The 115343-nt window shown below is 59.5% G+C and carries 105 protein-coding genes and 1 riboswitch (2 of these 106 cut by a window edge); of the genes, 59 read left to right on the forward strand and 46 right to left on the reverse strand.

Annotated elements, in window-relative coordinates; all coding sequences use genetic code 11:
- Positions 1-355, reverse strand: the 5' portion of a protein-coding gene (locus tag HCK03_RS18300; RefSeq protein WP_041144744.1) for a TetR/AcrR family transcriptional regulator. The gene continues 191 nt to the left of window position 1, outside the view; 355 of the gene's 546 nt are visible here — the first part of the coding sequence; it begins with the start codon at positions 353-355; its stop codon lies beyond the left edge, outside the window.
- A gap of 151 nt (positions 356-506) precedes the next feature.
- Between HCK03_RS18300 and HCK03_RS18305 the strand changes: the two genes are divergently transcribed.
- Complete coding sequence (locus HCK03_RS18305; protein ID WP_041144743.1) at positions 507-1709, forward strand: MFS transporter; 1203 nt, start codon at positions 507-509, stop codon at positions 1707-1709.
- The gene (locus HCK03_RS18310; protein ID WP_041144742.1) at positions 1709-2521 is read left to right on the forward strand and encodes a Cof-type HAD-IIB family hydrolase; all 813 of its coding nucleotides are present in this window, start codon (positions 1709-1711) and stop codon (positions 2519-2521) included. The genes HCK03_RS18305 and HCK03_RS18310 overlap by 1 nt, the downstream gene beginning before the upstream one ends.
- Before the next feature lie 49 nt (positions 2522-2570).
- On the opposite strand, the gene HCK03_RS18315 is transcribed toward HCK03_RS18310, so the two are convergent.
- Positions 2571-3806 (reverse strand): MFS transporter, encoded by a 1236-nt coding sequence (locus HCK03_RS18315; RefSeq protein ID WP_167692006.1) that lies wholly within the window; start codon positions 3804-3806, stop codon positions 2571-2573.
- Between the two features lie 325 nt (positions 3807-4131).
- Between HCK03_RS18315 and ybjG the strand changes: the two genes are divergently transcribed.
- Positions 4132-4725 carry an undecaprenyl-diphosphate phosphatase gene (ybjG, locus tag HCK03_RS18320; RefSeq protein ID WP_167692007.1) on the forward strand — a complete coding sequence of 198 codons (594 nt, stop codon included), beginning with the start codon at positions 4132-4134 and terminating at the stop codon, positions 4723-4725.
- Positions 4726-4845: 120 nt separating this feature from the next.
- On the forward strand, positions 4846-5604 hold the full coding sequence (deoR, locus tag HCK03_RS18325; RefSeq protein ID WP_041144739.1) for a DNA-binding transcriptional repressor DeoR: 759 nt from the start codon (positions 4846-4848) through the stop codon (positions 5602-5604).
- Positions 5605-5632: 28 nt separating this feature from the next.
- On the opposite strand, the gene dacC is transcribed toward deoR, so the two are convergent.
- A complete protein-coding gene (dacC, locus tag HCK03_RS18330) occupies positions 5633-6835 on the reverse strand; it encodes a serine-type D-Ala-D-Ala carboxypeptidase (protein ID WP_041144738.1) in 1203 nt (400 codons plus the stop codon).
- A 256-nt stretch (positions 6836-7091) separates the two neighbouring features.
- Between dacC and HCK03_RS18335 the strand changes: the two genes are divergently transcribed.
- Positions 7092-7712 carry a glutathione S-transferase family protein gene (locus tag HCK03_RS18335; RefSeq protein WP_167692008.1) on the forward strand — a complete coding sequence of 207 codons (621 nt, stop codon included), beginning with the start codon at positions 7092-7094 and terminating at the stop codon, positions 7710-7712.
- Positions 7713-7714: 2 nt separating this feature from the next.
- Here HCK03_RS18335 and HCK03_RS18340 read toward each other — a convergent pair whose 3' ends face one another.
- Positions 7715-8830, reverse strand: coding sequence for a PQQ-dependent sugar dehydrogenase (locus HCK03_RS18340; RefSeq protein ID WP_167692009.1), 1116 nt, complete (start codon positions 8828-8830; stop codon positions 7715-7717).
- Positions 8831-8942: 112 nt separating this feature from the next.
- Entirely contained in the window at positions 8943-9326 is a 384-nt protein-coding gene (gene bssR, locus HCK03_RS18345) for a biofilm formation regulator BssR (RefSeq protein WP_041147557.1), read from the reverse strand.
- 407 nt (positions 9327-9733) lie between these two features.
- On the opposite strand from bssR, the gene HCK03_RS18350 reads away from it, so the two are divergent.
- Together HCK03_RS18350 and rimO are read left to right on the forward strand one after the other, a co-directional pair.
- On the forward strand, positions 9734-10972 hold the full coding sequence (locus HCK03_RS18350; protein WP_167692459.1) for an oligosaccharide MFS transporter: 1239 nt from the start codon (positions 9734-9736) through the stop codon (positions 10970-10972).
- A 127-nt stretch (positions 10973-11099) separates the two neighbouring features.
- Positions 11100-12425: a 30S ribosomal protein S12 methylthiotransferase RimO gene (rimO, locus tag HCK03_RS18355; RefSeq protein WP_076945022.1), complete on the forward strand. Its 1326-nt coding sequence runs from the start codon at positions 11100-11102 to the stop codon at positions 12423-12425.
- Between the two features lie 86 nt (positions 12426-12511).
- On the opposite strand, the gene gsiD is transcribed toward rimO, so the two are convergent.
- The 5 genes from gsiD to iaaA form a co-directional block, all read right to left on the reverse strand.
- Positions 12512-13423: a glutathione ABC transporter permease GsiD gene (gene gsiD, locus HCK03_RS18360; protein WP_041144733.1), complete on the reverse strand. Its 912-nt coding sequence runs from the start codon at positions 13421-13423 to the stop codon at positions 12512-12514.
- Between the two features lies 1 nt (position 13424).
- A complete protein-coding gene (gsiC, locus tag HCK03_RS18365; RefSeq protein ID WP_041144732.1) occupies positions 13425-14345 on the reverse strand; it encodes a glutathione ABC transporter permease GsiC in 921 nt (306 codons plus the stop codon).
- Between the two features lie 97 nt (positions 14346-14442).
- Entirely contained in the window at positions 14443-15984 is a 1542-nt protein-coding gene (gene gsiB / locus HCK03_RS18370) for a glutathione ABC transporter substrate-binding protein GsiB (RefSeq protein WP_167692010.1), read from the reverse strand.
- Between the two features lie 37 nt (positions 15985-16021).
- A complete protein-coding gene (gene gsiA / locus HCK03_RS18375) occupies positions 16022-17878 on the reverse strand; it encodes a glutathione ABC transporter ATP-binding protein GsiA (RefSeq protein ID WP_041144730.1) in 1857 nt (618 codons plus the stop codon).
- 13 nt (positions 17879-17891) lie between these two features.
- Positions 17892-18833, reverse strand: a complete 942-nt coding sequence (iaaA, locus tag HCK03_RS18380) for a beta-aspartyl-peptidase (RefSeq protein WP_041144729.1) — start codon at positions 18831-18833, stop codon at positions 17892-17894.
- A gap of 254 nt (positions 18834-19087) precedes the next feature.
- Between iaaA and moeA the strand changes: the two genes are divergently transcribed.
- The 6 genes from moeA to HCK03_RS18410 all read left to right on the forward strand — a co-directional run bounded on the left by moeA (position 19088) and on the right by HCK03_RS18410 (position 26992).
- Complete coding sequence (gene moeA / locus HCK03_RS18385; RefSeq protein ID WP_041144728.1) at positions 19088-20323, forward strand: molybdopterin molybdotransferase MoeA; 1236 nt, start codon at positions 19088-19090, stop codon at positions 20321-20323.
- The gene (gene moeB / locus HCK03_RS18390) at positions 20323-21078 is read left to right on the forward strand and encodes a molybdopterin-synthase adenylyltransferase MoeB (protein ID WP_041144727.1); all 756 of its coding nucleotides are present in this window, start codon (positions 20323-20325) and stop codon (positions 21076-21078) included. Before moeA ends, moeB begins: the two co-directional genes overlap by 1 nt.
- A 153-nt stretch (positions 21079-21231) precedes the next feature.
- Entirely contained in the window at positions 21232-22131 is a 900-nt protein-coding gene (locus HCK03_RS18395) for a glycyl-radical enzyme activating protein (RefSeq protein WP_167692011.1), read from the forward strand.
- A 4-nt stretch (positions 22132-22135) separates the two neighbouring features.
- Entirely contained in the window at positions 22136-24568 is a 2433-nt protein-coding gene (locus HCK03_RS18400; RefSeq protein WP_167692012.1) for a formate C-acetyltransferase/glycerol dehydratase family glycyl radical enzyme, read from the forward strand.
- Positions 24569-24770: 202 nt separating this feature from the next.
- On the forward strand, positions 24771-25586 hold the full coding sequence (locus tag HCK03_RS18405; RefSeq protein WP_076945017.1) for a Cof-type HAD-IIB family hydrolase: 816 nt from the start codon (positions 24771-24773) through the stop codon (positions 25584-25586).
- Between the two features lie 140 nt (positions 25587-25726).
- Positions 25727-26992 (forward strand): DUF1479 domain-containing protein, encoded by a 1266-nt coding sequence (locus HCK03_RS18410; RefSeq protein WP_135185000.1) that lies wholly within the window; start codon positions 25727-25729, stop codon positions 26990-26992.
- Here HCK03_RS18410 and HCK03_RS18415 read toward each other — a convergent pair.
- A complete protein-coding gene (locus HCK03_RS18415) occupies positions 26989-28062 on the reverse strand; it encodes a LacI family DNA-binding transcriptional regulator (protein ID WP_143992563.1) in 1074 nt (357 codons plus the stop codon). The two genes, HCK03_RS18410 and HCK03_RS18415, sit on opposite strands and share 4 nt — an antisense overlap.
- A 302-nt stretch (positions 28063-28364) precedes the next feature.
- Between HCK03_RS18415 and HCK03_RS18420 the strand changes: the two genes are divergently transcribed.
- Together HCK03_RS18420 and HCK03_RS18425 are read left to right on the forward strand one after the other, a co-directional pair.
- Complete coding sequence (locus HCK03_RS18420) at positions 28365-29666, forward strand: MFS transporter (protein WP_115193263.1); 1302 nt, start codon at positions 28365-28367, stop codon at positions 29664-29666.
- A gap of 14 nt (positions 29667-29680) precedes the next feature.
- Positions 29681-32047 carry a glycoside hydrolase family 31 protein gene (locus HCK03_RS18425; RefSeq protein WP_115193264.1) on the forward strand — a complete coding sequence of 789 codons (2367 nt, stop codon included), beginning with the start codon at positions 29681-29683 and terminating at the stop codon, positions 32045-32047.
- A 92-nt stretch (positions 32048-32139) separates the two neighbouring features.
- On the opposite strand, the gene HCK03_RS18430 is transcribed toward HCK03_RS18425, so the two are convergent.
- A complete protein-coding gene (locus tag HCK03_RS18430; RefSeq protein WP_041144720.1) occupies positions 32140-33735 on the reverse strand; it encodes an ABC-F family ATPase in 1596 nt (531 codons plus the stop codon).
- Positions 33736-34104: 369 nt separating this feature from the next.
- Between HCK03_RS18430 and ldtB the strand changes: the two genes are divergently transcribed.
- Entirely contained in the window at positions 34105-35025 is a 921-nt protein-coding gene (gene ldtB / locus HCK03_RS18435; RefSeq protein WP_115193996.1) for a L,D-transpeptidase, read from the forward strand.
- A 54-nt stretch (positions 35026-35079) separates the two neighbouring features.
- On the opposite strand, the gene HCK03_RS18440 is transcribed toward ldtB, so the two are convergent.
- The 5 genes from HCK03_RS18440 to mntR all read right to left on the reverse strand — a co-directional run bounded on the left by HCK03_RS18440 (position 35080) and on the right by mntR (position 40193).
- Positions 35080-35796 carry a GntR family transcriptional regulator gene (locus HCK03_RS18440; RefSeq protein ID WP_041144719.1) on the reverse strand — a complete coding sequence of 239 codons (717 nt, stop codon included), beginning with the start codon at positions 35794-35796 and terminating at the stop codon, positions 35080-35082.
- 99 nt (positions 35797-35895) lie between these two features.
- On the reverse strand, positions 35896-37272 hold the full coding sequence (locus HCK03_RS18445) for a glycoside hydrolase family 1 protein (RefSeq protein ID WP_167692013.1): 1377 nt from the start codon (positions 37270-37272) through the stop codon (positions 35896-35898).
- A 193-nt stretch (positions 37273-37465) separates the two neighbouring features.
- Entirely contained in the window at positions 37466-38503 is a 1038-nt protein-coding gene (locus HCK03_RS18450) for an aldo/keto reductase (protein WP_115193268.1), read from the reverse strand.
- 107 nt (positions 38504-38610) lie between these two features.
- On the reverse strand, positions 38611-39723 hold the full coding sequence (locus HCK03_RS18455; protein WP_167692014.1) for an anion transporter: 1113 nt from the start codon (positions 39721-39723) through the stop codon (positions 38611-38613).
- The gene (gene mntR / locus HCK03_RS18460) at positions 39720-40193 is read right to left on the reverse strand and encodes a manganese-binding transcriptional regulator MntR (RefSeq protein WP_041144715.1); all 474 of its coding nucleotides are present in this window, start codon (positions 40191-40193) and stop codon (positions 39720-39722) included. Before mntR ends, HCK03_RS18455 begins: the two co-directional genes overlap by 4 nt.
- A gap of 183 nt (positions 40194-40376) precedes the next feature.
- Between mntR and mntS the strand changes: the two genes are divergently transcribed.
- Both mntS and HCK03_RS18470 read left to right on the forward strand, forming a co-directional pair.
- Complete coding sequence (gene mntS, locus HCK03_RS18465; RefSeq protein ID WP_041144714.1) at positions 40377-40502, forward strand: manganase accumulation protein MntS; 126 nt, start codon at positions 40377-40379, stop codon at positions 40500-40502.
- 268 nt (positions 40503-40770) lie between these two features.
- On the forward strand, positions 40771-42348 hold the full coding sequence (locus HCK03_RS18470; RefSeq protein WP_123551132.1) for a phosphoethanolamine transferase: 1578 nt from the start codon (positions 40771-40773) through the stop codon (positions 42346-42348).
- A gap of 103 nt (positions 42349-42451) precedes the next feature.
- On the opposite strand, the gene ompX is transcribed toward HCK03_RS18470, so the two are convergent.
- On the reverse strand, positions 42452-42961 hold the full coding sequence (ompX, locus tag HCK03_RS18475; protein WP_041144712.1) for an outer membrane protein OmpX: 510 nt from the start codon (positions 42959-42961) through the stop codon (positions 42452-42454).
- A 353-nt stretch (positions 42962-43314) separates the two neighbouring features.
- Here ompX and rhtA point away from each other — a divergent pair, with 353 nt between their 5' ends.
- The 6 genes from rhtA to ybiO all read left to right on the forward strand — a co-directional run bounded on the left by rhtA (position 43315) and on the right by ybiO (position 49973).
- A complete protein-coding gene (gene rhtA, locus HCK03_RS18480) occupies positions 43315-44202 on the forward strand; it encodes a threonine/homoserine exporter RhtA (RefSeq protein WP_041144711.1) in 888 nt (295 codons plus the stop codon).
- Positions 44203-44445: 243 nt separating this feature from the next.
- On the forward strand, positions 44446-44949 hold the full coding sequence (dps, locus tag HCK03_RS18485) for a DNA starvation/stationary phase protection protein Dps (protein ID WP_041144710.1): 504 nt from the start codon (positions 44446-44448) through the stop codon (positions 44947-44949).
- A gap of 407 nt (positions 44950-45356) precedes the next feature.
- Entirely contained in the window at positions 45357-46103 is a 747-nt protein-coding gene (glnH, locus tag HCK03_RS18490) for a glutamine ABC transporter substrate-binding protein GlnH (RefSeq protein WP_041144709.1), read from the forward strand.
- A gap of 165 nt (positions 46104-46268) precedes the next feature.
- Positions 46269-46928 (forward strand): glutamine ABC transporter permease GlnP, encoded by a 660-nt coding sequence (gene glnP, locus HCK03_RS18495; RefSeq protein ID WP_041144708.1) that lies wholly within the window; start codon positions 46269-46271, stop codon positions 46926-46928.
- Positions 46925-47647, forward strand: a complete 723-nt coding sequence (gene glnQ / locus HCK03_RS18500) for a glutamine ABC transporter ATP-binding protein GlnQ (RefSeq protein ID WP_041144707.1) — start codon at positions 46925-46927, stop codon at positions 47645-47647. Before glnP ends, glnQ begins: the two co-directional genes overlap by 4 nt.
- A 109-nt stretch (positions 47648-47756) precedes the next feature.
- A complete protein-coding gene (ybiO, locus tag HCK03_RS18505) occupies positions 47757-49973 on the forward strand; it encodes a mechanosensitive channel protein (RefSeq protein ID WP_167692015.1) in 2217 nt (738 codons plus the stop codon).
- Positions 49974-50034: 61 nt separating this feature from the next.
- Here the strand turns inward: ybiO and rlmF are convergent, their stop codons facing one another.
- Positions 50035-50949, reverse strand: a complete 915-nt coding sequence (gene rlmF, locus HCK03_RS18510) for a 23S rRNA (adenine(1618)-N(6))-methyltransferase RlmF (RefSeq protein WP_041144706.1) — start codon at positions 50947-50949, stop codon at positions 50035-50037.
- A gap of 95 nt (positions 50950-51044) precedes the next feature.
- On the opposite strand from rlmF, the gene HCK03_RS18515 reads away from it, so the two are divergent.
- The 6 genes from HCK03_RS18515 (at position 51045) to ybiJ (ending at position 56404) form a co-directional block, all read left to right on the forward strand.
- Positions 51045-51659, forward strand: coding sequence for a flavin reductase family protein (locus tag HCK03_RS18515; RefSeq protein ID WP_041144705.1), 615 nt, complete (start codon positions 51045-51047; stop codon positions 51657-51659).
- 179 nt (positions 51660-51838) lie between these two features.
- Positions 51839-52102 carry a YdgH/BhsA/McbA family protein gene (locus HCK03_RS18520; RefSeq protein WP_080773199.1) on the forward strand — a complete coding sequence of 88 codons (264 nt, stop codon included), beginning with the start codon at positions 51839-51841 and terminating at the stop codon, positions 52100-52102.
- A 286-nt stretch (positions 52103-52388) separates the two neighbouring features.
- Positions 52389-54677 (forward strand): catecholate siderophore receptor Fiu, encoded by a 2289-nt coding sequence (locus HCK03_RS18525; RefSeq protein ID WP_115193998.1) that lies wholly within the window; start codon positions 52389-52391, stop codon positions 54675-54677.
- Between the two features lie 45 nt (positions 54678-54722).
- Positions 54723-55400: a PKHD-type hydroxylase YbiX gene (gene ybiX / locus HCK03_RS18530; RefSeq protein ID WP_167692016.1), complete on the forward strand. Its 678-nt coding sequence runs from the start codon at positions 54723-54725 to the stop codon at positions 55398-55400.
- Between the two features lie 192 nt (positions 55401-55592).
- Positions 55593-55859: a DksA/TraR family C4-type zinc finger protein gene (locus HCK03_RS18535; RefSeq protein ID WP_041147552.1), complete on the forward strand. Its 267-nt coding sequence runs from the start codon at positions 55593-55595 to the stop codon at positions 55857-55859.
- A 284-nt stretch (positions 55860-56143) separates the two neighbouring features.
- Complete coding sequence (ybiJ, locus tag HCK03_RS18540; protein ID WP_041144702.1) at positions 56144-56404, forward strand: DUF1471 family protein YbiJ; 261 nt, start codon at positions 56144-56146, stop codon at positions 56402-56404.
- A gap of 248 nt (positions 56405-56652) precedes the next feature.
- On the opposite strand, the gene ybiB is transcribed toward ybiJ, so the two are convergent.
- The 3 genes from ybiB to rhlE form a co-directional block, all read right to left on the reverse strand.
- The gene (gene ybiB / locus HCK03_RS18545) at positions 56653-57621 is read right to left on the reverse strand and encodes a DNA-binding protein YbiB (protein ID WP_167692017.1); all 969 of its coding nucleotides are present in this window, start codon (positions 57619-57621) and stop codon (positions 56653-56655) included.
- A 125-nt stretch (positions 57622-57746) separates the two neighbouring features.
- Positions 57747-59891: an ATP-dependent DNA helicase DinG gene (gene dinG / locus HCK03_RS18550; protein ID WP_115193274.1), complete on the reverse strand. Its 2145-nt coding sequence runs from the start codon at positions 59889-59891 to the stop codon at positions 57747-57749.
- A 207-nt stretch (positions 59892-60098) separates the two neighbouring features.
- Positions 60099-61481 (reverse strand): ATP-dependent RNA helicase RhlE, encoded by a 1383-nt coding sequence (rhlE, locus tag HCK03_RS18555; RefSeq protein ID WP_167692018.1) that lies wholly within the window; start codon positions 61479-61481, stop codon positions 60099-60101.
- A 257-nt stretch (positions 61482-61738) separates the two neighbouring features.
- Between rhlE and cecR the strand changes: the two genes are divergently transcribed.
- Genes cecR through HCK03_RS18580 form a run of 5 tightly spaced genes read left to right on the forward strand, consistent with a single transcriptional unit; the run spans position 61739 to position 67428 of the window.
- Positions 61739-62416, forward strand: coding sequence for a transcriptional regulator CecR (gene cecR / locus HCK03_RS18560; protein WP_167692019.1), 678 nt, complete (start codon positions 61739-61741; stop codon positions 62414-62416).
- Positions 62413-63408, forward strand: a complete 996-nt coding sequence (hlyD, locus tag HCK03_RS18565) for a secretion protein HlyD (protein WP_115193277.1) — start codon at positions 62413-62415, stop codon at positions 63406-63408. Before cecR ends, hlyD begins: the two co-directional genes overlap by 4 nt.
- The gene (locus HCK03_RS18570) at positions 63401-65140 is read left to right on the forward strand and encodes an ATP-binding cassette domain-containing protein (RefSeq protein WP_167692020.1); all 1740 of its coding nucleotides are present in this window, start codon (positions 63401-63403) and stop codon (positions 65138-65140) included. Before hlyD ends, HCK03_RS18570 begins: the two co-directional genes overlap by 8 nt.
- Before the next feature lies 1 nt (position 65141).
- Positions 65142-66263, forward strand: a complete 1122-nt coding sequence (locus tag HCK03_RS18575; protein WP_115194000.1) for an ABC transporter permease — start codon at positions 65142-65144, stop codon at positions 66261-66263.
- Between the two features lie 58 nt (positions 66264-66321).
- Positions 66322-67428, forward strand: a complete 1107-nt coding sequence (locus tag HCK03_RS18580) for an ABC transporter permease (protein ID WP_041144694.1) — start codon at positions 66322-66324, stop codon at positions 67426-67428.
- Between the two features lie 308 nt (positions 67429-67736).
- On the opposite strand, the gene HCK03_RS18585 is transcribed toward HCK03_RS18580, so the two are convergent.
- Positions 67737-68171 carry a YbhQ family protein gene (locus tag HCK03_RS18585; protein ID WP_041144693.1) on the reverse strand — a complete coding sequence of 145 codons (435 nt, stop codon included), beginning with the start codon at positions 68169-68171 and terminating at the stop codon, positions 67737-67739.
- A 131-nt stretch (positions 68172-68302) separates the two neighbouring features.
- On the opposite strand from HCK03_RS18585, the gene HCK03_RS18590 reads away from it, so the two are divergent.
- The 3 genes from HCK03_RS18590 to HCK03_RS18600 are packed head-to-tail and all read left to right on the forward strand — an operon-like array spanning position 68303 to position 71270.
- Positions 68303-69064: an endonuclease/exonuclease/phosphatase family protein gene (locus tag HCK03_RS18590; RefSeq protein ID WP_041144692.1), complete on the forward strand. Its 762-nt coding sequence runs from the start codon at positions 68303-68305 to the stop codon at positions 69062-69064.
- Complete coding sequence (gene clsB / locus HCK03_RS18595) at positions 69061-70305, forward strand: cardiolipin synthase ClsB (RefSeq protein ID WP_167692021.1); 1245 nt, start codon at positions 69061-69063, stop codon at positions 70303-70305. Before HCK03_RS18590 ends, clsB begins: the two co-directional genes overlap by 4 nt.
- A complete protein-coding gene (locus HCK03_RS18600; RefSeq protein ID WP_167692022.1) occupies positions 70305-71270 on the forward strand; it encodes a lysylphosphatidylglycerol synthase domain-containing protein in 966 nt (321 codons plus the stop codon). Before clsB ends, HCK03_RS18600 begins: the two co-directional genes overlap by 1 nt.
- Before the next feature lie 59 nt (positions 71271-71329).
- On the opposite strand, the gene HCK03_RS18605 is transcribed toward HCK03_RS18600, so the two are convergent.
- The 6 genes from HCK03_RS18605 to moaA all read right to left on the reverse strand — a co-directional run bounded on the left by HCK03_RS18605 (position 71330) and on the right by moaA (position 74790).
- A complete protein-coding gene (locus HCK03_RS18605) occupies positions 71330-72034 on the reverse strand; it encodes a Bax inhibitor-1/YccA family protein (RefSeq protein WP_041144689.1) in 705 nt (234 codons plus the stop codon).
- A gap of 44 nt (positions 72035-72078) precedes the next feature.
- Positions 72079-72531 (reverse strand): molybdopterin synthase catalytic subunit MoaE, encoded by a 453-nt coding sequence (gene moaE / locus HCK03_RS18610; protein ID WP_041144688.1) that lies wholly within the window; start codon positions 72529-72531, stop codon positions 72079-72081.
- 1 nt (position 72532) lies between these two features.
- Positions 72533-72781 carry a molybdopterin synthase sulfur carrier subunit gene (gene moaD / locus HCK03_RS18615; RefSeq protein WP_123551468.1) on the reverse strand — a complete coding sequence of 83 codons (249 nt, stop codon included), beginning with the start codon at positions 72779-72781 and terminating at the stop codon, positions 72533-72535.
- The gene (gene moaC / locus HCK03_RS18620) at positions 72774-73262 is read right to left on the reverse strand and encodes a cyclic pyranopterin monophosphate synthase MoaC (RefSeq protein WP_041144687.1); all 489 of its coding nucleotides are present in this window, start codon (positions 73260-73262) and stop codon (positions 72774-72776) included. The genes moaD and moaC overlap by 8 nt, the downstream gene beginning before the upstream one ends.
- Before the next feature lie 3 nt (positions 73263-73265).
- Positions 73266-73778: a molybdenum cofactor biosynthesis protein B gene (moaB, locus tag HCK03_RS18625; RefSeq protein ID WP_167692023.1), complete on the reverse strand. Its 513-nt coding sequence runs from the start codon at positions 73776-73778 to the stop codon at positions 73266-73268.
- A gap of 22 nt (positions 73779-73800) precedes the next feature.
- On the reverse strand, positions 73801-74790 hold the full coding sequence (gene moaA / locus HCK03_RS18630) for a GTP 3',8-cyclase MoaA (RefSeq protein WP_076944993.1): 990 nt from the start codon (positions 74788-74790) through the stop codon (positions 73801-73803).
- A riboswitch (molybdenum cofactor riboswitch) is annotated at positions 74778-74916 on the reverse strand. (Overlaps the previous gene by 13 nt.)
- A gap of 209 nt (positions 74917-75125) precedes the next feature.
- Between moaA and yvcK the strand changes: the two genes are divergently transcribed.
- The 4 genes from yvcK (at position 75126) to pmrB (ending at position 79563) form a co-directional block, all read left to right on the forward strand.
- Entirely contained in the window at positions 75126-76031 is a 906-nt protein-coding gene (gene yvcK / locus HCK03_RS18635) for a uridine diphosphate-N-acetylglucosamine-binding protein YvcK (protein ID WP_041144684.1), read from the forward strand.
- A 112-nt stretch (positions 76032-76143) separates the two neighbouring features.
- Complete coding sequence (gene eptA, locus HCK03_RS18640) at positions 76144-77790, forward strand: phosphoethanolamine transferase EptA (protein ID WP_167692024.1); 1647 nt, start codon at positions 76144-76146, stop codon at positions 77788-77790.
- A complete protein-coding gene (gene pmrA, locus HCK03_RS18645) occupies positions 77787-78461 on the forward strand; it encodes a two-component system response regulator PmrA (protein WP_115193282.1) in 675 nt (224 codons plus the stop codon). Before eptA ends, pmrA begins: the two co-directional genes overlap by 4 nt.
- Before the next feature lie 4 nt (positions 78462-78465).
- Complete coding sequence (pmrB, locus tag HCK03_RS18650; protein ID WP_167692025.1) at positions 78466-79563, forward strand: two-component system sensor histidine kinase PmrB; 1098 nt, start codon at positions 78466-78468, stop codon at positions 79561-79563.
- A gap of 267 nt (positions 79564-79830) precedes the next feature.
- Here pmrB and uvrB read toward each other — a convergent pair whose 3' ends face one another.
- On the reverse strand, positions 79831-81846 hold the full coding sequence (gene uvrB / locus HCK03_RS18655) for an excinuclease ABC subunit UvrB (RefSeq protein ID WP_041144680.1): 2016 nt from the start codon (positions 81844-81846) through the stop codon (positions 79831-79833).
- 737 nt (positions 81847-82583) lie between these two features.
- Between uvrB and HCK03_RS18660 the strand changes: the two genes are divergently transcribed.
- Complete coding sequence (locus tag HCK03_RS18660; protein ID WP_041144679.1) at positions 82584-83306, forward strand: ABC transporter ATP-binding protein; 723 nt, start codon at positions 82584-82586, stop codon at positions 83304-83306.
- On the opposite strand, the gene bioD is transcribed toward HCK03_RS18660, so the two are convergent.
- The 4 genes from bioD to bioB are packed head-to-tail and all read right to left on the reverse strand — an operon-like array spanning position 83248 to position 86896.
- Positions 83248-83970 (reverse strand): dethiobiotin synthase, encoded by a 723-nt coding sequence (gene bioD, locus HCK03_RS18665; RefSeq protein WP_041144678.1) that lies wholly within the window; start codon positions 83968-83970, stop codon positions 83248-83250. The genes HCK03_RS18660 and bioD overlap by 59 nt on opposite strands.
- Complete coding sequence (gene bioC, locus HCK03_RS18670; protein ID WP_167692026.1) at positions 83963-84718, reverse strand: malonyl-ACP O-methyltransferase BioC; 756 nt, start codon at positions 84716-84718, stop codon at positions 83963-83965. Before bioC ends, bioD begins: the two co-directional genes overlap by 8 nt.
- Positions 84702-85859 (reverse strand): 8-amino-7-oxononanoate synthase, encoded by a 1158-nt coding sequence (bioF, locus tag HCK03_RS18675; protein ID WP_167692027.1) that lies wholly within the window; start codon positions 85857-85859, stop codon positions 84702-84704. Before bioF ends, bioC begins: the two co-directional genes overlap by 17 nt.
- Positions 85856-86896, reverse strand: a complete 1041-nt coding sequence (gene bioB, locus HCK03_RS18680) for a biotin synthase BioB (RefSeq protein WP_071844899.1) — start codon at positions 86894-86896, stop codon at positions 85856-85858. The genes bioF and bioB overlap by 4 nt, the downstream gene beginning before the upstream one ends.
- An 85-nt stretch (positions 86897-86981) precedes the next feature.
- On the opposite strand from bioB, the gene bioA reads away from it, so the two are divergent.
- The gene (gene bioA / locus HCK03_RS18685; RefSeq protein ID WP_167692028.1) at positions 86982-88271 is read left to right on the forward strand and encodes an adenosylmethionine--8-amino-7-oxononanoate transaminase; all 1290 of its coding nucleotides are present in this window, start codon (positions 86982-86984) and stop codon (positions 88269-88271) included.
- A gap of 69 nt (positions 88272-88340) precedes the next feature.
- The gene (locus HCK03_RS18690) at positions 88341-88817 is read left to right on the forward strand and encodes a kinase inhibitor (protein WP_041144674.1); all 477 of its coding nucleotides are present in this window, start codon (positions 88341-88343) and stop codon (positions 88815-88817) included.
- Between the two features lie 50 nt (positions 88818-88867).
- Here the strand turns inward: HCK03_RS18690 and HCK03_RS18695 are convergent, their stop codons facing one another.
- The 6 genes from HCK03_RS18695 to hutI form a co-directional block, all read right to left on the reverse strand.
- Entirely contained in the window at positions 88868-90256 is a 1389-nt protein-coding gene (locus tag HCK03_RS18695) for an amino acid permease (protein ID WP_143967528.1), read from the reverse strand.
- A 100-nt stretch (positions 90257-90356) separates the two neighbouring features.
- Positions 90357-91889, reverse strand: a complete 1533-nt coding sequence (hutH, locus tag HCK03_RS18700; protein ID WP_041144672.1) for a histidine ammonia-lyase — start codon at positions 91887-91889, stop codon at positions 90357-90359.
- 1 nt (position 91890) lies between these two features.
- Positions 91891-93576 carry a urocanate hydratase gene (gene hutU / locus HCK03_RS18705; RefSeq protein ID WP_141334989.1) on the reverse strand — a complete coding sequence of 562 codons (1686 nt, stop codon included), beginning with the start codon at positions 93574-93576 and terminating at the stop codon, positions 91891-91893.
- Between the two features lie 142 nt (positions 93577-93718).
- The gene (locus HCK03_RS18710) at positions 93719-94444 is read right to left on the reverse strand and encodes a histidine utilization repressor (RefSeq protein ID WP_041147549.1); all 726 of its coding nucleotides are present in this window, start codon (positions 94442-94444) and stop codon (positions 93719-93721) included.
- A gap of 56 nt (positions 94445-94500) precedes the next feature.
- Positions 94501-95457, reverse strand: coding sequence for a formimidoylglutamase (hutG, locus tag HCK03_RS18715; RefSeq protein WP_167692029.1), 957 nt, complete (start codon positions 95455-95457; stop codon positions 94501-94503).
- Complete coding sequence (gene hutI, locus HCK03_RS18720; protein WP_167692030.1) at positions 95454-96713, reverse strand: imidazolonepropionase; 1260 nt, start codon at positions 96711-96713, stop codon at positions 95454-95456. Before hutI ends, hutG begins: the two co-directional genes overlap by 4 nt.
- Before the next feature lie 275 nt (positions 96714-96988).
- On the opposite strand from hutI, the gene HCK03_RS18725 reads away from it, so the two are divergent.
- The 4 genes from HCK03_RS18725 (at position 96989) to HCK03_RS18740 (ending at position 100375) form a co-directional block, all read left to right on the forward strand.
- Positions 96989-98272: a putative acyl-CoA thioester hydrolase gene (locus HCK03_RS18725; RefSeq protein ID WP_167692031.1), complete on the forward strand. Its 1284-nt coding sequence runs from the start codon at positions 96989-96991 to the stop codon at positions 98270-98272.
- Between the two features lie 213 nt (positions 98273-98485).
- Positions 98486-99037 carry a tetratricopeptide repeat protein gene (locus HCK03_RS18730; RefSeq protein ID WP_041144667.1) on the forward strand — a complete coding sequence of 184 codons (552 nt, stop codon included), beginning with the start codon at positions 98486-98488 and terminating at the stop codon, positions 99035-99037.
- Positions 99024-99575: an RNA polymerase sigma factor gene (locus tag HCK03_RS18735; protein WP_115194002.1), complete on the forward strand. Its 552-nt coding sequence runs from the start codon at positions 99024-99026 to the stop codon at positions 99573-99575. Before HCK03_RS18730 ends, HCK03_RS18735 begins: the two co-directional genes overlap by 14 nt.
- Positions 99572-100375, forward strand: coding sequence for an anti-sigma factor family protein (locus tag HCK03_RS18740; RefSeq protein ID WP_167692032.1), 804 nt, complete (start codon positions 99572-99574; stop codon positions 100373-100375). Before HCK03_RS18735 ends, HCK03_RS18740 begins: the two co-directional genes overlap by 4 nt.
- An 89-nt stretch (positions 100376-100464) precedes the next feature.
- On the opposite strand, the gene pgl is transcribed toward HCK03_RS18740, so the two are convergent.
- Positions 100465-101460, reverse strand: a complete 996-nt coding sequence (pgl, locus tag HCK03_RS18745; RefSeq protein WP_041144664.1) for a 6-phosphogluconolactonase — start codon at positions 101458-101460, stop codon at positions 100465-100467.
- 173 nt (positions 101461-101633) lie between these two features.
- Here pgl and HCK03_RS18750 point away from each other — a divergent pair, with 173 nt between their 5' ends.
- The gene (locus tag HCK03_RS18750; RefSeq protein WP_041144663.1) at positions 101634-102452 is read left to right on the forward strand and encodes a pyridoxal phosphatase; all 819 of its coding nucleotides are present in this window, start codon (positions 101634-101636) and stop codon (positions 102450-102452) included.
- Here HCK03_RS18750 and modC read toward each other — a convergent pair whose 3' ends face one another.
- From modC to HCK03_RS18770, 4 genes are all read right to left on the reverse strand, one after another.
- Positions 102453-103511 (reverse strand): molybdenum ABC transporter ATP-binding protein ModC, encoded by a 1059-nt coding sequence (gene modC, locus HCK03_RS18755; protein ID WP_076944975.1) that lies wholly within the window; start codon positions 103509-103511, stop codon positions 102453-102455.
- Between the two features lie 2 nt (positions 103512-103513).
- The gene (gene modB, locus HCK03_RS18760; RefSeq protein ID WP_167692033.1) at positions 103514-104203 is read right to left on the reverse strand and encodes a molybdate ABC transporter permease subunit; all 690 of its coding nucleotides are present in this window, start codon (positions 104201-104203) and stop codon (positions 103514-103516) included.
- Complete coding sequence (gene modA / locus HCK03_RS18765; protein ID WP_115193291.1) at positions 104200-104976, reverse strand: molybdate ABC transporter substrate-binding protein; 777 nt, start codon at positions 104974-104976, stop codon at positions 104200-104202. The genes modB and modA overlap by 4 nt, the downstream gene beginning before the upstream one ends.
- Positions 104977-105129: 153 nt before the next feature.
- The gene (locus tag HCK03_RS18770; protein ID WP_041144659.1) at positions 105130-105279 is read right to left on the reverse strand and encodes an AcrZ family multidrug efflux pump-associated protein; all 150 of its coding nucleotides are present in this window, start codon (positions 105277-105279) and stop codon (positions 105130-105132) included.
- Between the two features lie 152 nt (positions 105280-105431).
- Between HCK03_RS18770 and modE the strand changes: the two genes are divergently transcribed.
- From modE to gpmA, 7 genes are all read left to right on the forward strand, one after another.
- Positions 105432-106220, forward strand: coding sequence for a molybdenum-dependent transcriptional regulator (gene modE, locus HCK03_RS18775; RefSeq protein ID WP_167692034.1), 789 nt, complete (start codon positions 105432-105434; stop codon positions 106218-106220).
- A 67-nt stretch (positions 106221-106287) separates the two neighbouring features.
- The gene (gene modF, locus HCK03_RS18780; RefSeq protein ID WP_167692035.1) at positions 106288-107763 is read left to right on the forward strand and encodes a molybdate ABC transporter ATP-binding protein ModF; all 1476 of its coding nucleotides are present in this window, start codon (positions 106288-106290) and stop codon (positions 107761-107763) included.
- A gap of 206 nt (positions 107764-107969) precedes the next feature.
- Positions 107970-108986: a UDP-glucose 4-epimerase GalE gene (gene galE, locus HCK03_RS18785; RefSeq protein ID WP_041144656.1), complete on the forward strand. Its 1017-nt coding sequence runs from the start codon at positions 107970-107972 to the stop codon at positions 108984-108986.
- 9 nt (positions 108987-108995) lie between these two features.
- On the forward strand, positions 108996-110042 hold the full coding sequence (gene galT, locus HCK03_RS18790) for a galactose-1-phosphate uridylyltransferase (RefSeq protein WP_115193293.1): 1047 nt from the start codon (positions 108996-108998) through the stop codon (positions 110040-110042).
- Between the two features lie 2 nt (positions 110043-110044).
- Complete coding sequence (gene galK / locus HCK03_RS18795) at positions 110045-111193, forward strand: galactokinase (protein ID WP_041144654.1); 1149 nt, start codon at positions 110045-110047, stop codon at positions 111191-111193.
- Positions 111187-112230 (forward strand): galactose-1-epimerase, encoded by a 1044-nt coding sequence (galM, locus tag HCK03_RS18800; RefSeq protein WP_132511658.1) that lies wholly within the window; start codon positions 111187-111189, stop codon positions 112228-112230. Before galK ends, galM begins: the two co-directional genes overlap by 7 nt.
- A 332-nt stretch (positions 112231-112562) precedes the next feature.
- Positions 112563-113315, forward strand: a complete 753-nt coding sequence (gene gpmA, locus HCK03_RS18805) for a 2,3-diphosphoglycerate-dependent phosphoglycerate mutase (RefSeq protein WP_041144652.1) — start codon at positions 112563-112565, stop codon at positions 113313-113315.
- Between the two features lie 90 nt (positions 113316-113405).
- Here gpmA and aroG read toward each other — a convergent pair whose 3' ends face one another.
- Positions 113406-114458 carry a 3-deoxy-7-phosphoheptulonate synthase AroG gene (gene aroG, locus HCK03_RS18810; protein ID WP_167692036.1) on the reverse strand — a complete coding sequence of 351 codons (1053 nt, stop codon included), beginning with the start codon at positions 114456-114458 and terminating at the stop codon, positions 113406-113408.
- Positions 114459-114776: 318 nt separating this feature from the next.
- Between aroG and HCK03_RS18815 the strand changes: the two genes are divergently transcribed.
- Positions 114777-115124: a YbgS-like family protein gene (locus tag HCK03_RS18815; protein WP_041144650.1), complete on the forward strand. Its 348-nt coding sequence runs from the start codon at positions 114777-114779 to the stop codon at positions 115122-115124.
- 121 nt (positions 115125-115245) lie between these two features.
- Positions 115246-115343 carry the 5' end (the start) of a CDF family zinc transporter ZitB gene (gene zitB / locus HCK03_RS18820; RefSeq protein WP_041144649.1) on the forward strand. Its footprint extends 841 nt past the window's final position, so the window shows 98 of its 939 coding nt (coding positions 1-98); the start codon lies at positions 115246-115248; the stop codon falls past the right edge of the window.

Genomic DNA, 115343 nt, shown 5'->3' on the forward strand with positions numbered 1-115343 from the left:
CCGGACGGCTGCTGCAGAAGGCATACAGCTGATACATCAGCTCCATGTTGCGCGCGGTGGTTACCTGGGCGCTAAAAATAAGTTCGGCGATGGCGTCGCAGGCCTCATCGCGACTGCTCACCTCGGCAAAAAACTGCTGATACTGAGCGGACATCTCGACGGTAAAAATGCAAAACGCCTCCTCAATCAGCGCGTCTATGCCGCTGAAATAGTAGGTCAGCGAACCCAGCGGGACTTCGGCGCAGCAGGCAATCTTGCGGTGCGTGACCGCATGAATACCGTGGGCGGCAATCGTGTCCAGGGTCGCGTTCAAAATGCGCTCCCGACGCTGGGGGTCGTTCGGTCGACGGGCCATATTTATCTCTTTTCAATTGCGCCCCCATCACGGGTGATGATGGGGATAACGACGGCCAAACATTCGCTAACCTGAAGGCCATCCGGTGTATGTACAAATGTACACAAACTTGCTAGTGTTGTCTGCATCTTCTCTTCACTGGCGTTTACGGATGACAGCGCAAAACTCCCGCAGAGCCCTCCAGCTTCGGCTATGGGCGCTATTTATGTTCTTCTTTATCCCCGGATTACTGATGGCCTCATGGGCCACGCGCACGCCGGCCATTCGCGATCTGCTGGCGCTATCGACGGCGGAAATGGGCATCGTCCTGTTTGGCCTGTCGATTGGCTCCATGAGCGGCATTCTCTGCTCGGCGTGGCTGGTTAAGCGCTTCGGCACCCGCAAGGTGATTCGCACCACCATGTCCTGTGCGGTGGTGGGCATGGCGGTGCTGAGCGTCGCGCTGTGGTTCGCTTCGGCGACCCTGTTTGCCATCGGCCTGGCGATTTTTGGCGCCAGCTTCGGTTCGGCAGAGGTGGCCATCAACGTTGAAGGCGCCGCCGTCGAACGCGAAATGAATAAAACCGTGCTGCCGATGATGCACGGCTTCTACAGCTTCGGCACCCTGATCGGCGCCGGTATCGGCATGGCGGTGACCGGCTTTGGCCTGCCCGCCGCGCCGCACATTCTGCTGGCCGCGCTGGTCGCCATCGCGCCCATTGCGATCGCCATCCGCGCGATCCCCGATGGTACCGGGAAAAATGCCGCCGAGGCCGCTCAGCAGGGTGAAAAAGGCCTGCCGGTCTGGCGCGATGCTCAGCTGCTGCTGATTGGCGTCGTGGTGCTGGCAATGGCGTTTGCCGAAGGCTCCGCCAACGACTGGCTGCCGCTGCTGATGGTGGACGGCCACGGCTTTAGCCCAACCTCCGGCTCCTTAATTTACGCCGGATTCACTCTCGGCATGACCGTTGGCCGCTTTACCGGCGGCTGGTTCATTGACCGCTATAGCCGGGTGACGGTGGTGCGCGCCAGCGCAGTAATGGGCGCGCTGGGCATTGGTCTGATTATTTTTGTTGATAACCCATGGGTCGCCGGGATCTCCGTGCTGCTCTGGGGGCTTGGCGCTTCGCTCGGTTTCCCGCTGACCATTTCGGCGGCCAGCGACACCGGGCCGGATGCGCCGAAGCGCGTCAGCGTGGTGGCCATCACCGGCTACCTCGCCTTCCTCGTCGGGCCGCCGCTGCTGGGCTTCCTCGGCGAACATTTCGGCCTGCGCAGCGCCATGATGGTGGTGCTGGGGCTGGTCATGGTGGCGGCTCTGGTCGCTCGTGCGGTGGCTAAGCCGCAGCCTGAACCTGTCATGGAGAACAGCTAATGAGCATCAAACTGATTGCGGTAGATATGGACGGTACCTTTTTAAGCGATGCCAAAACCTATAATCGCCAGCGCTTCCTCAGCCAGTATCGGCGGATGCGCGAGCAGGATATCCGCTTCGTGGTCGCCAGCGGTAACCAGTACTACCAGCTGATTTCGTTTTTCCCCGAAGTGGCGGATGAGATTGCCTTCGTCGCCGAAAACGGCGGCTGGGTGGTCAACGCCGGAGATGACGTATTTAACTGCCAGATGCCGAAAGATCACTTTCACGCGGTTATCGACTTTCTGCAGACGCTGCCGGAAATTGAAATTATCGCCTGCGGCAAGCGCAGCGCCTATACGCTCAATCGCTACAATGATGAGCTAAAAGCGGTCGCGGCAAAGTATTATCACCGCCTTGAGCTGGTGGATGACTTTAATAACCTCGACGATGCGATCCTCAAGTTTGGCCTTAACGTGCCCGATAATCTGATCCCCGAGATGCAGCCAAAGCTGCATGCGGCGCTCGGCGAGATGGTCAACGCCGTCGCCACCGGCTACGGCAGCATCGATCTGATTATGCCCGGCGTGCACAAGGCCAACGGCCTGCGCATCCTGCAGGAGCGCTGGGGGATTGAAAATCATCAGGTCGTCGCCTTTGGCGACAGCGGGAATGATATTGAAATGCTGCAACACGCCGGATTCGGCTACGCCATGGCCAACGCCGCCGCGCCGGTAAAAGCCGTTGCCGGTTACGATGCGCCGCATAACAATGAGGAAGGGGTGCTGCATATTATCGATAAGGTGCTGAATCGCGAAGCGCCGTTCGCCTGATACGCTCCCGGGTGAGGCGTCGCGCCGCACCCGGGGTTATTAGCATGGGCTACTGCGGATCGTGGCCGCTGCCGACGCTTTTATCGTGCAGAAAATAGATAATCATCGCCAGCCACAGCACGCCGCTTAGCAGGTTAAACAGGCTGAATATCCCGCTTCCCCCCAGTTCATAGGCATGTTTGCTGACTTCAATCCCGACGGTGAAGATCAGCATTTGCAGCATCCCCATCGCCGCCGACACCGTCCCTTTGCTCATATCGCTGGCAAACAGCGTCAGGCGAACCAGGCCGGCGTTAGCCAGACCAATTCCGAAGGCGTAGACGCTCAGCCCGGCGGTCATCCACAGATAGGCGTGGGTCGACACCACCGTCGCCACCGCGGAGAGCAGCAGGCCAAACATAATCGGCCAGCCGCCGAGAATAATCAGCGAGCGCACCGTGCGGCGGAAGGTCAGCCGCGCCAGCACCAGATTACCGGCAATCAGCGCGCCAAAGATAGGCACCTGCAGCAGGCCGTACTCATAGCTGGTCGCCTGCTCACCGCTGATAATAATGACCGGCGACTGGGCAATCCATGCCAGCAGCGGCAGGCTGACAAAACCGGTGGCCAGCGCCCCGGCGACAAAGCGCAGATTCTTCAGCACCAGGCCGTAGTCACGGCCCAGCTCTTTCATCGACAGCTTCTCGCCCATGCGGGTGGCAGTTTCCGGCATCGCCCGCTGCAGCCCGAAGAAGGCGATGGCCGCCAGCACGGCAAACAGCACGAACATCATTTCCCACGGCAGGATGTGGACCCATGCCGCGCCGACCAGCGGCCCGAGCAGCGGCGCAATCAGCGCGACGTTAGCCATCAGGGCGGTGATTTTGATACACATCGCCTCATCAAACGACTCCTGAATCGCCGCGTAGCCAACCGCACCGATAAAGCACAGGCTGATGCCCTGTAAAAAACGCAGCAGCGTGAACTGCTCGATGGACTGGGCCAGCAGCGTCGCCAGGCAGGTGACGATAAACCACACGACGCCGGTCAGCATCACCGGGCGGCGACCAATACGGTCCGACAGCGGGCCGAGCAGCCACTGTAAAAACATTCCGCCCGCAAGGTAGGCGGTCATGGAAGTTGGAACCCACTCATTACCGACCTGAAACTCGGCGACCACCGAGAGCATGCCCGGCTGGATCATGTCGTTGGCGATATAGGTGGAAAATTCGTATAAAACCAGGCACAGCGGGAAAAGTAGCGCCTGCCGTCCGAGGCGTTTGCCTGAAAGCGAATAATTCTGCATGAAATCTCTTATTTATAAAAAATCGCGCAAAGTTTAATGAAAGTCTTGCCGGGGAGATAGTGAATTGTGAGTGACAATTAAAAAAATAGCACAACCTTTCACCTCTCCCCCGCCCTGCGCAATTTTTATTATCCCTGTCTATATTTCGTTTATATTTCAATTAGGTTACAGGCCTTATACTCATTGCAGCCGGCGTGTTAGCAAAGATGCCAGCCGAAAAACAAATCATAACAAGCTGATAATTAAGACAATACTGCTTTAATTCATCGCCTCCGTCTCTTAAGGTGGGCGGCTTATTGTTATCGGACCCCAAGAGCCTGAAAGTATGCTGGAAAATATCAACTACGCGCTGTTCGCCGCGATTAACGCTACGCCCGCCTCATCCTCATGGGCTATTACGCTGGCCACCCTGATCGCCAAAGATTTGATTTTGATTGTTCCTCTACTGACGGCCGCGCTGTGGCTGTGGAGACCGAATCAGCGCCAGCTGGTATTTAAGGTGATGCTGGCCCTGGCAATAAGCCTGACGCTGTCGTGGATATTCGGCCTTCTCTTCCCGCACGAGCGCCCCTTTGCCGCCGACGTCGGCTATCAGTTCCTGCACCACTCGCCGAATAACTCGTTCCCCAGCAATCACGGCACCATCAGCTTTACCTTCGCGCTGGCCTTCTTATTCTGGCATCGGCTGGGCTCCGGGCTCGCGCTGCTGGCCGCGGCGGCGGCTATCGCCTGGTCTCGGGTCTATCTCGGCGTGCACTGGCCGATGGATATGCTCGGCGGCCTGCTGACCGCCATGTGCGGCTGCCTGGGCGCGCAGCTGCTGTGGCACAGCGGCGGCCGTCCGCTCTATCAATACCTGCAGCGCCTGTACCGCCTCTGTTTCTCCCTGCCGATCCGCAAAGGCTGGGTCCGCGAATAGCCCGCGCCGGGCGGCTCCTCGTTCGGCGCGCATTGCAGACGCGTGACTAACCCCCTTCCGGCAGGTAAAATTGCCCACTGACGCCCTGCCAATGCAGGGCGATTTCAGCTTAGAGGGATTATGGAAACACGTCGTGATGAACGCATCAGCCAGCTTATTCAGGCACTCAAGCGCAGCGATAAGCTTCACCTAAAAGAAGCCGCAGCGCTGCTTGGCGTTTCTGAAATGACCATCCGTCGCGACCTGAACGGCCATAATGGGCCCGTTGTCCTGCTGGGCGGTTACATCGTCCTCGAGCCGCGCAGCGCCACGCACTACCTGCTTAGCGACCAGAAGACGCGCCTGGTGGATGAAAAACGCCGCGCCGCCCGCCACGCAGCCGGCCTGCTTGAAGCCCACCAGATGGCCTTTTTTGACTGCGGGACCACCACGCCGTGGATCATTGACGCGATTGATAACGCCCTGCCGTTTACCGGCGTCTGCTATTCGCTGAATACCTTTCTTGCGCTGCAGGAAAAGCCCCACTGTCGGGCCATCCTCTGCGGCGGCGAGTTTCACGCCAGCAACGCGATTTTTAAGCCGCTGAGCCTGCAGGATACCCTGAGCCATCTGTGCCCGGACATCGCCTTCTACTCGGCGGCGGGCATTGACTGCGAGCAGGGGGCGACCTGCTACAACCTCGAGGAGCTGCCGGTTAAGCACTGGGCGATGAGCAGCGCGCGCTACCACGTGCTGGTGGTGGATCACAGTAAATTCGGTAAGGTCAGGCCGGCGAGGATGGGCGATTTATCGCGTTTTGACGTGATTGCCAGCGACGTCTGTCCCGACGACGACCTGCTGGCGCTGGCGAAGAAAAAACAGATTTCACTGCTCTACTGATCGCGCCCCGCAGGGCGCGACCGGCGGATTACGAGAACCAGCCGCCGAACCAGCCGTGCAGTTTCATCAGCACGAAGTCCATCATTCGGCTAAAGAAGCCGCCTTCGTTGACCGCTTCCATCACGATAAGCGGGCGCTGCTCGATGGTTTTGTCATTGAGCTTAAAGTCGATAGTCCCTACCACCTGCCCTTTGGTCAGCGGCGCCGTCAGCTGCGTATCCTTCAGGGCATAGCTGGCTTTCAGGTTCTTCATCTGGCCGCGCGGAATGGTAATCGAGCCGGCTTCACCCGCGCCGAGCTTCGCTTCGCTGCTGTCGCCAAACCACACGCGCTGGGTGATAAAGGTGGCGTCCGGCTTAATTGGCGTCACGGTTTCATAGAAGCGGAAGCCCCAGGTCAGCAGCTTTTCTGACTCGTTAAAGCGAATACGGTCGGTTTTGGTGCCCAGCACCACGGCGATCAGGCGCATATCGCCCTGCGTGGCCGAGGAGACCAGATTATAGCCCGCACCGGTGGTGGTGCCCGTTTTCACGCCGTCGGCGTTGAGGTTGGTGCTCCACAGCAGGCGGTTACGGTTCGGCTGGCGAATCTTATTGAAGGTAAACTCTTTTTCTTTATGAATGGCGTACTCTTCAGGGACGTCGTGGATCATCGCTTTGGTCAGCAGCGCCATATCGCGGGCGGTACTGAACTGGCCCGGCGCATCAAGGCCGTGGACGGTCATAAAGGTGGTATTGGTCAGGCCCATTTTTTGCGCATAGCCGTTCATCAGGCTAACAAACGCATCCTGGCTACCCGCGACGTAGTCAGCAATCGCGATGCTGGCATCGTTGCCGGACTGGATGATGACACCTTTATTGAGGTCCTCAACCGACACCTGCATACCCGGCTTGAGGAACATCACCGACGAGCCGCGCAGCGCCGGGTTGCCGGTGGCCCAGGCATCGCGGCCGACGGTAACCATATCGGTAGATTTAATTTTGCCCGCTTTCAGCGCCTGCCCGACGACGTAACTGGTCATAATCTTGGTCAGACTTGCCGGGTCGAGTTTTTCATCGGCATTGCCTTCGCTGAGCACCTTGCCGCTGGCGTAGTCCATCAGGACCCAGGCTCGCGCATCAATCGAAGGGGCGTCGGGGAGTTGGTCTGCAGCCTGTACCGCAGGTGCAACGAGAACGAGAAGAGCGCAGCCTGCCGCGAGGCCGCGAAGGGAAAAAGCATCATGCGTCATAAGAGCCACCCAAGTATCCTTTCCAAACAAAATATGCCGCAGCACTCTATCGGCGCAGCAGCAGCCGGTGAGTAAAGCGTACAAATGACCTTAAAGAAACAGCGAGTTGGTAAAGTTTTTAAAGTTTACGCAATAACCTCGCGTCTTGCTGAAAACAGAGCAATTTTTTTGATCGCGATTGCCTATATATTAACTTTATTCCAACATGATGACTCACCTTGCTGCAACGACGGCTCAATAACTAACGGGAACCGATATGATTACGCTATGGGGCAGAAACAATTCAACTAACGTGAAAAAAGTACGCTGGGTGCTGGAAGAGCTGGATCTTCCCTATCAGCAGATTTTGGCGGGGCTCGAGTTTGGTGTGAATCACGACGCGGAGTATTTGGCGATGAACCCGAACGGCCTGGTGCCGCTGCTGAAGGACGGCGACCTCGTACTGTGGGAGTCGAACGCCATTATTCGCTATCTGGCGGCGCAGTATGGGCAAAACCGCCTGTGGGTCGACGATCCGGTACGGCGGGCGCAGGGCGACAAATGGATGGACTGGGCCAACGGCTCGCTCTCTCCCACCCACCGTCCGGTGTTGATGGGGCTGGTGAGAACGCCGGAGGAGAAACGCGATCCCGCAGCGATTGCCGCCGGTATTGCCGCCTGTGAAGCGCTCTTTGCCATCCTCGACGACGAGCTGGCGGCGTTCCCGTGGCTCTCCGGCGAATCATTCGGCCTCGGTGATATCGCCGTTGCGCCGTTCGTCTATAACCTGATGAGCATCGTGCCGAGCTGGCAACCGCGCCCGAACCTGCAGCGCTGGTATCAGCAGATTAGCGAACGTCAGGCCTGGCGCAGTGTGGTGGCGATCCCGGTCACCTGAGGCTAGCCCTGCGGGCTAACCTTCAGCAGTTCGCCGTTGGATTCGTCGGTCAGGACGTACAGATAGCCATCGGGTCCGACGCGAACGTCGCGAATACGCTGGCCGCGATCGCGCAGAATTCGCGCCTCTTCGCTGACGCTATTGCCCTTGACGTCGAGGACAATCAGCGACTGGTCCTTCAGCGCGCCGATAAACAGCTTGTGCCGCCACTGGGGGAAGGTTGCCGAATCGTAGAAGGCCATGCCGCTGACGGCGGGCGACGTTTTCCAGACAAACAGCGGCGCTTCGGTTCCGTCCACCGCCGTCCCCTTAGCTTCCGGAATGGGCAGACCGCTGTAATTTATGCCGTGCGTCGCCAGCGGCCAGCCGTAGTTCTTGCCTTTCTGCGGGATGTTAATCTCATCCCCGCCGCGCGGACCGTGCTCGTTGAGCCACAGGGTATCGCTCCACGGATTGATCGCCATCCCCTGCGGGTTACGAATACCGTAGGCCCAAATTTCCGGCCTGGCATCGGCGCGGCCGACAAACGGATTGTCCGCCGGTACCTCCCCCGTCTCGGTCAAGCGCACCACCTTTCCCTGCAGCTTATCGAGATCCTGGGCCGTTGCGCGCTGGTTATTCTCGCCTAAGCCAATAAACAGATGTCCCTTACCGTCAAATACCAGACGTCCGCCAAAGTGGTTGCCGGTGGAGAGCTTCGGCTGCTGGCGAAACACCACCCGGAAATTCTCCAGCCGCCGACTATCCTCACTCAGGCGACCGTATCCTGCCGCGGTTCCCGCTTTACCATCCTCCCCGGCCTCCGCGTAGCTCAGCCACACCCTGCGCGAGTGGGCAAAGTCCGGCGCCAGCGCCACATCCAACAATCCGCCCTGCCCGCTGGCCCAGACCTGCGGTACGCCGGAAATAGCCGGCGACAGCCCCACTCCCTGGCGCCAAAGCCTCAGCTCACCGCCGCGCAGGGTGATCAGTATCCCCTGCTGGTCGGGGAGAAACGCCAGCGCCCACGGATGGTCGAGCTTATTTTGCAGGACCTCGACGCGCACCTTCTGGGCGGCGACAGCGGCGGCAGGTAACAGCAGAGCGGCAAGGGTTATCAGGGCGACGGTCTGGCGCATGGCGAACTCCTTTTATCAGCTTTTATCAGCAATGGGATAAGGGTAGCCAGCGCAGGGGATCGGCAGGGGGAGTTTTACATAACATTAAGCAGGGGGGCATGCCCCCCTGAGTTCAGACGCGGGTAATTGGCGCTGATGCATTCAGTTTATGAATGTTTAGCGACAAGCCCGCCAGGCAGCGTTCTAGCGTCTCTACGTTAACCGCAATGTAAGACGGACAATCGTGATGCCCGCTCATCAGGCAAACCGCCGCGGAAGCAACGGCTTCACCCGCAAGACGAAGAGCTTCCCTTTCCTCCGGCGTAACGGCGTGCTGCAATCGCGGCGCACCTTCACGCAATTCACGACAAAGCTCAAACAGGTTATCACGCAGATGCTCATTCTCGCTGACTGACATATAGCCTTTAGCTTTGCGAAGCTGCAGATAAGCATCGAGATCAATGTTGGCATTAATCAGCTTATTCAAAAGGTTACGATACAGTCTGTCAACGGTCATCATGGTTCCTCCTCTGTCATCCATTACCACAATCATAATATGGTCGTTTTTTGCGCAAAATCATGCGCGAGGTCAATAATTCCCGGTTAATTAACATCATTTACAATGTTACAGCAATGTTTACACTGCCTGCGCCAGACGCGCTGCTTCCGCGGTTACATAACCCACAAAAAAACACCAATTTGTTATACGCTCTCATTTTTAGCGTATTTATCACCAGTTGACAAAGTTGAGAATAAAGCCATTTTTTGCAGCAAAGATCACAAATAACGCCTATTACTGTTGCTCGTTAGCGCCGGCGGGTGTCATATCACTCCGTTAAATGTAATACGTATAACAAACAAATAAAAACGCGAACCTCTCCGCTTCGCGGCGCTAACCTCTACCCGTTTGAAGGAACTGAAATGATTACGCCCGGCAAAAGAAACTATATCTTGTTGAGTCTTTTCGATTTCCTCTACCTGTTCGCCTGGTCATCTACCATGGCGTTCTTCGTTATCTGGACAACCCAGCATCTGGGCATCAGCGCCACCAAAACCGGCCTGCTGTACTCGGTAAACGCCTTTATCGCCCTGTTGATGCAGCCTTTCTTCGGCTTTATTTCTGATAAGTTCGGCCTGAAAAAGCGGCTGATCTGGATTCTGGTAGCCATGCTGCTGCCGGTTGGCCCGTTCTTTATCTATCTGTACGCCCCGCTGCTGGTCCACAGCTTCTGGCTGGGGGCGCTGCTGGGCGGCATCTACCTGGGGATTATCTTTAACTCCGGCTGCGGGGTTATCGATTCCTATATCGACAAAATCTCCCGCCGCTATCACTTTGAGTATGGCCGGGTGCGGATGTGGGGTTCTTTAGGCTGGGCCGCGGCGGCATGGATCGTCGGAAAATATATCGATAGCAACCCCAACCTCGCCTTCTGGCTGGCCAGCATTGCCATCGTTATTGCCGCCCTGTGCTTCATGCTGACCAAAGTCGAGCTGACCGAGGCCGAGATTGAAAAAACCAGCGCCCTGAAGGTGAGCCACGCGCTGGAGCTCGCGAAGAACAGTCAGTTCTGGATGCTGCTAATCTTTACCCTGTTCGTGACGCAAATCTACGACACCTACGATCAGCAGTTCGCCCAGTACTTTTCTTTGCAATTTGCCACGCCGGAAGAAGGTAACCGCTGGTACGGCATCCTCGCCTCCATTCAGGTCTGCGGCGAAACGCTCTTTTTATGCCTGATGCCGTGGTTCGTGAACCGTACCGGCGCGAAATGGGCGCTGATTATCGCCGGATTGATTATGTCGGTCAGGATCGTCGGCTCCGCGATCCCGCTCGGCCCGGTGTGGATTGGCGCGGTGAAAATGATGCACGCCCTTGAAAAGCCGCTGATCCTGGTATCCGTGTTCAAGTTTATTGCCGCCAACTTTGATAATAAGCTGTCCTCCACGGTCTATTTGCTGGTGCTGTTTGTCGCCTCTATTGCTACCGCCATTTACTCTCCGCTGGCCGGCTATCTGTACGACACCATCGGCTTCGCCCGCACCTATTATATCCTCGGCGGCATCGCCGGCCTGTTCACGCTGATCTCCGTTTTCACGCTGCGTGATAAGCGAGAGCCTCGCGCGCCGGGCGCTGCGCCTGCGGGAGACGCCGCCCAATCCTAGAGTCTCATCGCGCCCGGGAGCCTTTCCCGGGCTTTTTCATCATCTGACGCACCATTGCTATACTTTTTTTGATAAACACCTGTAAAATCCCGCCCTGACACCTTCCTTTATGATGAATTTTTAAGCTATGAGCAATGTAACGCACCAGCCGAAGATCGGCTTCGTCTCCCTTGGCTGTCCAAAAAACCTTGTGGACTCAGAACGCATCCTGACCGAACTGCGCACCGAAGGTTATGACGTGGTTCCTACCTACGAGAACGCCGATATGGTTATCGTCAACACCTGCGGCTTTATCGACAGCGCCGTTCAGGAGTCGCTGGAAGCGATTGGCGAAGCTTTAAAAGAAAACGGCAAAGTGATCGTTACCGGCTGCCTGGGCGCGAAAGTCGACCAGATCCGCGAAGTTCACCCCAAGGTGCTGGAGATAACCGGCCCGCACAGCTATGAAAAGGTTCTTGAGCACGTCCACCACTACACGCCGAAGCCGAAGCACAACCCGTTCCTGAGCCTGGTGCCGGAACAGGGCGTTAAGCTGACCCCGCGCCACTACGCTTACCTGAAAATTTCCGAAGGCTGTAACCACCGCTGCACGTTCTGCATCATTCCGTCCATGCGCGGCGATCTGGTGAGCCGTCCGATCGGCGAAGTGCTGTCAGAAGCTAAGCGCCTGGCCGACGCCGGGGTAAAAGAGCTGCTGGTTATCTCTCAGGATACCTCCGCCTACGGCGTTGACGTGAAGCACCGCACCGGTTTCCACAACGGCATGCCGGTGAAAACCAGCATGGTCAGCCTGTGCGAAGAGCTGGCAAAGCTGGGTATCTGGGTGCGCCTGCACTACGTCTATCCCTACCCGCACGTTGACGACGTGATCCCGCTGATGGCGGAAGGTAAAATCCTGCCGTATCTCGATATCCCGCTGCAGCACGCCAGCCCGCGGATCCTCAAGATGATGAAACGCCCGGGTTCCGCCGATCGCCAGCTGGCGCGCATCAAGCAGTGGCGTGAAGTCTGCCCTGAGCTGACCCTGCGCTCGACCTTTATCGTCGGCTTCCCTGGCGAAACGGAAGAAGATTTCCAGATGCTGCTCGACTTCCTGAAAGAAGCCCGCCTTGACCGCGTTGGCTGCTTTAAATACAGCCCGGTCGATGGCGCAACCGCCAACGAGCTGGCGGATCAGGTAGAAGAAGAGGTGAAAGAGGAGCGCTGGAACCGCTTTATGCAGCTGCAGCAGCAGATCTCCGCCGAACGTCTGCAGGAGAAGGTTGGCCGCGAAATCATGGTACTGATCGACGAAGTTGACGAAGAAGGCGCCATTGGCCGCAGCATGGCCGACGCCCCGGAAATCGACGGCGCGGTGTACCTGAACGGTGAAACTAAGGTCAAACCGGGCGACGTGCTGCGGGTTAAAGTCGAGCACGCCGACGAGTACGATCTGTGGGGAAGCCGGGTTTAAACCGCTTCTTACTCCGGCTACGCGTTAGCGCCAGCCGGAGCCTTCCGGAGGCGGCGCGGCGCGCCCTCTCCGGACTCCTTCTCAGCCTATCCCTTTATTTTCGGATCCAGCGCATCGCGCAGGCCATCCCCCAGCAGGTTAAACGCCAGCACCGTCAGAAAAATAGCGATCGCCGGGAACAGCGCCACGTGCGGCGCCATCACCATGTCCGCCCGCGCTTCGTTGAGCATCGCTCCCCACTCCGGGGTCGGCGGCTGCGCGCCGAGGCCGAGGAATGAGAGGCTGGCGGCGGAGATTATCGACACCCCGATCCGCATGGTGAAATAGACCACAATCGACGACACCGTGCCGGGCAGAATATGGCTGAAGAGGATCGTCGCGTCGCTGGCGCCGATGCTGCGCGCCGACTCGATAAAGGTCTGCTGCTTGAGCACCAGCGTATTGCCGCGCACCAGGCGAGCAAACGCCGGAATGGAGAAGATTGCCACCGCGATGATCACGTTCGACATCCCGCTCCCCATGACCGCCACCACGGCGATCGCCAGCAGGATCCCCGGGAACGCAAACAGCACGTCGCAGATGCGCATTATTATCCGGTCCCACCAGCCTTCATAGTAGCCAGCCAGCAGCCCAAGCACGGTGCCGATTGCCGCGCCGATCAGCACCGCCAGCACCCCCGCCGCCAGCGAAATCTGCGCCCCGACCAGCACCCGGCTGAAGATATCCCGGCCCAGCGAATCGACGCCGAACCAGTGCAGCGCCGACGGGCCGTCGTTGAGGCGATCGTAGTCAAAGTAGTTTTCCGCATCGAACGGCGCTATCCACGGCGCCACGACGGCTACCGCGATCAGCAGCAGAACAAACACGCCGGCGCCCATCGCCACCGGCTGACGGCGAAAGCGCCGCCAGAACTCGTGCCACGGCGTACGTATCTGACCGGGTTTGATCCCCGGCATGGCGTTGATAACCGCCTGCCTTCTCCAGTTGAGCAATCGCACCTTACTTGTACCTGATAGCCGGGTTAATGGCGGCGTACAGCACGTCCACCACTAAATTGATAAGAATAAACTCCAGCGAAAACAGCAGGACTTCCGCCTGAATCACCGGATAGTCGCGCATCTCGACCGAATCCACCAGCAGCCTGCCAAGCCCCGGCCAGTTGAAGACTTTCTCCACCACGATCGAGCCGCCGAGCAGGAAGCCAAACTGCAGCCCCATCATCGTCACTACCGGGATCATCGCATTGCGCAGGCCGTGCTTAAGCACCACCAGCGTCTCGCTGACCCCTTTCGCCCGCGCGGTGCGCATATAATCTTCGTGCAGCACATCGACGAAAGAGGCGCGGGTGAAGCGCGCCATCACCGCCGCAACCGCCGCTCCGAGGGTCACGGAGGGCAGAATATAGTGCCGCCAGCTATCGGCCCCCACCGTCGGCAGCCAGCCAAGTTCGACGGAGAAGACCTGCATCAGCAGCATCCCGAGGGCAAATGCCGGAAAGGAGATACCGGTCACCGCCAGCGCCATCCCCAGCCTGTCCGGCCAGCGATTGCGCCACACCGCGGCGGCAATTCCCGCCGCCATACCAAACACCACCGCCCAGCTCATGCTGGCAAGCGTCAGCCACAGCGTCGGCATAAAGCGGCTGGCGATCTCGCTGCTCACCGGGCGTCGCGAGGCCATCGAGATACCGAAATCGCCCTGCAGCACGCTGGTGATATAGTGCCAGAACTGGACGTGCAGCGGCCGATCGAGCCCCAGCTGCTCGCGCACCATCGCGACAACCTGCGCATCGGCTTCCGGTCCGGCAATCAGCCGCGCCGGGTCGCCGGGCAGCATATGCACAAACAGAAAAACCAGCACCGCCACGATCAGCAGGGTGGGAATCAGCCCCAGCAGGCGTTTAAGCACATAATTCAGCATCGCCCCTCCTCACCCGAACCCTCTGCGCAGTCGGCAGAGAGAGCAAGGCCCGGCACCCTCTCTCCAAAAGAGAGGGTTGGGATAAAGGTAACCACCGTCACTGGGCTAAATCCGCCTGCTCAAAGCTGAATCCGGTATCCGGCTGGATATAAAAACCGCTCAGGTTCTTACTGTGCGCGGAGACCAGTTTTTCCACCACCAGCGGCACCCACGGCGACTCTTTCCAGATAATCTCCTGGGCCTGCTTGTAGAGCCGCGTTTTTTCCTGCGCGTCGGTCGTCTTCAGGGCATCGGTGAGGTCTTTATCCACCTGCGGATTGCCGTAGAAGGCGGTATTAAACAGGGTTGGCGGCCAGTTTTGCGAGGCGAACAGCGGCGACAGCGCCCAGTCGGCTTCACCGGTCGAGGCCGACCAGCCGGTGTAGAACATGCGCACCCCGCTCTCTTTCTGTCCTTTACCTTCCACTTCCGCCGCGCGCTGGCCGGCATCCATCGCCGTCAGCTGTGCCTTAATGCCCACCTGCGCCAGCTGCTGCTGGGTAAACTGCAGCACCTTCTGGGCGGTGCTGTGGTTATGCGATGACCATAGCGTGGTGCTAAAGCCGTTCGGGTAGCCCGCCTCTTTGAGCAGCTCGCGGGCCTTCGCCGGATCGTACGGCCAGGGTTTAAAGGTCTCGGCATAGGCGATGGACGGCGGCACGACGCCGGTCGCCGGCGTGGCGTACCCGGCGAAGGCAACCTTCACCAGCGCCTGGCGGTTGATGGCGTAGTTAATCGCCTCGCGCACCTTCGGATTATCAAACGGCTTCTGCGTGACGTTCATGCTGATATAACGCTGCATGATTGACGGGCTGGCGACCAGCTCCAGCTTGTCGTTTTTCGCCAGCAGCGGCGCCTGCTCGTAGGGGATCGGGAAGGCAAACTGCGCTTCGCCGGTTTGCAGCATCGCGGCGCGGGTGTTGTTATCCACCACCGGACGCCAGGTAATAGAGTCCAGCTTCGGCAGGCCCGGCTGCCAGTAGCCGGCAAATTTCGTCACCTTCACAAAATCGGTCTGGTTCCAGGTATCGAGCTGATACGGGCCGGTACCGACGGGATGGAAGCCAATCTCTTTGCCATATTTTTTCAGCGCCGCCGGAGAGATCATCACCGTAGCCGGGTGGGCCAGGACGTTGATAAACGCCGAGAAAGGCTGCTTAAGGGTGATTTTTACCGTCGCCGGGTCAACCGCTTCGGTGCTGGCGATATTTTTGTACAGGTTATAGCGCTTGAGATGGTTTTCCGGATTGCTGGCGCGGTCGAGGTTGGCCTTCACCGCCTCGGCGTTAAAATCGGTGCCGTCCTGGAACTTGACCCCCGGGTGCAGTTTAATGGTGTAGACCAGGCCGTCGGGCGAAACGGTATAGCTCTGCGCAAGAACGTTTTCCAGCTTCATCTCTTTATCGAGGCCAAACAGCCCCTGATAGAACGACTTGGCAACGGCCTGGGATAAGGTGTCGTTGGCATCATAAGGGTCGAGGGTCGTGAAGTTAGAGCCGACCGCCACCACCACATCTTTTGCGGCCAGCGCCGGCGCCGTCGCCAGCGCCGAAGCGACGCCCAGCGCCAGCAACCATTTGCGTGATACGCGTTGTGTCATGTTGTTCTCCTGAAATGCTGCGTTATTGGTGTCGTTGTTATCTGCCCAGCACGTCGGCGGCAGGTTCCCTGGCAACGAAATGCCCGGGCCCTACCTGTTGTAGCGGCGCGCTGGCTACCTCTTCCCCTCGCTTATAGATGTTGCCCGGCAGCTCGTCTGAAAGCAGTACGCGCTGTGGATGACGATGCGCCGGGTCGGCCACCGGTACGGCGGCCATCAGCTTGCGGGTATAGGGATGCTGCGGGTTTTCAAATACGGCGCGGCGCGGGCCAATCTCAACGATGCGCCCGCGATACATCACCGCAACGCGATGGCTGATGCGTTCAACCACCGCCATATCGTGGGAAATAAACAGAAAGGCGATGCCCATTTCACGCTGGAGATCGAGCATCAGGTTAATAATCTGCGCGCGAATCGAGACGTCGAGCGCCGAAACCGACTCATCGGCAATCACCACTTTAGGATTCAGCGCCAGCGCCCGCGCAATGCATACGCGCTGGCGCTGGCCGCCGGAAAACTCGTGCGGATAGCGCCAGGCGTGCTCCGGCTGCAGGCCGACGCGCTCAAGCAGCCAGGCCACGCGCTGACGGGCCGCCTCGCCTGCCAGCAGCCCGTGCACGCGCAGCGGCTCCATAATGGAGTAGCCCACCGTTTGCCGCGGATCGAGCGAGGCGTACGGGTCCTGGAAAATAAACTGTATATCGCGGCGCAGCGCCTGCAGCTTACCGCTTGCCAGGGTATCGATACGCTCGCCGTTAAACACGATAGTCCCGCTCTCGGTCGCCACCAGCCGCAGCAGCGCCCGACCGGTGGTGGATTTACCGCAGCCGGACTCGCCGACCAGCGCCAGGGTTTCCCCCGGCCAGAGGTCAAAGCTGACTTTTTCAACCGCATGCACCTCGCGGGTCACCCGGTTCAAAATGCCGCTGCGCAGCGGGAAGCGCGCCACCAGGTCGCGCACCTGCAGAATCGGCTCGCCGGCGACGACGGTATCCTGTTCGCCGTCATCGGGCGCGCTCTGGTTGAGCAGCGGGAAGCGGCGCGGCAAATCGCTGCCGCGCATCGAGCCTAAGCGCGGGACCGCCGCCAGCAGCGCCTGGGTATAAGGGTGAGCAGGCGCGCGGAAAATCTCCTCGACCGTTCCGCTCTCCACCGCTTCGCCGCGGTACATCACCAGCACGCGGTCGGCAATATCGGCCACCACGCCCATATCGTGAGTAATAAAAATAACCCCCATCTCCATCTCTTTTTGCAGCACGGCAATCAGCTGGAGGATCTGCGCCTGAACGGTGACATCCAGCGCGGTGGTGGGTTCGTCGGCAATCAGCACCGCCGGACGGCAGGAGAGCGCCATGGCGATCATCACCCTCTGGCGCATGCCGCCGGAGAGCTGATGCGGATAGCGCGACAGCATCGCTTCAGCCTCCGGAATCCGCACCTGATCGAGCATTTTTTTCGCTTCGCGCAGGGCCTCGTCATGGCCCAGATTCTGGTGCAGGCGAATGGACTCGGCGATCTGTTCCCCGATGGTAAATACCGGATTCAGCGAGGTCATCGGCTCCTGGAAAATCATCGCGATATCCGCCCCGCGCACGTGGCGCATTGCCGAAGCCGACTGGTCGCTCAGCGCAATGACCTGACGATTGCGCCGACGCAGCCACAGCGCGTCGCTGCTGACCTGGCTGGCGGCGTCATCGAGCAGGCGCATTAGCGCCAGCGCGGTGACCGACTTCCCCGAGCCCGACTCGCCGACGATGGCTAACGTTTCGCCGCGCCGCAGGTTGAACGAAAGATGCCGCACCGCAGAAAAGGTCTGCTGCTCCTGGCTGAACGCCACGTTCAGATCGCGCACCACCAGAACATCACTGGCGTCGATTTCTTGACTATGCGGCAACGTCCCTACCCCCTTATTCCCGATAAATTCCAATGGTGGGCGTATCGCCCGCGTAGCACCAGGCCCGATACATGCCTTCGCTGTTAAACGGCAGCACCACGTTGCCTTCTCTGTCGATGGCAATCAGGCCGCCGCTGCCGCCGAGGGCCGGCAGCTTCTCCATCACCACCCGCTCGCAGGCCTCATGCAGGCTCAGGTTCGCGTACTCCATCAGCGCGGCAATATCGTAGGCCGCCAGGGTGCGGATAAACACCTCGCCGGTGCCGGTACAGGAGACCGCCACGCTGGCGTTATTGGCGTAGCAGCCGGCGCCGGGCAGCGGGCTATCGCCAACGCGTCCGGGAAGCTTGTTGGTCATCCCGCCGGTGGAGGTCGCGGCGGCAAGGTTGCCGGCGATATCCAGCGCCACCGCGCCGACGGTGCCCATTTTATGCCGCTCGTCCAGCGGCGCGACGCCGTGGTCGAGGAGTATCTCATCGTCCGCCTGCGCCTGCTGCAGCTGCAGGCGGCGCTCGGTCGTCGAGAAGAGATCGTTTTCCACCCGCGCCATCCCGTGAGAGGCGGCAAACGCCTCCGCCCCTTCGCCGATCAGCAGCACGTGCGGGCTCTGCTCCAGCACCAGCCGCGCCGCCAGGATCGGGTTGCGCAGATGCTTAACGCCGGCAACCGCCCCGGCGTGCAGGCTGTTGCCGTCCATTACGCAGGCGTCGAGCTCATGGGTGGCGTCCCGGGTAAACACCGACCCGATGCCGGCGTTAAACAGCGGACACTCCTCAAGCTGGCGCACCGCCTCGGTCACCGTATCCAGCGCGCTGGCGCCCGCCGCCAGCATTTTCTGCCCGCTATCGACAATCGCCGACAGCGCCGCCACGAACTGCCGCTCGCGTTCCGGCGTCAGCTGCGCGCGGCTAATTGCCCCCGCGCCGCCGTGAATTGCTATCACCGCCTTGCTCATTCCGCCATTCCTTCCTGCTGCGCCGATCCGCCGTGGGTTGCGCTATTGATTCACGCCGCACCAGGTCTCTGCCCTCGCAAAGCGAGCTTAAATAATAAAGTGTATAGATATCATTATCGTGCTGACTGTCCTATACAATTTTTGAATATAGAAAGAGCGGACGGTGATGTAAAGCCTGTACCCAGGTGGCATATAGCCGCCCGCACTTTTCTGCCATAATAGGCGTTTTCGATGTTTGCCCGCAGGAGAAACCCATGGATTTTACCGCCGGACTGATGCCTCTCGACACAGCCCTGACCCAGATGCTCAACCGTATTACGCCGCTGAATGCGGTGGAAACCGTGCCGCTGTTGCAGGCCTTTTCGCGCGTCACCGCCCATGATCTCGTTTCGCCGCTGGACGTCCCCGGGTTTGATAACTCGGCAATGGACGGCTACGCCGTACGCCTCGCCGATCTTGCCGACGGCGCGGCGCTGCCGATCGCCGGGAAAGCGTTCGCCGGCCAGCCGTTCCATGATGCCTGGCCCGCAGGCACCTGCATTCGCATTATGACCGGCGCGCCGGTGCCGCAGGGCTGCGATGCGGTGGTGATGCAGGAAGAGACCGAGCAAAGCGCCGACGGCGTTCGCTTCATCGCCGCGGTAAAGGCCGGACAGAATATTCGTCGGCGCGGGGAAGATATCGCTCACGGCGCGGTGGTGTTCCCGGCCGGTACGCCGCTGACCGTCGCGGAGCTACCGGTGCTGGCATCGCTGGGCATCGCCGACGTCGAGGTGGTGCGTAAAGTTCGCGTGGCGGTCTTCTCTACCGGCGACGAGCTGCAGCTGCCGGGCCAGCCGCTTGGCGACGGGCAAATCTACGATACCAACCGCCTGGCGGTGCACCTGATGCTTCAGCAGCTGGGCTGCGAGGTGATCAACCTCGGCATTATCGCCGACGACCCGGCAAAACTGCGGGCGGCGTTTATCGCTGCCGACCAGCAGGCCGACGTGGTTATCAGCTCGGGTGGCGTCTCGGTCGGCGAAGCGGATTACACCAAAGAGATCCTCGAAGAGTTAGGCGAAATCGGCTTCTGGAAGCTGGCGATCAAGCCGGGCAAACCCTTTGCTTTCGGCAAGCTCAGCAGCAGCTGGTTCTGCGGCCTGCCGGGCAACCCGGTTTCCGCCACCCTCACCTTCTACCAGCTGGTGCTGCCGCTGCTGGCAAAACTGAGCGGCAGCGCGAGCGGCGCGCAGCCGATGCGCCTACGCGCGCGGGCGGCGACGCGGTTGAAAAAATCCCCGGGGCGTCTCGACTTCCAGCGCGGCGTGCTGCAGCGCAATCCGGACGGCGAGCTGGTAGTGACGTCCACCGGCCATCAGGGTTCACACATCTTCAGCTCCTTCAGCCAGGGTAACTGCTTTATCGTGCTGGAGCGCGAGCGCGGTCACGTCGAAGCGGGCGAGTGGGTCGAAGTCGAACCCTTTAACCACCTCTTCGGAGGGCTGTAATGGACGTCGAGCTGAGCGATGAGGAGATGCTGCGCTACAACCGGCAGATAATCCTGCGCAACTTCGATTTTGACGGTCAGGAGCGGCTGAAGGGCGCCCGGGTGCTGGTGGTCGGCCTCGGCGGGCTGGGCTGCGCTGCCGCCCAGTATCTGGCGGCGGCCGGCGTCGGCGCGCTTACCCTGCTCGATTTCGATAGCGTCTCGCTCTCCAATCTACAGCGCCAGACGCTGCACAGCGATGCCACGATTGGTTTGCCGAAGGTGGACTCCGCCCGCGACTCGCTGGCGCGAATCAACCCTCACGTGCGGCTCACCCCGCTTAATGCGCTGCTCGACCAGCCGGCGCTGGCGGCGCAGATCGCCGCCCACGACCTGGTGCTCGACTGTACCGATAACGTGGCGATACGCAATCAGCTTAACGCCGGCTGTTTTCAGCATAAAACGCCGCTGGTCTCCGGCGCCGCGATCCGCATGGAGGGGCAAATCAGCGTCTTTATGTATCAGGATAACGAGCCCTGCTATCGCTGCCTGAGCCGGCTGTTCGGCGAGAACGCCCTCACCTGCGTTGAGGCCGGGGTGATGGCGCCGCTGGTCGGCGTCATCGGCTCCCTGCAGGCGATGGAGGCCATTAAGGTCCTGGCCCAGTACGGCACGCCTGCCGCAGGTAGGCTGGTTATGTACGACGCCATGACCTGCCAGTTCCGCGAAATGAAGCTGATGCGCGACCCGCAGTGCGAGGTTTGCGCCAGCCGCTAATCCTTCTCCGGCGGCGGCCGTCGCCGGAAAATCTGCGACCGACGGCGACTTTCCCCTCTTCACCAGAGCCACCCGCCCTACTTGTTGATTTGCATCAATGCAACTTTCATTCGAAAGTAATTTAATCTTCATATGCAAAACAAAGGGGGTCTCATGATTTTCAACATTCAGCGCTACTCAACCCATGACGGCCCAGGGATCCGCACCGTCGTATTCCTCAAAGGCTGCTCGCTGGGCTGCCGCTGGTGTCAAAACCCGGAAAGCCGCTCCCGCACCGCGGATCTGCTGTACGACCCTCGCCTGTGCCTTGCCGGCTGCAACCTGTGCCAGCAGGCGGCGCCGGATGCCATAACCCGCAGCCTCGACGGCCTGATTATCCACCGCCAGAAGCTCACCGCCGAAGGCTATGAGTCGTTGCGCGACTGCTGCCCGACCACCGCCCTCAGCGTGTGCGGAGAAGAAAAAGAGGTGGCGCAGATTATGGCCACGGTGCTGCGCGATAAGCCTTTTTACGATCGCAGCGGCGGCGGGGTCACTCTTTCCGGCGGCGAGCCGTTTATGAATCCCGAGCTGGCGCAGCAGCTGCTGCAGGCCAGCCGCACGGCGGGAATTCACACCGCGGTTGAAACCTGCCTGCACGTGCCGTGGAAATACGTTGAGCCCTCGCTGCCCTGGGTTGACCTGTTCCTCGCCGACCTGAAGCACGTCAACGAAGCCATTTTCAAAGAGTGGACCGACGGCAGCGTCGGTCGGGTGCTCGATAACCTGCAGCGCGTGGCGCAGGCGGGGAAAAAAATCATCATCCGCGTCCCGCTGATTCAGGGCTTTAACGCCGATGAGGCAACGATTGCCGCGATTACCGACTTTGCCGCCGACCGCCTGCAGGTTGGCGAGATCCACTTCCTGCCGTACCACACGCTGGGAATGAACAAATATCAGTTACTCAGTCAGCCCTATACCGCTCCGGACAAACCCCTTGCTGACCCCGAGCTGCTCGCCTTCGCGCAGAACTACGCTCAGAGCAAAGGTTTAACGGCTACTCTACGAGGATAAAATGATGACCACACTGAAACTGGACACGCTAAGCCCCCGCATTCAGGCACATAAAACGGCGCTGGTACACATTGTTAAGCCGCCGGTGTGCACCGAGCGCGCCCGTCACTACACCGCCGCTTATCAGCAGCACCTGGATAAGCCAATCCCGGTACGCCGCGCGCTGGCGCTGGCTCATCATCTGGCAGAGCGCACCATCTGGATCAAACACGACGAGCTGATCGTCGGCAACCAGGCCTGCGAAGTGCGCGCGGCGCCCATCTTCCCGGAGTACACCGTCAGCTGGATTGAAAAGGAGATTGACGATCTCGCCGATCGCCCAGGCGCCGGCTTTGCGGTCAGCGAAGAGAATAAGCGCATCCTGCATGAAATCTGCCCGTGGTGGCGCGGTCAGACCGTGCAGGACCGCTGCTACGGTATGTTCACCGACGAGCAAAAAGCGCTGCTCGCCACCGGGATTATTAAGGCGGAAGGCAACATGACTTCCGGCGATGCTCACCTCGCGGTGAACTACCCGCTGCTGCTGGAAAAAGGCCTCGACGGCATGCGCGCTAAGGTCGCCGAACGCCGCTCGCGTATTAACCTGACCGTGCTGGAAGATCTGCACGGCGAGCAGTTCCTGAAGGCCATTGATATCGTGCTGGAGGCGGTCAGCGATCACAGCCGACGCTTTGCCGAACTGGCGCGCACCATGGCGGCAGAAGAAACCCGCCCCTCCCGCCGCGACGAGCTGCTGACTATCGCCGAAGGCTGCGAAATCATCGCCCACGAGCCGCCGAAAACCTTCTGGCAGGCGCTGCAGCTGTGCTACTTCATTCAGCTGATCCTGCAGATTGAATCCAACGGCCACTCGGTCTCCTTCGGCCGTATGGACCAGTATCTGTACCCGTACTACCGTCGCGACGTTGAGCTCCAGCAGTCGCTGGACCGCGAGCACGCCATCGAGCTGCTGCACAGCTGCTGGCTGAAGCTGCTGGAAGTGAACAAGATCCGCTCCGGCTCGCACTCCAAAGCCTCCGCGGGCAGCCCGCTGTATCAGAACGTCACCATCGGCGGCCAGACCCTGCACAACGGCCAGCCGCAGGATGCGGTAAACCCGCTCTCGTACGCGATCCTCGAATCCTGCGGGCGCCTGCGCTCGACCCAGCCTAACCTGAGCGTGCGCTACCACGCCGGGATGAGCAACGACTTCCTCAACGCCTGCGTGCAGGTCATTCGCTGCGGCTTCGGCATGCCGGCGTTCAATAACGATGAGATAGTGATCCCGGAGTTTATCAAGCTCGGGATTGAGCCGCAGGACGCCTACGACTACGCGGCGATCGGCTGTATCGAAACCGCCGTGGGCGGCAAATGGGGCTATCGCTGCACCGGGATGAGCTTTATCAACTTCGCCCGCGTCATGCTGGCCACGCTGGAAGGCGGCCGCGATGCCACCAGCGGTCAAATCTTCCTCCCGCAGGAGCATGCGCTATCAAAAGGCAACTTCAGCAGCTTCGAGCAGGTGCTGGCCGACTGGGATACGCAGATCCGCTACTACACGCGCAAGTCCATCGAGATTGAGTACGTTGTCGATACCATGCTGGAGGAGAACGTGCACGATATTCTCTGCTCCGCGCTGGTGGATGACTGCATCGAGCGGGCGAAAAGCATCAAGCAGGGCGGCGCGAAGTATGACTGGGTATCCGGTCTGCAGGTCGGGATCGCCAACCTCGGCAACAGCCTGGCGGCGGTGAAAAAGCTGGTCTTTGACCAGGGCGCCATTGGTCAGCAGCAGCTGGCGAAAGCCCTCGCGGAGGACTTCGATGGGCTGACCCACGAGCAGCTGCGCCAGCGCTTAATCAACGGCGCGCCGAAGTACGGCAACGATGACGATAGCGTCGATACCCTGCTGGCCCGCGCCTACCAGACCTATATCGACGAGCTGAAGAATTACCATAATCCGCGCTACGGCCGCGGCCCGATAGGCGGCAACTACTACGCCGGAACCTCGTCGATTTCCGCCAACGTGCCGTTTGGCGCCCAGACGATGGCCACGCCGGACGGACGTAAAGCCCACTCTCCGCTGGCTGAAGGCGCGAGCCCGGCTTCTGGCACCGACCACCTCGGGCCAACCGCAGTCATCAACTCGGTCGGTAAGCTGCCCACCGGGGCGATTCTCGGCGGCGTGCTGCTGAATCAGAAGCTCAACCCGGCAACGCTTGAAAACGAGTCCGATAAGCAGAAGCTGATGGTGCTGCTGCGCACCTTCTTCGAAGTGCACAAAGGCTGGCATATTCAGTACAACATCGTCTCCCGCGAGACGCTGCTGGAAGCGAAAAAGCATCCCGACCAGTACCGCGATTTAGTGGTTCGCGTCGCCGGCTACTCGGCGTTCTTTACCGCCCTGTCGCCGGATGCCCAGGACGATATTATCGCCCGTACCGAGCATACGCTGTAGGTCGGCTCCCCGCAGTCAATAACACCCGGCTGGCGCAATGCCCGGCCGGGCTACCCGCTTCCCCAGCGGCTTTGGCCGTTAGGTTTTGAGCGGCAGTACGCCGCCAAAGCCGACGGGTAAACTTTCATTCGAAATAAATTTGTGCTTTGGGTCACATTGTAATTAGAATGTTACTGGTCGCAGTTAAGCCAGGAGCACAGGTATGACCGTTAAAGTTATCGTCACTGATATGGACGGAACTTTTCTCAATGACGCCAAGCAGTATGACCGCTCGCGTTTTCTCGCGCAGTTCGCGCAGCTCAACAAGCAGGGTATTGAATTCGTTGTCGCCAGCGGCAACCAGTACTACCAGCTGATCTCCTTTTTCCCGGAAATTCGCGAGCAGATCTCGTTCGTCGCCGAGAACGGCGCGCTGGTCTACGAGCACGGCCAGCAGCTGTTTCACGGCGAGCTGACCCGCCATGAGTCGCAGATTGTGATCGGCGAGCTGCTCAAAGACCCGCAGCTCAACTTCGTCGCCTGCGGCCTTGAAAGCGCCTACGTCAGCGACCGCGCGCCCGACAGCTTCGTCGCGCTGATGTCAAAGCACTACCACCGTCTGCAGCGCATCGCGAACTACCATGATATCGACGACACGCTGTTTAAGTTTTCGCTTAACCTGCCGGACAGCGATATTCCACAGCTCATTGATAAGCTGCACGTCTCGCTGGACGGCATCATGAAGCCGGTGACCAGCGGCTTCGGCTTCGTCGATTTAATTATCCCCGGCCTGCATAAGGCCAACGGCATCAGTCGCCTGCTGAAACGCTGGCAGATCTCGCCCCAGGAGTGCGTGGCGATTGGCGACAGCGGCAACGACGCCGAAATGCTCAAGCTGGTGAAGTACTCTTTCGCCATGGCCAACGCCGCCGATAGCATCAAGGCCATCTCCCGCTTTGCCACCGATGACAATAACCACCAGGGTGCGCTGAATGTGATTCAGGCCGTGCTGGACCACGCCGCCCCCTTCAACGAATAGCCTGCCGCCGGGGCCACCCTGCCCCGGATTTTCCCATTTTGTGAACCCCATCATTTTTTAAACTTGCATTAACTTAAATTTAACTTAAATTAACGTTTGTAAGATTTAATACTTTCGAATGAAAGCAAAGTGAGGCCATCATGACGGTTATTCATACCAGCGAAACGCTCCCCGCCGACCACAAAGCGGCGATTCGACAAATAAAACAGGATCTGCGCGCGCAAATTGGCGACGTGCAGGCCGTGTTCGATCGGCTGACGGCGCGGATTAGCGCACGTCTGGACGAAATTGACGCCATCAAGGCGCGCGGGGAAGAGGTGTGGCCGATTATCCCGTTCAGCGATATTGCACAGGGCAAAGTGAGCGATGCCCAGCGCGAGGCCATCAGGCGCCGCGGCTGCGCGGTGATCAGAGGCCACTTCTCACGCGAACGGGCGCTGGCGTGGGACAACTCGATGCTGGAATACCTCGACCTTAACCGCTTCGACGACGTCTACAAAGGACCGGGCGATACCTTCTTCGGCTCGCTCGACGCCTCGCGTCCGGAGATTTACCCGATTTACTGGTCACAGGCGCAGATGCAGGCGCGGCAGAGCGACGAAATGGCCGCGGTGCAGTCGTTCCTCAACCGCCTGTGGACCTTTAGCCGGGACGGCAAGCAGTGGTTCGACCCTGACGTCAGCGTTATCTACCCTGACCGCATCCGCCGCCGCCCGCCGGGCACCACCTCGAAGGGGCTGGGAGCGCATACCGATTCAGGCGCCCTCGAGCGCTGGCTGCTGCCGGCTTATCAGCAGGTGTTTGCCAACGTCTTTAACGGCAATATCGACGCTTACGACCCGTGGGATGCGGCGCACCGGACCGAGGTGGAAGAGTACACCGTCGATAACACCACCAAATGCTCGGTATTCCGCACCTTCCAGGGCTGGACCGCGCTCTCCGATATGATCCCGGATCAGGGCCTGCTGCACGTGGTGCCGATTCCGGAGGCGATGGCCTACGTTCTGCTGCGTCCGCTGCTCGATGACGTCCCTGACGACGAGCTGTGCGGCGTGGCGCCGGGTAAAGTGCTGCCGATCTCCGAGAAATGGCACCCGCTGCTAATTAAAGCGCTGAGCGCGATCCCGGCCATCAGCGCCGGCGATTCGGTGTGGTGGCACTGCGACGTGATCCACTCGGTGGCGCCAGTCGAAAACCAGCAGGGCTGGGGCAACGTGATGTATATCCCCGCCGCGCCGCTGTGCGAGAAGAATCTCGCCTACGCGCACAAGGTTAAAATTGCGCTGGAGAAAGGCGCGTCGCCGGGTGATTTTCCGCGTGAAGACTACGAAGCCGACTGGCAGGCGCGCTTTACCCTCGACGATCTCAACGTCCACGGCAAACGCGCGCTGGGCATCGAGGTTTAATCGTCGTACAGCCCCTGTTGCTCAACGGCGGTGCGGCGGCTACCGGGCCGTATCCGCCGTACCGAATCCCGCACCGCCAGCGTGCCGTTTAGCAGCAGCGAGCCGCTCGGGGCCTGGGGGCGGATCAGCCGCTGCTGCAGAAGCTGCACCGCCTCCGTGCCGAGCTCATCGCGCGGGACGTGAACGGCGGTAAGCGGCACATCCTGGATGGCGGCGAGGTTAAACCCGTCAATGCTCATGACCGAGATGTCCTGAGGAACCCGCAGGCCGCGCTTTTGCAGGGCATTGACGGCCCCCACCGCCATATAGTCTCCGCCGACCAGAAAGGCCGTCGGCAGCGGCTTCCCGACCTGAGCGTCGAGCCACTCCCCCACCTGCTCCTCCGTCTCCCTGGCGCTGAAGTTCGCCACGCCGATCAGATCCCGCCCGTCGGTAAAGCGCAGGTTGCGCGCGCGCCAGGCCTCCTTGATGCCCACCAGCCGCAGCTCCATGGTGTAGCGGCGCAGGCACATCACGTTCATGACCGCCCGATGCCCCATCTCAAACAGATAGCGCGCGGCAAACTGGCCGATCAGCCGGTGATCCGGGGCGATCGACGACAGGCGCATGCCCTCATCCCGGCAGTTGATCAGCACGCAGGGTTTGGCAAAATCGGCGGCCAGATCGTGAATATGCGGATCGTCAATACCCAGCAGAATGGCCGCCTCGGTCTCCGCTTCGTTCATGCGGGCCAAAAACAGGTTGGCGTCGCTGTCGTTCTCTTCCAGCGCGCAGGTCCGCAGGCGGACCTCATGCGGCGCCAGCGCATTATTAATGCTCTGAATCACCCGGTAATAATAGATATCGGAGCGCTCATCAAACGCCCGGGAAGGGGCGAAAACCACCAGGCTGTTCAGCAGCATGCGTCCGGCGGCGAGCCCCTCCATCACCCCCATTTCGCGGGCGCACTGCAGGACCCGCTGACGCGCCTTTTCGCTGGTGTTCGCTTTACCCGCCAGCACCCGGGAAACGGTACTCGCCGACATCCCCGTACGGGCCGCGATTTCGGCAATTCTCAGCTTTTTATCCATTTTGTGATCCAGCTCTATCTTGCAAATGAAAGAATTTTCATGGCGCCAAAAAGCAGTTTATCAAGCTAGATTCGCTATCTGTCGTGAGCATCTCCTCATCTCATGAAAAAACTTGCATAAATAAGGCTATTGGCCGCTCATTTTCTATCTTAACCTGAATTGGTCCGATAACTTCCATACTAGTTATACGGAAAACCAAATAAATAAAACAATAATATTCATAACGTTAATAAAAAAGGTATGACAACTCAGGGATTGAGCATCGGTCATTTCCCCCCTACAAAGTTCTTGTGGAGAGTTCTATGAGCCAAGGCCTCAACAACGATATGGCGGTCAGCAAATCCCGCCGCGTAGTCAAAAACCTGCGCTGGTGGATGCTGACCCTGTTTCTGCTCGGCGTCACCGTTAACTACATTACCCGCAACTCCTTAGGCATTATCGCCCCCGAGCTGAAGACAACGCTGGGCATCACCACCGAGCAGTACTCATGGATCGTCGGCGCTTTTCAGCTGGCCTACACCCTCTTCCAGCCTCTCTGCGGCTGGCTGATTGACGTGATTGGCCTGAAGCTGGGCTTTATGATCTGCGCCACCCTGTGGGCCGTCGCCTGTATCGCCCACGCCGGTGCCGGCAGCTGGCTGCACCTCGCGCTGCTGCGTTTTTTCATGGGCGGAGCAGAAGCCGCCGCCACCCCGGCCAACGCCAAAACCATCGGCGAATGGTTTCCAAAATCTGAACGCCCGATAGCCGCCGGCTGGGCCGGCGTCGGTTTCTCCATCGGCGCGATGCTGGCGCCGCCGATCATCTATTTTGCTCACGCCTCTTTCGGCTGGCAGGGCGCGTTTATGTTCACCGGGGTGCTGGCGCTGCTGTGGGTGATCCTGTGGTGGGCGTTTTACCACAATCCGGAAAAGCATCCGAATCTGGGCAAGTCGGAGCTGGAGTTTATCCGTCAGGATAACGAGCCGCCGGCGGTGAAGCTGCCGTTCTTTACCGCGCTGAAAACCGTGTCGAAAAATAAGCGCTTCTACGGTATTGCGATCCCGGCCTTTATGGCTGAGCCCGCCTGGGCGGTCCTGAGCTTTTGGGTGCCGCTGTACCTCGCCAAAGAGCACGGCATGGATCTCAAACAAATAGCCATGTTCGCCTGGCTGCCGTTCCTCGCCGCCGATCTCGGCAGCGTGGTGAGCGGCTATCTGACCAAACTCTATACCCGCTGGTTCGGCTGTTCACGGGTTAACTCGGTGGTGGCAAGCTCGCTGACCGGCGCGTTCCTGATGATTTCGCTGGCCCTCGTCGCCATTACCCGCGACCCCTACGTCACCATCGTCCTGATCTCCATCGGCGGCTTCGGCCACCAGATTATCTCCTGCATGCTGAGCGCGCTGGTGGTGGAGTCGTTCGATAAGGGCCAGATGGCGACCGTCAACGGCATGCGCGGCTCCGCCGCCTGGATCGCCAGCTTCCTGTTCTCCTTATTAATCGGGGTGACCGCCGACAAGATTGGCTTCAACCCGCTATTCGTCGCCATGGGCTTCTTTGACCTGATTGGCGCGGTCTTCCTGGTCGCTTTTATTGCTGAACGTCGCGCCAAACGCGCCTGAGAGTGGATGTAAAAATGAAAACGTTGAAACACTGGAAATTGCAACAGCAGCTGGCCCACCACGTCGAGCTGGCGGTGGACGGGCAGCACACCCTGTGCCTGTACGTGCTGGAAGAAAACCTGTTCCGCGTCCTGCTTAAACGCAGAGGAGAGCTGGCGCTGGACCGCACCTGGAGCATCGCCCCGCAGCAGGACGTCCCCTGGGAGGGGCGCAGCCGCGACGACATCAGCGGATTTACCCTCCCCGCCTGGAGCCTGGAGCAGCAGCAGGAGACCCTGACGGTGGCCACCGAACGGCTGCGCGTCACCGTCCACCAGCCCCTGTGGCTGGAGTGGAGCTACCGCGACGATGCCGGAGAGTGGCAGCCGCTGGTTAACGACCGTCCGACCAGCGCCTATCTGGTCAACGCCCACGGCGACGGCGTCGCGCACTACCAGAGCCGGCGTCAAGATGAACGCTTCTACGGTTTGGGCGAAAAGGCGGGCAACCTGCAGCGCAACGGGAATCGCTACGAGATGCGCAACCTGGATGCGATGGGCTACAACGCCGCCAGCACCGATCCGCTGTATAAGCACATCCCCTTCACCATCGCTCAGCGCAGCGATATCAGCTACGGCCTGTTCTACGATAACCTCAGCAGCTGCTGGCTGGATCTGGGCAATGAAATCGACAACTACCACACCGCCTATCGCCGCTGGCAGGCCGAAGCGGGCGATATTGATTACTACATGTTTACCGGCAAACGCGTGCTGGACGTCACCAAAGCCTTTGTCCGCCTGACCGGAAAAACGCTGTTCGGGCCGAAGTGGAGCCTGGGCTACAGCGGTTCGACGATGCACTACACCGACGCGCCGGATGCGCAAAATCAGCTGATGAACTTTATCCGCCTCTGCGAAGAGCACGCTATTCCGTGCGACTCGTTCCAGCTCTCCTCCGGCTATACCTCGATCGGCGGTAAGCGCTACGTCTTTAACTGGAATTACGACAAGGTTCCGCAGCCGAAGGTGATGAGCCAGTGCTTCCACGATGCGGGCATCAAGCTGGCGGCCAACATCAAGCCCTGCCTGCTGCAGGATCACCCGCGCTATAGCGAGGTGGCGGAGCGCGGGCTGTTTATTCAGGACTCCGAAAGCGAGTCCCCGGAGCGCTCCAGCTTCTGGGATGACGAAGGGTCGCACCTCGACTTCACCAACCCGCAAACCGTCGCCTGGTGGCAGGAGGGAGTCACCACTCAGCTGCTGGAGATGGGGATTGATTCGACGTGGAACGACAATAACGAATTTGAAGTCTGGGACGGCGAGGCGCGCTGCCACGGTTTTGGCCAGGAGATTGCAATCAAGCATATCCGCCCGGTGATGCCGCTGCTGATGATGCGCGCGTCGCTGGAGGCCCAGCAGCGCTTTGCCCCGGAGAAACGCCCTTACCTGATCTCACGCTCCGGCTGCGCCGGGATGCAGCGCTACGTGCAAACCTGGAGCGGCGATAACCGCACCAATTGGGATACCCTGCGCTACAACACCCGCATGGGGCTGGGAATGAGCCTCTCCGGCCTCTATAACGTCGGTCACGACGTCGGCGGCTTCTCCGGCGATAAGCCGGACGCCGAGCTGTTCGTGCGCTGGGTGCAGAACGGGGTGATGCATCCGCGCTTCACGATCCACTCATGGAACGACGATCGCACGGTCAACGAGGCGTGGATGTATCCGGCGGTCCTGCCGGCGATTCGCGGCGCGATTGAGCTGCGCTATCGCCTGCTGCCCTACCTCTACACCCTGCTGTGGCAGGCTCACGCTGACGATGAGCCGATGCTGCGCCCGACCTTCCTCGATCACCAGCATGACCCGCAGACCTTCGAGGAGTGCGACGACTTCCTGCTCGGCCGCGATCTCCTCGTCGCCAGCGTCGTGGAGCCCGGCCAGCGCCAGCGCCCGGTGTGGCTGCCGGAAAACGAGGCCGGCTGGTACGACTTTTACAGCGGGGAGTGGTTCGCCGGCGGTCAGTGGGTAACGCGCGATGCGCCGCTGGAGAAACTGCCGCTGATGGTGCGCGCCGGGGCGGGTCTGCCGCTCAGCGAGAGGATCGTCCACGTTGACGCCAAAAAAGACGACAGCCGCGAGCTGAAGCTGTTTCCGCTCAAGGGGGCGGGTTCGACGAGCGGCCTGCTCTTTGAAGATGACGGCGAGAGCTGGGGCTATCGCGACGGCGACGCGCTGTGGCTGGGGTGGGAGATGACCTGCAGCGCCAGCACCATCAATCTGCAGGTGAACGCACGCGGCCACTACCGCCCGGCGTGGAAGGCGCTGAAGATAACGCTCCCCGCCGGTGAAAAGCGCCGGCTGTTGGTGAATGGCAAAGACGTCGGCGAGTGGCTGCTGGACTAAAGGCAATAAAAAACCCCGGTCGTGCGAGGCTGACCGGGGCTTTATGTTCACTCCCCGGCAGCGCAGGCGCGTGCCGGGGCGGGCGGCGGACGTTAACCGTCGATGCCTTTGCTGCGCAGATAATCTTCGTAATTACCGCTAAAGTCGATGACGCGCTGCGGCGTAATTTCAATCACGCGGGTCGCCAGCGAACTGACGAACTCGCGGTCGTGGGAGACGAAAATCAGGGTGCCCTGATACATCTCCAGCGCCATGTTCAGCGATTCGATAGATTCCATATCCAGGTGGTTGGTCGGTTCGTCCATCACCAGAATGTTGGGTTTCTGCATCATCAGCTTACCGAACAGCATGCGGCCCTTTTCGCCACCTGACAGCACTTTTGCCGGCTTTTTGATATCGTCCTGGCTGAACAGCAGGCGGCCGAGGAAGCTGCGCACAACCTGCTCGTCGTCACCATCCTGCTTCCACTGGCTCATCCAGTCGAACACGCTCAGATCGTTATCGAAGTCTTCGGCGTGATCCTGCGCGTAGTAGCCAATCTGCGCATTCTCAGACCATTTAACGGTACCGTTATCCGGCGTCAGTTCACCAACCAGGGTTTTCAGCATGGTAGTTTTACCCACGCCGTTGGCACCCAGAATGGCAATCTTCTCGCCCACTTCCAGCAGCAGATTGAATTTTTTAAACAGCGGGCCGTTATCAAAACCTTTCGCCAGCTCTTCGACAGCCAGCGCGTTACGGAACAGCTTCTTATCCTGCTCGAAGCGGATGAACGGGTTCTGACGGCTGGAGGCCTTCACTTCGTCGAGCTTGATTTTATCAATCTGACGGGCGCGAGAAGTCGCCTGACGTGATTTAGAGGCGTTGGCGCTAAAGCGGCTGACGAAGGATTGCAGGTCGGCAATCTGCGCCTTTTTCTTGGCGTTATCAGACAGCAGACGCTCGCGAGCCTGGGTGGCCGCGGTCATGTATTCGTCGTAGTTACCGGCGTAGACGCGCAGTTCGCCGTAGTCGAGATCCGCCATGTGGGTACACACCATGTTAAGGAAATGACGGTCGTGCGAAATGATGATCATGGTGCTGTCACGTTCGTTGAGCGTCTGCTCCAGCCAGCGAATGGTGTCGATGTCCAGGTTGTTCGTCGGTTCATCGAGCAGCAGGATGTCCGGGTTAGAGAACAGCGCCTGCGCCAGCAGGACGCGCAGCTTCCAGCCGGGAGCGACTTCGCTCATCGGGCCGTAATGCTGTTCTACCGGAATACCGACGCCGAGCAGCAGTTCACCGGCGCGGGCTTCAGCGGAGTAGCCGTCCATCTCGCCGTAGGTCACTTCCAGATCCGCCACCTTATAGCCGTCGGCTTCGCTCATTTCCGCCAGGCCGTAGATGCGATCGCGCTCCTGCTTCACTTCCCACAGCTCGCCGTGGCCCATGATGACCGTATCCAGCACGGTGAACTCTTCGAACGCGAACTGGTCCTGACGCAGCTTACCGATACGCTCGTTCGGATCGAGGGACACGTTGCCCAGCGTTGGCTCCAGATCGTTGCCGAGGATCTTCATAAAGGTAGATTTACCGCTACCGTTGGCGCCAATCAGGCCGTAACGGTTGCCGCCGCCAAATTTGACGGAGATGTTTTCGAACAGCGGCTTACTGCCAAACTGCATGGTGACGTTGCTGGATACTAGCACGGGGTTATCCTGAAAAAAGAGAATGAGAAGTGTGACACATCGGACATTATGCCAGCAAAACCATCTCTTTTCACGGTCTGCGGTGAATTCCCTTACCGCTGACGCCGCGTAGAGCGCCTTTTGCCCCCCGCCGCCGGCGTCCTGCAGGCCTCAGCGGCGGCCCGGCGGCCCCAGGCATGCCGTGCGATCGCCCCTGTGACGGCGCGGCTTCGCCGGTTAAAGGACGACACTTGAAACAAGCAGCAAAAAAGTGTGATTTCGTACACATCTCATTTCCCTGTTGGCGGGAATGCACATATAATGCGCTCCCATCTACTCCCTGAAAAATCTAACAAAGGCCTGTGTGGCTTTAACATCGCACACGACATGATGAATATGAAATTATCGACACTCCTTGCGGCAGCCTTCGCCATCGTGGGCTTTTGCAACACAGCATCCGCTGTAACCTATCCTCTGCCGACCGACGGTAGCCGACTGATTGGCCAGAACCAGGTTGTCACGGTTCCGGACGACAACAAACAGCCGCTGGAATACTTCGCCGCCAAATACCAGATGGGTCTGTCCAACATGCTGGAAGCAAACCCGGGCGTCGATACCTACCTGCCGAAAGGCGGTACCGTGCTGAATATCCCGCAGCAGCTGATTCTGCCGGACACCGTGCATGAAGGTATCGTGATCAACAGCGCGGAAATGCGTCTTTACTACTACCCGAAAGGCACCAACACCGTGATCGTGCTGCCGATTGGTATCGGCCAGCTGGGCAAAGATACGCCGATCAACTGGGTGACCAAGGTTGAGCGCAAGAAAGCTGGCCCGACCTGGACGCCGACGGCGAAAATGCATGCCGAATACGTCGCAGCCGGTAACCCGCTGCCGGCCGTAGTACCGGCCGGTCCTGACAACCCGATGGGCCTGTACGCGCTCTACATCGGTCGTCTGTACGCGATCCACGGCACCAACGCCAACTTCGGTATCGGCCTGCGCGTCAGCCACGGCTGCGTGCGTCTGCGCAACGACGATATCAAATTCCTGTTTGAGAACGTGCCGGTCGGCACCCGCGTCGAATTTATCGATGAACCGGTGAAAGCCACCAGCGAGCCGGACGGCAGCCGCTATGTTGAAGTCCACAACCCGCTGTCGACCACCGAAGCCCAGTTCCAGGGCGGTGAGATCGTACCGATTACGCTGAACAAATCCGTGCAGGCCGTCACCGGCCAGTCAGACGTCGATCAGAGCGTGGTTGAGCAGGCGGTCCAGAACCGTTCCGGTATGCCGGTACGTCTGAACTAAGCCGCAGACCGGGCGTTAAAAAACCAGATGGCGGGCACGATGCCCGCCATTTTTTTATCCGTTATTCACCAGAATAATGCCGCCGTGATCGTAACGATAGTGGCAGTGGGCGTACTCCAGCGGGGTGCCGTCCTCCAGATAAATGACCTGTTCCACCTCCAGCACCGGGTCGCTCTCCTCGCAGTTCAGATACTGGCGGTCCAGCGCGTCGGGCTTCATTGCCCGCACCACGCGATAGGAGCCCATCAGCCTGAGGCCCAGCGTCTCCTGGACATAGCGAAAGACCGAACTCTCCAGATGCGCTTTATTTAACCCCGGCACCAGCGCCACGGGCATCACCGTCAAATCCAGCGATACCGGTTCACCGTTAAGCAGGCGCAGGCGCACAAAATCATAGACCGGGGCGTCGGCATCGATCAGCAGCGAGGTTTGCTCTTTCTCGCTGGCGAAGCGCAGTTCAAAACGGATAACTTCGCTGGTCACCTCGCCCCGATGCTCCCAGGTTTTAGTCGCGCCAAAATAGTCGCTGCCCGGCAGCTCCCACTGCGAGAGCTGGAGAAAATTTTTGCGCACGAAGGTGCCGAGCCCTTTGCGGGTATAAATTAACCCTTCGACGATCAGCTGCCGCATCGCCTGCTGGATGGTCATCCTGCTGGTGTTAAACTCAGCCGCCAGCGCAAACTGGTCGGGTAACGGCTCGCTGGCAGGGTACCGTTGACTGATAATCCGCTTTTTTATTTCCCGCGCGATAATAAGGTACTTCGCCGTCATTCCCCGTCCTTCCCGCTGATTGTGGTGTCGCGTTTTTCTTTGTTCGGCATGAACAAAGGCAGGCGTAGAGAATACCTCAAACGCCCGCCTGGTATCCCGCTACATCTCCTGGCCGTTGCTGAGAATCGCGCGTTTTAGCCACGCGTAGCTTTTCTTCGGCACTCGCTGCAGGTCCTTCAGGTCGTGGTTTTCCCGATTAACGTACACCACCCCGTAGCGTTTGCGCATATCGCCCTGCGAGCTGAGAATATCGATAAGCCCCCAGCCGAGATAGCCAATCACCTGCGCGCCGTCCTCAAAAATCGCCTCTTTCATGGCGTTAATATGGTCGCGATGGTAGGCAATACGATAGTCGTCGGCGATTTGCGTCTCGCCATCCCAGGACTCAATGACGCCGATGCCATTCTCAATCGGGAACACCGGCAGGCGCCAGTCGTTGTAGTAGCGGGTGATTATCATGCGAAAACCGAGCGGGTCTATCTGCCAGTTCCACTCCGTGGCTTTCAGGTACGCATTCGGCTTATCGCCAAACAGCATGTAGTTGTTCACCGGCGTGCCGGCCGGGATCGGGTCGCTGTCGAGGGTTCGGCTGGCATAGTAGCTAAAGGCCAGGTAGTCGATTTTCACCTTCGCCATCAGCGCCAGATCCTCCGCGCGATAGATATCGTCAAAGCCCTCGCGCGCCACCGCGTGCATCACCTCCGGACTGTAGCCCTCACCGGCGAAGGCGCGCAGCAGGTTTTGATTAAAGAACTCGTCGAGCTGCTGGGCACAGAGGACATCCCGCGGCTTGCAGGTCGCCGGGTAGACCATCGCGTGGGCCAGCATGCCGCCCATCAGGCTCTGCGGCTTCGCCCGGTGGAGATAATCGGTCAGATGAACGTGCGCCATCATCACGTGATGCTGGATCTGATAGAGCTCGCGCAGGGTCTTCTCGCCGCGCAGGTAGCCGGTAATAAGAAACGCCTCCGGCATATGGTAAAGGTTCTGCTCGTTGAAGGTCAGCCAGTACTTCACCTTATCGCCGTAGCACTCAATCATCTTCTGGCCGTAGCGGATAAACGCCTCCATCACCCGACGATCGGTAAAGCCGTTGTAGCGCTCCGCCAGCGAAAGCGGCATATCGAAGTGATACAGGCAGATCATCGGCTCAATGCCGCGGGCAATCAGCTGGTCAATAAACCGGTGATAGAAGGCGATGCCCTCTTTATTGAACTCCCCGTCCCCCAGCGGGCAAACGCGGCTCCAGGCAATCTGGAAGCGGTAGCAGTTCATTCCGAGGTCCTGCATTAAATTAAAGTCTTCTTCATAGCGATGGTAGGAGTCGGTCGCTACCTTCCAGTCAGAGGCAAACTCTGCGGGCTGGCGAATATCGTATACCGACATCCCTTTGCCGCCTTCATTCCACGCGCCTTCGGTTTGCATGCTGGAAACCGAGTTACCCCACAAAAAATCTGCCGGCAGTACGTTATTCATCTCACGCCCTCTATGACTAGTCATTTAAATTTCATGACTAGTCATATAGCCGAAAGCGACGCCACAGGCAAAAGAAAGGATCCTTTTTTGTGAGCGGAACAAACAAAAAACCCGGATCGGAGCAGCAAAGCCCCGTCCGGGTCAGGCACGCGATCGCGTCGGTCGACGCGGCGCCGGTGGAGGAAATGACCGGCTAGCGGGCGAGCTGATTGCGGCGATATTCGCCCTGGCGCTCGAGCATCCAGCCGGGATATTCGCGCGGCAGCGCGCTCACCGCATCCAGCTTCCGCAGATCCTCTTCGCTGAGCTGGATTTGAGTGGCGGCAATATTATCCGCCAGCTGATCCGCGCGTTTGGCGCCGATAATCACGCTGGTCACCGCCTGCTGATGGAGCAGCCACGCGAGCGCGACCTGCGCAACCGTCGCGCCTTTGGCGTCCGCCACCTCGCGCATCGCGTCCACGCAATCAAAGGCGCGATCCTTATTCACCGGCGGGAAATCAAATTCCAGCCGGCGACCGCCCGCTTCCCCCTGGCCGTCGCGGGTATATTTGCCGCTCAGCAATCCGCCCGCCAGCGGGCTCCAGACCATCAGCCCCAGCCCTTCGCTCTGCATCATCGGCACCAGTTCGCGCTCGAGGTCGCGCCCGGCAATGGTGTAGTAAGCCTGCAGGGAGGCAAAGCGGGCCAGCCCAAGGCGTTCAGCAATACCCAGCGCCTTGACGATTTGCCAGGCGGCCCAGTTCGATATGCCGATATAGCGGACGTGCCCCTGGCGGACCAGGGTATCGAGGGCGTAGAGGGTCTCTTCGACGGGTGTCGCCGGGTCGAAGCCGTGCAGCTGATAGAGATCGATATGATCGAGCTGCAGGCGCCGCAGGCTCTCTTTGACGCTGCTGAGAATATGGTAGCGGGAGCTACCGCGCGAGTTAACGCCGGCGGTGCCGGTTTCACCGAACACCTTGGTGGCGACCACCACGTTTTCGCGCGGGATCTTGAGATTTTTTAGCGCCTGGCCGGTTATCTCTTCCGAACGCCCTTCCGAATAGACGTTTGCGGTGTCGATAAAGTTAATGCCAGCATCGAGGGCGCTACCCACCAGCTGCTCGGCTTCCGCCTGGCGCAGCTGGCCAATTTTGCCCCACATCCCCTCTTCACCGCCAAAGGTCATGGTGCCAAGGCACAGTTCAGAGACAAACAGACCGGTATTTCCGAGTTTTTTATAACGCATCGGACTCTCCTCATCAGGATAATTAACGTCAGCGCTATAGTTATACTCCCGCCCGCACGAGTGCGAATGGGGAGATCCTGTCCGTTTCTTGCCCAATCCTCTGAATATCAGAACCCGAAGTGCAGGATGGCGTAGCCCACCAGCGCCGCCCACAGCAGCATCGGCAGAGAGTAAAGATGAAAGCGCCACCAGATGCGCCTGTCCGCCGCCATGCGCAGGGCAATCAGGTTGGCCAGCGAGCCGGGAAGCAGGCCAAAGCCGCCGACGTTCACCGCCCAGGCCAGCAGCGTCGACGGCGGAACGTAGTTGAGCAGCAGAATGGTTGCCGGGACGTTGCTGATGAACTGCGACAGGCCGATCGCCGTCAACCACAGGCCGCCGGGGGAGAGTTGGCCGACGCTGCTCAGCAGCTGATGCAGCACCGGCAGCTGGATCAGCAGGTGAACGTCAATAAACATCACCATAAAGACCAGCAGCAGGGACCAGTCAACGTTGATAATCACCGCCCGCGCCAGCAGCAAAAAGCCGATGACGAGCAGCGCGAGGCCCCAAAGCCCCTGCTTCATCTCTAACGCCGTCAGGAAAACCAGATACAGCCCCAGGCAGCCCCAGACCAGCTTTGGCCGCCAGGAGGGCACCCGATCGCCGCTGTGATAGGTGAGGCGTACGGCTGAAAAACAGCACCAGCACAGCGCCAGCAGCGTTATGATCATCGCCGCCGCCAGCGGCAGCATCTGCCCGATAAACGCCGGGAAGCTGAGGCCGGAGCGCCCCCACAGCAGAATGTTTTGCGGATTACCGATCGGCGTCAGCAGCGAGCCGGCGTTCACCGCCAGCGCCTCGAAAATAATCAGCCGGTTAACCGGAATGGCGCACCATTTTTTTAACGTCAGGGTGAGCGGAACGACGATAAAAAGCGCCACATCGTTGGTTAAGAAGGTAGAAAGCAGCGCCGCCGCCAGCACCATAAAGATGGCCAGCTGCCGTTCGGTCACAAACCGCCGCGCCATTTTGCGGCCCAGCACGTCAAAATAGCCGCTCAGCTCGACCCCTTTGGTCAGCAACATCAGCCCGCTGAGGGTAATAATCGTCTGCCAGTCGATAGCCTGAGGCCAGCTGGCAGGGGCAAAGGGCACAAAAATGCTTAATACGCCGGCAATAATCAGCAGTAAATGGAGGAAGCGGTCACCCGCCAGCGACTGAATAAAGGGCAGGTTCATTCTCCGTGCTGCCCGTACTTGAGGGTGAACTGGCTAAAAGCCTCCAGCGTCTCCTGACTCACGTGATGCTCCATCCCTTCGGCATCGCGACGGGCAATCTCCGGGCTGACGCCGATCACCAGCAGGAAGTTTTCCACAATCTGATGACGTTCGCGGCTTTCGTGCGCCAGCTTCTCGCCTTCCGGGGTTAAAAAGACGCCACGCCACGGGATCTGCTCGATCAAACCTACGGTAGCCAGGCGCTTGAGCATTTTCGCGACCGTCGGCTGCGAAACGCCCAGACGCGCGGCCATATCGACCTGACGCGCTTCGCCCACCTCGCGGATCAGATCGGAAATCAGCTCAACGTAGTCGTCAATCAGCTCGCGACGATGCGCTTCACGCACCTGACGAAACCCCTCAACGTGCTCTTCAACATTCACTAGCTGCGTCACTTTTTTTGTTATTTGTTTGCCTGCGCGACGGTTCATTGTGCTTCCTCAAATACGTGTGACGCAGCAAGCGTCATCTCAAAGAGGGCCATTGTAAATGATTGGGCCCGTAGCACAAAAAATTAACTTTTTAGCCATAGCTATAAAATATAGCCTGTGCTATATCTGTATGTAATGCAGACATCCTTCACCGAGCGAAGGGCGAAAGCGCAGGAGGTTACGATGAACGAACTCAAGAGGTGCTTACAGGTGTTTACCCACTCTCCATTTAAAGTACGCTTAATGCTAATCGGCATGCTGTGTGACCTGCTCAACGGCAAAAAAGAGCAGGACAAACCGGGCAACTAACGCGGCGTCGCGGCACGCCGCTTCATTTTTCGGTCATAATTCCCCGTCATACTGGTCCGTTTCCCCGCCTTTCACCCGCTTTTTTCAAGTTTTGTAAGCTTTCTCCCAAAACAATCTGTTATGGCTAGTTGACCTTATCATTTGCAAGCCCTATCGTTTGTCAGCCCTGCCACTACTGCGGCTCGCAGAGACCCTCTTCCGGCACTGTCCAGCAGGTTTTACCCCTTGATGCCAGGGGATGCACATGGCGTCTTTTTGATTGTTAACTATGAACCTCACCCTGAAAGAAACGCTGGTCGCTCGTGGATTGGTCCTGAACCCGTGGATCGGATTCTACTTTTTACAGTCTCTGCTGATTAACCTGGCCCTTGGCTACGATTTTAGCCTGCTCTATGCCGTTGCCTTTACATGCGTGCTACATCTGCTGTGGCGCAGCTTTCCGCGCGCGCAGAAGGTCGTGGTCGGCGGCTACTCGCTGCTTGCCGCGCTCTATTATCCGTTTGGCCAGGCCTACGGTGCGCCCAATTTCAATACGCTGCTGGCGCTGCACGCCACCAACGTCGAAGAATCCACCGAAATTTTGACCATCTTCCCGTGGTACAGCTATCTGCTGGCGGTGTTTATTTTTGCGCTGGGCGTCATTGCCGTGCGTCGCAAGCCGGACGAACGCAAGCGCTGGAGCAAAATGGACAGCCTCGGCCTGCTGTTCAGCGTCGGCATCTTCTTCCTCCAGCCGGTACAAAATTTGGCCTGGGGCGGCGTCTTCAAGGTGATTGATACCGGCTACCCGGCTCTGCGCTTCGTCAAAGACGTGGTGGTAAATAACAACGAGGTGCTGGATGAGCAGGCGCGCATGGCGCAGCTGGCGAATATCAAGGACAGCTGGCACGTCGTGGCGGTGAAGCCCAAATATCACCTGTACGTGGTGGTGATTGGCGAAAGCGCGCGGCGCGACGCGCTCGGTGCCTTCGGCGGCCACTGGGACAACACCCCTTTCGCCAGCTCGGTGAACGGCTACCTGTTTAACGACTACATTGCGGCCAGCGGTTCAACGCAAAAGTCGCTGGGCCTGACGCTTAACCGGGTCGTTGACGGCAAGCCGCAGTATCAGGATAACTTCGTCACGCTGGCCAACCGCGCGGGCTTCCAGACCTGGTGGTTCTCGAATCAGGGGCAAATCGGCGAGTACGATACGGCGATTGCCAGTATTGCCAAACGCGCCGACGAGGTGCAGTTCCTCAAAAACGGCGATTTTGAGGCCAATAAAAATACCCAGGACGAGCAGCTGCTGAAGCTAACCGAGCAGGTCCTGTCGACCCAGCGCACGCAGCCGCAGCTGATCGTTCTGCATTTGATGGGCTCACACCCGCAGGCCTGCGACCGCACCAGGGGAAAATATACGGTATTCGTCCAGTCGAAGGAGACCTCGTGCTACCTCTACAGCATGACGCAAACCGATGCCCTGCTGGGCAAACTCTATAGCCAGCTGCAGAACTCCGGCGACAGCTTCTCGATGACCTATTTCTCCGATCACGGCCTGGCCTTCAAGGAGCGCGGGAAAGAGGTGCAGTACCTGGCGCACGACGATAAGTTCCAGCAGAACTTCCAGGTGCCGTTCATGGTGCTGTCCAGCGATGATAAAGCGCACAAGGTTATTAAAGCCCGCCGCTCGGCCAACGATTTCCTCGGCTTCTTCTCGCAGTGGACCGGGATCGCCGCCGAGGAAATCAAGCCGCGCTATCGCTTTATCTCTGAGCAAAAGGCCGGACCGGTTTTCATCACCAACTTCCAGCTGCAAAAAGTGGACTATACCCATCTGGGTAGCGACCTGTTCACCACCCAGTAGGCCGCCTCATTCGCCATCGGGATGCTGATGGCGACGAGTTTTACCGAATGACAGGCAAAAAAAATCCGCCCCTTGAGGCGGATTTTTTATATCACCGAAGTGATTAGAAGCGGTAACCAACGCCCGCGATCCAGGTACCAACGTCAACGTTACGAATGCGAGACTGCTCGTAAGAGAAGTCCAGAGCAACGTTTTCGATCGGGTTGAACTGCAGACCAGCGCCGTAGGAGAAACCGTAGTCGCTCATGTCAGCTTTGTTCGGGTAGCTGTTGTCCTGGAATTTACCGTAACCAACACCCACTACGCCGTAGATGCTTGCCCAGTCGTTGATACGGTAAGCCGGACCAGCGGTGATGCCGTAGTACTGGCCTTTTTCGTATACGCCAGATTCGGTGCGATCTTTTTCAGTGTAAGTGAAGGAACCGATAACACCCAGCGGGCTATTGTCTTGCTCGTAACGGTACTTCAGGTTGAAACCGCCTGCTTTATTCGCTTCGCCCTGCATGTCGCTCTGAGCATAACCACCGGTAACGGTAGAAGTTGCAGCGAACGCGGTACCTACGGATGCAGCCAGTACAACAGCCAGTGCTGAAAAACGTGCAATTTTATTCATAACCACCTCAAATGTGTTTCTAATAAGTCCTAAGTCTTAAATATATCAAAAACTTTCGGGAAACTCTTTTCACTTTACACTGTCTAACATACTTTTTCATGTAACTAAAAGTTTCCACAAAACTATAACAATCTGGAAAACAACCGTTTTTAGCGGATACAATCATATTTATGCGCGCAGCTCGCCGGACGTGCATCCAGATTATTCCTAATCACCAGACGAGTGTTTCAGCGGTGTGCTTGCGATTGTACTCCTCTCTCCGGGGATTTTTTCAACAATAGCTCAACTGCGTTTGGGTAATTCATTTACACTGGAACCTTTACCGGTTTTGACAAATTTTGACAGGAGAAAGGATGCCCGGCTCGTCCCGTAAGGTCCCGGCGTGGTTGCCGACGGCTGTTATTTTAATCGCCATGATCTCGATTCAGAGCGGCGCATCGCTGGCGAAATCGCTCTTCCCGCTGGTTGGCGCGCCCGGCGTGACGGCCCTGCGCCTGGCGCTAGGCACCCTGATTCTGGTGGTCATTTTCAAGCCCTGGCGGCTGCGCTTCGCCCGCGAACAGCGCCTGCCGCTGCTCTTTTACGGCCTCGCGCTGGGGGCGATGAACTATCTGTTCTATCTCTCTATTCAGCGCATACCGCTGGGCATTGCGGTGGCCCTCGAGTTTACCGGCCCGCTGGCGGTGGCCCTCTTTGGCTCGCGGCGTCCGCTCGACTTCGTATGGGTGGTTCTGGCGGTTCTGGGGCTATGGTATCTCCTGCCGCTGGGTCAGGACGTGGCGCAGGTCGATCTCACCGGCGCGCTGCTGGCGCTGGGCGCCGGGGCCTGCTGGGCAGTCTATATTCTTACCGGCCAGCGCGCGGGCGAAGAGCACGGCCCGGCAACGGTGGCGATGGGCTCGCTCATTGCCGCGGTGATTTTTGTGCCGCTGGGTATGCTGCAGGCAACCGATACGCTGTTCCAGTGGTCGCTGCTGCCGCTGGGCCTGGCGATCGCCGTGCTCTCTACCGCGCTCCCCTACTCGCTGGAAATGATCGCCCTGACCCGCATGCCGACCAAAACATTCGGCACGCTGATGAGCATGGAGCCCGCCCTTGCCGCGCTGTCGGGAATGGTGTTCCTTGGCGAGACGCTGACCTTCACGCAAACCCTGGCGCTGGGGGCAATTATCCTCGCCTCGATGGGTTCGACGCTGACGATGCGGCGGGAAACGCAGCTCAAAAAAGTCGATATTGGCTAAATTGTCAGACGGTTCTGTACGGCCGCCGCGCCGTACAGCGCTGACGCATAAAACACTCAACCCATTGATTTAAATACCTTTAAAATTATCAACAAGCCTGCGCTATCAAACCGATAGAGACTACCGACACCGCCTTCTGCGTATCCGTTGCTATACTTGTCCCCATGAGTTACCGGGGGCAAGCGCTCCATATGATTCGAATTTGATGTATGACGAGTATAAATATCAAGAGGATATGAAACTATGAGTACCGCAAAACTGGTTAAAACTAAAGCATCTAACCTGCTCTATACCCGCAACGATGTGACCGACAGCGAAAAGAAAGCCACCGTTGAGCTGCTCAATCGTCAGGTTATCCAGTTCATCGACCTGTCGCTGATCACCAAACAGGCTCACTGGAATATGCGCGGTGCCAACTTTATTGCCGTTCATGAAATGCTGGACGGTTTCCGCACGGCGCTGACCGATCACCTCGATACGATGGCCGAACGCGCCGTCCAGCTCGGCGGCGTTGCGCTGGGCACCACGCAGGTTATCAACAGCAAAACTCCGCTGAAAAGCTACCCGCTGGACATTCACACCGTCCAGGACCACCTGAAAGAGCTGGCCGACCGCTACGCGATTGTGGCGAATGACGTGCGCAAAGCGATTAGCGAGGCAAAAGACGAAGATACGGCCGATATCTTCACCGCCGCTTCTCGCGATCTGGATAAATTCCTGTGGTTTATCGAATCTAATATCGAATAATCACCACCCCGACTGCCGTCAGCTCCGCTGGCGGCATTGCCCCACCCTCCTCGCCTCACGTTCCCCGTTTTTTTTATCACCTCGCGCCATCGCACTATTTTAGTGCACCACAATGGTCAAAATGCGTACTAAAGTAAATCAAATGTAATAATCACCTCACACAATCGTTACGGCAAGATTGTTTTCCCATCGGTGTTTGCGTTAAAAATGCTCTTGTTATTCGGCATATTTATGACGCACCAAAACAACGCCCCGTCGTGGTGCATATTGCGTTTACCAGACCCGAAAGCGTGCAACAGGAACCACTCTGGTTGTTATAAAACAACAAGTTGTAAAACTGGCACGATTTTTTCATAGGGTTACTCGTTCTCGCAGGGGATCGTCCCGTGGATATAAAAGGAAATGCTATGAAGTCTGTATTAAAAGTTTCACTGGCTGCACTGACCCTGGCTTTTGCGGTTTCTTCCCAGGCCGCTGAAAAACAACTGATTGTTGCGACCGATACGGCGTTTGTTCCGTTTGAATTTAAGCAAGGCGATAAGTACGTTGGCTTCGATGTCGACCTGTGGGCCGCCATCGCCAAAGAGCTGAAGCTGGACTATGCCCTGAAGCCAATGGATTTCAGCGGCATCATCCCGGCGCTGCAAACGAAAAACATCGACCTCGCGCTGGCGGGGATTACCATTACCGAAGAGCGTAAAAAAGCGATCGACTTCTCCGATGGCTACTATAAAAGCGGCCTGCTGGTGATGGTGAAAGCGAACAACAACGATATCAAAGACGTGAAGGATCTGAACGGCAAAGTGGTCGCGGTTAAAGGCGGCACCGGCTCCGTTGACTACGCCAAGGCTAACATCAAAACCAAAGACCTGCGCCAGTTCCCGAACATCGATAACGCCTACATGGAGCTGGGTACCGGCCGCGCCGATGCCGTGCTGCACGATACGCCAAATATCCTCTACTTCATCAAAACCGCCGGCCACGGCCAGTTCAAAGCGGTAGGTGACTCGCTGGAAGCGCAGAGCTACGGCATCGCGTTCCCGAAAGGCAGCGACGAACTGCGTGAAAAAGTGAACGGCGCGCTGAAAACCCTGCGCGAAAACGGCACCTACAACGAAATTTATAAAAAATGGTTCGGTACTGAGCCAAAATAATAATCAGACCGTATCCGCACGGATATATCTCTTACCGGCCTGCTGAGGTCTGGTAGCCCGGCATCGGCGCTTGCGCCCTCTGCCGGGGATCGCCTCGCAGCAGGCCTGAGTCATTTTTTCTCAGAGGGCCATCCTCTGTTTTCGACACGGTAACAGGAACGAATTATGCAGTTTGACTGGAGTGCCATCTGGCCCGCCATTCCAATTTTGCTGGAAGGCGCCAAAATGACGCTGTGGATCTCGGTCCTCGGCCTGGCTGGCGGTCTGATAATCGGCCTCGTCGCCGGTTTCGCCCGCTGCTTTGGCGGCTGGATAGCGAACCACATCGCGCTGGTCTTTATTGAAATTATTCGCGGCACCCCGATCGTGGTGCAGGTCATGTTTATCTACTTCGCCCTGCCGATGGCGTTTAATGATTTGCGCATCGATCCGTTCTCCGCCGCGGTGGTGACCATCATGATCAACTCCGGCGCCTACATCGCGGAAATTACCCGCGGCGCGGTGCTCTCTATCCACAAGGGCTTCCGCGAAGCCGGCCTGGCGCTCGGCCTGTCACGAAGCGAAACGATTCGCCACGTGATCCTGCCGCTGGCGCTGCGCCGCATGCTGCCGCCGCTGGGTAACCAGTGGATCATCAGCATCAAAGATACCTCGCTCTTTATCGTCATCGGCGTTGCCGAACTGACCCGCCAGGGACAGGAGATTATTGCCGGTAACTTCCGCGCGCTGGAGATCTGGAGCGCCGTTGCCGTTATCTATCTCATTATCACCCTGGTTCTGAGCTTTATTCTGCGCCGTCTTGAAAGAAGGATGAAAATCCTGTGATTGAATTTAAAAACGTTTCCAAGCACTTTGGCCCAACCAAGGTGCTGCACGATATCGATCTGAAGATTAACCAAGGTGAAGTCGTGGTGATTATCGGGCCTTCCGGCTCCGGTAAATCAACCCTGCTGCGCTGCATCAACAAACTGGAAGAGATAACCAGCGGCGAGCTGATTGTCGACGGCCTGAAGGTCAACGATCCGAAGGTAGACGATCGCCTGATCCGCCAGGAAGCCGGCATGGTGTTCCAGCAGTTCTATCTCTTCCCGCACCTGACGGCGCTGGAGAACGTCATGTTCGGACCGCTGCGCGTGCGCGGCGCGAAGAAAGAGGCGGCCGAGAAGCTGGCAAAAGGTCTGTTGGAAAAAGTGGGGCTGGCGGAACGCGCGCACCACTATCCTTCAGAGCTCTCCGGCGGCCAGCAGCAGCGTGTAGCCATCGCCCGCGCGCTGGCGGTGAAGCCGAAGATGATGCTGTTCGATGAGCCTACCTCCGCGCTGGATCCGGAGCTGCGTCATGAAGTGCTGAAGGTGATGCAGGATCTGGCAGAGGAAGGGATGACGATGGTTATCGTGACCCACGAAATCGGCTTCGCCGAAAAAGTGGCCTCGCGCCTGATCTTCATCGACAAAGGGCGTATCGCGGAAGATGGCGATCCGCAGGTTCTGGTCAAGAACCCGCCTAGCCCGCGCCTGCGCGAATTCCTGCAGCACGTCGCCTGATAGCCACCGGCTCCCCCGTCGCGGGGAGCCGCTTTCCAGATTCATCCCACCCCCGTCCTCCCGACATCGTCTTCTATACTTACTGGTTTGAGACGCAATGGAGGTGCTCGTGCCGTGGATCCTGTTACTGCTTGCCGCTCTATTTACCGCTCCGCTTTCGGCCGCAGCCCTGCCCGGCGTCCCGACCGCCGCCCCGCAGCAGTCCGCCAGCAACGAACCCGACCTTGAGAAGAAAAAGGCCGCCTACGCGGCGCTGGCCGACGTGCTGGATAACGACGCCGCTCGCAAGGAGCTCATCGACCAGCTGCGCACCGCTGCCGCCACGCCGCCGCCGGCCAGCGCGCCAACGCTGACGCCGCCGAAAGAGGAAGAGCAGCCGACGGTGCTGGAAAACGTCACCCACATCAGCCGCGAATACGGCGAGCGCTTCTCGTCGCGTTTCTCGCAGCTGTGGCGCAATATTACCGGCGCGCCGCATAAGCCTTTCCATGCCGATACCTTCCGCCACGCCGCGAGCACCTTCCTGATGCTGGCGGCGCTGGTCTTTGCCTTCTGGTGGCTGGTGCGGCTGGCCGCGCTGCCGCTGTATCGCAAAATGGGCCACTGGGGGCGGCATAAAAACCACGATCGCAGCAACTGGCTGCAGCTGCCGGCCACGATTGCCGGCGCCTTTATCTTCGACCTGATCCTGCTGGCGCTCACGCTGTTCGTTGGTCAGCTGCTCAGCGACAGGCTCAACGGCGGCAACCGCACCATCGCCTTCCAGCAAAGCCTGTTCCTGAACGCCTTCGCGCTGATCGAGTTCTTCAAAGCTATTCTGCGGCTGATTTTCTGCCCACGGGTGGCGGATCTGCGGCCGTTTAACCTCAGCGACGACAGTGCAAAATACTGGAACCTGCGCCTGAGCGCGCTCAGCAGCCTGATTGGCTACGGCCTGATCGTCGCCGTGCCGATTATCTCCAACCAGGTCAACGTCCAGGTCGGCGCGCTGGCCAACGTGGCCATTATGCTGTGCATCACCCTGTGGGCGCTGTACCTGATTTTTCATAACAAGCACGTGATTACCGAAGGGCTGATTCATCTGGCGGACCGCTCGCTGGCCTTCTTCAGCCTGTTTATCCGCGCCTTCGCGCTGGTCTGGCACTGGCTGGCCTGCGCCTATTTTATCGTGCTGTTTTTCTTTTCGCTTTTCGACCCGGGCAACAGCCTGAAGTTTATGATGGGCGCCACGGTGCGCAGCCTGGCGATCGTCGGCGCCGCGGCGCTGATCTCCGGCATTTTGTCGCGCTGGATAGCCAAAACCATCACCCTGTCGCCGCAAACCCAGCGCAGCTATCCTGAGCTGCAGAAGCGGCTTAACGGCTGGATCTCCGTGGCGCTGAAGGTGGCGCGCATTTTGGTGGTCGCCGTCGCCATTATGCTGCTGCTCAGCGCCTGGGGACTGTTCGATTTCTGGAACTGGATGCATAACGGCGCCGGGCAGAAGGCGGTAGATGTGATGATCCGCATCGCGCTGATCCTGTTCTTCTCCGCCATCGGCTGGACGCTGCTCGCCAGCCTGATAGAAAACCGCCTCGCCTCGGATATTCACGGACGTCCGCTGCCGGGCGCCCGGGCGAGAACGCTGCTGACGCTGTTTCGCAACGCGCTGGCGGTGATCATCAGCACCATCACCGTCATGATCCTGCTCTCGGAAGTGGGGGTCAATATCGCCCCGCTGCTGGCAGGCGCGGGGGCGCTGGGGCTGGCAATCTCCTTCGGCGCGCAAACGCTGGTGAAAGATATTATTACCGGCATTTTTATCCAGTTTGAAAACGGGATGAACACCGGCGATCTGGTGACGATCGGGCCGTTAACCGGCACGGTGGAGCGGATGTCGATTCGCTCGGTCGGGGTGCGCCAGGATACCGGCGCCTATCACATTATTCCGTGGTCTTCGATCACCACCTTCGCCAACTTCGTGCGCGGGATCGGCTCGGTGGTGGCTAACTACGACGTCGACCGCCATGAGGATCTGGATAAGGCCAGCCGGGCGCTGAAGGATGCGGTGGTGGACGTGATGGCCCAGGAGGAGGTGCGCGGGCTGGTGATTGGCGAGCCATCGTTTGCCGGGCTTGTCGGCCTGAGCAATACCGCCTTTACCCTACGGGTGACGTTTACCACGCTGCCGCTGAAGCAGTGGACGGTGCGTTTTGCGCTGGATACGCAGGTTAAAAGGCATTTCGACCTTGCCGGCGTGCGCGCCCCGGTGCAAACCTACCAGGTGCTGCCGATGACGCCCGCCGCCGTTGACGGGCCGCCGGCCCCGGTGGAGCCAACGCTATAACGCCCCGGCTGCACGGAGCAGACCGGGGCGCTAACAACGCTAAGCAGAGACGCCGAACGGCTTAAAACGGGCGTCGGCGCTTTGCTTCATCCATAAAGGTCCAGGCGATAAAGCGGCTCTGCTTCTGCCCCTGCGCCATCTCTTTTTTCACCACCTTCACCGCACCGACTTCGGTCAGGGCACGATACAGCGGCGGCAGGTTGTCGCCGCGGGAGACCAGCGACGTAAACCATTTCACCTGGCGCCCAAACTGCTGGCTCTCCTCAATCATGCGGGTGATGAAGGCCACTTCGCCGCCTTCGCACCATAGCTCCTGCTGCTGGCCGCCAAAGTTCATCACGCTATCGGCGCCCAGACCCAGGTTGCGGCGCTTGCGCTCGCCGCCCGCCTGCGCGCTGGCGGCAGAATCGTGGAACGGCGGGTTGCACAGCGTCGCGTCAAAGCATTCGTTTTTATGGATAACGCCGGTAAAGATCGCCGTGGCGTCTTTTTGACGACGCAGGCGAATCTGGCGGCTCATTCCCGGGTTGCCGCTGATAATAGCCAGCGCGCTGGAGAGCGCCTCCTGGCTGGTTTCGCTGCCGGTAAAGCGCCAGCCGTATTCATGCGCGCCGATCAGCGGATAGATGCAGTTTGCGCCGGTACCGATATCCAGAATGCTCGCACTCTCGGGGATCGTGCCGGTATCCAGCGCCAGCAGGTCGGCGAGATGGTGGATATAATCCGCCCTTCCCGGCACCGGCGGACACAGGAAGCCATCCGGAATGTCCCAGTGTTTCACCGCGTAAAAGTGCGCCAGCAGCGCCTTATTCAGCGCCTTCACCGCGAGTGGGTTGGCAAAGTCAACGGTCTGCTCGCCCGCCGGATTCAGGGTGATAAAACCCTCGAGCTCGGGGTGAGCCAGGCAGAGCTCGGGCAAATCATAACGTTGATGGTGACGGTTACGCGGGTGTAACCCCGGTTTCTGGGCTTTCATGGCAATCTCCTTTGAACAGCCGCGTAAGATACCCGTTGACGGCGGCGCGGTAAATAAGGGAGTCTGGATATCTCCTCTTCGGTTACGGGTATTCTATGTATTTCTATCAACCTTCGCAGGGACACGGGCTGCCGCACGACCCGCTTAACGCCATTATCGGGCCGCGTCCTATCGGCTGGATCGCCTCGCTGGATGCGGCAGGACAGCGCAATCTCGCGCCCTACAGTTTCTTTAACTGCTTCAACTATCGGCCACCAATTATCGGCTTTGCCAGCAGCGGTTGGAAGGATAGCGTACAGAATATTGTCGAAACGAAAGAATTTGTCTGGAACCTGGCAACCCGCCCGCTGGCCGAAGCCATGAACGAGACCTCTGCCAGCCTCCCGCGCCACGAAGATGAATTCACCCGCGCCGGGCTGACCGCCGCCGCCAGCCGGATCGTCGCCGCCCCGCGGGTTGCACAAAGCCCGGTGAACTTTGAGTGCCGCCTCTCGCAGTGCATCCGCCTGACCACCGCCGACGGCACCCCCGTCGACAGCTGGCTGGTACTTGGCGAGGTTGTCGCGGTCCATATCGACGAATCGCTGCTGGAAGAGGGCATCTATCAGACCGCCAAAGCCCAGCCTATCCTGCGCGCCGGCGGCCCGAGCGCCTACTACAGTATTGATGAAAGCCAGCGTTTTGACCTGATCCGCCCCGACGCCCGCTAGCCCGCTAGCGCTGTCCCGGCGCCGACTCGCCGTCCGTGCGACGCGACCTTATTCGCACGGGCGGGCGAGCGGCATTTGCCCAAAAAAATCGTTGTTTAGCCTCAATTTTTTATCCTGAATATCCTGTGGCAAAGGCCTAAACTTAGAATATGTCCCATGCCGTTAATGAGGATATGCTCATGAGAAAATCTCTGCTGCTACTCGCGACTGTCGCCCTTGCCGCCGCCTCTTTTACTGCCCAGCCCGCAGCCCCCCTCTCCGCTCCCGCCGACCCCGGCCCGCTGCAGCCTTCAGGCAGCGTCTCCGCCTCCGGCGCCAGCAATCTTGACGATCTGCAGGCAAAGCTGGCGCAAAAAGCGCATCAGCAGGGGGCGATAGCCTGGCGAATCAACGCTGCCGGCGGCACAAACAGGTTGGCAGGCACCGCCATCATCTATAAATAACTCCCCGACGGCCCGGACAGGCAGCGAATTTCCCACCGCCCTGGCCCGCGTTCGCCCTGTTCTCTGCTGACAAAATCGGTTTATGTAGAAAAAATGCAGTGAATGTAAACAAATGTATTTATTTTTTTATAAATGAGTGATAGAAATCTGCCGTTATTTGATAATGCTTATCACAATCATTATCAAAATCATTGTTATTGTAACAACACCTGCAGTGGCCGAGGCACGGCCTGGCTTTGCCTGCGGTCTTAATGGCTCAAATTAAAACTATAAGTTGCTCATGGATATGGATAAAAAACATAATTTACCGTTCAGCAGTTTTGGCTCGCTGACGATCTTTACCGGCCTGTGTCTGAGCCTGTCGCCGACAGGCCAGGTGCTGGCAGCCGATAGCACTGAAAAAAACGGCGGTGAAACGCTGGTGGTAGAGGCGCAGGCGCCCTCGCTGTATGCCCCAACCCAGTCCGCTGACCCCAAGTTTTCCCGACCGCTGGTCGACACCACCCGTACGGTAACGGTGGTTTCCGAACAGGTGATGAAAGATCAGGGCGTCACCAACCTCACCGATGCGTTGAAAAACGTGCCGGGCGTGGGGGCCTTTTATGCCGGTGAAAACGGCAACTCCTCCACCGGCGACTCCATCTATATGCGCGGTGCCGATACGTCAAACAGCATCTACGTTGATGGCGTTCGCGATATCGGTAGCGTGACCCGCGATACCTTTAACACCGAGCAGGTAGAAGTCATCAAGGGGCCATCGGGTTCTGACTATGGCCGCAGCGCGCCAACCGGCTCGATCAATATGATCAGCAAGCAGCCGCGTCTGGACTCCGGCATTGACGCCTCCGCCAGCGTCGGCAGCGCCTGGTTCCGCCGCGGTACGCTCGACATCAACCAGGCGGTCGGCGAAACCAGCGCGGTACGTCTGAACCTGATGGGGGAGAAAACCCACGACGCCGGTCGCGATAACGTTAAAAATGAACGCTACGGGATTGCGCCGTCGGCCGCCTTCGGCCTCGGCACTGAGAACCGTCTCTATCTCAACTATCTGCACGTGACCCAGCACAACACGCCGGACGGCGGTATTCCGACCATCGGCCTGCCGGGATACTCCGCGCCGAGCGCGGGAACCGCGGCCCTGAACCACTCCGGTAAAGTCGCAACCAGCAACTTCTACGGCACCGAGTCGGATTACGACGATTCCACGACCGATACGGTGACCATGCGCTTTGAGCACGACCTGAGCGATACCACGACTATCCGCAACACCACCCGCTGGTCGCGCGTGAAGCAGGATTATTTGCTCACCGCGGTGATGGGCGGCGCATCAAATATTACCCAGCCGAACCCGAACGACGTCGGCACCTGGACCTGGTCGCGCCTGGCTAACACCAAGGACGTCAGCAACAAAATCCTGACCAACCAGACTAACCTGACCACAAAGTTCTATACCGGATCGATCGGTCATGACATCAGCACCGGCTTCGAGCTGACCCGCGAAACGCAGACCAACTACGGGGTTTATCCCATCACGCCTCCGGCGGTGAATATTTACCACCCGAACAGCGCGATCTCCATCGGCGGCCTGGATCGCAGCGGCGCCAACGCCAACGGCCAGACTGACACCTTCGGGATATACGCCTTTGATACCCTGCAGATTACCCGGGACTTTGAGATCAACGGCGGCATTCGTCTGGATAACTACCAGACTCAATACGATAGCGCGAGCCTGTGTGGCGGCACCGGTCGTGGCGCAGTGGCCTGCCCGGCCGGTGTGGCAAGAAACAGTCCGGTAACCACCGTTGATACCTCAACCAGCGGCAACCTGGTTAACTGGAAAGCAGGCGCGCTGTATCACCTGACCGATAACGGCAACGTCTACGTCAACTACGCCATCTCTCAGCAGCCTCCGGGCGGCAACAACTTTGCCCTGGCGCAGAGCGGAACGGGAAATAGCGCTAACCGCACTGATTTCCAGCCGCAGAAAGCGAAAACCAGCGAAGTGGGCACCAAGTGGGAGCTGATGGACAAGCGCCTGCTGCTGACGGCGGCCCTGTTCCGTACCGATATTGAAAACGAAGTCGAGCAAAACGACGACGGCACCTACTCGCAGTACGGTAAAAAACGCGTCGAAGGCTACGAGCTGTCGCTGGCCGGCAACATCACGCCGGACTGGCAGGTTATCGGCGGATATACCCAGCAGCACGCCAGCATCAGAGAAGGCAGCAACGTCGCCCAGGATGGCACCAGCGCGCTGCCGTACACGCCTGAGCACGCCTTTACCGTCTGGAGCCAGTATCAGGCCACCGATGCCCTTGCCCTTGGCGCCGGCGCGCGCTATATCGGCAGTATGCACCGCGGCAGCGATGGCGCCGTCGGCACGCCGTCCTATACCGAAGGCTACTGGGTGGCTGATGCGAAGGTCGGCTATCGCATTAACCGTAACCTCGATCTGCAGCTGAACGTCTATAACCTGTTTGATACCAACTATGTCGCCTCAATCAACAAGAGCGGCTACCGTTATCATCCGGGCGAGCCGCGTACGTTCCTGCTGACCGCCAATATGCACTTCTAATCCGCAGCGGGGCGCTTGCGCCCCGCTTGTTCAGGAGAAATAACCATGATGTACCATATTCCCGCCGTCCTCAGCCCACAGGAAGTCGACTATTTTAGCGGGCGGCTGCAGCAGGCCGAGTGGGTTGACGGACGCGCAACCACCGGCGATCAGGGCGCGCAGGTAAAAAATAATCAGCAGGTAGATACCCGCAGCGCGCTGTACGACGAGCTGCAGGGTAAAGTGCTGGCGGCGCTCAACCGCAGCTCGCTGTTTTTCGCCGCCGCGCTGCCAAAAACCCTCTCCAGCCCGCTTTTCAACCGCTACCAGCAGAGCGAAACCTACGGTTTTCACGTTGATGGCGCGGTACGCAGTCAGGCCCAGGGCGGCTGGATGCGCACCGACCTTTCCGCCACCCTGTTTCTGAGCGCCCCGGAGGACTATACCGGCGGCGAGCTGGTCATCAACGATACCTACGGACAGCACGCGGTTAAGCTCCCGGCGGGCGATCTGGTGCTCTACCCTTCCAGCAGCCTGCACTGCGTGACCCCGGTGACCCAGGGCACCCGCGTCGCCTCCTTCCTGTGGGTTCAGTCGATGATCCGCGATGATAAACGGCGCGCGATGCTGTTTGAGCTGGACGGCACTATCCAGGCGCTGAAGAGCCGCCACGGCGAGAGTGAAGAGGTCCTGTCGCTGCTCAACCTGTACCATAACCTGTTGCGGGAATGGTCAGAGATCTAAGCCTTGTCTGACCCTTTTCTGCCCCCATCTTATCTATACTCTTCTTATTTCCGGCGGCCGTCGCGCTGATAAAGCGCGCTCACGCCGCGCCGTTTTCCGCGTTCCGGGAAAGCGCGGCTCCCGCCGCCAGGCGGCAGAGTGAACGATTTTGACTCTTTGTTAATTGATACAGCATCAGATGGGAGGTACATCATGGCATCAGGCTGGGCAAATGATGACGCGGTGCAGCAGCAGATCGACAGCACGATTGACGATGCGGTCGCGCGGGCGCGAAGCGAGCTACCGGGCGGCGAGAGCCACAAATTTTGTGATGAATGTGGGGAGCCCATTCCTGAGGCCCGACGCAGGGCCATTGCCGGGGTCAGGTACTGCGTGAAATGCCAACAGGATAAAGACTTACATAACAATACATTTTCAGGATATAATCGTCGTGGTTCCAAGGATAGCCAGCTACGCTGACCTTCCTTTACCGTTCATTACCGCAGATCGCATTATCTTTTCGCGCACGTTTTTTGGCGAATAAAGTAGCAAAATGTGCCCTAAAAGCCCGCAGCACTTTTCTGCCAAAGCCGACACCCTGTCGCTGATAAATAATTTATTAATAATCAATAAATTAATAATCATTCAAAAAATTCGATGAAGACTGTTAATTTCCTTCGATTTTATATCTCGCAAAAAACGTGATACTTATCACATCGACGGAACATCGTCACCCTAACAGAACAACCTGCGAGAGATTAACTATGAAAACCATCAAATATGCTGCCGCTGCTATCGCCCTGTCCGCTCTGTCCTTTGGTGCTTTCGCCGCTCAGTCGGTCACCCCAGCTCAGGCAGAGAGCATGAACAAAATCGGCGTCGTTTCTGCTGAAGGCGCAACGACTCTGGATGGCCTGGAGGCCAAACTGGCTGCTAAAGCGGATGCCGCTGGTGCAACTGGTTACAGCATCACCTCCGCTAACACCAACAACAAAGTTAGCGGTACCGCGGTTATCTATAAATAATCGCCGCCCGACCCTGTAGTGCCACTGTATTACCCCTGAAATACCCTTTAATACCCTTGTTTTGCCCGTCCGTGCCACCGGACGGGCTTTTTTTTGGTTTTTTTCTGGGCCGAGTGATGCATTCAGGCGGTGGTTTTGCAAAGCCTTATCGCGTGATTGACTTCTGTCTATGCTCGCACAGAGGGAATGTTCCGTTCACTATGCCCTCCGCGCTCCTTGATGCTCCCGCAGCGTTGAGCGTCCGCGCGCTACCAGCGCTCCGCAACCTTAGCCAGCCCCGCCTCCAGGGACGCCACCTCTCCGGTCGCCAGCAGGCAGCACGCCAGCTGGATCCGCAGCGGCTGCGGCAGCGGCTCAAGGCCCGCCGCGCAGCGCTCGGTCCAGCGCGCGGTCACCGCAGGATCTTTTGACTCAGGCAGCGCTGGGGCCTGCGCCGGTGTATCATTCTGCCGCTCGTACAGCGCTCGCGTTCCGCTCCCGTCAATCAGGCTAATTTGCGGACAGCGCTGAGGGTTGGCATACACCTCGCCTTCGGTACCGTGCATCAGCAGCGCGCGACCGCCGGTTTCGGTAAAGAATTTTGCCACCTTGCCGATGTATTCCGGATGCGACACGCTCGACAATCGCAGGGCCGCGTCTTCGGCAAACGGCGTCGCCAGCTTAGCCAGCGTATGCGCGCTGTTGCGAACGCCCAGCCGCCAGCGCAGAGCCAGCTGCTTCTCCAGCGGCGGACAGAGGGCACCAACCGGGATATAGACCGGCTCGTGGCCGTCCAGACGCGCCTGGGCCTGGCCGGCCTGCTGCGTAATCGGGATCCCCATCAGCTCAAAAATCGTCTCCGTCAGCACCCGGGTTGGATCGTGGCTGACGCCGTGCACCAGCACCGGGAAGCCGAGCTTATGCAGCAGGACGGCTAGCAGCGGCGTCAGGTTAGCCTGCTTACGCGCGCCGTTGTAGCTGGGGATCACAATCGGCATCGGCCGCGCTACCGGCGGCGTCAGGCGCAGCGTTTGCTGCTGCATCGCCTCATAGAAGCCCCTCATCTCCGCTTCGCCTTCACCCTTAATGCGCAGGGCAATCAGGATCGCCCCCAGCTCCAGCTCGGCAACTTCACCGTTGAGCATCCGCACGTACAGCGCGCGGGCGGTCTCCACATCCAGGTCGCGGGCGTGATTTTTCCCCCGCCCGACTTCTTTAACGATCTTGGTGTAATCCATCGAAGATTCCTCTTATCCGCCCTGCTTCACGCGATAAACGGCTTGCCGCAGTACCCTTGCAGCTGCCCTTTACCGATGCGCGAAGGAGGTCGAGTCCGTGCTGCTCACATTGCCGACCTGCGCCGCTAGCGACGTTTGCGACGCGTCTGTTTGGTTTTGCTTTTTACTACAACCTCCGGGACGGCAGGCTGCTCTATCGGAAATACGGGTAATGCATTCAGTAAACGCTTGCCGTAATTTTTGGTCAACAAACGCTTATCGTAAATCACCACCTCCCCCCAGCAGCTGTGGCTGCGGATCAGACGGCCGACCTGCTGAATCAGGTTAAAGGAGGCGCTCGGCAGGCTTTGTACCTCGAAGGGGTAGCGGTTCAGGCTTTTAAGCCACTCGCCTTCGGTGATCACCACCGGGCTGTCTATCGGCGGGAAGGCAATTTTGTGGATATGGACCTGGCTCAGCAGCTCGCCCTTGAGGTCCAGCCCCTCGGCAAACGACTGCAGCCCGACCAGCACGCTACGCTCGCCGCTCTCGACCTTTTTACGGTGCAGTTCCACCAGCCGGTAGCGGGGCTTATCGCCCTGCACCAGCAGCATCAGGCGCAGATCGGTGACGTGCTCGAGAAAGCGCTGCATCGCCCGCCCGCTGGCAAACAGCACCAGCATCCCGAGGTGCTTTTTACTCTCGACGTGCTCGCGAAAGCAGGCCGCCATTTCGGCAATATGCTGCTCTTCGTTGTCGATGACCGGCTCATAGTGCATCTGCGGGATGATAATTTTTCCCTGCTCAACGTGGTTGAAGGGCGAATCCAGGGCGACGAAGCGATCTCCGGCCTTCTCCTTAAGGCCGCTCATCTCCTGCAGGCGAGAAAAGCTGTTCAGCGAACGCAGGGTGGCGGAAGTGACGACAATATGCGGCACACTGCGCCACAGCAGCCGTTCCAGCTGTTCGCTAACGCGAATCCCGACGCAGTGGAACCAGATATGCGCCTGGCCGTCGCGCAGATCGCGGGAGGCCCACTTAGTGACCGGCGCGCCGGATGACTGCGCCAGCGACGCCAGCCGCCACAGCTTGCTTTGGCTTTCAAACATGCCCAGCGCGCGGTTCATTTGCAGCAGCACTCGGTGCAGGCGGACCACGTCATGGCTGCCGGTTTTTTCGCTGAGATCGTTAAGAAACAGCTCCGCCAGGCCACGCAGCGTCTCGGTCAGCTTGGCCAGCCGCTGGCAGATATCCATCACCTCCTGCGGCAGCTCCCCCATCGGGAAGCGGTGCTCGGCTTCCTGACCGGCAGGCATATACAGATTCAAAATGTTATTCAGCGAGGAGATGAGCTCGGACAGCTCCTCGCAGTGGGCGTTCAGCCGCTCGGGGTTTGCCAGCGGCGGCGTCGTTTTGGGCCGAAACTGCTCCATGCAGGTCGCCACCAGGCGGGTGAAAAGATCGAGCTGTAGCCGATACCAGGGGGCGGTAATTTCAGCGCTCATCTCCAGCGCATCCCGGGCGACATCGGGCAGATGGTGGCCCTCATCGAGCACCAGCAGCAGGTTTTTCGGCTCCGGCAGCACCGCTTCGCTCTCCATCGCCGCCATCACCAGCGCGTGGTTTGCCACCACCACTTCGGCTTCCTGAATCTCACGCCGGGCGACGAAGAACGGGCATTCGCGATAGTAGTGGCAGTTGCGGTTCAGGCAGCTTGCCTTATCGGTGCTCAGACGGCCCCAGAGCGCGTCATCGATGGCCTTGTCGCTGTGATCGCGCAGGCCGTCCCATTTATAGCTATCAAGATCGCTCTTCAGCGTGGCGCACAGCTTCTGCTCCGCCTGGTTATTCGGCGTGAGATCGTCGTCAAGAAACGCGAGCAGGTCCTGCTGCGTTGGCTCGGTGCTGGCCATCGCGTTGAGGTTGCGCGGACAAACGTAGCGCCCGCGGCCAAAGGCGGCGGTGAAGCGCAGGTCGGGAATAATTTTACGCAGCAGCGGCAGGTCTTTGCTGAAGATCTGGTCCTGCAGGGCAACGTTGGCGGTGCTGACCACCAGCGTTTTTTGCTCTTCGCGGGCGATGGCAATACCGGGGATCAGGTACGACAGGGTTTTCCCGACGCCGGTCGGCGCCTCGATCGCCAGGTGCCTTCCCTCTTCCCCGGCGAGCGTTTTCGCGACGTCAGCAATCATCTGCCGCTGCGGGGTGCGGGGAATAAAGTCCGGAATCTGTTCCTGGAGCGCCTTATACCAGGCGGCGATTTGCGTTTTTAGCGCAGTGGTCAAAGCCATGAGAAAACCTGAATACTGTATAAACAGCCACTATTGTGACACTTTTTGCCTGGCTGGAGGAATTTCTTTCTGAACAAACGGGGATCGTGCTCGAGGTTTAGCATCAGGCGGGGGAGTTCCGGGCAGGGAGACCCGCCCGGAGAGGCAAACCTGTACCCTCGGGCAGCGTCGGGCTGCCGCGGGGATAGCGGGTTTGCGGAAGTGCGGTTACTCAGCGGCCGCTGGCTTGCGCGAGCGACGACGCTGCGGTTTGCCGTCCTGAGTACGCGCTTTCGGCGCATCACCCTCGCTGCGGCGCGGTGAAGACTGCTGACCACGACCCTGGCTCTGACCGGCGCGACCCTGACTCTGGCCGCCGCGTCCCTGTCCCTGACCGCGACCACCGCCGCCGCCGCCGCCGCCGCCGCTGCGCTGCTGACGACCGTTTTGAATCGGCTCCGCTCTGATGGACGGATCCGGCTCATAGCCGGCAACGCTAATGCGTGGGATCTCTTTTTTCAGCAGGCGTTCGATATCGTGCAGCAGCTTATGCTCATCAACGCAGACCAGCGACAGCGCTTCGCCGGTAGCGGCGGCGCGGCCGGTACGGCCAATACGGTGGACATAATCTTCCGGCACGTTCGGCAGCTCGTAGTTCACCACGTGCGGTAGCTCTTCGATATCCAGGCCGCGCGCGGCGATATCGGTCGCCACCAGCACGCGAATGCCGCCGGATTTAAAATCAGCTAATGCGCGGGTACGCGCGCCCTGGCTTTTGTTGCCATGGATGGCGGCGCTGCGAATGCCGTCTTTGTTCAGCTGTTCCGCCAGGTGGTTGGCGCCATGCTTGGTACGGGTAAAGACCAGCACCTGCTGCCAGTTGCCTTCGCCGATCATCTGCGACAGCAGCTCGCGCTTGCGCTTCTTATCAACGAAATGCACGTACTGGCTCACCTGCTCGGAGGCCGTGTTGCGACGGGCGACTTCGATTTCCAGCGGGTTATGCAGCAGCTTTTCCGCCAGCGATTTAATCTCGTCGGAGAAGGTTGCCGAGAACAGCAGGTTCTGGCGCTTCGCCGGCAGCTTCGACAGCACGCGGCGAATATCATGGATAAAGCCCATGTCCAGCATCCGGTCGGCTTCATCCAGCACCAGCACTTCAACCTTATCCAGGCTGACGGCGTTCTGGTGTTCCAGATCCAGCAGGCGACCCGGCGTTGCCACCAGGATATCGACGCCGCTGCGCAGTTTCATCATCTGCGGGTTAATGCTCACGCCACCGAATACCACCAGCGAGCGAACGTTCAGATACTTGCTGTAATCACGAACGTTTTCGCCAATCTGAGCGGCCAGCTCACGCGTAGGGGTGAGGATCAGCGCGCGCACCGGGCGACGGCCCTTCGCGTGCGGCTCTTGCTGGATCAGATGCTGAAGCAGCGGCAGGGTAAAGCCCGCCGTTTTGCCGGTGCCGGTCTGGGCGCTGGCCATCAGATCGCGCCCCTGCAACACCGCAGGGATAGCCTGCTGCTGAATGGGGGTTGGCTCAACATAACCCTGTTCGGCTACGGCACGCAGGATTTCAGGATTAAGGCCAAGGGAATCAAAAGACATAACAACTCCAAACCGCCCCGGCCTTTTAGAGGCGTAGTTTTCGGGGAGATTATTGCGAAAGAGATGGCAAAAACCACAATGCCATGAAGGGGCGCAGTCTAGCAGGTTTTGTGACGTATCGCATAAAAATCCCCTCGGGGTTTTTATGCGAAATCAAGCTCCTCTATTTGGCGATAAATAGAGTATTCACCATTCTGGACAGTTCCGCGAATTGGTCATACTCTTAATCAATCGATTGATTAATTTTTTCAGGTGCGATGAATACTACTCCCGCGACCAGCAAAGGCGAACAGGCAAAAAGCCAGTTGATTAGCGCAGCCATCGCCCAGTTTGGCGAATATGGCCTGCATGCCACCACCCGCGACATTGCCGCCCAGGCAGGGCAAAACATCGCCGCAATCCCCTACTATTTCGGCTCAAAGGACGATCTCTATCTCGCCTGCGCGCAGTGGATAGCCGACTTTATTGGCCACAATTTTCGCCCTCACGCCGAAGCGGCGGAGCGGCTGCTTGCCGAGCCACACCCGGATAAAGAGGCCATGCGGACGCTGATCCTCGGCGCCTGCCGGAACATGATCCTGCTGCTCACCCAGGATGACACGGTCAACCTGAGCAAATTTATCTCCCGGGAGCAGCTGTCGCCCACCCCGGCGTACCAGTTAATCCATGACCAGGTGATCGCTCCGCTACACTGCTACCTGACGCGATTAATCGCCGCCTTTACCGGGCTTGAGGCGGACGACACGCGGATGGTCCTGCATACCCACGCGCTGCTGGGGGAGATCCTCGCCTTTCGCCTTGGCCGAGAAACCATTTTGCTGCGCACCGGATGGACGCAGTTTGATACCGAAAAAAACGAGCAAATTTATCAGGTTATTACCTGCCATATCGATTTCGTTCTGCAAGGATTATCGCAAAGGAGTTTGGGATCATGAAAAAACCGCTCATCGTCGTCCTGGTGGTGCTGCTGCTGATCGTTGCTACGGGCGGCGGCTGGTGGTGGTATCAAAGCAGCCAGCAGAAGGGGCTGACCCTGTATGGCAACGTTGATATTCGTACCGTTAACATGAGCTTCCGCGTTGGCGGGCGGCTGGCCTCGCTGAGCGTGGACGAGGGCGACGCTATCAAGGCCGGGCAAACCCTGGGCCAGCTCGACCGTGCCCCTTATGAAAATGCGCTGCAGCAGGCGCAGGCCAACGTCTCAACCGCTCAGGCGCAGTATGACCTGATGATGGCCGGCTACCGGGCGGAAGAGATTGCCCAGGCCGCGGCGGCGGTGAACCAGGCGCAGGCGGCCTATGAATACGCGCAGAACTTCTACCAGCGCCAGCTGGGCCTGCGCAAAAGCAGCGCCATTTCCGTCAACGATCTCGACAACGCGCGATCCGCGCGCGACCAGGCTCAGGCAACGCTGAAATCGGCGCAGGATAAGCTGCGCCAGTATCGTGCGGGTAACCGTCCGCAGGAGATAGCCCAGGCCAAAGCCAACCTTGAACAGGCGCAGGCCGCCCTGGCGCAGGCGAAGCTCGACCTGCACGATACCACGCTGGCCGCACCTTCCGACGGCACGCTGATGACCCGCGCCGTTGAGCCGGGCAGCATGCTCAGCGCCGGCGCTACCGTCATGACGCTGTCGTTAACCCGTCCGGTATGGGTTCGTGCCTACATCGATGAAAAAAATCTCGGCAACGCGCAGCCAGGACGCGAGGTGCTGCTGTACACCGATAGCCGCCCCAGTCAGCCCTATCGCGGCAGGATTGGCTTCGTTTCGCCGACGGCTGAATTTACGCCGAAGACCGTAGAGACGCCGGACCTGCGAACCGACCTGGTCTACCGCCTGCGTATCGTGGTGACCGACCCCGACGACGCGCTGCGCCAGGGGATGCCGGTCACCGTCACCTTCAGCAGCGGAAACGGACATGAGTGACGAGCTCATCACCCTTGACGGGCTGACCCGCAGCTTCGCCGGCATGACGCGACCCGCCGTTGCCCCGCTGAGCTGCACCGTACGTTCCGGCTACGTCACCGGGCTGGTCGGGCCCGACGGCGCGGGGAAAACCACCCTGATGCGCATGCTCGCCGGGCTGCTCAAGGCGGATAGCGGCAGCGCCAGCGTAATCGGCTTCGATCCGATTCGCGACGATAGCGCCCTGCACGCGGTGCTCGGCTATATGCCGCAAAAGTTCGGCCTGTACGAAGACCTGACGGTGATGGAGAACCTGACCCTGTATGCCGATCTACGCAGCGTGACCGGCGAAGCGCGGCGGAAAATTTTCGACCGCCTGCTCGAGTTCACCTCCCTCGGCCCCTTTACCGACCGGCTGGCCGGTAAGCTCTCCGGCGGCATGAAACAAAAGCTGGGGCTGGCCTGTACGCTGGTGGGCGAGCCGAAGGTGCTGCTGCTTGACGAACCGGGCGTCGGCGTTGACCCCATCTCGCGCCGCGAGCTGTGGCAAATGGTCCACGAGCTGGCGGGGGACGGAATGCTGATCCTCTGGAGCACATCGTACCTCGATGAAGCGGAGCAGTGCCGCGAGGTGCTGCTGATGAACGAAGGCCAGCTGCTGTATCAGGGGGAACCCCGTTCCCTGACCCAAACGATGGCCGGACGCAGCTTTTTGGTCTCCAGCCGCGAAGAGAATAACCGCCGCCTCCTGCAGCGGGCGCTGAAGCTGGAGCAAATCAGCGACGGCGTCATTCAGGGCAAATCGGTGCGCCTGATCCTCAAGAAGGAGGCCAGCATCGAGGAGGTGCGCAGCCACGCCAGCCTGCCGCCGCTGGAGATCGCCGAAACCTCGCCGCGCTTTGAGGATGCGTTTATTGACCTGCTGGGCGGCTCCGCGACCGCAGAGTCGCCGCTGGGGGCAATTATTCACAGCGTCGAAGGCTCCCATGATGAAACGGTTATCGAAGCGCAAACCCTCACCAAAAAATTCGGCGATTTCGCCGCCACCGATCACGTTGATTTCAAGGTTAAGCGCGGCGAAATTTTTGGCCTCCTCGGCCCCAACGGCGCGGGTAAATCAACCACCTTTAAAATGATGTGCGGCCTGCTGGTGCCCACCTCCGGTAAGGCGCTGGTGCTGGGCATGGATCTGAAGGTCAGCTCCGGCAAGGCCCGTCAGCATCTCGGCTATATGGCGCAGAAGTTTTCGCTCTACGGCAACCTGAGCGTTGAGCAGAACCTGCGCTTCTTCTCCGGCGTTTACGGCCTGCGCGGCCGGGTGCAGAACGAAAAAATTGAGCGCATGAGCGAAGCCTTCGGCCTGAAGGAGATAGCCAACCACGCCGCCGACGAGCTGCCGCTGGGCTACAAGCAGCGGCTGGCCCTGGCCTGCTCGCTGATGCACGAGCCGGATATTCTGTTTCTCGACGAGCCCACCTCCGGCGTCGACCCCCTCACCCGCCGCGAATTCTGGCTGCATATCAATAGCATGGTCGATAAAGGCGTGACGGTGATGGTCACCACCCACTTTATGGACGAGGCCGAATACTGCGACCGAATCGGCCTGGTCTATCGCGGCAAGCTTATCGCCAGCGGCACCCCGGATGCGCTAAAAGCGCTGGCGGCCAGCGATGAGCAGCCGGACCCGACCATGGAGCAGGCGTTTATTACCCTGATTCACGACTGGGACAAGGAGAATAGCAGTGAGCGCTAAAATGGTGTCATGGCGGCGCGTGCGCGCCCTGTGCGTCAAGGAGACACGGCAGATCGTACGCGATCCCAGCAGCTGGCTGATTGCGGTGGTGATCCCGCTGATGCTGCTGTTTATCTTTGGCTACGGCATCAACCTCGACTCCAGCAGGCTGCGGGTCGGCGTGCTGCTGGAGCAGCAGAGCGAAGAGGCGCTGGATTTCGTCCACACCATGACCGGCTCGCCCTACATCGACGCCACCATCAGCGACAATCGCCAGCAGTTGATTCAGCTTATGCAGGCCGGGCGGATCCGCGCGCTGGTGACCATTCCGGTGGATTTTGACCAGAAGATGGCCCGCCCCGGCGACGATGCCCCTATCCAGCTCATTACCGACGGCAGCGAGCCCAATACCGCCAACTTTGCCCAGGGCTATATCGAAGGTATCTGGCAGATCTGGCAGCAGCAGCGGGCGGAGGATCGCGGTGAAACCTTTGAGCCGCTGATCGACGTACAGACCCGCTACTGGTTTAACCCGGCGGCGATCAGCCAGCATTTTATTATTCCCGGCGCGATCACCATCATTATGACGGTCATTGGGGCGATCCTCACCTCGCTGGTTATCGCCCGCGAATGGGAGCGCGGCACCATGGAGGCGCTGCTCTCCACCGAAATTACCCGCGTCGAGCTGCTGCTGTGTAAGCTTATCCCCTACTATTTTCTCGGCATGCTGGCGATGCTGCTGTGCATGCTGGTGGCGGTGTTTATTCTCGATGTGCCCTATCGCGGCTCGCTGGTGATTCTGTTTTTCATCACCAGCCTGTTTTTGCTCAGTACCCTGGGGATGGGGCTGCTGATTTCGACCATCACCCGCAACCAGTTTAACGCCGCCCAGGTGGCGCTCAACGCCGCCTTTCTGCCGTCGATTATGCTGTCCGGGTTTATTTTCCAGATAGACAGTATGCCCGCGATAATCCGCGCGGTGACCTACGTTATCCCGGCCCGCTATTTTGTCAGCACCCTGCAAAGCCTGTTCCTGGCAGGCAATATTCCGGTGGTGCTGCTGGTAAACGTGATGTTTCTGATCGCCTCGGCGGTGATGTTTATCGGCCTGACGTGGCTGAAAACCAAACGGCGGCTCGATTAGGGCATTAGCCATTCCCCTGCGGTCGCTATCCGGGGGCAGCGTAAAGAGAGAACTGAAGATGTTTCATCGCTTATGGACGTTGATTCGCAAAGAACTACAGTCGCTGCTGCGCGAGCCGCAGACGCGGGCGATTTTGATTATGCCGGTGCTGATTCAGGTGCTGCTGTTCCCCTTCGCCGCGACGCTGGAGGTGACCAACGCCACCATTGCTATCTATAACGAAGACAATGGCAGCCACGCGGTTGAGCTGACGCAGCGCTTTGCTCGCGCCAGGGCCTTCACCCACATCCTGATCCTCAAAAGCCCGCAGGAGATCCAGCCCACTATTGATGAGCAGAAGGCGCTGCTGCTGATCCGCTTCCCGGCTGATTTCTCGCGCAACCTCGATAACTATCAGACCGCCCCGCTCCAGCTGCTGCTGGACGGCCGCAACTCAAACAGCGCGCAAATCGCCGCCAACTACCTGCAGCAAATCGTCAAAGAGTATCAGCAGGAGCTGCTGGAGGGGAAAGCCAGGCCTAACAACAGCGAGCTGGTCGTACGCAACTGGTATAACCCCAACCTCGACTATAAGTGGTTCGTGGTCCCGTCGCTGATCGCCATGATCACCACCATCGGCGTGATGATCGTCACCTCGCTATCGGTTGCCCGCGAACGCGAACAGGGAACCCTCGACCAGCTGCTGGTCTCGCCGCTGGCGACCTGGCAAATTTTCGTCGGTAAAGCGATACCGGCGCTGATCGTTGCCACCCTGCAGGCCAGCATCGTGCTGGGGGTCGGGATCTGGGCCTATCAGATCCCCTTCGCCGGCTCGCTGCTGCTGTTTTACTTTACGATGCTGATTTACGGGCTTTCGCTGGTGGGATTTGGCCTGCTGATTTCGTCGCTGTGCTCGACCCAGCAGCAGGCGTTTATTGGCGTATTTGTCTTTATGATGCCGGCAATCCTGCTCTCCGGCTACGTTTCACCGGTCGAAAATATGCCGCAATGGCTGCAGGACGTGACGTGGATAAACCCCATTCGTCACTTTACCGATATTACCAAGCAGATTTATTTGAAGGACGCGAGTCTGGAGATTGTGTGGGGAAGTTTGTGGCCGCTACTGGTCATAGCGGCCACCACGGGGTCAGCGGCGTATGCGATGTTTCGCAGAAAGATCGCCTGATCCCCGTCATCGTTCAGGCTGCCTCGGCGTTGGCTTCCTTACTCACCCCGGTCACATAGCTATCTATGCTCCCGGGGATTCGTCGCGTCGCCGCCTTGATGCAGTCCGAACGCTTTAGGGGATCCTTGCTATCGTTCAGGCTGCCTCGGCGTTGACTTCCTTACTCACCCCGGTCACATAGCTATTATGCTCCCGGGGATTCGCGGCGCTGCCGCCCTGATGCAGTCCGAACGCTTTAGGGGATCCCCGCCATTGCTCAGGGTGCCTCGGCGTTGGCTTGCCTTTCTTTGCCCCCGGTTACATAGCTATTATCTATGCTTCGGCGGGTTCGCGGCGCTGCCGCCCTGATGCAGCCCAAACTTAGAGTAGCGGTTTTTATCTTTCGCCAGCAGCGATACCACCGCCGGACCGGCCAGAATAACCAGCCCGGCGAGCGCCAGCAGCAGATTATTGTGCAGCACCCGTGACAGCAGCCACAGCACGATAACCGCGGCGCCAAAGTACCAGGTGGTGGTGAGTTCCTCAAGGAAATCACCGACATCGCGCCAGCGCTCTTCGTGGTGACGCTGTAAAAACAGCATCGACAGCAGCGTAACGCCGTACAGCACGCACAGCCCTAATCCGACACGAACCAGCGCGCCGCCCATCCAACCCATCACCAGTACTGCCACGACCAGTAGATGCAACATAATCTGCCAGCAACTGAGGCCAGTTGCGACGCGTACACGTTGTTGCCACTTCATGGCTTCTCTCCTGAAGGATCTTTATCTGTAACTCAGAGTACCGCACTTTACGGAAAATTCCGTATCACCGCATCTTTTTGTGACAGCTACTACACTATTTCATTCAGGAAAGAGATGTTAACCGGAGAAATATGGCCGAGAAAAATCCTTTATTGTCAGTAAACGTGCTGACAATTAACACCCATAAAGGCTTTACGACGTTTAACCGACGCTTCATTCTGCCCGAACTTCGCGACGCGGTACGCAGCATCGGCGCCGACATTGTTTGCCTCCAGGAGGTGATGGGCGCGCATGAGATTCACCCCCTGCATATCGAAAACTGGCCGGATACCACCCACTATGAGTTTCTGGCCGATGCGATGTGGAGCGATTATGCCTACGGGCGCAACGCGGTGTACCCGCAGGGACATCACGGCAACGCCGTGCTCTCCCGATTCCCCATCGAACACTATGAGAATCTCGATATTTCAGTCGGCCAGAGCGAAAAGCGCGGCCTGCTCTACTGTCGGATCGGGGTGCCGGAAAGCGGCGTGAATCTGCATCTGATTTGCGCTCATTTAGGGCTCAGCGCGGGGCAGCGACGGGCCCAGCTGGCGATGCTCGCCGAGCGGGTTAACCGCCTGCCGGAGGGGGAGCCGGTGGTGGTCGCGGGTGATTTTAACGACTGGCGCCAGCAGGCTAACCGTCCGCTCAAGGCGCTGGCCGGGCTGGAGGAGATCTTCACCCGCGCCCGCGGTCGCCCGGCGCGCACGTTCCCGGCGCGCTTTCCGCTGCTGCGCCTTGACCGCATCTATGTCAAAAACGTCCACGCCGGTCAGCCAAGGGCGTTGGATCTTCAACAATGGCGTCATCTTTCCGATCACGCCCCGCTCAGCGTGGAGCTTCATCTGTGAAATGCAGCTGGCAGAATGGAAACCGGATCCAGCTTCTGGAGAACGGCGATAGCTACTATCCGGCGCTGTTTCGCGCCGTCGACCGCGCAAAGCGCAAGGTAACCCTTGAAACCTTTATCTGGTTCGAGGACGACGTGGGCTGGCAGCTCCACGCGGTGCTGCTGAAGGCCGCGCGCCGCGGCGTCGAGGTTGAGGTGCTGCTCGACGGCTACGGCTCCCCTGACCTGAGCGATGGCTTCGTTAACGAACTCATCTCGGCGGGAGTGATATTTCGCTACTACGACCCGCGCCCGCGCCTGCTCGGGATGCGCACTAACCTGTTTCGCCGCATGCACCGTAAAATTGTCGTCGTGGATGACACCACGGCGTTTGTTGGCGGGATTAACTACTCCGCGGAGCATATGACCGACTACGGCCCGGAGGCTAAGCAGGACTATGCCGTCCAGGTGGAGGGGCCGGTGGTGCTGGATATTGCGCAGTTTGTGCAGCAAAACCTGCCCGCCAGCGAAGACGGGCGCCGTCGCTGGCGCCGACGTCGCCACCAGCCGGAGGTTAACCAGCATCCCGGCGAAGCGCAGGCGCTGTTCGTCTGGCGGGACAATCTCGAACATCGGGACGATATCGAACGTCACTACCTGAAAATGCTGGCCAACGCGCGGCGGGAGGTGATTATCGCCAACGCCTATTTCTTCCCCGGCTATCGGCTGCTGCACGCGATGCGCAGCGCCGCCCGGCGCGGCGTGCGGGTGAAGCTTATCGTGCAGGGTGAACCCGATATTCCCATCGTCAAGGTTGGCGCGAGGCTGCTGTACAACTATCTGGTGAAGGGCGGCGTGCAGGTTTTTGAGTATCGCCGCCGCCCGCTGCACGGCAAGGTCGCCCTCGCGGACGACCACTGGGCTACCGTCGGCTCCAGCAACCTCGATCCGCTCAGCCTGTCATTAAACCTCGAGGCCAACCTGATCGTTCACGACCGGGAGTTCAACCAAACCCTGCGCGATAATCTGAATATGCTTATCCAGCAGGACTGCAAGCAGGTAGACCGTTCCATGCTGCCCAAACGCAGCTGGTGGAATCTGGGCCGCAGCGTGCTGGCCTTCCACTTCCTGCGCCACTTCCCGGCGTGGGTAGGCTGGCTGCCCGCCCATACGCCGAAGATGGCGCAGGTCAAACCGCCAGCGCAGCCGGAGATGGAAACTCAGGATCGGACGCAGACGCAGAGCCCGGAGGTAAAATCCTGATGGCCAAATCACACCCTCGCTGGCGACTGGCCAAACGTATCCTCAGCGGACTCTTTTTTATCGCCGTTGCCGTACTGCTGGTGGTCTATGCGCAAAAAATAGACTGGCCGGAAGTATGGAAAGTGATTCGCGGCTATAACCGCGTGGCGCTGCTCGGCGCCTTTGGCCTGGTTATCGTCAGCTATCTGATCTACGGCTGCTATGACCTGCTCGGGCGCGCCTACTGCGGGCACCGGCTGGCTAAGCGCCAGGTGATGCTGGTGTCGTTTATCTGCTACGCCTTTAACCTGACCCTCAGCACCTGGATCGGCGGCATCGGGATGCGCTATCGCCTCTATTCCCGCCTCGGCCTGCGCGGCGCAACCATTACCCGCATCTTTTCGCTGAGCATTACCACCAACTGGCTGGGTTACGTGGTGCTCGGCGGGGTGGTTTTTAGCGCCGGTCTGGTGCAGCTTCCCGCGCGCTGGTATATCAGCCAGGAGACGCTGCGCATCATCGGCATCGCGATGCTGCTGATTTCGATCCTCTATCTGTGGGCCTGCGCGTTCGCCAAACGCCGCCATCTGACGATAAAGGGGCAGCGGCTGGTGCTTCCCTCCTGGCGCTTCGCGCTGCTACAGGCCGCGCTTTCCTGCGCCAACTGGCTGGTGATGGGGGTCATTATCTGGCTGCTGCTGGGTCAGGAGGTGAGCTACTTCCTCGTGTTGGGGGCGCTGCTGGTGAGCAGCATCGTCGGGGTGGTGGTGCACATCCCCGCCGGTCTTGGCGTGCTGGAGGCGGTGTTTATCGCGATGCTCTCCGCAGAGCCTGTCTCCCGGGGAGCGGTGATTGCCGCCCTGCTCGCGTACCGCCTGCTCTATTACTTCCTGCCGCTGGCGATCGCCACGATGGGCTATCTGATTCTGGAAAGTCAGGCCAAAAAGCTGCGGGAGAAAAATCAGCGCAAGCTGGCGGACGGATGAGAGGAGATGAGAGAGAAAGAGAACCCCGGCGGCGTAAGGCTCACCGGGGTTTTACGATCTTAACGACGGTTGCCTAAAATACGCAGCATCATCAGGAACAGGTTGATAAAGTCCAGATACAGCGTCAGCGCGCCAAGGATCGAGTATTTGCGCAGCGTCGAGGTATCACGGGTGTCGATCTGCTCGCCGATATTTTTCAGCCTCTGAGTGTCATAGGCGGTGAGGCCCACGAACACAATCACCCCGATATAGGTCACCGCCCACATCAGCGCTTCGCTCTTCAGCCAGAAGTTCACCAGCGAAGCCAGAACGATACCAATCAGCGCCATAAACAGCATATTACCAAAGCCGCTGAGATCGCGTTTGGTGGTGTAGCCGTAGAGGCTCATGGCGCCAAACATCCCGCCGCTGACCACAAAGGTGCTGGCAATCGACGAATAGGTGTAGGCGATGAAAATGCTGGATAGCGTGAGCCCGGTCAGCGCCGAATAGAGCATAAATAGCGTCGTCGCCATGCCCGCGCTCAGGCGCTGCACCATCCCGGAGAGCACGAAGACCAGCGCCAGCTGGGCGATGATCAGCCCGAAGAAGGTAATTTTGCTGGAAAAGACAAACATCATCACCGCCGGCGTGTTGGCGGCAAACCAGGCGATAAATGCCGTTAGCAGCAGGCCGACCGTCATCCAGCCGTACACCTGGGCCATATAGGTTTGCAGGCCGCCGCGCGCCTGGACGATGGAATCGGAACGGGGGAATCTGTCCATGACTATCTCCTGATTAACGAAATTAACCCTTTAAGCGTATCATACTACCAGCGCTCTGCCGCCTGACGATCGCTGTCGCGCGCGTCAACCCAGCGTTCGCCTTCCGGCGTGGCCTCACGCTTCCAGAACGGCGCGCGGGTTTTCAGATAATCCATAATGAATTCGCCGGCGGCAAAGGCGCTGCTGCGGTGCGCGCTGGTGACGCCGACAAACACAATCTCTTCGCCCGGCCACATTTCACCGATGCGGTGAATCACCGTGACCCGCCCCAGCGGCCAGCGCTCGCGCGCCAGTTCGACAATCTCCGCCAGCGATTTTTCGGTCATGCCCGGATAGTGTTCGAGGGTCAGCGCCTTCACGCTCTCACCAAGATTGTGGTTACGCACTTTGCCGGTGAAGGTGACGACGGCGCCGTCCTCGTCGCGCTCGGCAAGCCACGGATATTCGTCGCCAACGCGAAAGCGCGCCGGGCTGACGATAATGCGGGTTTGCGTCATATCAGCCTCCCGTAACCGGCGGGAAAAACGCCACTTCGTCGCCGGCGGTGACCGGATGGTCAAAGGTGGTCAGCGTCTGGTTCACCGCCGCCAGCAGCTTGCCCTCTTCCAGCGCCAGCGCCCAGCGGTCGCCGCGGGCAATGAGCTGACGGCGAACCGCCTCCACCGTCGCGGCCTCGCTCGCGTCGAGGGTTAACGCATCGGTGCCCACCAGCTCGCGCACCTGGGCAAAAAACAGAATCTTAATCATGAGCATCGTCCGCCTTAAAGTCGCCGGATTTACCGCCGCTTTTCGCCAGCAGGCGCAGCGGGCCGATCGTCATATCTTTTTGCACGGCTTTGCACATATCGTAAATTGTCAGCGCCGCCACGGAGGCCGCGGTCAGCGCCTCCATCTCCACGCCGGTTTTCCCGGTCAGCCGACAGAGGGATTCGATCCGCACCCGGCTATGTTCCGGCTGCGCCTGCAGGTTAACCTCTACTTTGCTAAGCATCAGCGGATGGCACAGCGGGATCAGCTCCCACGTCCGCTTCGCCGCCTGGATCCCGGCAATGCGGGCGGTGGCGAAAACGTCACCCTTGTGGTGGCTGCCGTCGATAATCATCGCCAGCGTGGTCGCCTGCATGTCGACAAATACTTCAGCCCGCGCCTCGCGAACCGTTTCGGCCTTCGCCGAGACGTCGACCATGTGCGCCTCGCCGGCGGCGTTAATATGGGTCAGTTGTGACATAAATTATTTCTTCAAATGAGGGATAAAGTTACACGGGCGGGTGCGGGCATCGAGCTGGGGCGCAATGATATTTTCCCACGCGGTGCGGCAGGCTTTGGTCGAACCGGGCATCGCAAAAATAAGCGTGCCGTTAGCCACGCCGGCAACGGCGCGGGACTGCAGCGTCGAGGTGCCGATCTCTTCAAAAGAGAGCATGCGGAACACCTCGCCAAAGCCTTCAACTTCCCGGTCAAACAGCGGCAGCAGCGCTTCCGGGACCTGATCGCCTTCGGTAAAGCCGGTCCCGCCGGTAATGAGCACCACCTGAACGTCGTCGCTGGCAATCCACGCCGAAACCCGGGCGCGAATGGCGTAGCGGTTCTCTTTCACAATCGCCTTATCCACAACCGCATGCCCCGCTTCCTGCGCCGCGTCGCGCAGCCAGTGGCCAGAGGTATCGTCCTCTTCGCCACGGCGGCTGGAAACGGTGAGAATAGCAATGCGGGTCGGGATAAACTCAGCGCTGGCCTGACTCATCTGTTCGCTCCTTTAGAATCAATTATCCGCCAATATACGACAGGTTTTGCGTAATACCGGTGTTGCCCTGATGCAGGAAATGGGTTTGTTTTTTATGGGTTAATGCTTCGGAGATGCGCGCTTCCAGCACCGCCTGCTGGCAGTCCTCGGCCAGCAGATCGCGTAGATCTACGCCGCCGTCGCCGAACAGGCACAGATGCAGCTTGCCCACGGAGGAGACGCGCAGGCGGTTGCAGGTGGCGCAGAAGTCTTTTTCATAGGGCATGATCAGGCCGATCTCTCCGGCGTAGTCCGGATGGCAGAAGACCTGCGCCGGGCCGTCGCTGCGCTGGCTGATCTGGTGGATCCAGCCGCGTCTGAGCAGCTCGTCGCGCAGCACCATGCCGGAGATATGGTGCCGGCGAAACAGGTCGCTGCCCTCTCCGGTTTCCATCAGTTCAATAAAGCGCAGCTGAATACGGCGCGGCTGGATCCAGGCGAGGAAGGTGTCGAGCTGGTGGTGGTTCACATCGCGCATCAGCACGGTGTTGACCTTCACTTTCTCAAAGCCGGCGGCGAAGGCGGCATCGATGCCGTCCATCACCTGCTGAAATTTATCCTGCCCGGTGATGGCGTGAAACTGGCGGGCGTCGAGGCTGTCCACGCTGACGTTGATTGCCGTCAGCCCGGCGTCGCGCCAGCGTTCGACGTCCCGCGCCAGGCGATAGCCGTTGGTGGTGACCGCAATCTGCCGAATGGCGCTATTTTCACGTACGGCGGCGATAACGTCGGCGAAATCGCGGCGCAGCGAGGGTTCACCGCCGGTCAGGCGCACCTTTTCGGTGCCGAGGGCGGAAAACGCGCGCGTCACGCGGCGCACTTCATCTACGCTGAGAAAGCCTTTATTGGTCACCGAGCCGGGCTTGTAGCCGTCCGGGAGACAGTAGGTGCAACGAAAGTTACACACGTCGGTAATCGACAGGCGCAAGTAGTAAAACTTACGCGCAAATGCATCGGTAAGCTGTGAGGCCATATACACCTTTCCAAGTACGGGAGACGCGGTCATTTCTTCCCACGCCCTGGTGACAAGCTGAGCTGTCACGGCCAAAGCACCATATCTTGCGACACAGGCACAGAGGCTAGAGTGTTAACTGGTTTATGCCGATAGTAGCGCGGAAACGACCGTTTCGCCATTTTCGATTTCGCTATATAATTATGTACATATCGCTACGATCGTGCATTTTCGTAACAGAATAGCCAAAATTCAGGGTTTTGCATTGATGTCGGTCAGTTTGTCAGGATCGGAGCATCGTCTTTTAGGGGTAGATCGGTTACTGTGAGCCCGTTCATTTGAGATAAGGAATTAGTATGCGCAATCGGACTTTCGCCGACCTCGATCGGGTAGTGGCTCTTGGCGGAGGGCATGGTTTGGGCCGGGTGATGTCGTCACTCTCATCGCTCGGATCGCGCCTGACCGGCATCGTCACCACCACCGATAACGGCGGATCGACGGGGCGTATTCGCCGTGCCGAAGGCGGCATTGCCTGGGGAGATATGCGCAACTGTATTAACCAGCTGATCGCCGAACCCAGCGTGGCATCCGCCATGTTTGAGTACCGTTTTGCCGGTAACGGCGAACTTTCCGGGCATAACCTCGGAAATCTGATGTTAAAGGCCCTCGATCACCTCAGCGTCAGGCCCTTAGAGGCGATTAATTTAATCAGAAACCTGCTAAAAGTTGACGCATTTCTGATACCGATGTCCGAACAACCGGTGGACCTGATGGCGATTGACGACGAAGGCCACGAAGTTTATGGCGAAGTCAATATCGACCAGCTTCCCCGCGTGCCGCGCGAGCTGATGCTGACGCCGCCGGTTCCCGCTACCCGCGAAGCGGTTGCGGCGATCGCCGAAGCCGATCTCATTCTGATCGGCCCCGGCAGCTTCTACACCAGCCTGCTGCCTATTTTGCTGCTCGACGATATGGCGCAGGCGCTGCGCCGCACGCCGGCACCGATGGTTTTTATCGACAACCTCGGCAAAGAGCATAGCCCGGCCGCCACCCTGACGCTGGCGGACCGCATCGCGATTATGGAGCACTACGTAGGCAAGCGGGTGATTGACGCCGTGGTCGTCGGACCGAAGGCCGATATTCGCGGCCTTGAGGACCGGATGGTCATCCAGACGCCGCTGGATGCCAGCGACGTGCCCTATCGCCACGATCGCCTGCTGCTGCGCAACGCGCTGGAAAAAGCGATTCAGATACCCGGCTAATTCCGAATTGCTTCATACCGTGGGGAGCGTCAACTCCCCACATTAAAATCTTAAGGTTGTCTTAAAATAGACGTGGCAGCATAGTGAGCATGTTTTCATCAGGACTTTTGCTATGTCGTTATTTCCACTGCGTCGACCGGTAGTGAGCCGCACGGTTTACCTGATTCTCTTTGCCGCCTACGTCGGGCTATTCCTCAATATCGCCTTCTATCGCCAGGTCTTCACCCTGCTGCCGGTCAATAACCTGCATAGCTGGCTGGTGTTCCTCAGCATGCCGCTGGTCACCTTCAGCGTGATGAATATCCTCACTACCCTGGCCTCTTTTCTGAAGCTCGACCGGGTCGTTATCACCCTGTTTATTCTGCTCAGCGCCTCGGCACAGTATTTTATCTGGACCTTCGGGGTCATTATCGACCGGGCGATGATCACCAACATTCTGGATACCACGCCGGCGGAGAGCTTCGCCCTGATGTCGGGCAGCATGGTGCTGACGCTCGGGCTTTCCGGCGTGCTGGCGGTACTGGCGGCCTGGTGGATTAAGGTGCGTAAGCCGAAAACCTTCACCCGCGGCGTTGCCGTACGGCTGCTCAACGTGGCGCTGTCGGCTCTCCTTATCATCCTGATTGCTGCCCTGTTTTATAAAGATTACGCCTCGGTGTTCCGCAATAATAAAGAGCTGGTGAAGTCGCTCAGCCCGTCAAACAGCATCGTGGCGATCAACTCGTGGTATGCGCACAACAGGATGGACAATCTGCCGCTGGTCAAAATTGGCGAAGATGCGCAGCAAAAGCCGCAAATGCGCGACGGGCCGAGAAAAAACCTGACCATTCTGGTGCTGGGTGAGACCTCGCGGGCGGAAAATTTCTCCCTCGGCGGCTACCCCCGCGAAACCAACCCGCGCCTGCAGCAGGATAACGTTATCTATTTTCCCGACACCACCTCCTGCGGTACTGCCACCGCCGTTTCCGTGCCGTGCATGTTCTCCAACATGCCGCGCGAGCACTATGATGAAGAGCTGGCCCATCACCAGGAGGGCGTGCTGGACATTCTGCAGCGCGCCGGTATTCAGGTATTGTGGAACGACAACGACGGCGGCTGTAAAGGCGCCTGCGATCGCGTTCCGCATCAGAACGTCACCGATCTCAAGCTGACGGGCCAGTGCATCGACGGCGAGTGCTACGATGAGGTCTTATTCCATAATCTGGAAAGCTACATCGACGGTTTGCAACAGGACGGCATTATCGTTCTGCACACTATCGGCAGCCACGGCCCGACGTACTACAATCGCTACCCTGCTGAATTCAAAAAATTCACCCCCACCTGCGATACCAATGAAATTCAGGGCTGCTCGCAGCAGCAGCTGACCAACACCTACGACAACACCATTTTGTACGTCGATTACGTGGTGGATAAGGCCATCAAGCTGCTGCAGTCAAAGCAGGATAAATTTACCACCAGCCTGGTCTATCTTTCCGACCACGGCGAGTCGCTGGGGGAAGATGGCGTGTATCTGCACGGGCTGCCGTGGTCCATCGCGCCGGATACGCAAAAGCACGTTCCGATGCTGATGTGGCTGTCGCAGGATTACCAGCAGCGCTACGGCGTCTCCAGCCAGTGCCTGCAGCAAAAGGCAAAAACGGCGCCCTATTCGCAGGATAACTTGTTCTCCACCCTGCTCGGCCTGTTCGGGGTCAATACCCGCGAATACCGGCCGTCAGACGATATTTTAACGCCATGCATAAGCGAGGCCGGCAGATGAAAATCTTAGTCATTGAAGACGACGCGCTCCTGTTACAGGGATTAATTCTGGCCATGCAGAGCGAAGGATACGCCTGCGACGGCGTCGCCAGCGCGCATGAGGCCGCGCTGTCGCTGGCCAGCAACCACTACAGCCTGGTGGTCCTCGACCTCGGGCTGCCGGATGAGGACGGCCTGCATTTCCTCGCGCGGATGCGCCGGGAGAAATTCAGCCAGCCGGTGCTGATCCTCACCGCCCGCGATACCGTCGAAGACCGCATTAGCGGCCTCGATACCGGCGCCGATGACTATCTGGTGAAGCCCTTCGCGCTGGAGGAGCTTAACGCCCGCATCCGCGCGCTGCTCCGCCGCCACAATAACCAGGGCGACAGCGAAATGGTGGTCGGCAACCTGCGCCTTAATATTACCCGCCGCCAGGTGTGGCTGGGCGGGGATTCGCTGGATCTGACGCCAAAAGAGTACTCCCTGCTGTCGCGCCTGATGATGAAGGCGGGCAGTCCGGTACATCGGGAAATTCTCTACAACGATATCTACAGCTGGGATAACGAGCCGGCGACCAATACCCTCGAGGTGCATATCCACAACCTGCGCGATAAGGTCGGTAAGGCGCGGATCCGCACCGTCAGGGGCTTTGGCTATATGCTGGTGAACAATACCGAATCGGAGTCATAAAGAGATGCCGCTGTTAGCCACCGAAAAATGGACCATGCGCTTTCGCCTGCTGCTGACCATCGGCACGATTCTGGCGGTCTGCCAGATTATCAGCGTGTTCTGGCTGTGGCATGAAAGCAAGGAGCAGATTCAGCTGCTGGTGGCCAGCGCCATTGAGGGGCACAACAACCAGAAGCACGTTGAGCACGAGGTGCGGGAAGCGGTCGCCAGCCTGCTGGTCCCAAGCCTGCTGATTATCGGCCTCGCGCTCTATATCAGCCTGCTGGCGGTGAAAAAGATAACCCGCCCGCTCTCTCGTCTGCAGAGCGAGCTGGAGAACCGCACCCCGGATAATCTCCAGCCCATCGAGCTTAGCGAGTCGGTGCCGGAAGTGACCGCCGTAACCACAGCGCTGAATCAGCTGGTATCGCGCCTCAACCTGACGCTCGACCGCGAGCGCCTGTTTACCGCCGACGTGGCCCACGAGCTGCGCACGCCGCTGGCCGGGCTGCGCCTGCACCTTGAGCTGCTGGCCAAAGTGCACGGGGTCGGAGTCGATCCGCTTATTCAGCGCCTCGATCAGATGACCAACAGTATCTCCCAGCTCCTGCAGCTGGCCCGCGTAGGGCAGTCGTTTTCTGCCGGTAGCTACCAGCAGGTGCAGCTGATGGAGGATGTCGTTGAACCGCTTGAGGAGGAGCTGGAAGCGATGCTGGCGTCGCGCCGGCAAAAGCTTGAGATAGCCGGTGCGGACGAGGAGGTGATGGTGTCCGGCGACGCCACGCTGCTGCGCGTGGTGCTGCGCAATCTGGTGGAGAATGCGCACCGCTATAGCCCGACGGACTCAACGATCCGCGTCTCGATTCAGGCGGGGTCAACGCCGATTCTGGCGGTGGAGGATGAAGGGCCGGGAATTGATGAAGCGAAAAGCGGCGAGCTGAGCAAAGCGTTTGTCCGCATGGACAGCCGCTACGGCGGCATTGGTCTGGGATTAAGCATCGTCACCCGTATCGCCCAGTTGCACGATACCCAGTTCTTTTTGCATAACCGCCGGCCGGGCCCCGGCGTTCGCGCCTGGGTGCTCTTCCCGAGGCCGTCGCGTCAGAAGGTCAGCACCCACTGATGGAAGAAGGCGACGACGATAATAAAGGCGCAGGTAATGGCCAGATATTGGCGAAAGTGTAGTTTTTGCATGGCGCTATCCTCATTAGAATGAAGATAGTCTCCCCGAACAAGATTAAGCGGATATTAAGAGCTGGCCCAGCCGGGCTATTTTATTTGCCAGTTTGGCGCCAGGCAGCCCTCGCATCCGCAGGCGCTGCCCGGACGTTCCGTGCGGCCAGATCCCAGTCTGGCCGCAGCCTGGACGCCCGGTGCGACGGGCGCCGGCCTACGACGCGGCGATAAACAGATCCCGCAGCTTATGCAGCTGGTCGCGGATCTGGGCCGCCTCTTCGAACTCCAGGTTCTGCGCGTGCTGCATCATCTGCCCTTCCAGCTCGTGAATTCGCTGCTGCAGCGCTTTTGGCGTCAGCACCGGCGTATCCGCCTCGACCGGTGAACGCGACTTGCCGCGCCCTTTGGCCTTGGTCTTCGCCAGGCCGCTGCCCAGCGCCAGGATATCGACCACCTTCTTATTCAGACCCTGCGGGGTGATGCCGTGCTCTTCGTTATAGCGCTGCTGCTTCTCGCGACGGCGTTCGGTTTCGCTGATGGCCTTCGCCATCGAGGCGGTGATCCTGTCGCCGTAGAGAATCGCCTTACCGTTGATGTTACGCGCCGCGCGGCCGATGGTCTGGATCAGCGAGCGCTCGGAGCGCAGGAAGCCCTCTTTGTCGGCATCAAGGATCGCCACCAGCGAGACCTCCGGCATATCCAGCCCTTCACGCAGCAGGTTGATGCCGACCAGCACGTCAAACTCGCCGAGGCGCAGATCGCGGATAATCTCCATACGCTCGACGGTATCGATATCCGAATGCAGGTAGCGCACGCGCTCGCCGTGCTCCTCGAGGTACTCGGTGAGGTCTTCGGCCATCCGCTTGGTCAGGGTCGTCACCAGCACGCGCTCGTTGATGGCGGCGCGCAGGCGAATCTCCGACAGCAGATCGTCGACCTGGGTCCCCACCGGACGCACTTCGATAACCGGGTCAAGCAGGCCGGTCGGACGGACCACCTGATCGACCACCTCATCGCCGGATTTATCCAGCTCGTAGGCGCCGGGCGTCGCCGAAACGTAGATGGTCTGCGGCGCCAGCGCCTCAAACTCTTCAAACTTCATCGGGCGGTTATCCAGCGCCGACGGCAGGCGGAAACCGTACTCCACCAGCGTCTCTTTACGCGCCCGGTCGCCGCGGTACATCCCGCCAATTTGCGGAATGGTCACGTGGGACTCATCGATAACCAGCAGACCATCCGCCGGCAGGTAGTCGAACAGCGTCGGCGGCGGCTCGCCCGGCCCGCGCCCGGAAAGATAGCGCGAGTAGTTTTCAATCCCCGAGCAGTAGCCCAGCTCGTTCATCATTTCGAGGTCGAACTGGGTACGCTGACTCAGGCGCTGCTCTTCCAGCAGCTTGTTGTTTTCCAGCAGCACTTTACGCCGCTCCGCCAGCTCGACTTTTATCTCTTCCATCGCCTGAACGATTCGCTCGCGCGGGGTAACGTAGTGCGTTTTCGGGTAGATGGTATAGCGCGGGATGGACGACTCAACCTGCCCGGTCAGCGGATCAAAGAGCGACAGGCGCTCAACTTCTTCGTCAAACAGCTCAATACGCAGGGCAATATCGTCTGACTCCGCCGGGAAGACGTCAATGACCTCGCCGCGAACGCGGAAGGTCCCGCGCTGGAAAGCCTGATCGTTACGGGTGTACTGCAGCTCCGCGAGGCGGCGCAGAATGGCCCGCTGGTCAATCAGCATGCCGGTGGTCAGGTGCAGCATCATCTTCAGGTACAGGTCAGGATCGCCGAGGCCATAAATCGCCGAGACCGAGGCCACCACGATGACGTCGCGGCGCTCCAGCAGCGCCTTGGTTGCCGACAGGCGCATCTGTTCAATATGTTCGTTGACCGAGGCATCCTTCTCGATGAAGGTGTCCGAGCTCGGCACGTAGGCTTCAGGCTGGTAGTAGTCGTAGTAGGAGACGAAATACTCGACGGCATTCTCCGGGAAAAACTCCTTCATTTCGCCATACAGCTGCGCCGCCAGCGTCTTGTTGGGCGCGAGGACCATCGTTGGACGCTGCAGATCGGCAATGACGTTAGCGATGGTGAAGGTTTTACCCGACCCGGTTACCCCCAGCAGCGTTTGGTGCGCCAGGCCATCTTCCAGCCCCTCTTCGAGGCGACGAATGGCTTCTGGCTGATCGCCAGAGGGACGGAAAGCGGAATGCAGCGTGAACGTTTTACTCATATGTCTGACCCTGAAGGAGGATGAAGCGCCCGGCGCGAAACGGCAGGTGTTTAATTCTACCCGTCGCCGGCGCTTTTGCCAATAAATAATACTGGATATAAAACCAGTATCGTATTACTGTTTGCCCTGTAAACCTTGCCCCGGGCGGCCGCATTTGGGCAAAAAAAGCGCACCATGCGGAATAATCCGCCACTGTGTAAGGTTATCCCCAGAAAATTTTGCCATTTAACATTTGTCAAGCAAGGCGATGAATCTTTTATGGCAGCAGGTGACACTTTCCTTACAGCCATTGATTTTATACAACCAATTGATATTAAATAAAATTTAATAAAAGACGGGTTTCGCGCCAATTCAGCCGCAGGCCGCGTAATCTCTAGCTTACCGCAAGTTCTCTAACTCTAATACACAAGGTTATCCACAGGAATAGTGGATAACTCGCTGCAGGCCATGACCTCTGCCACCCGGCCGAAATTGCCCGCCGACGAAAATCACGCGGCTAAAAAATATTATTGAATTATTTTTGATATTTATCAGCTAAGGACGCCCGCCTTTTTGCTGCTTTCTGCACCACGTTTCACGCCGTTTAGCACCGGGAAAGTGCAGCCGCTTCGCTGTTCCCTGCCGGCGGTGGCCGCCGCGACCTGCGCTGGCGGAAAAATGCCGTCACTTCTTTTTCCTGGCAAGAGATTTGCAGAATGTTTGTCTCGCTCGCCGTCGTCAAAAAGGAGAAAACGTCTATGTTGAGTCTACGCGCCGTCAATCAGTACTATGGAAGCCAGCACACGCTGTGGAACGTCGATCTTGAGCTCAGGTCAGGAGAGTGCACCTGCGTGATGGGAAGTCAGGGAATGGGGAAAACCACGCTGGTCAACTGCATTACCGGGAATCTCCCGGTCGCCAGCGGCAGCATCACCTGGCAGGAGCGCGGAGCGCCGCCCTGCGACCTGATGCCGCTCTCCGCCCATTCACGCAGCGTCATCGGGATCGGCTACGTGCCGCAGGACCGGCGCATCTTTTCGCAGCTCAGCGTAGAGGAGAATCTGCATATCGCGCTGGCGGCCGGAGGCACGCCCGGCGCCGTGGTGAATAGCGAGATTTACGATCTCTTTCCGCAGCTCTACGCCCTGCGCCAGAGCAAAGGCGCCGCGCTCTCGGAAGACGACAGGTACCAGCTGGCGCTGGCGAGGGCGCTGATCGTCCGACCGCGCCTGCTGATACTCGATGAGCCCTCGCGCGGCAGCGGACAGCACTTTATGCATAAGCTGGGGGATCTGCTGGTTCGCCTGAACCGGGATATCGGTTTAACGGTGCTGCTCGCCGAGCAGCACCTGCCGTTCATTCGCCGGGTGGCCGACCGCTTCTGCCTGCTGCACCGCGGGCGCAGCGTGGCGCAGGGCGACGTTATACAGCTGGATGAGCCGCTGCTGGCGCAGTGGATGACGCCCGATCCAGCGCGCTAAGATCGAGGTACTGGCCGAGGTCTTCCCGCCGGGATGCCTCCTCCAGCCACGGGATTTCGCCCAGCATGGGTGCGGGCAGCAGCCGTTTGAGGGTCGCGAGGTATTCGCTATGCCGCTTCCCCGGCGGCTGGACGTCGTTAGCAATCCAGCCCACCAGCGGCAGCCCTGCCTGACGCACCGCCTGCGCCGTCAGCAGGGCATGATTAATGCAGCCCAGCTTTATCCCCACTACCAGAATCACCGGTAGCCGCTCTTCCTGCACCCAGTCGGCAAAGCTCAGGGTTTCAGACAGCGGCGTAAACCAGCCCCCAGCCCCTTCCACCAGCAGCCAGTCGGCCAGCGGCTCCAGCTCGCGCAGCCCGGCGGAGAGCGCGGCGGCGGTAATGGGGCGCCCCTCATCGGCGCTGATAATATGCGGCGAAGTGGGTTCAGCGAAGGTTAACGGGTTAACCTGCTCGTAGCTCAGCGCCACGCGGCTGTTGCGCTGCAGGGCCAGGGCGTCGTCGTTGCGCAGGCCCTGCGCCGTGTACTCGCTGCCGGAGGCCACCGGCTTATAGCCGGCGCTGTTCCGACCCCGCAGGTTTGCCGCCTGCAGCAGGGCGCAGCTGCTCACCGTTTTGCCGACTTCAGTATCGGTTCCGGTGACGAAATAACGCTCAATCACGTTCAATTACTCCTGTAAAAAGATGGTAGGTCAGCGGGCACTGCCCGTGCCGTTTTGGCCACGCCAGCTGAAGCTGCTGCAGCTTTGTGCGACTCAGCGGTGCCGCGCTGCGTCCCTGGTGTAAATGGGTGGCGCCGATACCCTTTAGCGAACGCATTGCACACAGGGCGTCGGGGAACGGCAGCGTCACGGCATGCACCTGCGCCTCGCCCCGCCAGCCGCTCATCACGCTGCGTACCGCCTGCTCGCTGAGGAAACGATTGGCGTGCGGATGCCGGTCAATCGTCGCCCAGGCCTGGTTGAGCTCGGGGAGCGAACCGGCCAATAGGGTGGTAAAGGCCACCCGCCCGCCGGGACGCACCACCCGGTACAGCTCAGCAAGCGCGGCGCCGAGGTCGTCGCACCACTGCACCGCCAGATTACTCCACGCCAGATCGACGCAGGCCGCCGGCAGCGGCAGGGATTCAATATCGCCCTCGACGTAGTCGTGCGCGACCTGCTGGCGCCGGGCCTCCGCCAGCATATCAACGGAGATATCCAGCGCGGTGACGCGGCTGCCCGCCTCGCGCCAGTAGCGGCTCATGCTGCCTGGGCCACAGCCCGCGTCCAGAACCTCGGCAAAGCGCCGGTCGCCAAGCTGGCGCAGCAGCAGCTCGGCGCTGCGCCGCTGCAGCTCATCGTGCTGCGTATAGCGGCTCGCCGCCCGACCGAAGGCGGCGGCCACCGCGCGTTTATTCACCGCCGCCATGCAGGACCTCCAGCAGACGCTCGATATCCGCCGATTCATGGGCCGCGCTCAGGGTGAGCCGCAGCCGGGCGCTGCCGACCGGCACCGTCGGCGGGCGGATCGCCGTCGCCCAGCAGCCCTGCTCGCGCAGGCGCGCTGCCAGGCGCAGAGCCCGGGCGTTGTCTCCGACGATCAGCGGCTGAATGGCGCTGGTCGATTCGGTAAGCTGCCCAGGGTAGTCGCGCATACCGTCCCTGAACTGGGCAATCCGGCAGGCCAGCGCCTCCCGCCGCCGCTGGCCCTCATCGCCGCGAATCGCGCGCAGCGCGGCGCTGAGCGCAACGGCCTGGGCCGGCGGCATGGCGGTGCTGTAAATCAGGTGGCGGGCAAACTGCAGCAGATAATCCGCCAGCGCCTCGCTGCACAGTACCGCCGCGCCGCTGACGCCAAAGGCCTTGCCGAAGGTCACCACCAGCAGCTCAGGGTGAACGTTTTGCGCGTCGCAGCTGCCCCTCCCCTCATCGCCCAGCACGCCAATGCCGTGAGCATCATCGACCAGCAGCCAGCCGCCGGCTTCGGCGGTGACCTGCTGAATGGGGCCGAGGGGCGCGCTATCGCCGTCCATGCTGAAGACGCCTTCGGTGATCGTCAGCTGCTGGCCCGCCAGCGGTTTATCCAGCAGCGCTTTCAGCTGCTGAACGTCGTTGTGCTGAAAGCGCCGCAGCTGCGCCGGGCTGAAGCTGGCCGCTTCCAGCAGCGAGGCGTGGCTCAGACGGTCCGCTACCGCGCGATCGTCCTTGCCGAGCAGGGCGGCAATCAGCGCCTGGTTAGCGGCAAAGCCGGAGATAAACAGCAGCGCGCGCGGATAGCCCAGCCAGTCGGCCAGCGCCTCCTCCAGCTGACGATGCGCGTCGCTGTAGCCGCTAACGTGGCCCGAGCCGCCGCTGCCGACGCCGTAGCGCTCGGCGCCCTGCTGCCAGGCGGCAACGATCTGCGGATGCTGGCTCAGGCCCAGATAATCGTTGCTGGAAAAGTTGAGCCAGCGCTGCCCCTCGCGGGTCAGCCAACGCCCGGCACCCTGCGCCACCGGCTGGCGAGAGCGGAAAGCATCCGCCTGCCGCCGTTCGCTCAGCGCCTGCTCGATGCGTTGCTGCCAGCTCATAGCGCCGCCGCGTTGTAATATTCCTCGGTATCGGGGTTGTTCAGCGCCTGCTCCAGACGCTGCTGCTGCTCGTTATCCCCTTCCAGCACCGCCGTCTGCTGCGGGTTAAGCCCCAGCTTGCGGAACAGCTGCAGGTCCTTATCCTCTTCCGGGTTCGGCGTCGTCAGCAGCTTGCAGCCGTAGAAAATGGAGTTTGCCCCGGCCATAAAGCACATCGCCTGGGTCTGTTCGTTCATCTGCTCGCGGCCGGCGGAGAGGCGCACATAGGAGGTTGGCATCATGATGCGCGCCACCGCAATGGTGCGGATAAAGTCAAACGCGTCGACGTCATCGTTTTCAGCCAGCGGCGTCCCTTTCACCTTCACCAGCATGTTGATGGGCACGCTTTCCGGCGGCGTCGGCAGGTTGGCCAGCTGCAGCAGCAGTCCGGCACGATCTTTTTCCGTTTCGCCCAGCCCGACGATGCCGCCGGAGCACACCTTAATTCCCGCCCCGCGCACCTTGCCGAGGGTATCGAGGCGCTCCTGGTAGGTGCGGGTGGTGATGATATTGCCGTAGAACTCCGGCGAGGTATCGAGGTTGTGGTTGTAGTAGTCGAGACCGGCACCGGCAAGGCGCTGCGCCTGGCTATCGGTCAGGGTGCCGAGGGTCATGCAGGACTCCAGCCCCATCGCCTTCACCCCTTTGACCATCTGCTCAAGATAGGGCATGTCGCGGTCATTCGGATTCTTCCACGCCGCGCCCATGCAGAAACGGGTCGAACCGGCATTTTTGGCCTGCCGCGCCGACTCCAGCACCTGTTCAACCTCCATCAGGCGCTCGGACTCAAGGCCGGTTTTATAGCGCGCGCTCTGCGGGCAGTATTTACAGTCTTCCGGGCAGGCGCCGGTCTTAATCGACAGCAGCGTGCTGACCTGCACCTGGCGCGGGTCAAAGTGCTGGCGGTGGATCTGCTGGGCTTCGAACAGCAGATCCAGCAGTGGTTTATTAAATAACTCGGTGACTTGCGACATTGTCCAGCGTGCGTGGTGAGCCATTGGCTTCTCCAAAGGGTTTTGTTAACTGTCGGTTCGGTTTATACTCGTAAACCTAAATGTTTTCAAAATGGTTTACAAGTCGCTTATGACAATGGACGATCTCGCCTTCGATCGGCGCCACATCTGGCACCCCTACACTTCCATGACCTCTCCCCTGCCGGTTTACCCGGTGGAATCCGCCCACGGCTGCGAGCTTTCACTGGCCGGCGGCGAACGGCTGATTGACGGCATGTCGTCATGGTGGGCGGCGATCCACGGCTACAACCATCCGCGGCTGAATGCGGCGATGAAAGCGCAGATCGACCAGATGTCGCACGTGATGTTTGGCGGCATCACCCACCCCTCGGCGGTCGCGCTCTGCCGCCAGCTGGTGGCGATGACGCCGCCCTCGCTGGAGTGCGTGTTCCTTGCCGACTCCGGTTCCGTGGCGGTCGAAGTGGCGATGAAAATGGCTCTGCAGTACTGGCAGGCAAAGGGCGAACCGCGCCGGCGTTTTCTCACCTTCCGCAACGGCTATCACGGCGACACCTTCGGCGCGATGTCGGTGTGCGATCCGGACAACTCCATGCACAGCCTGTGGCAGGGCTATCTGCCGGACAACCTGTTCGCGCCGGCGCCGCAAAGCCGCTTTGACGGCGAGTGGGACGAGCTCGACATGGTGCCCTTTGCCCGCCTGATGGCCGCCCATCGCCATGAAATTGCCGCGGTGATCCTCGAACCCATCGTGCAGGGCGCCGGCGGAATGCGGATGTACCATCCGGAGTGGTTAAGGCGCATCCGTAAGATGTGCGATCGCGAAGGTATCCTGCTGATTGCCGATGAGATTGCCACCGGCTTTGGCCGTACCGGTAAGCTGTTTGCCTGCGAACATGCGGGCATCGCACCGGATATACTGTGCCTCGGCAAAGCGCTGACCGGCGGAACCATGACGCTCTCCGCGACGCTGACCACCCGCACGGTCGCGGAGACCATCAGCAACGGCGAGGCCGGCTGCTTTATGCACGGCCCGACCTTTATGGGCAACCCGCTGGCCTGCGCGGTGGCCGCAGAGAGCCTGAGCCTGCTGGCAAGCGGCGAGTGGCAGACCCAGGTCGCCGCCATCGAAACGCAGCTGAAGGCCGAGCTGGCGCCGGCGCGCGACTCCGGGCTGGTGGCCGACGTGCGCGTGCTCGGCGCGATTGGCGTGGTGGAAACCCGCCGTCCGGTGAACATGGCCGCCCTGCAGCGCTTCTTCGTGGAGCAAGGCGTATGGGTGCGCCCGTTCGGCAAGCTTATCTACCTGATGCCGCCGTATATCATTAGCGCCGAACAGCTGACGCGCCTGACCCGGGCGGTTAACGCCGCGGTGCTGGAAGAAACATTTTTTAGCGATTAAGAGACGGTAATGCCGCGCCCTGCGCGCTACACTTCTCTGCCAATCAGGCGATTAACTTGAGGAGAGACGATGAAACTCATCAGTCATGATTTGCAGGATGGCGAGAAGCTGCCCAACCGTCATGTATTCAACGGTATGGGCTACGCGGGGGACAATATTTCACCCCATCTGACGTGGGATGATGTGCCGGCGGGCTGCAAAAGCTTTGTGGTGACCTGCTACGATCCCGACGCGCCGACCGGCTCCGGCTGGTGGCACTGGATTGTGGCGAACCTCCCTGCCGATACGCGCGTGCTGCCCCAGGGCGCCGGTTCCGGCCTGGCGCCGCTGCCCGAAGAGGCGGTTCAGACCCGCACCGATTTCGGTCAGACGGGCTACGGCGGCGCGGCGCCGCCGAAGGGTGAAAGCCATCGCTACATCTTTACGGTGCACGCGCTGGACGTTGATAAAATTGAGGTCGATGAAGGCGCAAGCGGCGCGATGGTCGGTTTTAACGTCCATTTCCACAGCCTCGGCAGCGCCTCAATAACCGCCCTGTTTAGCTAAACTCGGCGCTTCCCCGGGCCAGCGCTCACGCCTGACCCGGGCCTATCTGATTACTGCTCCGTCACCGCGACGACCGCGGTTTTGCGCACTCGCGCATACCACACCACCGTCAGCAGACCCAGCCAGACCAGGCCGGCGATCAGCGCAATGCGCGTCTCTTCCACCATTCCCAGCACCGCAATCACCAGCCCCATAAACAGCAGGGTCAGCAGCGGCGCCACCGGCCAGAACGGCACCGGGAACTCGATATTGCGCCGCTCTTCCGCCGACAGGCCGCGGCGCATCGCAAAGTGGGCCAGCAGGATCATCAGCCAGACCCACACCGTGGCAAACGCCGCCAGCGAGGCGATGAGCACGAAGATCTGCTCCGGCATCAGGTAGTTCAGCACCACCGCCGCCAGCAGCGCCACGCCCATCACCACCACCGTCATCCACGGCACGCCGTTGCTGGCGATGCGCTGGAAGCTTTTCGGCGCCATGCCCTCTTTCGCCATGCCGTACATCATGCGGCCCGCGCCAAATATATCGCTGTTGATGGCCGAAATGCTGGCGCTAATGACGATAATATTGAGGATTGTCGCCGCCGCCGGAATGCCCAGGCCGCTGAAGATCAGTACGAACGGGCTGCCCTGCTCGCCAAAGCTGTTCCACGGGAAAATAGCCATCAGGATCGCCAGCGTGCAGACGTAGAACAGCACGATGCGCAGCGGGATGGTATTGATTGCCTGCGGGATAACCTTTTTCGGGTTCTGCGCCTCTGCGGCGGTGACGCCAATGATTTCGACCCCGCCGAAGGCAAACATCACAATCCCCAGCGAAGCGATAATCCCCTGCCAGCCGTTCGGCGCAAAGCCGCCGTGGCTCCACAGATTCTCCAGCCCCGTCGCCGGAAACGCGTTGCCAAAGCCAAAGAAGATGATGGCGCCGCCCGCCGCGATCATCGCAATTATGGCCACCACTTTAATCAGCGAGAGCCAAAACTCCATCTCGCCAAAAATTCGCACGTGGCACAGGTTCATCGCGCCGATGAAAAAGATAATGCTCAGCACCCAGATCCAGCGCGGGACGTCGGGATACCACAGCCCCATATAGATCCCAAACGCGGTCACGTCGGCGAGGGCCACAATGACCATTTCGAAGGTGTAGGTCCAGCCGGTGATAAACCCGGCCAGCGGGCCGAGATACTGGCGCGCATAGCTGCCGAAGGATCCGGAAACGGGGTTGCGCACCGCCATTTCCCCCAGCGCACGCATCACGATAAAGACCGCCGCGCCGCCGATAAGATAGGCCAGCAGCACCGCCGGACCGGCGGCCTTGATGGCGGCGGCCGACCCGTAGAACAGCCCGGTGCCGATGGCGGAACCGAGCGCGATAAAGCGAATATGGCGAGCGTTCAGCCCGCGCAGCAGATGTGGCTTTTGTTGCGATTGTTGTTGCATATGCAAGTGTCCTGATAATTTTTATACGACGACAAATATGCGTGTAGGACGGTCGGGGGGAAGGCATCCCCCCGACGCGGGTACAGAGAACAGCGAATGGTTAGTTGTGATCGGGCAGTACGGCAGGCAGCAGTCGCGTCAGGTGACGCGCGGCCAAAAGCTCAATAGCGTTTTCAATATCCGGCGCGAAGAAGCGGTCTTCGGTGTAGTGCGATACGCGCTCGCGCAGCAGATGACGCGCCTTTTCCAGCAGCGGGCTGCTGGTAAGACCCTCGCGCATATCCAGCCCCTGAACGGAGGCCAGCCACTCAACGGCCAGCACGCCGCGGGTGTTTTCCGCCATCGCCCACAGGCGACGACCGGCGGCCGGTGCCATCGAAACGTGATCCTCCTGGTTCGCGGAGGTCGGCAGGCTATCAACGCTATGCGGGTGGGAAAGCGCTTTGTTTTCGCTGGCTAACGCCGCCGCGGTGACCTGGGCAATCATAAAGCCGGAGTTGACGCCGCCGTTTTTCACGAGGAACGGCGGCAGCTGCGACATATGGCTGTCCATCATCAGCGCGATGCGGCGCTCGGAGAGCGAGCCGATTTCGGCAATCGCCAGGGCGATGTTGTCCGCCGCCATCGCCACCGGCTCGGCGTGGAAGTTGCCGCCGGAAATCACCTCATTCTCGCTGGCAAACACCAGCGGGTTGTCGGAGACCGCGTTAGCCTCAACCAACAGCACTTCCGCCGCCTGACGGATCTGCGTCAGGCAGGCGCCCATCACCTGCGGCTGACAGCGCAGAGAGTACGGGTCCTGCACCTTGGTGCAGCCGTGGTGCGACTGAGAAATCGCGCTGTCGTCGGTCAGTACGTGGCGATAGAGCGCGGCGGCGTCAATCTGCCCGCGCTGGCCGCGAGCCTCGTGGATACGCGAGTCAAACGGACGACGCGAGCCCAGCGCCGCTTCGGTGGTTAGCGCGCCGCAGACCACCGCGGAGGTAAACAGGTCTTCGGCTTCAAACAGGCCGCGCAGCGCGAACGCCGTCGAAGCCTGGGTGCCGTTAAGCAGCGCCAGCCCCTCTTTCGCCGCCAGGGTAATCGGCCTGAGGCCGGCTTTTTCCAGCGCCTGCGCGGCCGGCATCCACTCCCCCTGCCAGCGGGCTTTCCCTTCCCCGAGCAGCGTCAGCGACATATGCGCCAGCGGTGCCAGATCGCCGGATGCCCCCACCGAGCCTTTCGCCGGGATCCACGGCGTAACGCCTTTGTTCACCAGCTCCGCCAGCGCCTGGATCACGCTCAGACGAATGCCGGAAAAGCCGCGGGAGAGGCTGTTAATCTTCAGCACCATAATCAGCCGCGCCATCGCTTCATCCAGCGGCTCACCGATACCGGCGGCGTGGGAGAGCACCAGCGAGCGCTGGAGGTTTTCGAGATCGTCGGTCGAGATGCGGGTTTGCGCCAGCAGGCCAAAACCGGTGTTGATGCCGTAAGCGGTGCGCCCTTCCGCGAGGATCGCATTGACGCAGGCCACGCTCTCATCAATCGCCGCAAAGGCGCGCTCGTCGAGCACGACGTTCAGCGGGTGGCTATAGATATCGCGCAGTTGCGTCAGGCTCAGCTGGCCGGGAATAAGAGTTAAAGTTTTCATTTCAGCGTTGCCCCTGCGTTGCTGACACCATAGGAAGATTCAGTCCTTGTTCCGCTGCGCATTCAATCGCAATCTCATAGCCCGCATCCGCGTGACGCATCACGCCGGTTGCCGGGTCGTTATGCAGAACGCGAGCGATTCGCGCGGCCGCTTCGTCGGTTCCGTCGCAGACGATAACCATTCCGGAGTGCTGAGAGAAGCCCATGCCAACGCCACCGCCGTGGTGCAGAGAGACCCAGGTCGCGCCGCTGGCCGTATTCAGCAGGGCGTTAAGCAGCGGCCAGTCGGACACCGCGTCGGAGCCATCGCGCATCGATTCGGTTTCACGGTTCGGGCTGGCAACCGATCCGGAATCCAGGTGGTCGCGACCGATAACGATCGGCGCGGAGACTTCGCCGCTGCGAACCATTTCGTTAAAGGCCAGGCCCAGCTTCTGGCGCCACTCCAGGCCAACCCAGCAGATACGCGCCGGCAGGCCCTGGAAGCTGATGCGCTCGCGCGCCATATCCAGCCAGTGGTGCAGATGCTTGTCGTCTTTGACAATCTCTTTCACTTTGGCATCGGTCTTATAAATATCCTGCGGGTCGCCGGAGAGCGCCACCCAGCGGAACGGGCCGATACCGCGGCAGAACAGCGGGCGAATATAGGCAGGAACGAAGCCCGGGAAGTCGAAGGCCCTGGCGACGCCCATTTCCTGGGCCATCTGGCGAATGTTGTTGCCGTAGTCGAAGGTCGGAATGCCCATCTCATGGAAGGCCAGCATGGCCTGAACGTGGTCGGCCATCGAGCGTTTGGAGGCCTGAATGGTACCCTGCGGGTCGGAGACCGCTTTTTCCTGATACTCTTCCCAGCTCCAGCCTTTCGGCAGATAGCCGTGCAGCGGGTCGTGGGCGCTGGTCTGGTCGGTGACCATGTCCGGGCGCACGCCGCGTTTTACCATTTCCGGCACGATGTCGGCGGCGTTGCCGCACAGCGCGATAGAGACGGCGCGGCCTTCGGCGGTATATTTCTTGATGCGGGCCAGGGCGTCATCCAGCGACGTCGCCTGCTCGTCAACGTAGCGGGTACGCAGGCGGAAATCGATACGGCTCTGCTGGCACTCAATGTTCAGCGAGCAGGCGCCCGCCAGGGTCGCGGCCAGCGGCTGCGCGCCGCCCATTCCGCCCAAGCCGGCGGTGAGTACCCAGCGGCCTTTCAGGCTGCCCTCGTAGTGCTGGCGGCCGGCTTCGACGAAGGTTTCGTAGGTGCCCTGCACGATGCCCTGGCTGCCGATATAAATCCAGCTTCCGGCGGTCATCTGGCCGTACATGGCCAGGCCTTTGGCGTCGAGTTCGTTGAAGTGTTCCCAGGTCGCCCAGTGCGGGACCAGGTTAGAGTTGGCGATCAGCACGCGGGGTGAGTTTTCATGGGTTTTAAAAACGCCTACCGGCTTGCCGGACTGCACCAGCAGGGTCTCATCGTTTTCCAGGTTTTTCAGCGCCTTCACGATAGCGTCATAGCATTCCCAGTTACGCGCCGCGCGTCCAATGCCGCCGTAAACCACCAGCTCATGCGGGTTTTCGGCGACATCCGGATCGAGGTTATTCATTAACATACGCAGCGGCGCTTCGGTCAGCCAGCTCTTCGCACTCAGCGTCGTGCCTCGCGGTGCACGGACGTCCAGCTGGCGGTATTTGCTTTGCGACATCGGGGTTTCTCCTGACTATTAACGTTGTTTACGTAGATACATATACTTGTCTATACAACTCTACGCAAGCCAGGATTTAACAGAAATGATACAATTTTGTTATATTGCGTCAGCAATCACGCTTTTGCCGACGCGCTGAGGATCAGGAGCCGAAGCGCCCCTGCAGGCGATAGCGGCTGCCGGGAAACAGCAGGCGGGCGTGGGAAACAATATGCGTCGTCGACCAGGTGCGGCGGCGAATCATCAGGCAGGGATCGTGGGCATGAATGTGCAGCAGCTCGCACTCCTTCGCGCTCGCCTGCACCGCTTCGACAATATGCTCACCCTCGGTTAGCGGGGCAATCAGCGACAGGTAGTCGTGCGGCGTGGTGGCGGTGTAGTCCTGGCGCAAATAGTCCGGCACCACGGTGGCGTTGACGCAGCGGTCCTCAATTTGTACCGGTACGTCGTTTTCGAAATGCACCATCAGGGAGTGAAATATCCGCGTGCCTTCGGCGACGTTGAGCGCCGCCGCCTGGATAAGATCGGCCTGGGTCTCCTCCAGCAGCAGCACCTCACAGCGGTGCTGGTGGTGGCGGGAGACGATTTCATCGGCGATGCTGCGAACTTCAAACAGCGCCGACTGCCCCTTCGGCTCCGCCACGAAGGTCCCTACTCCCTGCAGGCGCACCAGCAGGCCTTCGTCGGTGAGCTCGCGAAGCGCGCGGTTGATGGTCATACGGCTAAAACCAAACTGCGCCACCAGCTCCGCTTCCGAAGGGATGCGATCGTGCGGGCGCCAGACGCCGCTTTGGATCTTTTCGCTGATCGCCTGCTTCACCTTTTCATAGAACGGTGCCGGCGCGGAGCGAGATTGCTGTGAAAACATAGCCTGGCTTTCCTTATTCTCAATGGGCGGCGAAACGATCAGAATATACTGAATCGTCAGCGCCACCAATGGGCGATTTGCCATGCCAGCCGGGCCGCCGTGCGGGCGCCCTGGCTATCGATGTCAAACTGCGGATTAAACTCCACCAGATCCACCGCCTGCAGCTTGCCGCTGCGGCACAGCGGTTCAACGATGCGCAGCAGCGTGGTCAGCGGCACGCCCAGCGCCGCGGGAGCCGAGACCGCCGGCATTTCGCGGGCCGGCATGACGTCAAGGTCGATGGTCAGGTAGAGGCGATCGTAGAGGGCGATTTGGCGCGCGATTTCCGGCGCAACCCGTTCGTCATAGGCCTGCAGAACGTCCAGATCCTCAATGACCCGCACCTCGCGACGCGCCGCTTCATCCCACAGGGCCTGGGTATTTGCCGCGCGGCTGGCGCCGATGCAGGCGTAGTGAAAGCCGCGCCCCTGCGCCTCGCACTCCAGCGCCAGCTGGCGGAACGGCGTCCCCGAGCTGGCCCGTTCGGCAAAGCGTAAATCGAGATGCGCGTCGAGGTTGATAATGCCGACCTTTTGCTCGGGGAACGCGTCCAGCACGCCGGCGCCGTGGCCAAAGGCCGTTTCGTGGCCCCCGCCCAGCACCAGGGTGCGTTTGCCGGCGAGCTGGCAGGCGGCCACCGCCTCGCGCAGCGCCTGCTGAGCCTCCTCCAGCGCCTCGCCCATCACGCTAACGGTGCCCATATCCACGCAGCGGTCGTGGCCGCCGTGGCTGGCCATATTCGCCAGCGCCCGCCGCAGCGTCTCGGGCCCCTTTTCCGCTCCGGTGCGCCCGAGGTTGCGCCGTACGCCCTCATCGCAGGCAAAGCCCAGCAGGGCAATGTCGCCCGGCTGCTCGTCGGGGGCGAAACGCTCCGCCCGCGCTATCGTTTGAAACAGGCGCAGCGCGTTGGCGGCTTCGCCGCTGTCGTCGCGCCCTTGCCACAGCCCCGCGGGCGTCGGTTGCCACAGCTTCATTGCATCTCTCCTCGTACTACGCGATGCCAGAGCGGACTGCGCCCCGGTTCATACACCATCTCTACCGGATGTTCGGCGTCCCAGATGGCAAAATCGGCGACGAATCCCGCCGCCAGCTGACCGTGGCTCGCCTGACGCCCCAGCGCCCTCGCCGCGTGGCGGGTCACGCCGGCCCACGCCTCCTCCGGCGTCAGGCCGAACTTGACGCAGGCCATATTCATCGCCAGATGCAGGCTGGCAAAGGGGCTGGTACCCGGGTTGTAGTCCGTCGCCACCGCCATCGGGACCTGATACTGCCGCAGCAGCTCTACCGGCGGCCGGCGGGTCTCGTTGAGGAAATAGAACGCGCCGGGCAGCAGCACCGCGACCGTCCCGCTGTGGCTCATCGCCGCCACGCCCTCTTCCGTCAGATATTCGATATGGTCGGCAGAGAGCCCGCGATAGCGGCTCACCAGTTGGGCGCCGCCGAGGGAGGAGAGCTGTTCGACGTGGCCCTTCAGCGGAATTCCGCGCGCCTGTGCCGCCTTGAACACGCGCTCGGTTTGCTGCGGGCTGAAGCCGACGTTTTCACAGAACACGTCGACGCTTTCAAACAGTCCCTCTTCCCACAGCGTCGGCAGCAGCGTTTCGCAGACCAGGGTGATATAGCCGTCGGGGTCACCTTTATACTCCGGCGGCGTCGCGTGGGCGGAGAGCAGCGTGGCCGACAGCTCAAACGCATTGCTTTCGCTCAGCTGTCGCGCCACGCGCAGCATCTTGCGTTCGCTTTCCAGATCCAGCCCGTAGCCGGACTTAATTTCAACCGTCGTCACCCCTTCACGCAGCAGACGATCGAGGCGCGGCTGCGCCAGCGCCAGCAGCTGCGCTTCGCTGCTCTCGCGGGTGGCGCGCACCGTCGAGTTAATGCCGCCGCCGTTAGCGCTGATGGTCTGATAAGAGACGCCGTTGAGCCGCTGCTCCCACTCCTGCGCCCGGCTGCCGCCGAAGATCAGGTGGGTATGGCAATCAATCAGCCCCGGCGTCACCAGCCTGCCGCCAAGGTCAACGCTGCGCCCGGCCGGGGCGTCGCTTTCGGGGATCACGGCTTCAATCCGGCCATTGCGCACTAGCAGCGCGTGGCGATCCAGCAGGCCATAAGGCCGCGAGTCCTGTGGGTTCAACGTGGCGAGGCGGGCGTTTCGCCAGATAACGAGATCGGAAGTGGCTTCAGTCATAGCGGTCAACTTGTCATGGGTTGTATAGACATTTATTTTCATTCCACCATGAATGTCAATAAAAGCAGGGATTATTGTTATTTTTTTGTGACTGCGAACGGCTCCGCCTGCGGGTACAAAACAGCATAACGCTAACTTTTTGGCTCAGCGTCTTCCCGTTTTGCTCAACTTAGTATAAAAAAGCAGGTTTTAAAGAGCTTATCTATTCACACACCCCAAATAATTCGGCCCGTATCGAGGTGGCAGGCGCACGCTGCCAGCAAAGAAGCGGCTTGAAGTATGGCGGGTATAGCTAATTGATTCTTGCCCGGAGCAACATGAACACATTTTCAGTTTCCCGACTGACGCTGGCGCTGGCCTTCGGCGTGACGTTATCCGCCTGCAGCTCAACCCCTGCCGATCAGAAACCCTCTACCCAGGCAGCGCCAGGCACCGCCTCTCGCCCCGTTTTAAGCGCCGATGAAGCGAAGAATTTCCTGCCGGCGAGCTATTTCCAGTCGCTTAACCCGAACGCCGCGGCGTGGACGCCGGCGGCCATTGCCGCGCCGGCCCAGCCTGACTTCGTCGTCGGGCCTGCGGGGACTCAGGGCGTGACCCACACCACGATCCAGGCCGCCGTCGATGCGGCAATTGCCCGTCACTCCGACCGCCGTCAGTTCATTGCGATTATGCCGGGTGAATATACCGGTACCGTGTATGTCCCGGCCGCCCCCGGCGCGCTGACCCTCTACGGTACCGGCGAGAAGCCGCTGGATGTGAAAATTAGCCAGGCGATCGATTCAGAAATGGACGTCACCAGCTGGCGTCATCTGGTCAATCCGGCCGGAAAATATATGCCAGGCAAACCGGCGTGGTATATGTTCGACAGCTGCCAGAGCAAGCGTACCGCCACCGTCGGCGTGATGTGCTCTGCGGTCTTCTGGTCGCAGAATAACGGCCTGCAGCTGCAGAACCTGACCATCGCTAACAACCTCGGCGATAGCGTTGATGTCGGCACCCACCAGGCCGTCGCGCTGCGCAGCGATGGCGACCAGGTGCAGATTAACAACGTCAATATTCTCGGTCGCCAGAACACCTTCTTCGTGACCAACAGCGGCGTGCAGAACCGTCTGCAGAACGATCGCCAGACCCGCACGCTGGTCAGCAACAGCTATATTGAAGGCGACGTTGATATCGTTGCCGGCCGCGGCGCCGTTGTCTTTGATAACACCGATTTCCGCGTCGTGAATTCCCGCACGCAGAAAGAGGGCTACGTCTTTGCGCCGGCGACGCTGAAGAGCGTCACCTACGGCTTCCTCGCCATCAACAGCCGCTTCACCGCTTCCGGCGATGGCGTCGCGCAGCTGGGCCGCTCACTGGACGTTGATAGCAACACCAACGGTCAGGTGGTTATCCGCGATAGCGTGATTAACGAAGGCTTTAATATCGCTAAGCCGTGGGCCGATGCGGCAGCCTCTAACCGCGCCTTCAGCGGTAATACCGGCGCGGTAGACGCCAAAGGCGTTGCGCAGCGTAACCTCAACGACGACGGCTTCAACCGCATGTGGGAATACAACAACCGCGGCGTGGGAAGCTTTATCGTGGCGGAACCTAAGCAGTAATCGTCCTGCCTGAAGGGGGGAGCCGCTTCCCCCTTTGCCCCCTCTTCCCGCCCGGCTTTCCCCCTGCGCAAAAAAAGACGCTTTTTAGACGAATAAAAACGCCCGCTGGCGCGTTTACACGATGAAAGACAACGACGGCGCTTACCTCCTGCGGTTCGGCTCTACGCCCAGGCACCGCGCCCGGTCGCGCATTCGCCCATTCTGGAGACTAAAATGAACGTACTTTCATCCGTATTACGCCCCGCCTCGCGCCGCATGGCCGTTCCGGCACTGCTATTTTTCCTGTCCGTGCCGCCGGTTTTTGCCATGGGCGATAATAGTACCGAGAGTAAAACGCCTGACTGCCCGAGCGGGCAGGTTTATGACAGCGCCACTAAACAGTGCGTGCCGGAGAAAACCAGCAGCCTCAGCGATCAGGATAAAACTAACTACGCCTACCATCTGGCGAAAAAAGGCGAATACCAGGCGGCACTGAACCTGCTGGATTCGTTAAAAAACAGCAATACGGCCGAGGCCTGGAACTACCGCGGCTATGCGACCCGCAAGCTCGGACGCACGGACGAAGGCATCGGTTACTATCAGCGCTCGCTGGCGCTGGCGCCGAACTATGCCAAAGCCCGGGAGTATCTGGGTGAAGCATGGATGATAAAAGGTCGTCCGGATCTCGCGAAGGAACAGCTGAAGGTGATTGCCGGGATCTGCGGCCAGGGTTGCGAGGAGTATCGCGATCTGCAGGCGGCCATTAACGGGCATCCTGAATCCTGATTATCGTCACGAGGGTAAGAAAATCACAACCAGTGAAGTTCGCTCACAGCTCGCCGCGCATCTCTCACGCCTTTGGCGCTACGGGCTGGTCCTGTCGCGCAGCCGCGATGTCGCCGAGGAGCTGGTACAGTCCACCTGCGTACGCGCGCTCGAAAGGAGCGCGCAGTATACGCCGGGCACGCGTATCGACAGATGGCTGTTTTCTATTCTCCACTCCATCTGGATTTCAGAGCTGCGCGCGCGCCACGTGCGGATGGGGCAAGGATTCGTCGACAGCGAAGAGCTGGTTGCGCCTGATTCCCGCGAAATGGCGGAAGATAGCCTGCAGTACCGGCAAATTATGCGCCGCGTGGGCGCGCTGGCGGAAGCCCAGCGCAATGCCGTATTTTTGGTGTATGTCGAAGGCTTTACCTATCAGGAGGCGGCTGACACCCTGTCGGTGCCGGTCGGTACCATTATGAGCCGGCTGGCGGCGGCAAGGCTGACGCTGGCAAAATCGATAGCTACCCCGCCCTCAGCGAAGGAGAAACGCTCTTGAAATCGTTAAGTTTTACGCCTCCCTATAACAATGAAGCCATCGTCGCCTGGCTGGACGGTGAGATGAGCAACGCCGACGCCCGCAGCTTCGAGGCGGCGTTCAAGAGCGATGGCCAGCTTGCCGCCCGCACCGCCGAGCTGATGAGCAGCAATGAGAACTATCGCCAGGCCTTTGCGCCCCTGCTCGATGAGGCGCCGCTGGAGCGCATGCAGGCAAGGCTCGACGCGCAGCTGGCGGAGGCCGTGGATAGCCGCACGGCCGCGCCGCGTCCGTCTTTTAGCCGCCGCGCAATGATTGCCGCGTCGATCAGCTTTTTGCTGATCGGTAGCGGAGTCGGCTATCTGGCGCGCCCGGCGGCGGACGAGCAGGATGAGAGCGACAACATTCGCGATCTTGAGGCCCGCTACATGTCGCTCTACAGCGCCGAAACGCTGCTCGATCTCGACAGCTCGCCGCCGCTTCTGCAGCGCGGGCTGACGCGCACCGCCGAGGATCTTGGCCTGCATCTCAATGAACAACAGCTCAGGCTGCAGGGCGCGGAGCTTAAAATGGTCCGCATGCTGCGCTACGACAGCACCTCCATCGCGCAGATTGCCTGGATGCACGCCGAGTATGGCCCCATGGCGCTGTGCATCTCTGCGCAACGCCAGCCGGGCAGCGCGGAGATTAGCAGCGAACAGCGCCACGGGATGAATCTCGCCTGGTGGCACGATCGGGGATATCAGTTCGTCTTAATTGGCCGCAACCCCGGCGCAGAGCTGCAAAGCAGCGCCCGGACGCTGCAGGCGGCGCTGTCATAAGCGCAACGCCGCCCGATCGGAGGGTGACTTAAGTCTGCTCGGCGCATAAAAAAACCTCGCCGCAGCGAGGTTTTGTCGGCCACTTTGGCTTAGTGGGCGTTAACAACGACCCACATCGGCCCCTGACCGACGGCATAGCGTCCTTTCTCCTGCAGCAGACCCTGCTCGCCGCTGATTTCATACACCGCGACGTGGTGGGATTTCTGCCCGGCGGCAATCAGGTATTTGCCGCTGTGATCGAGGTTAAAGCCGCGCGGCTGGGCCTCGGTCGGCTGGTAGCCTTCAATCGCCAGCACGCTGCCGTCTTCGGAGACGCTGAAGATGGTGATAATGCTGGCGGTACGATCGCAGGCGTAGAGATGACGGCCGTCGGCGGTCAGGTGGATATCCGCCGCCCAGCGCACGCCGGTAAAGTCGGCAGGCATCATATCCAGCGTCTGCACGCACTCAATTTTGCCGTGCGGATCCTTCAGCTCCCAGACGTCAACGGAGCTGTTCAGCTCGTTCACGCAGTAGCCGTACTGCTGGTTCGGATGGAACACCATATGACGCGGGCCGGCGCCTTCAACGGTGGTGACTTCCGCCGGATCCTGTGCGGCCAGGAAACCGTCATCGCTGAGGGTAAACAGACAGATGCGGTCCTGCTTGAGCGCCGGAACCCACAGCGTGCGGTTATCCGGAGAGATGTTGGCAGAGTGGCAGCCTTCCAGACCTTCAACGACCGCCACCGTTTCACCCGGCAGACCGTCGGTCAGCGGAGTGACGCTCACGCAGCCCGAATTATACGAGGCGCTGAACACAAAGCGGCCCAGTCGGTCGGTGGAGATATGCGTCGGGCTTCCCGGCAGCGCGGCTTCACCGGCGAAGGTCAGCGCCCCGTTATCTGGCGCAATGCGGTAGGCCAGTACGCGAAACTCCGGACGCACGCCGACGTAGAGATACTCTTTATTCGGGCTCACCACCATCGGCTGCACCTGGCCCGGGGCGTCGACAACCTGCACCAGGGTCAGATTTCCCTCAAGATCCAGGCTCCAGACGTGGATCTGCTGGCTTTCCGGGCTGGCGGTATAAACGGTTTGTTTCATGACTGCTCCTTTCCTCACTGCACGTGGAAAACTTATACATTTCATTCATCAAACTGCTTGTTCGATGCAATGTATAGACTCTTTTAACGGTAGATGCTGAAAAATTTGCCCCTGAGGCACAGCGGTGTACCATCATGGCCTGCTCACTTTTCACCATTAACCGGAAACAACACATGACCTCACGCGTGATTGCCCTGGATTTAGACGGCACCCTACTGACCTCCAGCAAGACCATCCTGCCCGCCTCGCTTGAGGCGCTGGCTCGTGCCCGCGCGGCCGGTTACCAGGTGATCGTCGTCACGGGTCGACATCACGTCGCGATCCATCCTTTTTATCAGGCACTGGCTCTGGATACACCTGCAATTTGTTGTAATGGCACTTATTTGTATGATTATCAGGCAAAAAAGGTTCTGCAGGCCGATCCGATGGCGGTCGATAAGGCGCTGAGCCTCACCGCGATGCTCGCCGACCACGACGTTCACGGCCTGATGTACGTCGACGACGCCATGCTCTACGAACACCCGACCGGCCACGTCATCCGTACCGCCCGCTGGGCAGAGTCGCTGCCGCCGGAGCAGCGCCCGGTCTTCACCCAGGTTGACTCCCTGGCGCAGGCGGCGCGCGAGGTGAAGGCGGTGTGGAAGTTCGCCCTCACCGACGAAAACATTCCTAAGCTGCAGCAGTTCGCGCAGCACGTCGGCCAGACGCTGGGGCTGGAGTGCGAGTGGTCGTGGCACGATCAGGTCGATATTGCCCGCGCCGGCAACAGCAAAGGCAAGCGCCTGGCGCAGTGGGTTGAAGCCCAGGGGCTATCAATGCAGGACGTAGTGGCCTTCGGCGACAACTATAACGACCTCAGCATGCTGGAAGCCGCCGGTACCGGCGTGGCGATGGGTAACGCGGTCGACGAAGTCAAAGCGCGCGCGAACGTGGTGATTGGCGAGAACGAAAGCAACAGTATTGCCGACTTTATCAACCGCAACCTGCTGTGATCAGGCGCTAATCGACACGCTCTTGATTTGTGCATACAGCCACTGACCTGGCTTCACCTCCAGGTCATCTCTGGCCCACGGGCTAATGCGCGCCCACAGCGTGCGGCCGCTGACCTCCAGCTGCACCTCAATCTGCCCGTTGGTTTCAATACACTGCACGACCTGCGCGCGTAAAATATTGCGAATGCTGGTCCGCTGCGGTTGCTCCAGCACCAGCGATACGTCGGAGGCCTGAACGCGAATGCGCGCCGATTCGCCCGCAGGCCGATCAAGCTGATTAACCCACAGCCGCTGCTCGCCGAGAGCCAGAGCGGTCATCGCATACTGCGGATGCTGGGCGACAACCGAAACGGTGAGTATCGTGCTCTGTTGGTCCTGCGGCAGCCACGGGTGCATCACGCTGCTGCTCCACACCTCTTCGAGATCGCCAAACGCCTTCACGCTGCCGTTTTCCAGCACCAGCACCTTATCCGCCAGATGCTGGATCTCATCCAGCGAATGGCTGACGTAGAGCATCGGGATATTAATTTCCCGCGCCAGCCGCTGCAGATAGGGCAGCAGCTCGCGCTTGCGCGGAATATCCAGCGAGGCCAGCGGCTCATCAAGCAGCAGCAGCTCGGGGGCGGTCAGCAGCGCCCGACCGATGGCCACCCGCTGCTTCTCGCCGCCGGAGAGCCCGCCCGGCAGACGATCGAGCAGCGGCTCAATCCCCAGCAGCGCCACCAGCTTATCGAACTGGCCGGCCATACTCTTCGCCATGCCGTACTGCAAATTGCCGCGCACTTTGTAGTGCGGGAACAGGCGGGCGTCCTGGAAAACGTAGCCAATGCGCCGTTTTTCCGGCGCCAGGCAGATCCGCTTTTCAACATCGTTCAGCACCCTGCCGTTGAGCACAATGCGCCCTTTCTGCGGCCGGGTCAGGCCGCTGATGGCGTTGATAAGCGAGGTTTTACCGGCTCCGGATACGCCAAACACCGCGGTAATACCGCTGGCGGGCAGCGTCTCCTGAATGCTCAGGCAGTGGGTTCCCAGCGTCTGGGTAAAATCGAGTTCAAGCATCGTTATTTACCCATCCGCGCGCGGCTGAGGCGCGCCAGCCATTCGGAAACCAGCAGCGAGATCAGCGCCAGCACGATGGAAATTAAGCATAAGCGCGCGGCGGCGCCCTCCCCGCCCGGGGTTTGGATCAGGGTATACATTGCCGAGGGGATGGTGCGCGTTTCGCCGGGAATATTGGAAACGAAGGTAATGGTCGCGCCAAACTCGCCCAGCGAGCGGGCGAAGGCCAGCACGGTGCCGACGATAATACCCGGCAGCGTCAGCGGCAGCGTGATGGTGAAGAACACCCGCCAGCGCCCGGCGCCCAGGGTGCGCGCCGCCTGCTCAAGCTTGATATCGACCCCTTCAAGCGCCAGGCGAATCGCCCGCACCATTAAAGGAAACGACATCACCGCCGCCGCCAGCACCGCACCGCGCCAGCTGAAGGCAAACGTCAGGCCAAGCCAGTCATACAGCCAGCTGCCGATAAAACCGCGCCTACCCATCGCAATCAGCAGCAGGTAGCCGACCACCACCGGCGGCAGCACCAGCGGCAGGTGGAGAAGGCTGTCGAGCAGCGCTTTTCCGGGGAAGCTGCGCCTGACCAGCAGCCAGGAAAAAAAGATCCCAAAGGGTAAGCTAAACACCACCGCCAGGGATGATACTTTGAGGCTCAGCAGCACCGCCTGCCATTCGGGATCGCTTAAAATCATTGGCGCGTAGTAAATCCGTATTGTTTGAAGATGGCTGACGCTTCGGGCCCTTTCAGGTAGTCATAGAATGCGGTAACGGTCGCATTTTTATGACCATCAACGATGGCCAGCGGATACTCAACTTTCTTATGCGAATCTTCCGGGAAGGTCCCCACAACTTTAACCCCTTTGCTGGCAACCGCATCCGAGCCGTAAACAATGCCCAGCGGCGCTTCGTCACGTTCAACCAGCGCCAGCGCCCCGCGCACGTCTTCCGCCGGAGCCAGTTTTGCTGACAGGGTATCCCACGCACCCAGCTTTTGCAGCGCTTCTTTAGCATAAATCCCGGCCGGCACGTGCTGCGGATCGCCCACCGCCAGACGACCGCCCTTCAGCAGGCTGGTCCAGTCGGTCTTGCTGCTGATGGTAATCTCACTTTGCGTGCTGGCCTTAGGCGCAACGACGACCAGGCTGTTACCCAACAGCGTGGCGCGCGTGGCGGTATCGATCGCTTTTTTCTCGACCGCGTAATCCATCCACTTCTGGTCTGCGGAGATAAACAGGTCAGCAGGCGCGCCCGCCTCAATTTGCCGTGCCAGCGTTGAAGAGGAGGCAAAAGATGAGACCACATCAACCTTTTTCTCCTGCTTATAGGCCTTCGCGATATCCTGCATCGCGTTGGTTAATGAAGCCGCTGCGAAGACCGTTATCTTCCCCTCTTCAGCCAGCGCCTGTCCGGCAACGGAGAGCGTTAGCGTTGCTCCGACAAAAAAACGTAACCATTGACGTGCCATCTGAAACTCCTGCGTGTGCGTTATGTAATAAACAATATAACGATATGTGCAGGGTTTTCCCAGCGCCAATTGGCGGTAACCAGATGAGGATCAAAAGGGAGAGATAAAAAGGGAGGGATAAAAAAACGCCCGGCGAAACCGGGCGTCAGGAAATCAGTTTTTTTGCTGGCCGCGATCTTTATGACCGACGCCGGAGAAGATGTTGAACACTTCGCCCAGACCGTATATCAGACCGAGGATGATAGCCATCACCACCGGGACCATGACCACGGCAAAAACCAGACTTTTCAATAGCTCTAACATAGTTGGCTCCAGAAAGTACGAATGCTTAAGTGTAACCGTTTCAGCAGGAAAAACACGCCCCATTTGTGCGATGCCTCGCCGACTACCGCCAGAGAACTATCTTGCAAGATGCCCGCTATCGGTCACAATACCCTTTTTGCCAGGATATTATTATGCAGGCCGAAATTCTCCTCACCCTGAAATTACAGCAGCGCCTGTTCGCCGACCCTCGCCGCATCTCCCTGCTGAAGCAAATTGACCAGACGGGTTCCATTAGCCAGGGCGCGAAAAATGCCGGCATCAGCTATAAAAGCGCGTGGGATGCCATTAATGAAATGAATCAGCTGAGCGAGCAGGCGCTGGTTGACCGCGCCACCGGCGGTAAAGGCGGCGGCGGCGCGGTGCTGACCCGCTACGGCCAGCGGCTGATCCAGCTTTACGACCTGCTGGCGCAGATTCAGCAGAAAGCGTTTGACGTCCTGAGCGACGACGACGCCCTGCCCCTCGACAGCCTGCTCGCCGCCATCTCCCGCTTCTCCCTGCAAACCAGCGCCCGTAACCAGTGGTTTGGCACCATCACCGGCCGCGACCATCAGCAGGTGCAGCAGCACGTTGAGGTTTTGCTGGCCGACGGCCAAACCCGCCTAAAAGTCGCGATCACCGCCCGAAGCGCCGAACGGCTCGGCCTGGATGAAGGCCAGGAGGTGCTGGTTTTGCTGAAAGCGCCGTGGGTCGGTATGACCCAGGACCCGACCGTGGCGGCAGAGGCCGACAACCAGCTGACGGGACGGATCGACCATATTGAATACGGGCCGGAGCAGTGCGAAGTGCTGATGGCGCTGCCGGACGGTCAGAACCTGTGCGCAACCCTGCCGTGGGAGCAGACCGAAGGGCTGGCTGAAGGCGCCGAGGCGATCGCCTATTTCAATGCCGACCGCATCATTATTGCCACCTTGTGCTGACGGGATTGACATTGCCCGCCTGAAGACGTATCCCTGAAGCATATTGCTGCAAAAAGTGGGATACACAATGTCATCATTGCAAATATCGCAAGGCACGTTCCGCCTGAGCGACACAAAAACGTTAAATATTGAACACCTCACCGTTGGCGCTGGCGAAAGCTGGGCCTTCGTCGGTAGCAACGGCAGCGGTAAATCCGCGCTGGCCCGCGCGCTATCCGGCGAACTCACCCTGCTCTCCGGCGAGCGTGAAAGTGATTTTACCCGCATCACCCGCCTCTCCTTTGAACAGCTACAGAAGCTGGTCAGCGACGAGTGGCAGCGCAACAACACCGATCTGCTCAGCCCGGGTGAAGACGACACCGGCCGCTTTACTCATGAGATAATCCAGGATGAGTATAAGGATGCCGCCCGCTGCGCGCATCTTGCCGGGTTGTTTGGCATTTCCAGCCTGCTGCAGCGCCGTTTTAAATATCTCTCTACCGGCGAGACGCGCAAAACGCTGCTGTGCCAGGCGCTGATGGCGAAGCCGGATTTACTGATCCTCGATGAGCCTTTCGATGGCCTTGACGTGGCCTCCCGCCACCAGCTGGCCGAGCTGCTGGCGACCCTGCACGGCGAGGGCATCGCTCTCGTGCTGGTGCTCAACCGGTTCGACGAGATCCCCGCTTTCGTCCAGTTTGCCGGCGTGCTGGCGGACTGTACACTAAGCGAAATCGGGGAGAAGCAGACCCTGCTGCAGCAGGCGCTGATCGCTCAGCTGGCCCACAGCGAGCAGCTTGACGGGATCGCACTGCCGGAGCCGGATGCCCCCGCCGCCCGCCACTCTCTGGTTGCCGATACGCCGCGCATTATCCTCAACGACGGGGTGGTGTCCTATAACGACCGGGCAATCCTCAATCACCTGAGCTGGCAGGTCAATCCCGGCGAGCACTGGCAGATAGTCGGGCCCAACGGCGCCGGGAAATCGACCCTGCTCAGCCTGATAACCGGCGATCATCCGCAGGGATACAGCAACGATCTGACCCTGTTTGGCCGCCGTCGCGGCAGCGGTGAAACCATCTGGGATATCAAAAAGCATATCGGCTACGTCAGCAGCAGCCTGCACCTGGAGTATCGCGTCAGCACCACCGTGCGCAACGTCATTCTGTCGGGCTATTTCGACTCGATAGGCATCTATCAGGCCGTTTCCGATAAGCAGCGCAAGCTGGTGCAGACCTGGCTGGATATTCTGGGTATCGACGGCCGCACCGCCGACGCCCCGTTCCACAGCCTGTCGTGGGGCCAGCAGCGCCTGGCGCTGATTGTGCGCGCGCTGGTGAAACACCCGACGCTGCTGATCCTCGACGAGCCGCTGCAGGGGCTCGACCCTCTTAACCGCCAGCTGGTACGCCGCTTTGTTGACGTGCTGATTAGCGAAGGGGCAACCCAGCTGCTGTTTGTCTCCCACCACGCCGAGGATGCCCCGGACTGCATCACCCACCGCCTCGAGTTTATCCCCAGTGGAGACGATTACACTTATCGAATCGGTCCGCTGGCAAAATAGGCCAATTCAGGGATCTGCGGATCCCTGAATTTTTTCAGAAAAAGTTCACAAATAACAACTAAACTCATGTTTTAAAATGATAATAATTTAAATATAGCGTTTATGTATTTTAGTGTAAGCGATACCACCAATTTGGTCTGTGTCACACTTTTTCGTTCTTTGATATGCTATCGTCTTCACATACGATAAGCCTATTGGAGCGAGTCATGAAAGTATTGGTTACAGGTGGTAGCGGTTACATTGGAAGTCATACCTGCGTGCAGCTGCTGCTGCAGGGGCATGAAGTGATTATTCTCGACAACCTCTGCAACAGTAAGCGCAGCGTACTGCCGGTGATTGAGCGTCTTGGCGGGAAAAAAGCGACCTTTGTTGAGGGCGACATCCGCAATGAAGCGTTGATGACCGAGATCCTGCACGATCACGCCATTGAGGCGGTGATCCACTTTGCCGGGCTGAAAGCCGTCGGCGAATCCGTCGCCAAACCGCTGGAATACTACGACAATAATGTGACCGGCACATTAAAATTAGTTGCCGCCATGCGCGCCGCCGGCGTCAAAAACTTTATTTTCAGCTCCTCCGCCACCGTCTACGGCGACCAGCCAAAAATCCCTTACGTTGAAAGCTTCCCGACCGGCACGCCGCAAAGCCCGTACGGCAAAAGCAAGCTGATGGTCGAGCAAATTCTTGCCGACCTGCAGAAAGCTCAGCCGGACTGGAGCATTGCGCTGCTGCGCTACTTCAACCCGGTTGGCGCTCACCAGTCCGGCGATATGGGCGAAGACCCGCAGGGCATCCCTAACAACCTGATGCCGTACATTGCGCAGGTGGCGGTGGGTCGTCGCGAATCGCTGGCGGTATTCGGTAACGACTATCCGACCGAGGATGGCACCGGCGTGCGTGACTATATCCACGTCATGGACCTCGCGGACGGGCACGTTGCGGCGATGGAAAAACTGGCCGGTAAGTCAGGCGTGCATATTTATAACCTTGGTGCAGGCGTAGGCAGCAGCGTCCTTGACGTCATTAATGCCTTCAGCAAAGCCTGCGGCAAACCGATTAACTACCACTTCGCGCCGCGTCGTGAAGGCGATCTCCCGGCCTACTGGGCTGACGCCGAAAAGGCCGACCGTGAACTGAACTGGCGCGTCACGCGCAACCTTGACGAGATGGCACAGGACACCTGGCACTGGCAGTCCCGTCATCCGCAGGGTTACCCAGACTAAGGAACCGTCATGAGCGTATTTAACCCCGTCGACCATCCGCACCGTCGCTATAACCCGTTAACCGGGCAGTGGATTTTGGTTTCCCCGCATCGTGCCAAGCGCCCCTGGCAAGGGGCGCAGGAGACGCCGGCAAAACTGACCTTGCCCGCGCACGATCCGGATTGTTTCCTGTGCCCGGGTAACACCCGCGTCACCGGTGATACCAACCCGAACTACGCCGGTACGTACGTGTTTACTAACGACTTTGCGGCCTTGATGACCGATACCCCGGACGCACCGGAAAGCGACGATCCCCTGATGCGCTGTCAAAGCGCGCGCGGGACCAGTCGGGTCATCTGCTTCTCGCCAGACCACAGCAAAACGCTGCCTGAGCTGAGCGTTGAAGCGCTGGAAGGCGTGGTTAAAGCGTGGCAGGAACAGACGGCCGATCTCGGCCAGCACTACCCGTGGGTGCAGGTGTTTGAGAATAAAGGCGCCGCGATGGGCTGCTCCAACCCGCATCCGCACGGCCAGGTCTGGGCCAACAGCTTCCTGCCGAACGAAGCCGAACGCGAAGATCGCCTGCAGAAAGCGCACTACGCCGACTACGGCACGCCGATGCTGGTAGATTACGCCCGGCGTGAGCTCGCCGACGGCAGCCGCACGGTGGTCGAAACTGAACACTGGCTGGCCGTCGTTCCCTACTGGGCGGCCTGGCCATTTGAGACCCTGCTGCTGCCGAAGGCGCACGTCCTGCGCCTGACCGATTTAACCGACGCCCAGCGCACCGATCTTGCGCTGGCGCTGAAAAAGCTGACCAGCCGTTACGACAACCTGTTCCAGTGCTCATTCCCCTACTCGATGGGCTGGCACGGCGCGCCGTTTAACGATGAAGACAATAATCACTGGCAGCTTCACGCCCACTTTTATCCGCCGCTGCTGCGTTCCGCTACGGTACGCAAATTTATGGTCGGCTACGAAATGCTGGCCGAAACCCAGCGTGACCTGACGGCGGAACAAGCCGCCGAGCGTCTGCGCGCGGTCAGCGACGTTCATTTTCGCGAATCCGGAGAATAACAATGAGTCTGAAAGAGAAAACCCAAGCCCTGTTTGCCGAGAAATTTGGCTACCCTGCCAGCCACACCATTCAGGCTCCGGGCCGCGTTAATTTGATCGGCGAACATACCGACTATAACGACGGCTTCGTGCTGCCCTGCGCCATTGACTATCAAACGGTCATCAGCTGCGCGCCGCGCACCGACCGCGTGGTACGCGTGATTGCCGCCGATTATGAAAATCAGTACGACGAGTTCTCGCTGGATGCCAAAATTATTAGCCACGATACCCAGCAGTGGTCCAACTACGTGCGCGGCGTGGTGAAGCATCTGCAGAAGCGCAGCGGCCATTTCGGCGGCGCGGATCTGGTGATTGCCGGAGACGTCCCCCAGGGGGCCGGCCTAAGCTCCTCCGCTTCGCTGGAGGTTGCCGTCGGCACCGTATTCCAGCAGCTCTATCATCTGCCGCTGGACGGCGCGCAAATCGCGCTGAACGGCCAGGAGGCGGAAAACCAGTTCGTCGGCTGTAACTGCGGCATAATGGACCAGCTGATCTCCGCGCTGGGCAAGAAGGACCACGCTCTGCTGATTGACTGCCGCACGCTGGGCACCAGGGCCGTCTCGATGCCGAAAGGCGTGGCGGTGGTGATCATCAACAGTAACTTTAAACGCACCCTGGTCGGCAGCGAATACAATACCCGCCGCGAACAGTGTGAAACCGGCGCGCGCTTCTTCCAGCAGCCGGCGCTGCGTGACGTCACCCTTGCCGAGTTCAACGCCGTGGCCGCGGAGCTGGATCCGATCGTTGCTCAGCGCGTTCGCCACGTGCTGACCGAAAACGCCCGTACCGTCGAAGCGGCGACCGCGCTGGAGAAAGGCGACCTGAAGCGGATGGGCGAGCTGATGGCGGAATCCCACGCCTCGATGCGCGATGATTTTGAAATCACCGTCCCGCAAATTGACGCCCTGGTTGAGATCGTTAAAGCCACCATCGGCGACAAAGGCGGCGTACGCATGACCGGCGGCGGCTTCGGCGGCTGCATCGTCGCCCTGGTACCGGAAGAGCTGGTGGATACCGTTCAGCAGGCCGTTGCCGCACAGTATGAAGCGAAAACCGGGATTAAAGAGACCTTCTACGTTTGCAAACCTTCCCAGGGAGCCGGCCAGTGCTAAATCAAACCACAGAACGCGCGCCGGACGGCCAGCCGTGGCGACTCATTACCCTGCGCAACGACGCCGGAATGGTAGTCACGCTGATGGACTGGGGCGCTACGCTGCTCTCCGCCAGGGTCACTCTGGCTGACGGCAGCGTCCGCGAAGCCCTGCTCGGCTGCGCCTCGCCGCAGCAGTATACCCGCCAGGCGGCCTTTCTCGGCGCCTCGGTCGGCCGCTATGCCAACCGCATCGCCAACAGCCGCTTTATGCTCGATGGCCATACCGTCAACGTGGTGCCGTCTACTGACGCCGGCCACCAGCTGCACGGCGGGCCGGACGGATTTGATAAGCGCCGCTGGCAGATAGTCAGCGCCGACGAGCGTCAGGCGCTGTTTTCACTCTCTTCCGCCGACGGCGACCAGGGATTCCCGGGGGCTTTGCAGGCTACGGCGCACTATCGCCTGACCGACGATAACCGTATTGCCATCGAATACCGCGCCACCGTCGATCGGCCCTGCCCGGTGAATCTGACCAACCACGTCTACTTTAACCTTGATGGCCAGCAGACCGACGTTCGCCAGCATCGGCTGCAGCTCTTCGCCGACCGCTATTTGCCGGTAGAGAGCGACGGGATCCCCGGCGGCGATCTGCGCGACGTGGCCGAAACCAGCTTTGACTTCCGCGAGCCTCAGCTGCTGGCGGAGCGTTTCCTGAGCGATGACGATCAGCGCAAGGTGAAAGGCTACGATCATGCGTTTCTGCTGCAGGCGCAGGGCGACGCAGGCCAGCCGGCGGCTCACCTGTGGTCGCAGGATGAAAAGCTGCAGATGACGGTCTACACCTCCGCCCCGGCGCTGCAGTTCTATTCCGGCAACTACCTCGGCGGCACGCCGTCGCGCACGGAGCAGCCGTACGCCGACTGGCAGGGCCTGGCGCTTGAAAGCGAATTCCTGCCCGACTCGCCAAACCACCCGCACTGGCCGCAGCCGGATTGCGTATTGCGCCCGGGCGAGGAGTACGTCAGCCTGACGGAATACCAGTTTATCGCCAGATAATCCCCCCGCCCTCCTGATGGAGGGCTTTTTTTCGCCACTTTGGCGTAAATTGCGCCACCTTCAGACAAAAATATAACCGCTGATTTACAAGCATCTTACACTGAGCCACTATTTTCGCTATGGTTAGGGATAAGCGTTGCCGTGAGGTAAATCACAGCAATATAATGAGAATAGTTATCAATCAATAAACGCATACACCGCAGCGTTCGGGTTGTATCGATTCGGCCACTGAGTGAGTCCCGCAAAACATAGCTAACTATGCGCGCAGGATGAACAGGGCGGCCGCTGAGCCACAGCGCGAAGGACGGCGTGTTGTATTGAGGAGTGAGAGAATGGCTGTAACTAAGCTGGTACTGGTCCGTCACGGCGAAAGCCAATGGAACAACGAAAACCGTTTCACCGGTTGGTACGATGTCGATCTGTCCGAGAAAGGCGTGGGTGAAGCAAAAGCGGCAGGTAAACTGCTGAAAGAGGAAGGCTTCAGCTTCGACTTCGCTTATACCTCTGTGCTGAAACGTGCCATCCATACCCTGTGGAACGTGCTGGACGAACTGGATCAAGCCTGGCTGCCGGTTGAGAAATCCTGGAAACTGAACGAACGCCACTACGGCGCGCTGCAGGGTCTGAATAAAGCTGAAACCGCTGAAAAATACGGTGACGAGCAGGTTAAGCAGTGGCGTCGTGGTTTTGCCATTACGCCGCCGGAGCTGACCAAAGACGACGAGCGCTTCCCGGGCCACGATCCGCGTTACGCGAAGCTGACCGATGCCGAGCTGCCGGTAACCGAAAGCCTGGCGCTGACCATCGAGCGCGTGGTGCCTTACTGGAATGAAACCATTCTGCCGCGTCTGAAAAGCGGCGAGCGCGTTATCATTGCCGCTCACGGTAACTCCCTGCGTGCGCTGGTTAAATACCTCGACAACATGGGTGAAGAAGAGATCCTCGAACTGAACATCCCGACCGGCGTACCGCTGGTGTATGAGTTTGACGAAAACTTCAAGCCGATCAAACACTACTATCTGGGCAACGCTGATGAAATCGCGGCAAAAGCGGCGGCAGTAGCGAACCAGGGTAAAGCGAAGTAATTTTCGCTGGCATAAAAAAAGCGTGGATTGCTCCACGCTTTTTTTTGTTCTTCATTCCGCCCACGCTTCGCGCACGGACGGCGAACGGTACTATCCGCGGCGGGCTTTCACCGCATTCGCCAGCTGACGCAGGATGGTATCGGTGTCTTCCCAGCCAATGCAGGCATCGGTCACGCTCTTACCGTAGGTCAGCGGCTCTCCGCTCTCCAGGCTCTGGCTCCCTTCCACCAGATGGCTTTCAATCATCACGCCCATAATCGCCTGCTCGCCGCCGGCAATCTGCTGGCAAACGTCGCTACCCACGTCCATTTGTCTCTTAAACTGTTTGCTGGAGTTGGCGTGGCTGAAATCAATCATGATCTGCACCGGCAGACCCGCTTTCGCCAGCCCGACCTTCACTTCAGCAACGTGCTTCGCGCTGTAGTTCGGCTCTTTGCCCCCGCGCAGGATGATATGGCAGTCGCTGTTGCCGCTGGTGTTCACAATCGCCGAATGACCCCACTTGGTCACCGACAGGAAGCAGTGCGGCGCCCCGGCGGCATTAATCGCATCAATCGCGACTTTAATCGTCCCGTCGGTGCCGTTTTTAAAGCCAACCGGGCAGGAGAGGCCTGAGGAGAGCTCGCGGTGAACCTGAGATTCGGTGGTACGCGCGCCGATTGCGCCCCAGCTCATCAGGTCAGCCACGTACTGAGGCGTGATCATATCAAGGAATTCGCCCGCCGCCGGCAGCCCGCTGTCGTTAATTTCCAGCAGCAGCTTACGCGCAATGCGCAGGCCGTCGTTGATGCGGAAGCTGTTATCCATGTGCGGATCGTTGATAAGCCCCTTCCAGCCGACGGTAGTGCGCGGTTTCTCGAAATAGACGCGCATCACCACTTCCAGCTCGCCTTTCAGCTCTTCTCGCAGCGTCAGCAGGCGCTCAGCATACTCTTTCGCCGCAGCCGTATCGTGAATTGAGCAGGGCCCAATCACCACCAGCAGGCGATCGTCGTTGCCCTTGAGGATCTGGTGGATCGCTTTACGAGCATGCGCAACGGTGTTAGCAGCATTTTCGGTCGCGGGAAACTTTTCGAGAAGCGCAACGGGAGGGAGTAATTCGTTGATCTCTTTAATGCGTAAATCGTCGTTCTGATAATTCATTTTCTTTCCAGCTCTGCCATCTTATCTATTTAAATGCAATCCCTCCAATCTATCTCTTCGTTCAAAAAGTGTAAACGTGATTTTACAGTGACGACAGATTAATCCTGAAAATAGATTAAAATTCGCAATAAAGAAGCGAAAAACAGGCCATGAGCTACAATTTTTAACTGTTAAGAGCAATCTTCACGCCGCTAATCAGTATTCCGTGCTGATGTAACTTATTGATGTGAAGCTTTTAACCATAGAGCGCGAGCGAGCGCTGGCACATGCACTGTTGGAAGAGGTTATCCGACATATCGACCATAACAGGAGCATCCTATGAAAATGACCATCCTCACCCCACTCTTTTTAGCCGCCACCCTTGGCCTGAGCAGCGCCGCCGCGCTGGCTGCAGATACCGGCGCCCAATCCAACAACGGACAGGCCAACGCCTCCGCTGATGCCGGGCAGGTCGCACCTGATGCCCGCGCCAACGTCGCGCCAAACAAGGTTGATAACGACAAGATTAACTCTGGCGACAAGATGCTTAACTCCGACGGTTCAACCATGAACCATGACGGGATGACCAGCGACGAAGCGCATAAAAACGCGATGTGCAAGGATGGCCGCTGCCCGGAAAGTACCCCGAGCGATAACGGCAGCAAAACGGACGGGACGACACAGTAGCATCCACGCCTGAAATAAGGGCTGAAAATAAGGGGAGCCGAGGCTCTCCTTTTTTATTTTATTCACCGAAAATCGGTATGATGTCATACAGTAATAATGATAATAATCAGGGGATGACACCATGGCGCACTCGCATACTTCAGCTCAGCAGCCGCAGGATAATAACGCTCGCCGCCTGCTGCTGGCCTTTATCATTACCGCCGGCTTTATGGTGGTTGA

Origin of the sequence: Klebsiella terrigena (genome assembly GCF_012029655.1) — a bacterium.
Taxonomy (GTDB): domain Bacteria; phylum Pseudomonadota; class Gammaproteobacteria; order Enterobacterales; family Enterobacteriaceae; genus Klebsiella; species Klebsiella terrigena.

Coding starts and splice junctions, on each gene's coding strand:
- HCK03_RS18305 (WP_041144743.1), top strand. CDS start 507: ATGACAGCGCAAAACTCCCGCAGAGCCCTCCAGCTTCGGCTATGGGCG.
- HCK03_RS18310 (WP_041144742.1), top strand. CDS start 1,709: ATGAGCATCAAACTGATTGCGGTAGATATGGACGGTACCTTTTTAAGC.
- HCK03_RS18315 (WP_167692006.1), bottom strand. CDS start 3,806: ATGCAGAATTATTCGCTTTCAGGCAAACGCCTCGGACGGCAGGCGCTA.
- ybjG (WP_167692007.1), top strand. CDS start 4,132: ATGCTGGAAAATATCAACTACGCGCTGTTCGCCGCGATTAACGCTACG.
- deoR (WP_041144739.1), top strand. CDS start 4,846: ATGGAAACACGTCGTGATGAACGCATCAGCCAGCTTATTCAGGCACTC.
- dacC (WP_041144738.1), bottom strand. CDS start 6,835: ATGACGCATGATGCTTTTTCCCTTCGCGGCCTCGCGGCAGGCTGCGCT.
- HCK03_RS18335 (WP_167692008.1), top strand. CDS start 7,092: ATGATTACGCTATGGGGCAGAAACAATTCAACTAACGTGAAAAAAGTA.
- HCK03_RS18340 (WP_167692009.1), bottom strand. CDS start 8,830: ATGCGCCAGACCGTCGCCCTGATAACCCTTGCCGCTCTGCTGTTACCT.
- bssR (WP_041147557.1), bottom strand. CDS start 9,326: ATGACCGTTGACAGACTGTATCGTAACCTTTTGAATAAGCTGATTAAT.
- rimO (WP_076945022.1), top strand. CDS start 11,100: ATGAGCAATGTAACGCACCAGCCGAAGATCGGCTTCGTCTCCCTTGGC.
- gsiC (WP_041144732.1), bottom strand. CDS start 14,345: ATGCTGAATTATGTGCTTAAACGCCTGCTGGGGCTGATTCCCACCCTG.
- gsiB (WP_167692010.1), bottom strand. CDS start 15,984: ATGACACAACGCGTATCACGCAAATGGTTGCTGGCGCTGGGCGTCGCT.
- iaaA (WP_041144729.1), bottom strand. CDS start 18,833: ATGAGCAAGGCGGTGATAGCAATTCACGGCGGCGCGGGGGCAATTAGC.
- moeA (WP_041144728.1), top strand. CDS start 19,088: ATGGATTTTACCGCCGGACTGATGCCTCTCGACACAGCCCTGACCCAG.
- moeB (WP_041144727.1), top strand. CDS start 20,323: ATGGACGTCGAGCTGAGCGATGAGGAGATGCTGCGCTACAACCGGCAG.
- HCK03_RS18395 (WP_167692011.1), top strand. CDS start 21,232: ATGATTTTCAACATTCAGCGCTACTCAACCCATGACGGCCCAGGGATC.
- HCK03_RS18400 (WP_167692012.1), top strand. CDS start 22,136: ATGACCACACTGAAACTGGACACGCTAAGCCCCCGCATTCAGGCACAT.
- HCK03_RS18405 (WP_076945017.1), top strand. CDS start 24,771: ATGACCGTTAAAGTTATCGTCACTGATATGGACGGAACTTTTCTCAAT.
- HCK03_RS18410 (WP_135185000.1), top strand. CDS start 25,727: ATGACGGTTATTCATACCAGCGAAACGCTCCCCGCCGACCACAAAGCG.
- HCK03_RS18415 (WP_143992563.1), bottom strand. CDS start 28,062: ATGGATAAAAAGCTGAGAATTGCCGAAATCGCGGCCCGTACGGGGATG.
- HCK03_RS18420 (WP_115193263.1), top strand. CDS start 28,365: ATGAGCCAAGGCCTCAACAACGATATGGCGGTCAGCAAATCCCGCCGC.
- HCK03_RS18425 (WP_115193264.1), top strand. CDS start 29,681: ATGAAAACGTTGAAACACTGGAAATTGCAACAGCAGCTGGCCCACCAC.
- ldtB (WP_115193996.1), top strand. CDS start 34,105: ATGAATATGAAATTATCGACACTCCTTGCGGCAGCCTTCGCCATCGTG.
- HCK03_RS18440 (WP_041144719.1), bottom strand. CDS start 35,796: ATGACGGCGAAGTACCTTATTATCGCGCGGGAAATAAAAAAGCGGATT.
- HCK03_RS18445 (WP_167692013.1), bottom strand. CDS start 37,272: ATGAATAACGTACTGCCGGCAGATTTTTTGTGGGGTAACTCGGTTTCC.
- HCK03_RS18450 (WP_115193268.1), bottom strand. CDS start 38,503: ATGCGTTATAAAAAACTCGGAAATACCGGTCTGTTTGTCTCTGAACTG.
- HCK03_RS18455 (WP_167692014.1), bottom strand. CDS start 39,723: ATGAACCTGCCCTTTATTCAGTCGCTGGCGGGTGACCGCTTCCTCCAT.
- mntR (WP_041144715.1), bottom strand. CDS start 40,193: ATGAACCGTCGCGCAGGCAAACAAATAACAAAAAAAGTGACGCAGCTA.
- mntS (WP_041144714.1), top strand. CDS start 40,377: ATGAACGAACTCAAGAGGTGCTTACAGGTGTTTACCCACTCTCCATTT.
- HCK03_RS18470 (WP_123551132.1), top strand. CDS start 40,771: ATGAACCTCACCCTGAAAGAAACGCTGGTCGCTCGTGGATTGGTCCTG.
- ompX (WP_041144712.1), bottom strand. CDS start 42,961: ATGAATAAAATTGCACGTTTTTCAGCACTGGCTGTTGTACTGGCTGCA.
- rhtA (WP_041144711.1), top strand. CDS start 43,315: ATGCCCGGCTCGTCCCGTAAGGTCCCGGCGTGGTTGCCGACGGCTGTT.
- dps (WP_041144710.1), top strand. CDS start 44,446: ATGAGTACCGCAAAACTGGTTAAAACTAAAGCATCTAACCTGCTCTAT.
- glnH (WP_041144709.1), top strand. CDS start 45,357: ATGAAGTCTGTATTAAAAGTTTCACTGGCTGCACTGACCCTGGCTTTT.
- glnP (WP_041144708.1), top strand. CDS start 46,269: ATGCAGTTTGACTGGAGTGCCATCTGGCCCGCCATTCCAATTTTGCTG.
- rlmF (WP_041144706.1), bottom strand. CDS start 50,949: ATGAAAGCCCAGAAACCGGGGTTACACCCGCGTAACCGTCACCATCAA.
- HCK03_RS18515 (WP_041144705.1), top strand. CDS start 51,045: ATGTATTTCTATCAACCTTCGCAGGGACACGGGCTGCCGCACGACCCG.
- HCK03_RS18520 (WP_080773199.1), top strand. CDS start 51,839: ATGAGAAAATCTCTGCTGCTACTCGCGACTGTCGCCCTTGCCGCCGCC.
- HCK03_RS18525 (WP_115193998.1), top strand. CDS start 52,389: ATGGATAAAAAACATAATTTACCGTTCAGCAGTTTTGGCTCGCTGACG.
- ybiX (WP_167692016.1), top strand. CDS start 54,723: ATGATGTACCATATTCCCGCCGTCCTCAGCCCACAGGAAGTCGACTAT.
- HCK03_RS18535 (WP_041147552.1), top strand. CDS start 55,593: ATGGCATCAGGCTGGGCAAATGATGACGCGGTGCAGCAGCAGATCGAC.
- ybiJ (WP_041144702.1), top strand. CDS start 56,144: ATGAAAACCATCAAATATGCTGCCGCTGCTATCGCCCTGTCCGCTCTG.
- ybiB (WP_167692017.1), bottom strand. CDS start 57,621: ATGGATTACACCAAGATCGTTAAAGAAGTCGGGCGGGGGAAAAATCAC.
- dinG (WP_115193274.1), bottom strand. CDS start 59,891: ATGGCTTTGACCACTGCGCTAAAAACGCAAATCGCCGCCTGGTATAAG.
- rhlE (WP_167692018.1), bottom strand. CDS start 61,481: ATGTCTTTTGATTCCCTTGGCCTTAATCCTGAAATCCTGCGTGCCGTA.
- cecR (WP_167692019.1), top strand. CDS start 61,739: ATGAATACTACTCCCGCGACCAGCAAAGGCGAACAGGCAAAAAGCCAG.
- hlyD (WP_115193277.1), top strand. CDS start 62,413: ATGAAAAAACCGCTCATCGTCGTCCTGGTGGTGCTGCTGCTGATCGTT.
- HCK03_RS18570 (WP_167692020.1), top strand. CDS start 63,401: ATGAGTGACGAGCTCATCACCCTTGACGGGCTGACCCGCAGCTTCGCC.
- HCK03_RS18575 (WP_115194000.1), top strand. CDS start 65,142: ATGGTGTCATGGCGGCGCGTGCGCGCCCTGTGCGTCAAGGAGACACGG.
- HCK03_RS18580 (WP_041144694.1), top strand. CDS start 66,322: ATGTTTCATCGCTTATGGACGTTGATTCGCAAAGAACTACAGTCGCTG.
- HCK03_RS18585 (WP_041144693.1), bottom strand. CDS start 68,171: ATGAAGTGGCAACAACGTGTACGCGTCGCAACTGGCCTCAGTTGCTGG.
- HCK03_RS18590 (WP_041144692.1), top strand. CDS start 68,303: ATGGCCGAGAAAAATCCTTTATTGTCAGTAAACGTGCTGACAATTAAC.
- HCK03_RS18600 (WP_167692022.1), top strand. CDS start 70,305: ATGGCCAAATCACACCCTCGCTGGCGACTGGCCAAACGTATCCTCAGC.
- HCK03_RS18605 (WP_041144689.1), bottom strand. CDS start 72,034: ATGGACAGATTCCCCCGTTCCGATTCCATCGTCCAGGCGCGCGGCGGC.
- moaE (WP_041144688.1), bottom strand. CDS start 72,531: ATGACGCAAACCCGCATTATCGTCAGCCCGGCGCGCTTTCGCGTTGGC.
- moaD (WP_123551468.1), bottom strand. CDS start 72,781: ATGATTAAGATTCTGTTTTTTGCCCAGGTGCGCGAGCTGGTGGGCACC.
- moaC (WP_041144687.1), bottom strand. CDS start 73,262: ATGTCACAACTGACCCATATTAACGCCGCCGGCGAGGCGCACATGGTC.
- moaB (WP_167692023.1), bottom strand. CDS start 73,778: ATGAGTCAGGCCAGCGCTGAGTTTATCCCGACCCGCATTGCTATTCTC.
- moaA (WP_076944993.1), bottom strand. CDS start 74,790: ATGGCCTCACAGCTTACCGATGCATTTGCGCGTAAGTTTTACTACTTG.
- yvcK (WP_041144684.1), top strand. CDS start 75,126: ATGCGCAATCGGACTTTCGCCGACCTCGATCGGGTAGTGGCTCTTGGC.
- eptA (WP_167692024.1), top strand. CDS start 76,144: ATGTCGTTATTTCCACTGCGTCGACCGGTAGTGAGCCGCACGGTTTAC.
- pmrA (WP_115193282.1), top strand. CDS start 77,787: ATGAAAATCTTAGTCATTGAAGACGACGCGCTCCTGTTACAGGGATTA.
- pmrB (WP_167692025.1), top strand. CDS start 78,466: ATGCCGCTGTTAGCCACCGAAAAATGGACCATGCGCTTTCGCCTGCTG.
- uvrB (WP_041144680.1), bottom strand. CDS start 81,846: ATGAGTAAAACGTTCACGCTGCATTCCGCTTTCCGTCCCTCTGGCGAT.
- HCK03_RS18660 (WP_041144679.1), top strand. CDS start 82,584: ATGTTGAGTCTACGCGCCGTCAATCAGTACTATGGAAGCCAGCACACG.
- bioC (WP_167692026.1), bottom strand. CDS start 84,718: ATGGCGGCGGTGAATAAACGCGCGGTGGCCGCCGCCTTCGGTCGGGCG.
- bioF (WP_167692027.1), bottom strand. CDS start 85,859: ATGAGCTGGCAGCAACGCATCGAGCAGGCGCTGAGCGAACGGCGGCAG.
- bioB (WP_071844899.1), bottom strand. CDS start 86,896: ATGGCTCACCACGCACGCTGGACAATGTCGCAAGTCACCGAGTTATTT.
- bioA (WP_167692028.1), top strand. CDS start 86,982: ATGACAATGGACGATCTCGCCTTCGATCGGCGCCACATCTGGCACCCC.
- HCK03_RS18690 (WP_041144674.1), top strand. CDS start 88,341: ATGAAACTCATCAGTCATGATTTGCAGGATGGCGAGAAGCTGCCCAAC.
- HCK03_RS18695 (WP_143967528.1), bottom strand. CDS start 90,256: ATGCAACAACAATCGCAACAAAAGCCACATCTGCTGCGCGGGCTGAAC.
- hutH (WP_041144672.1), bottom strand. CDS start 91,889: ATGAAAACTTTAACTCTTATTCCCGGCCAGCTGAGCCTGACGCAACTG.
- hutU (WP_141334989.1), bottom strand. CDS start 93,576: ATGTCGCAAAGCAAATACCGCCAGCTGGACGTCCGTGCACCGCGAGGC.
- HCK03_RS18710 (WP_041147549.1), bottom strand. CDS start 94,444: ATGTTTTCACAGCAATCTCGCTCCGCGCCGGCACCGTTCTATGAAAAG.
- hutG (WP_167692029.1), bottom strand. CDS start 95,457: ATGAAGCTGTGGCAACCGACGCCCGCGGGGCTGTGGCAAGGGCGCGAC.
- hutI (WP_167692030.1), bottom strand. CDS start 96,713: ATGAAAATAAATGTCTATACAACCCATGACAAGTTGACCGCTATGACT.
- HCK03_RS18725 (WP_167692031.1), top strand. CDS start 96,989: ATGAACACATTTTCAGTTTCCCGACTGACGCTGGCGCTGGCCTTCGGC.
- HCK03_RS18730 (WP_041144667.1), top strand. CDS start 98,486: ATGAACGTACTTTCATCCGTATTACGCCCCGCCTCGCGCCGCATGGCC.
- pgl (WP_041144664.1), bottom strand. CDS start 101,460: ATGAAACAAACCGTTTATACCGCCAGCCCGGAAAGCCAGCAGATCCAC.
- HCK03_RS18750 (WP_041144663.1), top strand. CDS start 101,634: ATGACCTCACGCGTGATTGCCCTGGATTTAGACGGCACCCTACTGACC.
- modC (WP_076944975.1), bottom strand. CDS start 103,511: ATGCTTGAACTCGATTTTACCCAGACGCTGGGAACCCACTGCCTGAGC.
- modB (WP_167692033.1), bottom strand. CDS start 104,203: ATGATTTTAAGCGATCCCGAATGGCAGGCGGTGCTGCTGAGCCTCAAA.
- modA (WP_115193291.1), bottom strand. CDS start 104,976: ATGGCACGTCAATGGTTACGTTTTTTTGTCGGAGCAACGCTAACGCTC.
- HCK03_RS18770 (WP_041144659.1), bottom strand. CDS start 105,279: ATGTTAGAGCTATTGAAAAGTCTGGTTTTTGCCGTGGTCATGGTCCCG.
- modE (WP_167692034.1), top strand. CDS start 105,432: ATGCAGGCCGAAATTCTCCTCACCCTGAAATTACAGCAGCGCCTGTTC.
- modF (WP_167692035.1), top strand. CDS start 106,288: ATGTCATCATTGCAAATATCGCAAGGCACGTTCCGCCTGAGCGACACA.
- galE (WP_041144656.1), top strand. CDS start 107,970: ATGAAAGTATTGGTTACAGGTGGTAGCGGTTACATTGGAAGTCATACC.
- galT (WP_115193293.1), top strand. CDS start 108,996: ATGAGCGTATTTAACCCCGTCGACCATCCGCACCGTCGCTATAACCCG.
- galK (WP_041144654.1), top strand. CDS start 110,045: ATGAGTCTGAAAGAGAAAACCCAAGCCCTGTTTGCCGAGAAATTTGGC.
- gpmA (WP_041144652.1), top strand. CDS start 112,563: ATGGCTGTAACTAAGCTGGTACTGGTCCGTCACGGCGAAAGCCAATGG.
- aroG (WP_167692036.1), bottom strand. CDS start 114,458: ATGAATTATCAGAACGACGATTTACGCATTAAAGAGATCAACGAATTA.
- HCK03_RS18815 (WP_041144650.1), top strand. CDS start 114,777: ATGAAAATGACCATCCTCACCCCACTCTTTTTAGCCGCCACCCTTGGC.